This is a genomic window from Pseudomonas sp. PDM17, assembly GCF_014851985.1.
Lineage (GTDB): Bacteria > Pseudomonadota > Gammaproteobacteria > Pseudomonadales > Pseudomonadaceae > Pseudomonas.
On the sequence record NZ_JACVAT010000011.1, the window covers coordinates 1 to 114,527 of the forward strand.

The 114,527-nt window shown below is 67.2% G+C and carries 92 protein-coding genes and 1 pseudogene (1 of these 93 running past the window's edge); 33 read left to right on the plus strand and 60 right to left on the minus strand.

The annotated features are described in order from the left end of the window. The 18 genes and pseudogenes from IB256_RS28565 to IB256_RS28650 all read right to left on the minus strand — a co-directional run. A pseudogene (locus tag IB256_RS28565) lies at window positions 1–136 on the minus strand (electron transfer flavoprotein subunit beta/FixA family protein); the annotation flags it as partial. Between the two features lie 186 nt (window positions 137–322). Beyond that, complete coding sequence (locus IB256_RS28570; protein ID WP_192295980.1) at window positions 323–1,462, minus strand: acyl-CoA dehydrogenase family protein; 1,140 nt, start codon at window positions 1,460–1,462, stop codon at window positions 323–325. 13 nt (window positions 1,463–1,475) lie between these two features. Further along, on the minus strand, window positions 1,476–2,669 hold the full coding sequence (locus tag IB256_RS28575; protein WP_192404820.1) for an acyl-CoA dehydrogenase family protein: 1,194 nt from the start codon (window positions 2,667–2,669) through the stop codon (window positions 1,476–1,478). Window positions 2,670–3,015: 346 nt separating this feature from the next. Beyond that, window positions 3,016–4,167, minus strand: coding sequence for a thiolase (locus IB256_RS28580; RefSeq protein ID WP_192404821.1), 1,152 nt, complete (start codon window positions 4,165–4,167; stop codon window positions 3,016–3,018). Then, a complete protein-coding gene (locus tag IB256_RS28585) occupies window positions 4,164–4,553 on the minus strand; it encodes a Zn-ribbon domain-containing OB-fold protein (RefSeq protein WP_192404822.1) in 390 nt (129 codons plus the stop codon). The genes IB256_RS28580 and IB256_RS28585 overlap by 4 nt, the downstream gene beginning before the upstream one ends. Before the next feature lie 14 nt (window positions 4,554–4,567). Continuing rightward, window positions 4,568–5,014, minus strand: a complete 447-nt coding sequence (locus tag IB256_RS28590) for a PaaI family thioesterase (protein ID WP_192404823.1) — start codon at window positions 5,012–5,014, stop codon at window positions 4,568–4,570. Then, the gene (locus tag IB256_RS28595) at window positions 5,011–5,988 is read right to left on the minus strand and encodes an NAD(P)H-dependent flavin oxidoreductase (RefSeq protein ID WP_192295985.1); all 978 of its coding nucleotides are present in this window, start codon (window positions 5,986–5,988) and stop codon (window positions 5,011–5,013) included. The genes IB256_RS28590 and IB256_RS28595 overlap by 4 nt, the downstream gene beginning before the upstream one ends. 16 nt (window positions 5,989–6,004) lie before the next feature. Next, window positions 6,005–7,096, minus strand: a complete 1,092-nt coding sequence (locus tag IB256_RS28600; RefSeq protein WP_192404824.1) for a Zn-dependent alcohol dehydrogenase — start codon at window positions 7,094–7,096, stop codon at window positions 6,005–6,007. Window positions 7,097–7,105: 9 nt separating this feature from the next. Further along, window positions 7,106–8,512, minus strand: coding sequence for a coniferyl aldehyde dehydrogenase (locus tag IB256_RS28605; RefSeq protein WP_192404825.1), 1,407 nt, complete (start codon window positions 8,510–8,512; stop codon window positions 7,106–7,108). A 26-nt stretch (window positions 8,513–8,538) separates the two neighbouring features. Then, a complete protein-coding gene (locus tag IB256_RS28610; RefSeq protein WP_192404826.1) occupies window positions 8,539–9,324 on the minus strand; it encodes an enoyl-CoA hydratase/isomerase family protein in 786 nt (261 codons plus the stop codon). 67 nt (window positions 9,325–9,391) lie between these two features. Next, the gene (locus IB256_RS28615) at window positions 9,392–10,540 is read right to left on the minus strand and encodes an acyl-CoA dehydrogenase family protein (RefSeq protein WP_192404827.1); all 1,149 of its coding nucleotides are present in this window, start codon (window positions 10,538–10,540) and stop codon (window positions 9,392–9,394) included. A 78-nt stretch (window positions 10,541–10,618) separates the two neighbouring features. Next, window positions 10,619–11,446 (minus strand): SDR family NAD(P)-dependent oxidoreductase, encoded by an 828-nt coding sequence (locus IB256_RS28620; protein ID WP_138215700.1) that lies wholly within the window; start codon window positions 11,444–11,446, stop codon window positions 10,619–10,621. Window positions 11,447–11,461: 15 nt separating this feature from the next. Then, a complete protein-coding gene (locus IB256_RS28625; RefSeq protein WP_192295991.1) occupies window positions 11,462–11,869 on the minus strand; it encodes a MaoC family dehydratase in 408 nt (135 codons plus the stop codon). A 10-nt stretch (window positions 11,870–11,879) separates the two neighbouring features. Next, window positions 11,880–12,323: a MaoC family dehydratase N-terminal domain-containing protein gene (locus tag IB256_RS28630; RefSeq protein ID WP_192295992.1), complete on the minus strand. Its 444-nt coding sequence runs from the start codon at window positions 12,321–12,323 to the stop codon at window positions 11,880–11,882. Between the two features lie 16 nt (window positions 12,324–12,339). Then, complete coding sequence (locus tag IB256_RS28635; RefSeq protein ID WP_192295993.1) at window positions 12,340–13,524, minus strand: lipid-transfer protein; 1,185 nt, start codon at window positions 13,522–13,524, stop codon at window positions 12,340–12,342. A gap of 35 nt (window positions 13,525–13,559) precedes the next feature. Beyond that, window positions 13,560–15,116 carry an acyl-CoA synthetase gene (locus IB256_RS28640; protein WP_151187173.1) on the minus strand — a complete coding sequence of 519 codons (1,557 nt, stop codon included), beginning with the start codon at window positions 15,114–15,116 and terminating at the stop codon, window positions 13,560–13,562. Between the two features lie 382 nt (window positions 15,117–15,498). Then, window positions 15,499–17,187, minus strand: coding sequence for a GMC family oxidoreductase (locus tag IB256_RS28645; RefSeq protein ID WP_192295994.1), 1,689 nt, complete (start codon window positions 17,185–17,187; stop codon window positions 15,499–15,501). A 49-nt stretch (window positions 17,188–17,236) separates the two neighbouring features. Beyond that, window positions 17,237–18,367 (minus strand): CaiB/BaiF CoA transferase family protein, encoded by a 1,131-nt coding sequence (locus tag IB256_RS28650; protein ID WP_192295995.1) that lies wholly within the window; start codon window positions 18,365–18,367, stop codon window positions 17,237–17,239. A 273-nt stretch (window positions 18,368–18,640) separates the two neighbouring features. Between IB256_RS28650 and IB256_RS28655 the strand changes: the two genes are divergently transcribed. After that, window positions 18,641–21,349, plus strand: a complete 2,709-nt coding sequence (locus IB256_RS28655) for a LuxR C-terminal-related transcriptional regulator (protein WP_192404828.1) — start codon at window positions 18,641–18,643, stop codon at window positions 21,347–21,349. A gap of 289 nt (window positions 21,350–21,638) precedes the next feature. On the opposite strand, the gene IB256_RS28660 is transcribed toward IB256_RS28655, so the two are convergent. The 5 genes from IB256_RS28660 to IB256_RS28680 form a co-directional block, all read right to left on the minus strand. Next, window positions 21,639–22,472: an HpcH/HpaI aldolase/citrate lyase family protein gene (locus IB256_RS28660; protein WP_192295997.1), complete on the minus strand. Its 834-nt coding sequence runs from the start codon at window positions 22,470–22,472 to the stop codon at window positions 21,639–21,641. A 14-nt stretch (window positions 22,473–22,486) separates the two neighbouring features. Then, window positions 22,487–23,677: a CaiB/BaiF CoA transferase family protein gene (locus IB256_RS28665; RefSeq protein ID WP_192404829.1), complete on the minus strand. Its 1,191-nt coding sequence runs from the start codon at window positions 23,675–23,677 to the stop codon at window positions 22,487–22,489. Between the two features lie 78 nt (window positions 23,678–23,755). Continuing rightward, on the minus strand, window positions 23,756–25,105 hold the full coding sequence (locus tag IB256_RS28670) for an MmgE/PrpD family protein (protein ID WP_192404830.1): 1,350 nt from the start codon (window positions 25,103–25,105) through the stop codon (window positions 23,756–23,758). Window positions 25,106–25,123: 18 nt separating this feature from the next. Further along, window positions 25,124–26,284, minus strand: coding sequence for an acyl-CoA dehydrogenase family protein (locus IB256_RS28675; protein ID WP_081520377.1), 1,161 nt, complete (start codon window positions 26,282–26,284; stop codon window positions 25,124–25,126). Window positions 26,285–26,331: 47 nt separating this feature from the next. Continuing rightward, window positions 26,332–27,159, minus strand: coding sequence for a MaoC family dehydratase N-terminal domain-containing protein (locus IB256_RS28680; RefSeq protein ID WP_192404831.1), 828 nt, complete (start codon window positions 27,157–27,159; stop codon window positions 26,332–26,334). 155 nt (window positions 27,160–27,314) lie between these two features. On the opposite strand from IB256_RS28680, the gene IB256_RS28685 reads away from it, so the two are divergent. Further along, window positions 27,315–28,229 carry a LysR substrate-binding domain-containing protein gene (locus IB256_RS28685; RefSeq protein ID WP_192296001.1) on the plus strand — a complete coding sequence of 305 codons (915 nt, stop codon included), beginning with the start codon at window positions 27,315–27,317 and terminating at the stop codon, window positions 28,227–28,229. On the opposite strand, the gene IB256_RS30730 is transcribed toward IB256_RS28685, so the two are convergent. From IB256_RS30730 to IB256_RS28700, 3 genes are all read right to left on the minus strand, one after another. Further along, entirely contained in the window at window positions 28,209–30,626 is a 2,418-nt protein-coding gene (locus tag IB256_RS30730) for a LuxR C-terminal-related transcriptional regulator (protein ID WP_225602008.1), read from the minus strand. The genes IB256_RS28685 and IB256_RS30730 overlap by 21 nt on opposite strands. A gap of 160 nt (window positions 30,627–30,786) precedes the next feature. Further along, entirely contained in the window at window positions 30,787–32,154 is a 1,368-nt protein-coding gene (locus IB256_RS28695) for a DUF1329 domain-containing protein (RefSeq protein ID WP_192296002.1), read from the minus strand. A gap of 15 nt (window positions 32,155–32,169) precedes the next feature. Then, a complete protein-coding gene (locus IB256_RS28700; RefSeq protein WP_192296003.1) occupies window positions 32,170–34,026 on the minus strand; it encodes a DUF1302 domain-containing protein in 1,857 nt (618 codons plus the stop codon). A gap of 340 nt (window positions 34,027–34,366) precedes the next feature. Between IB256_RS28700 and IB256_RS28705 the strand changes: the two genes are divergently transcribed. The 7 genes from IB256_RS28705 to IB256_RS28735 all read left to right on the plus strand — a co-directional run bounded on the left by IB256_RS28705 (window position 34,367) and on the right by IB256_RS28735 (window position 42,126). After that, window positions 34,367–35,959, plus strand: a complete 1,593-nt coding sequence (locus IB256_RS28705) for an arylsulfatase (RefSeq protein WP_081520382.1) — start codon at window positions 34,367–34,369, stop codon at window positions 35,957–35,959. Between the two features lie 86 nt (window positions 35,960–36,045). After that, on the plus strand, window positions 36,046–37,020 hold the full coding sequence (locus tag IB256_RS28710) for an AAA family ATPase (protein ID WP_192296005.1): 975 nt from the start codon (window positions 36,046–36,048) through the stop codon (window positions 37,018–37,020). Beyond that, window positions 37,001–37,951, plus strand: coding sequence for a DUF58 domain-containing protein (locus tag IB256_RS28715; protein ID WP_192296006.1), 951 nt, complete (start codon window positions 37,001–37,003; stop codon window positions 37,949–37,951). Before IB256_RS28710 ends, IB256_RS28715 begins: the two co-directional genes overlap by 20 nt. Beyond that, window positions 37,948–38,442 carry a DUF4381 domain-containing protein gene (locus tag IB256_RS28720; RefSeq protein WP_192296007.1) on the plus strand — a complete coding sequence of 165 codons (495 nt, stop codon included), beginning with the start codon at window positions 37,948–37,950 and terminating at the stop codon, window positions 38,440–38,442. Before IB256_RS28715 ends, IB256_RS28720 begins: the two co-directional genes overlap by 4 nt. Continuing rightward, entirely contained in the window at window positions 38,429–39,403 is a 975-nt protein-coding gene (locus IB256_RS28725; protein ID WP_192404832.1) for a VWA domain-containing protein, read from the plus strand. The genes IB256_RS28720 and IB256_RS28725 overlap by 14 nt, the downstream gene beginning before the upstream one ends. After that, window positions 39,404–40,894 (plus strand): VWA domain-containing protein, encoded by a 1,491-nt coding sequence (locus tag IB256_RS28730; RefSeq protein WP_192296009.1) that lies wholly within the window; start codon window positions 39,404–39,406, stop codon window positions 40,892–40,894. After that, window positions 40,891–42,126 (plus strand): BatD family protein, encoded by a 1,236-nt coding sequence (locus IB256_RS28735; RefSeq protein WP_192404833.1) that lies wholly within the window; start codon window positions 40,891–40,893, stop codon window positions 42,124–42,126. Before IB256_RS28730 ends, IB256_RS28735 begins: the two co-directional genes overlap by 4 nt. Here the strand turns inward: IB256_RS28735 and IB256_RS28740 are convergent. Then, window positions 42,123–43,022, minus strand: a complete 900-nt coding sequence (locus IB256_RS28740) for a LysR family transcriptional regulator (protein WP_192296011.1) — start codon at window positions 43,020–43,022, stop codon at window positions 42,123–42,125. The genes IB256_RS28735 and IB256_RS28740 overlap by 4 nt on opposite strands. Window positions 43,023–43,132: 110 nt before the next feature. On the opposite strand from IB256_RS28740, the gene IB256_RS28745 reads away from it, so the two are divergent. From IB256_RS28745 to map, 7 genes are all read left to right on the plus strand, one after another. Beyond that, window positions 43,133–43,606: a MaoC family dehydratase gene (locus IB256_RS28745; protein WP_192296012.1), complete on the plus strand. Its 474-nt coding sequence runs from the start codon at window positions 43,133–43,135 to the stop codon at window positions 43,604–43,606. Further along, window positions 43,603–44,751 (plus strand): acyl-CoA dehydrogenase family protein, encoded by a 1,149-nt coding sequence (locus IB256_RS28750; protein WP_412547979.1) that lies wholly within the window; start codon window positions 43,603–43,605, stop codon window positions 44,749–44,751. The genes IB256_RS28745 and IB256_RS28750 overlap by 4 nt, the downstream gene beginning before the upstream one ends. A gap of 8 nt (window positions 44,752–44,759) precedes the next feature. Further along, window positions 44,760–45,758, plus strand: coding sequence for an acyl-CoA dehydrogenase family protein (locus tag IB256_RS28755; RefSeq protein WP_192404835.1), 999 nt, complete (start codon window positions 44,760–44,762; stop codon window positions 45,756–45,758). Window positions 45,759–45,825: 67 nt separating this feature from the next. Next, entirely contained in the window at window positions 45,826–47,148 is a 1,323-nt protein-coding gene (locus tag IB256_RS28760; protein WP_192404836.1) for an MFS transporter, read from the plus strand. Between the two features lie 26 nt (window positions 47,149–47,174). Beyond that, a complete protein-coding gene (locus tag IB256_RS28765; RefSeq protein ID WP_192404837.1) occupies window positions 47,175–48,449 on the plus strand; it encodes a CaiB/BaiF CoA transferase family protein in 1,275 nt (424 codons plus the stop codon). 96 nt (window positions 48,450–48,545) lie between these two features. After that, a complete protein-coding gene (locus IB256_RS28770) occupies window positions 48,546–48,755 on the plus strand; it encodes a ParD-like family protein (RefSeq protein WP_081520395.1) in 210 nt (69 codons plus the stop codon). Further along, window positions 48,752–49,522: a type I methionyl aminopeptidase gene (map, locus tag IB256_RS28775; RefSeq protein WP_081520396.1), complete on the plus strand. Its 771-nt coding sequence runs from the start codon at window positions 48,752–48,754 to the stop codon at window positions 49,520–49,522. Before IB256_RS28770 ends, map begins: the two co-directional genes overlap by 4 nt. Before the next feature lie 8 nt (window positions 49,523–49,530). On the opposite strand, the gene IB256_RS28780 is transcribed toward map, so the two are convergent. Continuing rightward, window positions 49,531–50,364 carry an oxidoreductase gene (locus IB256_RS28780; RefSeq protein ID WP_192210981.1) on the minus strand — a complete coding sequence of 278 codons (834 nt, stop codon included), beginning with the start codon at window positions 50,362–50,364 and terminating at the stop codon, window positions 49,531–49,533. Between the two features lie 23 nt (window positions 50,365–50,387). Here IB256_RS28780 and IB256_RS28785 point away from each other — a divergent pair, with 23 nt between their 5' ends. From IB256_RS28785 to IB256_RS28805, 5 genes are all read left to right on the plus strand, one after another. Then, window positions 50,388–51,422, plus strand: coding sequence for an AraC family transcriptional regulator (locus IB256_RS28785; protein WP_412547977.1), 1,035 nt, complete (start codon window positions 50,388–50,390; stop codon window positions 51,420–51,422). A gap of 184 nt (window positions 51,423–51,606) precedes the next feature. Then, window positions 51,607–52,353 carry an AraC family transcriptional regulator gene (locus IB256_RS28790; RefSeq protein WP_192404839.1) on the plus strand — a complete coding sequence of 249 codons (747 nt, stop codon included), beginning with the start codon at window positions 51,607–51,609 and terminating at the stop codon, window positions 52,351–52,353. Between the two features lie 101 nt (window positions 52,354–52,454). Next, window positions 52,455–53,942, plus strand: coding sequence for an efflux transporter outer membrane subunit (locus tag IB256_RS28795; RefSeq protein WP_192404840.1), 1,488 nt, complete (start codon window positions 52,455–52,457; stop codon window positions 53,940–53,942). Beyond that, the gene (locus IB256_RS28800) at window positions 53,939–55,087 is read left to right on the plus strand and encodes an HlyD family secretion protein (RefSeq protein WP_192404841.1); all 1,149 of its coding nucleotides are present in this window, start codon (window positions 53,939–53,941) and stop codon (window positions 55,085–55,087) included. The genes IB256_RS28795 and IB256_RS28800 overlap by 4 nt, the downstream gene beginning before the upstream one ends. Beyond that, window positions 55,080–56,624, plus strand: a complete 1,545-nt coding sequence (locus IB256_RS28805) for an MDR family MFS transporter (protein ID WP_192404842.1) — start codon at window positions 55,080–55,082, stop codon at window positions 56,622–56,624. Before IB256_RS28800 ends, IB256_RS28805 begins: the two co-directional genes overlap by 8 nt. A 3-nt stretch (window positions 56,625–56,627) precedes the next feature. On the opposite strand, the gene IB256_RS28810 is transcribed toward IB256_RS28805, so the two are convergent. The 3 genes from IB256_RS28810 to IB256_RS28820 are packed head-to-tail and all read right to left on the minus strand — an operon-like array spanning window position 56,628 to window position 61,592. Continuing rightward, window positions 56,628–57,032: a g-type lysozyme inhibitor gene (locus IB256_RS28810; protein WP_192296024.1), complete on the minus strand. Its 405-nt coding sequence runs from the start codon at window positions 57,030–57,032 to the stop codon at window positions 56,628–56,630. A 30-nt stretch (window positions 57,033–57,062) separates the two neighbouring features. Continuing rightward, window positions 57,063–58,619 carry an EAL domain-containing protein gene (locus tag IB256_RS28815; protein ID WP_192404843.1) on the minus strand — a complete coding sequence of 519 codons (1,557 nt, stop codon included), beginning with the start codon at window positions 58,617–58,619 and terminating at the stop codon, window positions 57,063–57,065. Window positions 58,620–58,667: 48 nt separating this feature from the next. Continuing rightward, complete coding sequence (locus IB256_RS28820) at window positions 58,668–61,592, minus strand: autotransporter outer membrane beta-barrel domain-containing protein (protein ID WP_192404844.1); 2,925 nt, start codon at window positions 61,590–61,592, stop codon at window positions 58,668–58,670. 149 nt (window positions 61,593–61,741) lie between these two features. Between IB256_RS28820 and IB256_RS28825 the strand changes: the two genes are divergently transcribed. After that, window positions 61,742–63,478 carry a response regulator gene (locus IB256_RS28825; protein ID WP_192404845.1) on the plus strand — a complete coding sequence of 579 codons (1,737 nt, stop codon included), beginning with the start codon at window positions 61,742–61,744 and terminating at the stop codon, window positions 63,476–63,478. Between the two features lie 198 nt (window positions 63,479–63,676). Then, window positions 63,677–65,038 carry an MFS transporter gene (locus IB256_RS28830; RefSeq protein ID WP_192404846.1) on the plus strand — a complete coding sequence of 454 codons (1,362 nt, stop codon included), beginning with the start codon at window positions 63,677–63,679 and terminating at the stop codon, window positions 65,036–65,038. A 283-nt stretch (window positions 65,039–65,321) separates the two neighbouring features. On the opposite strand, the gene IB256_RS28835 is transcribed toward IB256_RS28830, so the two are convergent. Then, window positions 65,322–66,362 (minus strand): ABC transporter substrate-binding protein, encoded by a 1,041-nt coding sequence (locus IB256_RS28835; RefSeq protein ID WP_192404847.1) that lies wholly within the window; start codon window positions 66,360–66,362, stop codon window positions 65,322–65,324. Window positions 66,363–66,625: 263 nt separating this feature from the next. On the opposite strand from IB256_RS28835, the gene IB256_RS28840 reads away from it, so the two are divergent. After that, the gene (locus IB256_RS28840; protein WP_192404848.1) at window positions 66,626–68,113 is read left to right on the plus strand and encodes a PucR family transcriptional regulator; all 1,488 of its coding nucleotides are present in this window, start codon (window positions 66,626–66,628) and stop codon (window positions 68,111–68,113) included. Here IB256_RS28840 and IB256_RS28845 read toward each other — a convergent pair. The 4 genes from IB256_RS28845 to IB256_RS28860 form a co-directional block, all read right to left on the minus strand. Beyond that, the gene (locus IB256_RS28845) at window positions 68,103–68,447 is read right to left on the minus strand and encodes a cupin domain-containing protein (protein ID WP_192210971.1); all 345 of its coding nucleotides are present in this window, start codon (window positions 68,445–68,447) and stop codon (window positions 68,103–68,105) included. The genes IB256_RS28840 and IB256_RS28845 overlap by 11 nt on opposite strands. Before the next feature lie 11 nt (window positions 68,448–68,458). Continuing rightward, the gene (locus IB256_RS28850; RefSeq protein WP_192296031.1) at window positions 68,459–69,844 is read right to left on the minus strand and encodes an NAD(P)/FAD-dependent oxidoreductase; all 1,386 of its coding nucleotides are present in this window, start codon (window positions 69,842–69,844) and stop codon (window positions 68,459–68,461) included. A gap of 134 nt (window positions 69,845–69,978) precedes the next feature. Further along, window positions 69,979–70,602, minus strand: coding sequence for a hypothetical protein (locus IB256_RS28855; protein WP_192296032.1), 624 nt, complete (start codon window positions 70,600–70,602; stop codon window positions 69,979–69,981). Between the two features lie 108 nt (window positions 70,603–70,710). Next, the gene (locus tag IB256_RS28860; RefSeq protein ID WP_192404888.1) at window positions 70,711–72,708 is read right to left on the minus strand and encodes a TonB-dependent receptor family protein; all 1,998 of its coding nucleotides are present in this window, start codon (window positions 72,706–72,708) and stop codon (window positions 70,711–70,713) included. Between the two features lie 352 nt (window positions 72,709–73,060). Between IB256_RS28860 and IB256_RS28865 the strand changes: the two genes are divergently transcribed. From IB256_RS28865 to IB256_RS28880, 4 genes are all read left to right on the plus strand, one after another. Further along, window positions 73,061–75,487 carry a glucose/quinate/shikimate family membrane-bound PQQ-dependent dehydrogenase gene (locus IB256_RS28865; RefSeq protein WP_192404849.1) on the plus strand — a complete coding sequence of 809 codons (2,427 nt, stop codon included), beginning with the start codon at window positions 73,061–73,063 and terminating at the stop codon, window positions 75,485–75,487. Between the two features lie 107 nt (window positions 75,488–75,594). After that, window positions 75,595–76,860, plus strand: a complete 1,266-nt coding sequence (locus IB256_RS28870; protein WP_192404850.1) for a carbohydrate porin — start codon at window positions 75,595–75,597, stop codon at window positions 76,858–76,860. A 147-nt stretch (window positions 76,861–77,007) separates the two neighbouring features. After that, entirely contained in the window at window positions 77,008–77,340 is a 333-nt protein-coding gene (locus tag IB256_RS28875; protein WP_081520420.1) for a DUF1508 domain-containing protein, read from the plus strand. A 236-nt stretch (window positions 77,341–77,576) separates the two neighbouring features. Further along, window positions 77,577–79,148: a diguanylate cyclase gene (locus IB256_RS28880; protein ID WP_192404851.1), complete on the plus strand. Its 1,572-nt coding sequence runs from the start codon at window positions 77,577–77,579 to the stop codon at window positions 79,146–79,148. Here the strand turns inward: IB256_RS28880 and IB256_RS28885 are convergent. Genes IB256_RS28885 through IB256_RS28905 form a run of 5 tightly spaced genes read right to left on the minus strand, consistent with a single transcriptional unit; the run spans window position 79,145 to window position 83,956 of the window. Beyond that, window positions 79,145–80,041 carry a LysR family transcriptional regulator gene (locus tag IB256_RS28885; protein WP_192296036.1) on the minus strand — a complete coding sequence of 299 codons (897 nt, stop codon included), beginning with the start codon at window positions 80,039–80,041 and terminating at the stop codon, window positions 79,145–79,147. The two genes, IB256_RS28880 and IB256_RS28885, sit on opposite strands and share 4 nt — an antisense overlap. A 2-nt stretch (window positions 80,042–80,043) precedes the next feature. After that, a complete protein-coding gene (locus IB256_RS28890; protein ID WP_192296037.1) occupies window positions 80,044–80,364 on the minus strand; it encodes a DUF202 domain-containing protein in 321 nt (106 codons plus the stop codon). Beyond that, a complete protein-coding gene (locus tag IB256_RS28895) occupies window positions 80,361–80,726 on the minus strand; it encodes a YidH family protein (RefSeq protein WP_192296038.1) in 366 nt (121 codons plus the stop codon). Before IB256_RS28895 ends, IB256_RS28890 begins: the two co-directional genes overlap by 4 nt. Window positions 80,727–80,739: 13 nt before the next feature. Beyond that, window positions 80,740–82,092, minus strand: a complete 1,353-nt coding sequence (locus IB256_RS28900) for a DUF1329 domain-containing protein (protein WP_192404852.1) — start codon at window positions 82,090–82,092, stop codon at window positions 80,740–80,742. 13 nt (window positions 82,093–82,105) lie between these two features. Further along, on the minus strand, window positions 82,106–83,956 hold the full coding sequence (locus IB256_RS28905; RefSeq protein ID WP_192404853.1) for a DUF1302 domain-containing protein: 1,851 nt from the start codon (window positions 83,954–83,956) through the stop codon (window positions 82,106–82,108). Window positions 83,957–84,251: 295 nt separating this feature from the next. Between IB256_RS28905 and IB256_RS28910 the strand changes: the two genes are divergently transcribed. Then, complete coding sequence (locus IB256_RS28910; RefSeq protein WP_192404854.1) at window positions 84,252–85,199, plus strand: LysR family transcriptional regulator; 948 nt, start codon at window positions 84,252–84,254, stop codon at window positions 85,197–85,199. Window positions 85,200–85,220: 21 nt separating this feature from the next. On the opposite strand, the gene IB256_RS28915 is transcribed toward IB256_RS28910, so the two are convergent. The 3 genes from IB256_RS28915 to IB256_RS28925 are packed head-to-tail and all read right to left on the minus strand — an operon-like array spanning window position 85,221 to window position 89,277. Beyond that, window positions 85,221–86,495, minus strand: a complete 1,275-nt coding sequence (locus tag IB256_RS28915; protein WP_192296042.1) for an MFS transporter — start codon at window positions 86,493–86,495, stop codon at window positions 85,221–85,223. 53 nt (window positions 86,496–86,548) lie between these two features. Next, entirely contained in the window at window positions 86,549–87,718 is a 1,170-nt protein-coding gene (locus IB256_RS28920) for an acyl-CoA dehydrogenase family protein (protein WP_192404855.1), read from the minus strand. 11 nt (window positions 87,719–87,729) lie between these two features. Next, window positions 87,730–89,277: a class I adenylate-forming enzyme family protein gene (locus IB256_RS28925; RefSeq protein ID WP_192296044.1), complete on the minus strand. Its 1,548-nt coding sequence runs from the start codon at window positions 89,275–89,277 to the stop codon at window positions 87,730–87,732. 306 nt (window positions 89,278–89,583) lie between these two features. On the opposite strand from IB256_RS28925, the gene IB256_RS28930 reads away from it, so the two are divergent. Together IB256_RS28930 and IB256_RS28935 are read left to right on the plus strand one after the other, a co-directional pair. Next, window positions 89,584–89,943, plus strand: coding sequence for a hypothetical protein (locus IB256_RS28930; RefSeq protein WP_192296045.1), 360 nt, complete (start codon window positions 89,584–89,586; stop codon window positions 89,941–89,943). 27 nt (window positions 89,944–89,970) lie between these two features. Beyond that, window positions 89,971–90,582 (plus strand): Yip1 family protein, encoded by a 612-nt coding sequence (locus IB256_RS28935; protein ID WP_081519766.1) that lies wholly within the window; start codon window positions 89,971–89,973, stop codon window positions 90,580–90,582. Between the two features lie 90 nt (window positions 90,583–90,672). Here IB256_RS28935 and IB256_RS28940 read toward each other — a convergent pair whose 3' ends face one another. The 6 genes from IB256_RS28940 to IB256_RS28965 all read right to left on the minus strand — a co-directional run bounded on the left by IB256_RS28940 (window position 90,673) and on the right by IB256_RS28965 (window position 98,957). Further along, window positions 90,673–90,813, minus strand: coding sequence for a hypothetical protein (locus IB256_RS28940; protein ID WP_167523184.1), 141 nt, complete (start codon window positions 90,811–90,813; stop codon window positions 90,673–90,675). A gap of 65 nt (window positions 90,814–90,878) precedes the next feature. After that, window positions 90,879–92,828, minus strand: a complete 1,950-nt coding sequence (locus IB256_RS28945; RefSeq protein WP_192296046.1) for a PAS domain-containing sensor histidine kinase — start codon at window positions 92,826–92,828, stop codon at window positions 90,879–90,881. A 74-nt stretch (window positions 92,829–92,902) separates the two neighbouring features. Beyond that, a complete protein-coding gene (locus IB256_RS28950; protein ID WP_192404856.1) occupies window positions 92,903–94,087 on the minus strand; it encodes a hybrid sensor histidine kinase/response regulator in 1,185 nt (394 codons plus the stop codon). After that, entirely contained in the window at window positions 94,077–94,664 is a 588-nt protein-coding gene (locus IB256_RS28955) for a chemotaxis protein CheB (RefSeq protein ID WP_192296048.1), read from the minus strand. The genes IB256_RS28950 and IB256_RS28955 overlap by 11 nt, the downstream gene beginning before the upstream one ends. Next, window positions 94,661–95,479, minus strand: coding sequence for a CheR family methyltransferase (locus IB256_RS28960; protein WP_192296049.1), 819 nt, complete (start codon window positions 95,477–95,479; stop codon window positions 94,661–94,663). The genes IB256_RS28955 and IB256_RS28960 overlap by 4 nt, the downstream gene beginning before the upstream one ends. 1 nt (window position 95,480) lies before the next feature. Then, window positions 95,481–98,957: a response regulator gene (locus IB256_RS28965; RefSeq protein WP_192404857.1), complete on the minus strand. Its 3,477-nt coding sequence runs from the start codon at window positions 98,955–98,957 to the stop codon at window positions 95,481–95,483. A 291-nt stretch (window positions 98,958–99,248) separates the two neighbouring features. Between IB256_RS28965 and IB256_RS28970 the strand changes: the two genes are divergently transcribed. Continuing rightward, window positions 99,249–101,774 (plus strand): PAS domain-containing sensor histidine kinase, encoded by a 2,526-nt coding sequence (locus tag IB256_RS28970; protein ID WP_192296051.1) that lies wholly within the window; start codon window positions 99,249–99,251, stop codon window positions 101,772–101,774. 6 nt (window positions 101,775–101,780) lie between these two features. On the opposite strand, the gene IB256_RS28975 is transcribed toward IB256_RS28970, so the two are convergent. The 8 genes from IB256_RS28975 to pqqA form a co-directional block, all read right to left on the minus strand. Further along, window positions 101,781–103,475, minus strand: a complete 1,695-nt coding sequence (locus IB256_RS28975; protein WP_192296052.1) for a NahK/ErcS family hybrid sensor histidine kinase/response regulator — start codon at window positions 103,473–103,475, stop codon at window positions 101,781–101,783. Beyond that, window positions 103,459–104,622, minus strand: a complete 1,164-nt coding sequence (ercA, locus tag IB256_RS28980; protein WP_192296053.1) for an alcohol dehydrogenase-like regulatory protein ErcA — start codon at window positions 104,620–104,622, stop codon at window positions 103,459–103,461. The genes IB256_RS28975 and ercA overlap by 17 nt, the downstream gene beginning before the upstream one ends. Window positions 104,623–104,731: 109 nt before the next feature. Next, window positions 104,732–106,525, minus strand: a complete 1,794-nt coding sequence (locus tag IB256_RS28985; RefSeq protein WP_192404858.1) for an alpha/beta hydrolase family protein — start codon at window positions 106,523–106,525, stop codon at window positions 104,732–104,734. 2 nt (window positions 106,526–106,527) lie between these two features. Then, window positions 106,528–107,676 carry a pyrroloquinoline quinone biosynthesis protein PqqE gene (gene pqqE / locus IB256_RS28990; RefSeq protein ID WP_192296055.1) on the minus strand — a complete coding sequence of 383 codons (1,149 nt, stop codon included), beginning with the start codon at window positions 107,674–107,676 and terminating at the stop codon, window positions 106,528–106,530. Beyond that, on the minus strand, window positions 107,648–107,926 hold the full coding sequence (gene pqqD, locus IB256_RS28995; RefSeq protein ID WP_024762490.1) for a pyrroloquinoline quinone biosynthesis peptide chaperone PqqD: 279 nt from the start codon (window positions 107,924–107,926) through the stop codon (window positions 107,648–107,650). Before pqqD ends, pqqE begins: the two co-directional genes overlap by 29 nt. Next, the gene (gene pqqC / locus IB256_RS29000; RefSeq protein ID WP_192296056.1) at window positions 107,926–108,675 is read right to left on the minus strand and encodes a pyrroloquinoline-quinone synthase PqqC; all 750 of its coding nucleotides are present in this window, start codon (window positions 108,673–108,675) and stop codon (window positions 107,926–107,928) included. The genes pqqD and pqqC overlap by 1 nt, the downstream gene beginning before the upstream one ends. A 28-nt stretch (window positions 108,676–108,703) precedes the next feature. After that, window positions 108,704–109,618: a pyrroloquinoline quinone biosynthesis protein PqqB gene (gene pqqB, locus IB256_RS29005; RefSeq protein ID WP_192296057.1), complete on the minus strand. Its 915-nt coding sequence runs from the start codon at window positions 109,616–109,618 to the stop codon at window positions 108,704–108,706. Window positions 109,619–109,665: 47 nt separating this feature from the next. Continuing rightward, window positions 109,666–109,737, minus strand: coding sequence for a pyrroloquinoline quinone precursor peptide PqqA (gene pqqA, locus IB256_RS29010; protein WP_003106462.1), 72 nt, complete (start codon window positions 109,735–109,737; stop codon window positions 109,666–109,668). A gap of 386 nt (window positions 109,738–110,123) precedes the next feature. On the opposite strand from pqqA, the gene IB256_RS29015 reads away from it, so the two are divergent. Next, window positions 110,124–112,058: a sigma-54-dependent Fis family transcriptional regulator gene (locus IB256_RS29015; protein ID WP_192404859.1), complete on the plus strand. Its 1,935-nt coding sequence runs from the start codon at window positions 110,124–110,126 to the stop codon at window positions 112,056–112,058. A gap of 328 nt (window positions 112,059–112,386) precedes the next feature. On the opposite strand, the gene aldA is transcribed toward IB256_RS29015, so the two are convergent. Together aldA and IB256_RS29025 are read right to left on the minus strand one after the other, a co-directional pair. Next, complete coding sequence (gene aldA / locus IB256_RS29020; RefSeq protein WP_151186978.1) at window positions 112,387–113,823, minus strand: aldehyde dehydrogenase; 1,437 nt, start codon at window positions 113,821–113,823, stop codon at window positions 112,387–112,389. A gap of 23 nt (window positions 113,824–113,846) precedes the next feature. Further along, a protein-coding gene (locus tag IB256_RS29025; RefSeq protein WP_192296059.1) for a PQQ-dependent dehydrogenase, methanol/ethanol family crosses the window boundary here: on the minus strand, window positions 113,847–114,527 show its end. It continues 1,503 nt past the right edge of the window; the window shows 681 of its 2,184 coding nt (coding positions 1,504–2,184); the start codon falls outside the window, past its right edge — the gene reads right to left on this strand; it ends in the stop codon at window positions 113,847–113,849.

Here is a 114,527-nt window from a genome sequence, read left to right on the forward strand (position 1 = left end):
CCTCTTCCACGGCGATTTCGCAGAAGGGGTTCATGGACATCTTGACGTTGGCCAGATCGACGCCGGAGTGGTCCGCCTTGACGCGGACCTTGACGTTGTAATCGACCACGCGCTTGACGGCTACGAGGACTTTCATCGGGGACTCCTGGAAAAAAACCGGGCCTTGCGGCCCGGAACAAGGGGTGACTCTGGGACTGGGCTACACCTGCGGGACGCCAGGGGCCTGTAGGAAAGCAGAACGTAGGGCGGATAACCGCTTGCGGTTATCCGCCGTCATTCGGGGCAGCGGCGGATAACGCTGGCGCGTTATTCGCCCTACGTTCTAGGCCACGTCCATCATCTGGCTGAACGCCTGCAGGTGATGGTCGTCGTCGCCGAACTGGTGGCTGATCATCACCAGGTGCTTGGCGTAGTGCGAGCCCAGGTATTCGTCGGTGAGGCCGATGCCGCCGTGCAGCTGGATGCACTGCTCGGAGATCAGGCGGCCGGCGCGGACCGTGATGTACTTGGCGGCGGCCAGGGCGCGACTGCGTTCGGTGCTGTCGGGCTGGTCGGCGACGCAGGCGGCGAGGATCGCCATGCTGCTGGCCTGGTCTAGTTCGGCGCGCATGTCCACCATGCGGTGCTGCAGCACCTGGAAGGAGCCAATGGCGACGCCGAACTGCTTGCGGGTCTTCAGGTAGTCCAGGGTCAGCTCGCAGGTAGCTTCCATGGCGCCGACCGCCTCGGCGCACTGCGCGGCGATGGCGCGACCCTGCTGGTAGCGCAGCGCATCGAAGGCTTCGCCGGGTTCGCCCAGCACGTGCCCGCTGGCGACAAAGGCACCGTCCAGGTACAGCTCGCAGGCCTTGAGGCCGTTGGCGGTCGGGTAAACGCGGCGCTTCACGCCCGCCTCGTTCGGGTCGAGGAAGAACAGGCCGATGCCCTGCTCGTCCTGCTCGCCGCCGGCCACGCGAGCCGAGACCAGGATCAGCCCGGCGCTGTGCCCGCCGATCACCGCGACCTTGCGCCCGCTCAGACGCCAGCCGCCGTTCACCGGCTCGGCGCGGGTGGCCACGCTGTTCAGTTCGTAATGGCTCTGCGGTTCCTCGAAGGCCACCGCCAGTTGCAGCTCGCCACTGGCGACGCGTGTCAGCAACTGGTCCTTCTGCGCGTCGCTGCCCAGTTGGGCCAGCAGGCCGCCGGCGAAGACCACCGATTGCAGGTAAGGCTCCAGGCACAGGCCACGGCCCAGCTCGGTGTGCACCAGCATGCTGTCCACGCCGCCGCCGAAGCCGCCGTAGGCTTCGGGCAGGGACACGCCGGTCAGGCCGAGCTCGCCGAGCTGGCGCCAGAAGTCGGCGCTGTAGCCCAGCTCGCTACGGCGAAAAGCCTCGCGCTGTTCGAATCCGTAGGCGTCACGTACCAGCCGCGCCGCCGTGTCTTGCAGCATCTGCTGCTCTTCATTGAGTTTGAAGTCCATGGTCGGCTGCCTCTCAGAGTCCGAGGTTCACTTTGGAAACGATGTTCTTCTGGATTTCGTTGGAGCCGCCGTAGATCGAGAGCTTGCGCATGATGAAGTACTGGCTGGCGGCGGTGGCGCTGTAGTCGGTGTGCAGCAGGTCGCCGGAGCAAGCTTCCATTTCCTCTTCGAGGAACGGCAGCGCGTAGGGGCCGACGGCCTTGCGCAGCAGATGGGTGATCGCCTGGCGGATCTCGGTGCCGCGCACCTTGAGGATCGAGCTTTCCGCGCCGCTGCCGCCGCCTTCGCGGGCGGCGGCGAGGATGCGCAGGTTGCTCATTTCTGCCGCCATCAGCTGCATTTCCAGGTCGGCAATCTGTGCGCGGAACAGCGGATCGTCGATCAGCGGTTTCCCGCCCTTGCGCTCGCGCGCCGCGATGCCCTTGAGCTGGCGCAGCAACTGCTTGGAGAAGCCGATGCCGGCAAGCCCGGTACGCTCGTGGGTGAGCAGGTACTTGGCGCAGGTCCAGCCGTCGTTCTCCTGGCCCACCAGGTTGGCCACCGGCACCTTCACGTTGTCGAAGAAGACCTCGTTGACCTCATGCTCGCCGTCCAGGGTGATGATGGGGCGCACGGTGATGCCGGGGGACTTCATGTCGATCAGCAGGAAGCTGATGCCGCGCTGGGCCTTGGCCTGCGGGTCGGTACGCACCAGGCAGAATATCCAGTCGGCGTGCTGGCCCATGGTGGTCCAGGTCTTCTGGCCGTTGACGATGTAGTGTTCGCCTTCGCGCACGGCGCGGGTCTTCAGGCTGGCCAGGTCGGAGCCGGAGCCCGGCTCGGAATAGCCTTGGGCCCACCAGTCGGTCATGTCGAGGATGCGCGGCAGGAAGTAGGCCTTCTGCGCCTCGGTGCCGAAGTTGATGATCACCGGGCCGACCATGACCGCTCCGAACGGCAGCACGCGGGGCGCGCCGAAGATCGCGCACTCTTCCTCGAAGATGTACTTCTGCACCACGCTCCAGCCGGTGCCACCGTGTTCCACCGGCCAGAGGGAGGCGTGCCAGCCGCGATCGTTCAGGGTGCGCATCCAGAAGACGTTGTCTTCCTTGGAGAGGCGCTTGCCGAGCTTGACCTTGGCGGCCAGCTCGGCCGGCAGCTTGTCGCGCAGGAAGGCCCGCACTTCCTCGCGGAAGGCCAGCTCTTCGGGCGTGTAGTGGATATCCATCGAGGTGTTCCTCAGACCTGTTGTTCTTGTGGGCCGCTTTCACGGCAGGGGTTTCGTCGTCGAGTATCGGGACGTGGCGCGGGGCTGGCTGTAGTTCGTTCGGACCAATTTCGGGCGGGATTTATTTCGGGCGCCGGGAAAGCAGAAAGCCCGCGCGGCATGGGCCGGGCGGGCTTTCGGTGCTTGCCTGATGATTGCGTGCCTGGGCTTCCCCCTCACCCCAGCCCTCTCCCTCAGGGAGAGGGGGCAGATCGTGCCGGCTGACGCATTGGTTTCAACCTGCACCGAACGGTCCCCTCTCCCCTTGGGAGAGGGTTAGGGTGAGGGGCTCTTGCTCGATGCCCGATCAGAGCACCGCCTCACTCCCCAGGAACGCCGTGACCTGGCTCGACAGCGTCCCGCCGTTGCCATGCAGCAGCGCGATATCGGCCTTCTTCAATTGCCGCGCGCCGGCCTGGCCGCGTATCTGCGTCACTGCTTCAAGGATCAGGAACATCCCGTACATCCCCGGATGCACGCACGACAGCCCACCACCATTGGTGTTCACCGCCAGCTCGCCGCCGGGAGCGATACGCCCGCCCTGGACGAAGCGCCCGCCCTCGCCCTTCGGGCAGAAGCCGAGGTCTTCGAGGAACAGGATCGTATTGATGGTGAAGGCGTCGTAGAGCATCACCAGGTCGACGTCGGCGTGGCTCACGCCAGCCATCTGCATGGCGCGCGGGCCGCTTTCCGAGGCGGCGGTGACAGTCAGGTCCGGCATGCACACCACCGAACGGTGCCACTGCGCGCCGCCGGCACCGAGGAAGTACGCGGGCTTGTTCGGCAGGTCGCGGGCACGGTCCGCACGCACCATCACGCAAGCGCCGGCGCCATCGGTGACCAGGCAGCAGTCGGCGGCGCTCAGCGGGTCGCTGACCATCCGTGCGCCCAGCACGTCGTCCATGCTCAGCGGGCCGCGGGCAAAGGCTTCCGGGTTGAGGTTGGCCCAGCCGCGCGCCGCCAGCGCCACTTCCGCCAGTTGCTCGCGGGTGGTGCCGTACTGGTGCATGTGCCGGCTGGCTGCCAACGCGTAAGAGGTAATCGGGTGGCGAGGCTTGTAGGCCGTCTCGTGCCACTGCGGCTCGCTCATCGACACCAGCTTGCCGCCGGCGGTGCGCTGGTTGGAGCCATAGCAGATCAACGCCACGTCGCACAGCCCGGCCTGCAGCGCCAGGGTGGCCTGCAGCAGGTGCCATTCGAAGCTGGAGCCGCCGACGTTGGTGCCGTCGACGAACCTGGGCTTGATGCCCAGGTACTCGCATACTGACAGCGTCGGGAACGCATGGGAGCTGGTGGCGGAGAACACCGCATCGACGTCGGAGAGTTTCAGCCCGGCATCGGCGATGGCTTTCAGCGAAGCCTGGCCGAGCAGTTCCATGGCGCTGAAGCCGTGGGCTTCGCCGATTCCGGCGCTGCCGATGCCGACGATGGCGGTCTTGCCGCGAAGGGACGAACTCATGCCTGCACCTCTTCGATCACGTCGAACACCACGAGCGCCTGCCCGTCTTCCTCGATCACCCGCGCCTTGACGCGGCTGCCGATGGGTGCGGATTCCCGCCCTTCGATGCGCGACATCAGGCGCGCGCCTTCGTCGAGATCGATCAGCGCCACGTTGTGGCTGGCATTGCGCGAGCGGTTAACGGTGATGGCGTAGATGCGCCCGGTGCCGGCAGCCTCGACCCATTCCAGGTCGGTCTCGCCGCTGCCGGGGACGGCCACCCGCGGGTAGAACACATGGCGGCCAGTGGAAGCGCTGCGCTGGATCATGAAACGGCCCTGCTGGAGGAACCGCTGGTACTGCGCTTCCGGTCCGACGGGCGCGGCGGCTGGGGGATTCTCGGCCATGGCTGGCTCCTGGTTCATTGCGCCCGGCCGTGCAGGCTGCGCGTGTTGTTGATGAAAGTGCCCTTGCCTCGCGCCAGCAGTTTGTCGCCGTCAAGCAGGTCGCAACTGGCCACGCAGATGCTGCGGCCGAGCTTGTGGATCTGCACATGGACTTCGATCCAGCGCCCCGGCAGCGCCGGGCTCAGGTAGTCCATGTCGAGGTTGATGGTGGCCGGGGGCAGTTCGCTGCCGGCGGTGAGCTTGATTGCCGTGCCAAAGCCGGTATCGACCAGGGTCGCGAGGAAACCGCCGTGGGCAATCCCCAGCGGGTTCAGGTGCTCCTCGAGGACTCGCGCCGCCACCACTCGGCGTTCCAGGTTCACGTACATCCCACCGCAGTTGTTGACGAAGCCGGGCCGCGACATGGGCTGGAAGCCGGCGGGCACGGCGCCCTCCTCTTCGATGAAATCACTGGCGCTCATGCTTCGCTCCCCGCGTAACGCTGGGCTCGCTGCAGACTGGCCCGGCAGTCGCGAACCATGCGCTGCAGCAGCTCGGCGCAGCTGGGAATGTCGTCGATCAGGCCGACGCACTGCCCGGCGGTGACGATGCCGTCGTCCGCCTCGCCGCTCTCCAGCGCCGCGCGGCCACGGGCACCGGCCACCAGGTGGCGGATGTCCTCGAACTGCGCATTGCCGCGCTTCTCGATGCTCACCACTTCCTCGGAGATCGGGTTGCGCAGCACTCGCGCGGTGTTGTGCAGGGTGCGGAAGATCAAGCGGGTGTCGCGCTCGGTGGCGCCCACCAGCGCGCGCTTGATGTTCTCGTGGATCGGCGCCTCCTGGGTGGCGCAGAAACGCGTGCCCATGTTCACCCCTTCGGCGCCCAGGGCCAGGGCGGCAGCCATGCCTTCGCCATCGGCGATGCCGCCGGAAGCGATCACTGGCACCTGCAGGCGGCGTGCCGCCAGCGGGATCAGCACCAGGCCGGAAACATCGTCCTCGCCCGGATGCCCGGCACACTCGAAACCGTCGATGGACACCGCGTCCACCCCCAGGCTCTGCGCCTTCAGCGCATGGCGCACGGCCACGCACTTGTGGATCACCGTCATGCCGGCGGCCTTGGCGCGGGCGATGAATTCGCCGGGATTGTTGCCGGCGGTCTCCAGCACCTTCACGCCGCTGGCGATGATCACGTCCAGGTAGCGCTCGTACGGCGGCGGATTGATCGACGGCAGCAGCGTCAGATTCACGCCGAAAGGTTTGTCGGTGAGGGTCCGGCAGCGCTCGATTTCCTCACCCAGCGCCTCCGGGGTCGGCTGCGTCAGCGCGGTGAGGATGCCCAGCCCGCCGGCGTTGGAAACGGCGGCGGCCATCTCGGCGCGACCGACCCACATCATGCCGCCCTGGATGATCGGGTAGCGGATGCCGAGCAGTTCGGTAATGCGTGTCTTCATGTCGGTTCTCCGCGTTTCACTGGTCGAAGACGATGACCGAGCGTGCCAGTTCGCCCCGGCGCAGCTCGTCGAAGCCCTGGTTGATCTGCTCGAGGCCGATGCGCTGGGAGATCAGCTCGTCCAGCTTCAGCCGGCCCTGCAGGTAGAAGTCCACCAGCCGCGGCAGGTCCACCGGGAAGCGGTTGGAGCCCATGAACGAGCCCTGGATGCGCCGCTCGGCGAGGAAGTCCAGGCCGCTCAGCTCCAGCTTCACGCCGGGCTTGATCATGCCGATGACCGTGGCGCTGCCACCACGCGCGAGCATGGCGAAGGCCTGCTCGGCGGTCTGTTTCAGGCCGATGCATTCGAAGGCGTGCTGCACGCCGCCGCGGGTCAGCTCCAGCACCTGCTGCACGGCGTCGCCGTCGGCGGCGTTGATCACGTCGGTGGCGCCGAAGGTCTTCGCCAGTTCCAACTTCGAGTCGAGCCGGTCGATGGCGATGATCCGCCCTGCCCCGGCCAGCGCCGCGCCGTTGAGGGTGGACAGGCCGATGCCGCCACAGCCGATCACCGCCACGGTCTCGCCCGGCCGCACCTGGGCGGTGTTGAACACCGCGCCGGTGCCGGTGATTACCGCGCAACCGAGCACGGCGGCACGGTCCAGCGGCATGTCGCGGCGGATGGCGACGCAGGCGTTCTCGTGCACCAGCATCTGCTCGGCGAAGGCCGAGAGGTTCATGAACTGGTTCACCGGCTTGAGGCTGGTGACTTCGCTCAGGCGCGGCTCATCGTTCTTGCCGCGCTTGGTTTCCGGTGACACGCACAGCGACAGGTGCCCGGAAACGCAATGTGGGCAGTGCCCGCAGAAGGCCGACAGGCAGGTAACGACGTGGTCGCCCGGTTTCACCGAACGGACCTCCGAGCCGACCTGCTCGACGACGCCGGCGGCCTCGTGGCCGAGGATTACCGGCATCGGCCAGGGGTAGGCGCCTTCAATGAAATGCAGGTCGGAATGGCAAAGGCCCACGGCGCGGGTGCGAATCAGCACCTCGCGCGGGCCGGGCTTGCCGATGGCCACTTCCTCGATGGTCAGCGGCGTGCCCGGTTGGCGCAGTACAGCAGCTTTCATGGCGATTCCTCAGCGACAGATCATGGCGGTGACGGCCTGACGCAGCGGCTCGACGTAAGGCGGGCGCATCAGGTCCGGGCCGTCCGCCGGCTTGAACACCGCCTTGGCGTGGCTGAAAGCGCGGAAGCCGTCGCGGCCGTGGTACGAGCCCATGCCGGAAGGGCCGACGCCGCCGAACGGCAGGCTCTCGACACCCACATGCTTGATCACGTCGTTGATCGTCACCCCGCCGGAGGTGGAGCGGCGCAGCACCAGCGCCTGCTCGTCGGCGTCGACGCCGAAGTAGTACAGGCCCAGCGGACGCGGGTGGGCGTTGATGTAGTCGATCACCTCGGAGATGGTCTTGTACGGCTTGATCGGCAGCAGCGGGCCGAAGATTTCGTCCTGCATCACCTTCAGTTCGTCGCCGGGGTTGCGCAGCAGGGTCGGTGCCAGCTTGTGCCCGGTTTGCGCAGCGAAGTCCTCGCCGGCCGGGTTCAGCTCGATCAGCTCTACGCCCGCCGCGCGCGCTTCGTCCAGGTAGCCCTGCAGGCGCTGCTGGTGGCGGACGTTGATCACCGAGGTGTAGTCGGGGTTGTCGCGCAGGCTCGGGTAGAAACGCGCGATCACTTCGCGGGCGCTGACGATGAAGTCGTCCAGCGATTCCTCGGGGACGAACACGTAGTCCGGCGCCAGGCAGATCTGCCCGGCGTTGTGCAGCTTGCCGGCGATGATCTTCTGCACCGCAGCCTGGAAGTCGGCGGAGCGGGAAATAATGGTCGGCGACTTGCCGCCCAGCTCCAGGGTCACCGGCACCAAGTTCTCGGCGGCGGCACGCATTACCTGGCGGCCGATGCTGGTGGCGCCGGTGAACAGCAGGTGGTCGAAGGGCTGGGCGCAGAACGCCTGGCCGACTTCCGGCCCGCCGGTGATCACAGCGACTTCGTCCTCGGCGAACACCGAGGCGATCATCCGGGCTATCAGTGCCGAGCTGTGCGGGGTGAATTCCGAGGGCTTGATGATCGCCCTGTTGCCGGCGGCCAGGACTCCGGCAAGGCCGGTGAAGACCATGTTCACCGGGAAGTTCCATGGCGTGACGATGCCCACCACGCCCAGCGGCTGGTACTCCACCCAGGCTTCGCCGCGCTCACAGTGGCGCGGCTCGGGCTGCATCCAGCCGAGCAGCTGGGCCTTGGTCTGCTTCAGGCTCATCAGTGGCGACAGCACTTCCACCACGCGAGAGAAGTCGTCGCTGCGCTGGCCGAAATCGGCGCGCACCGCTTCGACGATTTCCTGCTGGTGATCGACCAGCAGGCCGATGGCGCGGTCGATCAGCTCGATGCGCCGCTCGGCGCTCAGCGGTTCACTGGACAGGTGCGCGGCGCGCTGGCGGTCGAGCACGGCGCGGATGGCGGCGCCAGGGCTGGTCTGGGTCATGGGGGGCTCCTGATGGACTCTTCTGGTTATTCAGTTGTCGGCCACTGGTATTGCGGGGCTTCCTTGCGCAGGAAGCGCGCGGAGGCTTCCTTCACGTAGCCGGATGTGAGCGCCACGGCCTGGGCGGCAGCTTCGGCGTCGAGCTGGGCGGCCAGGTCGTTCTCGAAGCTGCGGGCCAGCAGGCGCTTGCTCATGGCGAAGGCCGGGGGCGACATCTCTGCCAGCGCTCGTGTCAGTTCCTCGGCGCGTTCGATGGCGCGCTCGCCTTCATGCCGTTCCAGGGCGATGCCCAGCTGCACGGCTTCGGCGGCGCCGACCTCGCGGGCGGAATAGATGATCTCGCGGGCGCGCTGCATGCCCACCAGGCGCGGCAGCAGCCAGGAGGCGGCCAGGTCCGGCACCAGGCCGATGCGGGCGAAGGCCATGCAGAAGCGGGCGCGCTCGCTGGCAATGACGAAGTCGGCGGCCAGCGCGAGGCTGAAGCCGGCGCCGTAGGCCACGCCGTCCACCAGCGCAACGACCGGGCGATCGAAGTCGGCCAGGGCGGCCAGCAGGCGGTTGGTCTCTGCCATGCGCATGCGCACCGCGCCGGCTTCGGGCGTGCCGCCCATGCTGCTGACGTCGCCGCCGGAGCAGAAAGCCCCGCCAGCGCCGGATAACAGCAGCGCGCGCACTTCAGGGTTGCGGCGCAGGCCAGTGAGCGCGTCGATCAGCTCGGCGACCATCGCCGTGGTCAATGCGTTCCGGCGTTCCGGACTGGCCAGCGTCAGGCGCGCCAGTCCGTCTTCGATGGAGAGTTCGATGCTCGACATGCGTACCTCGCGGCGGGCATCCCGGCGGGAATGGCCGGACCGCACGTGGCGGCCCGGCCCACCCGCATCACAGGGTGCGGGCGATGATTTCCTTCATGATTTCGTTGGAGCCGCCGAAGATGCGGCCCACCCGGGCGTTGGCGTACATCCGCGCGATGGGGTACTCGAGCATGTAGCCGTAGCCGCCGTGCAGCTGCAGGCACTCGTCGATCACCTTGCAGTTCTGCTCGGTGCTCCACCACTTGGCAATGGCTGCGGTCTCGCCGGACAGCTCGCCCTTGAGCACCTTGACCATGCAGTCGTCGACGAAGGCGCGGGCGATGACGGCAGTGCTCTGGCACTCGGCGAGCTTGAAACGGGTGTTCTGCAGGTCCAGCAGGGTCTGGCCGAACACCTTGCGGTTGCGCACGTACTCCACCGTCTCGGCCACTGCCCGCTCCATGGTGGCCAGCGCGCCGAGGGCGATGATCATGCGTTCCTGGGGCAGCTGCTGCATCAGCTGGATGAAGCCCTTGCCCTCCTCCGGGCCCAGCAGGTTGCTGGCCGGTACGCGCACGTCGTCGAAGAACAGTTCGGTGGTGTCCTGGCCCTTCTGGCCGATCTTCTCGAGGATACGGCCACGGCGGAAACCGGGCAGGTCCCTGGTTTCGACCACCACGATGGAGGTGCCCTTGGCGCCTTTCTCCGGGTCGGTCTTGGCGACCACGAGGATGAGGTCGGCGTGATAGCCGTTGGTGATGAAGGTCTTCGAGCCGTTGATCACGTACTCGTCGCCGTCACGCACGGCGCGGGTCTTGATCGCCTGCAGGTCGGAACCGGCGCCCGGCTCGGACATGGCGATGGCGCCCACCATCTCGCCACGGGCCATCTTCGGCAGCCAGTCGAGCTTCTGCTCTTCGCTGGCGTAGCGCAGCAGGTAGTGCGCGACGATGCCGCTGTGCACGTTGGTGCCCAGGCTCGAGCACATCGCCCGGCTCTGTTCCAGGGTGACGATGGCGTCGTGGGCGAAGGTGCCGCCACCGCCGCCGTACTGTTCGGGGATGCTCGGCAGCAACATGCCGAACTCGCCGGCCTTGCGCCACATGTCGCGGTCGATGTACTGCTGCTTCCACCAGCGCTCTTCATGGGGTACCAGCTCGTTGGCGATGAAGCGGCGGATGGAGTCCTGGAAGATCACCAGGTCGTCGGTGATCCACGGCGATTGAGTGGCGCTCATGGCGGCTCCTCGGCAAGCGATTCGGGAATCGATTCGTATAAGAAGGCCGGCCGCACAAGGCAGCCGGCAAAGGGACGGTCAGGGACGACCGCCGCCGACAACCAGCACCTGGCCGGAGACGTAGTTCGACTCGGGGATGCAGAACAGGTAGACGCTACCGGCGGCTTCTTCCGGGGTGCCGGCGCGGCCCATGGGGATCATCGCGGCAACGTTCTTCGCCATCTGCTCACTGATGCCGACCTTCAGCTCGCGGCCGCCGACGTTGATGGTCGCACCCTCGCCCGCTGCGGCGGAGGTCAGGCGGGTCTCGATCAGGCCGAAGGCGACGCTGTTGACGCACACCTTGTAGCGGCCCCACTCCTTGGCCAGGGCCTTGGTCAGGCCGTTGATCGCGGACTTGGCGGCCGAGTAGTTGGCCTGGCCGGGGTTGCCCATCACGCCGGAGACGGAGGAGATGTTGACCACCTTGCGGAATACCTCGCGGCCTTCCTCGGCTTCCTTCTTGGCGGCTTCGCGGAAGTGCCCGGAAGCGGCGCGCAGGATGCGGAACGGCGCGGAGACGTGGACTTCCATGATGTCGTCCCACTGCTGGTCGGTCATCTTCTGGATCACGTTGTCCCAGGTGTAGCCGGCGTTGTTGACGATGATGTCGAGGCCGCCGAAGGACTCCAGGGCGGTCTTCACGAAGCGCTCGCCAAAGTCCTTTTCAGTCACGCTGCCGACGCAGGCAACGGCGCGGCCGCCTTCGGCGACGATCTGTGCAACCACTTCCTCGGCCGGGGCGGCGTCGAGGTCGTTGACCACCACGGCGGCGCCGTCGCGGTGCAGCTTGAGGGCGATTTCACGACCGATGCCACGGCCGGAACCGGAAACGATGGCGACCTGGCCTGCGAGTTTGTTGTTCATGGTTGTTCTCCTGTTTCAGGCGTCCAGGGCCACGACGGCTTCGCCGGACAGTTTGATTTCACCCGCCTGGTTGCGGGTGGTGATTTCCAGGCGCAGGGTGCCGGAGGTCTCGTCCTTCTCCAGCACTCGGCCGGAACAGGTGATGGCATCGCCCAGCTGGGTAATCGCAGCGAAGCGCACCGAGTAGCTGCGCAGGCGCTCCTGCGCCACCCAGTTGGTCAGCAGCCGGCCGAGGTAGGCCATGGACAGCATCCCGTGGGCGAACACGTCGGGCATGCCGGCCTTCTTCGCGAAGTCGATGTCGACGTGGATCGGGTTGTGGTCCCCCGAGGCGCCGCAGTACAGCGCCAGGGTGGTGCGGTTCACCGGGTCGGTGGTGAAGCTCGGCAGTTCGTCGCCGACGGCGATTGCATTCAGGTTCACGCTCGGCTCCTTATCCGTTGCGTACGACGAGGCTGTTGCGCAGTTCCGCCACCAGCTCGCCGGCGGCGTTGCTGACGCGGGTTTCACGCACCACGAATTCCAGGGCGCCGCCCTTCTTGTCGTAGATGTCGACGATCTTCGTCTCGAAGGACAGGCGCTCACCGGCGAAGGCCATGCGGTGGTAGGTGAAGCCCTGCTCGGCATGCAGGATGCGGCCGAGGTCGATGTTCAGGCGCTTGAGCACCGAACCCGAGCCGCCGGCTTCCATGTCCAGGCAGAAGAGGAAGGTCGGCGGCACCGGCAGGCCGGGGTAGCCGGCGTCGCGGGCGGCGGTCTCGTCGCTGTAGCGCGCATCGGTCTGGCCGGTGGCCTTGGCGAAGAAGCGCAGGCGCCCCGCCTCGACCAGTTGCGTGTGGCTGGAGACCACCGCGCCGATATGGCTCTTGTCAATCATGCTCGCGGCTCCCCGGTCACTGGCGCTGGAACAGGGTGACGACGCAGGCGCCGCCCAGGCCCAGGTTGTGCTGCAGGGCGAAGCGCGCGCCTTCCACCTGGGTGGCATCGGCGGTACCGCGCAGCTGGCGGGTCAGCTCGAAGCACTGGGCCAGGCCGGTGGCGCCCAGCGGGTGGCCCTTGGAGAGCAGGCCGCCGGAGGGGTTGGTGACGATGCGGCCGCCGTAGGTGTTGTCGCCGTCGAGGATGAATTTCTCGGCGGTGCCCTCGGGGGTCAGCATCAGGCCTTCGTAGGTGATCAGTTCGTTGGCGGTGAAGCAGTCGTGCAGCTCGACCACCTGGATGTCCTGCGGACCGACACCGGCCTTCTCGTACACGATGTTGGCGGCGTTGCGGGTCATGTCGTAGCCGACGACCTTGCGCATGTCGCCTTCGTCGAAGGTGCTGTTGCGGTCGGTGGTCATGGCCTGGGCGGCGATCACCACGTCGGTGCGCAGGCCGTGCTTCTTCGCGAAAGCCTCGGTGCAAACGATGGCGGCGGCCGCGCCGCAGGTCGGCGGGCAGCACTGCAGGCGGGTCAGTGGGTCGAAGATCATCGGCGAGGCCATCACTTCGTCGACGCTGACCACGTTGCGGAACACCGCCAGCGGGTTGCGCGCGGCGTGCTGGCTGGCCTTGACGCGGATGCGGGCGAAGACTTCGCGGCTGATGCCGTATTCCTTCATGTAGGCGCGCCCGGCGCCGCCGAAGAACTGCGCGGCGCGCGGCGCGGCCTCGTCGAAGCCCTGCACCTGGGTCATGGTCTTGGCGAAGCGGTCCATCGGGCCGGTACGGTCGGTGTAGGCGCCCTTCAGCGCGCCGGGGACCATCTGCTCGAAGCCCAGGGCGATGGCGCATTCCACGGCGCCGCTTTCCACGGCCTGGCGCGCCAGGAACAGCGCGGTGGAGCCGGTGGCGCAGTTGTTGTTGACGTTGACCACCGGGATGCCGGTCAGGCCGACGCCGTAGACCGCGGCCTGGCCGCAGGTGGAGTCGCCGTAGACGTAGCCCACGTAGGCCTGCTGCACCAGCGCATAGTCGATACCGGCGTCGGCCAGTGCGGCCTTGGCCGCATTCGCGCCCATGATGTGGTACTCGTCGCTCTGGCCCGGCTTGGTGAAGGGGATCATGCCGACCCCGGCCACCACTACTTTATTGCTCATGTGTTTCTCCTTGGGGATGGGCGTGTCGCGCGCCGTCAGTTGACGGCGCGGTTCTGGTCTTTCCAGTAGGGCGCGCGCAGGTCGCGCTTGAGTACCTTGCCGGCCGCCGAGAGCGGCAGCGCGGCAACGAACTCGACGGATTTCGGGCACTTGTAGCCGGCGATGTGCTGGGCGCAGTGGGCGCGGATGTCGTCGGAGCAGACGTCGCTGCCGGCGTGCAGCACCACCACGGCGTGCACCGCCTCGCCCCAGCGCTCGTGGGGAATGCCGATCACCGCGCAGCTCTGCACGGACGGGTGGCGGGCCACCACGTTCTCGACCTCGGCGGAGTACACGTTCTCGCCGCCGGTGACGATCATGTCCTTGAGGCGGTCGACGATGAACAGGAAGCCGCGCTCGTCCATGTAGGCGCCGTCGCCGGTGTGCAGCCAGCCGTTGCGCAGGGTCTTGGCGGTTTCTTCCGGGCGGTTCCAGTAGCCGAGCATGACGTTGGGGCCGCAGACGATGATCTCGCCCACCACGCCACGGGGGACTTCGTTGCCCTCCTCGTCGACGATCTTCACCAGGCCGCCGAAGCCGCCGCGACCGGCGCTGCGTACCAGGCCGCTGGCGATGCCCTCGGCCTGGTGGGTCCAGTCCGGGCTCACCGAGATCACCGGCGAGGTTTCGGTCATGCCGTAGGCCTGCATGAAGGCAATGCCGGGGAACTTCGCCAGGGCCTGTTCCAGCACCGGCAGGGAAATCGGCGAGGCGCCGTAGGCCATGCGCTTGAGGCAGGACAGGTCGTGGCGCTCGAAGTCCGGGTGGTTGATCACCGCCTGCAGCATGGTCGGCACCAGCAGCATCTCGTTGATGCGCTCGCGCTCGATGGTCTGCAGCACTTCCAGCGGGTCGAACATCGGGATGAAGACGTTGACGTAGCCACCGATCACCTGGCTCAGGCAGCGCGCCATGGCGGCGGTGTGGAACATCGGCGCGGCGTGCAGGGTGCGCGAGTCATCCTCGGCGGGGAACTCGGCCATGCGTGCCACAGCAGAGGACCAGAGATTCAGGTGCGACTGCATCACGCCCTTGGGCAGGCCGGTGGTGCCGCCGGTGTACATGATCGAGGCGAGGTCGTTGCCGCCGCGCAGGGCGTCTTCGATGGGCTCGTGGCTGGCGATCAGGCCCTCGAAGGAATGCATGCCTTCGGGCGCGGCGCCGTCACCGACATGGATCAGCACCGGGGCGCTCCTGGCGCCGGCGCGGATGCCTTCGGCCAGGTGCAGGAAGTGGTCGTCGATCAGCAGGATTTCGGTCTGGCAGTCGTCCAGCGAGTAGACGATCTCCGGCACGCTCCAGCGGATGTTCACCGGGTTGAGCACGCCGCCGCCCCACCAGGTGGCCAGCATGTATTCCAGGTAGCGGTCCGAGTTCAGGGCCAGCATGCCGACCCGGTCGCCGTTGCGCATACCCAGCGATTGCAGGGCCGCGGCCAGGCGCGAGACGCGCTCGCCCTGCTCGCGGAAGGTCCGCGTGCGGCCGCGGAAGATGGTCGCGACGTGGTCCGGGTCCTGCTGCAGCATGCGTTGCAGGCCTTGGGTCAGGTACATGGCAGGTCTCCAATCGATGTTGTTCTTGTGAGTTCGATACTAGGGAGGGGCGTTGCCCGCGGCGTCGGTCGAAGGGATGAAGCTGCGGTGGTTTGGCGGGTGGTTCGAAGGGACTAGAGGGCTGCTTCCGGGAAGCTTGTGCCTGGGACGGCCCTCACCCCAGCCCTCTCCCGGAGGGAGAGGGAGTAGATCGTGCCGGCTGACGCCGCATTTTCATCCTTCATCGAACGGTCCCCTCTCCCCATGGGAGAGGGTTAGGGTGAGGGGCTCTTACAGGGGAATGCATGGCCGCGAACCGGATTCACCAATCCGAATATCAGCGGGCAACAGAAAAGGGCCAGGCGCCCGAAGCCGCCTGGCCCTCCCCCGTACAACCTGCGTATCAGCTGGTCTGCAGCTCGCCCAGTGATGCGGCGCGGCCCGACTGGGCGTCATTGCGCTCGGCCAGCAGCAGATCGGCGCATTTCTCGCCGATCATGATGGTCGGCGCGTTGGTGTTGCCGCCTACCTGCAGCGGGATCACCGAGGCGTCCGCCACACGCAGGCCCTGGACGCCGCGCACGCGCAGCTGCGGGTCGACCACCGACTGTGCGTCGCCGCCCATCCGGCAGCTGCCCACCGGGTGGTAAACGTTGTCGCAGTGCTCGCGGATCATCTGCTTCACCGCCTCGTCGTCGCTGCCGTCGAACTTCAGGTGGCCATGGAACAGCGGCTTGCCGCCGAACCGCGTGAGCACCGGCTGCTCGAGGATTTCATGCACCAGTTTCACGCCCTTGAGCATGGTCGCCATGTCGCGTTCGTCTTTGAGCAGGTTCAGCTCGATCAGCGGGTCGTCACGCATGTCGGCGCTGTGCAGGCGAATCTGTCCGCGGCTGTGCGGGCGCAGCACGCAGACGTGGATCGAATAGCCGCTGCCGTAGTGGAAGGTGCGCCCGTGGTTGTCGCCCGAGGACATCACGAAATGCAGCTGGATGTCCGGATCGGCCAGCGTCGGATCGGTCTTGAGGAAGGCCCCGGCCTCGGTGAAGGTGCGGGTGAACAGGCCGCCGCGCTCGCGCTTGTACTTGCGCCATTGCCCCAGGTAGCTCAGCGCGCCGCGCACCGTCACACCGAACAGGTCGGTGCTGAAGATGCGCTTGTGCAGGATCAGGTCCGGGTGCTCCTGCAGGTTCTGCCCGACCTCGGGTGCGTCGTGCAGCGGCGCGATGCCCAACTGCCGCAGGTGCGCGGCCGGACCGATGCCGGAAACCATAAGCAGTTGCGGCGACACCAGGCTGCCGGCGCAGACGATCACTTCCCGCGAGGCATGCAGCGCCACTTCCTGGCCATCACGTTCCACCAGCACGCCGGTGGCACGCTTGCCCTGGAACAGGATGCGCAGCGCCCGGCTGCCGGTCAGCACCTGCAGGTTATCGCGGCCGCCGTTGTGCGTCGCATCGTCGGCATTGCCCCGGTGCAGGTAGGCCCGCGCGGCGTTCCAGCGTTCGCCGTTGAACTGGGTGACCTGGAAGTAGCCCACGCCCTCCTGCTGCGGTCCGTTGAAGTCGTGGTTGTAGGCGTGGCCGGCGCTGGCCGCCGCCTCGATGAAGTGGCGCGCCCAGGAGCACGGCGAACGCGGGTCGGTAACGTGCAGCGGGCCGCTGCCGCCGTGCAGTGCGTCGTCCTTGCCGGCGGCGCGCTCGTTGTTCTCGGCGCGCTTGAAGTACGGCAGCACCTCTTTCCAGCTCCAGCCTTCGCAGCCGGCAGCGGCCCAGCCGTCGTAATCCGAAGGCGTACCGCGCAGGTAGAGCATGCCGTTGATCGAGGAGCTGCCACCCAGCCCGCGACCGCGCGGCAGGTAGCTGGCGCGACCCGCCAGGCTCGGCTGCGCGGTGCTTTCGTAGGCGTAGTTGTAGTCGCCCTTGCGCGGAATGGTCAGCACCAGGCCCACCGGCACCGTGACCTTGCCGTGGTGGTCGTGACCGCCGGTTTCCAGCAGCGCCACCTTGCAGCCGGCATCGGCCAGCCGCCCGGCCACTGCGCAACCGGCCGAGCCGGCGCCTACCACTATGTACTCGTACAAGCGTTCCATCGGTTCACCTTTCTTGTTGTTGTGCTGTTGGCCCCCGTCGCTGCGGGGTTCAGATGACGCCGGCCTGCTGCAGGTCGGCGATGCGTTCGTCACTCAGTCCCCAGTCGCGCAGCACCGCTTCGCTCTGCGGTTCGCCCGAAGCCTGCGTCGGCGTCGCGGCGGGTGTGCGGCTGAAGCGCGGCGCCGGCGCGGGCTGGAGCACACCGTCGAGTTCGAGGTAGGTGCCGCGTTCGCGGTTGTGCGGGTGCTCGGCGGCCTCGGCCCAGTCCAGCACCGGGGCGAAGCAGGCGTCGCTGCCTTCGAGCAGCTCGCACCACTGGGCGCGGCTGCGCTGCAGGAACAGCGCGGTGAGCTTGGCCTTGAGCTGCGGCCACTGGCGCGGGTCCATCTGCTGCTGGAACTGCGGGTCGTCGATGCCGCAGCGCTGCAGCAGCTCGGCATAGAACTGCGGTTCGATGGCGCCCAGGGCGATGAAGCGGCCGTCGGCGCAGGCGTAGGTGTCGTAGAAGTGCGCACCGCCGTCGAGCAGGTTGGCGCCGCGCTCGTCGCTCAGGCGGCCGCCCGCGCGGAAGCCGTACATCATCGCCGAGAGCAGCGCGGTGCCGTCGGTCATGGCCGCATCGACGACCTGCCCCTTGCCGGAGCTTTGCGCTTCCAGCAGCGCGCAGAGCACGCCAAAGCCCAGCAGCATGCCGCCGCCACCGAAGTCGCCGATGTAGTTGTGCGGCACCACCGGCTTCTCGCCGGGTCGGCCGATGGCGTGCAGCGCGCCGGCCAGGGCGATGTAGTTGATGTCGTGCCCGGCGGCCTGGGCCAGCGGGCCGCTCTGGCCCCAGCCGGTCATGCGGCCGAACACCAGCTTCGGGTTGCGCTGCAGGCATTGCTCCGGCCCCAGGCCCAGGCGCTCCATCACACCGGGGCGGAAGCCTTCGATCAGCGCGTCGGCGCCTTCCACCAGTTGCAGCAGGGTTTCCACCCCTTCGCTCTGGCGCAGGTCCAGGGCGACGGCGCGGCGGCCACGGCCGAGCACGTCGAAGCGCGCCCGCTCGCCCAACGCCTGGCCGGGGCGTTGCACGCGGATCACTTCGGCGCCCATGTCAGCCAGCAGCATGGCGCAGAACGGCGCCGGCCCCAGGCCGACCATCTCGATTACCTTCAACCCCGTCAGCGGGCCCGCCATCGCATCACTCCTGTCTGGCTGTGCAAGCGCCGGGATATCCGGCAGCTCCCCAGCCTAGCGACGGGCCAGCGGGCAACAATGGATCGAACGGACGAATCACGGACTAGTCCGCTCGGGCCGAATTTCGGGGCTCTGGCGTGCCTCAAACTGTCGAGTAGTTCGAATGGACGACTGCGATCCCGCCGCCGGCCGTGGCAAGATGCCGCGACATAGAAAAACAATTGAGCCGGCGGCGCGCCCAGCGCAGCCACACGACCGGCCAGCGGAGTTGCCATGTCTGCCCAGTTTTCCGCCGCCTCTGCCACCGGGACCGCGCCCCTGCGCATCCTGTCGAGCAAGTTCGCCACGCCGTCCGTCTCCGCCAGCCATCTGCCCCGCCAGCACCTGCTGGAGCAGATGGAGCAGTCCAGCGCGCGGCTGATCCTGATCCGCGCCGCCGCCGGCTTCGGCAAGACGACCCTCCTGCAGCAGTACCGCGAGCGCTGCCTGGCCCAGGAACGCCAGGTGCTCTGGCTCAACCTGGATGCCGCAGACAACGACCTGCAACGCTTCGTTGCCCACCTCGCCAACGGCCTGCGCCAACTCGACGCCACGCCGACCGGCGAGCCGCAGGGCCTGTCCCAGCAGATGCAGACGCTGCTGGAAGAACTCTCCGACCGCACTCGCCCCTTCGCCCTGCTGCTGGACGAATTCGAGGCGATCCACAACCCGGCGGTGCTCAACTTCGTCCAGCAGCTGATCGACACCCTGCCGCCCTGCGGCGTACTGGTGCTGGCCTCGCGCTCGACACCGGACATCGGCCTGGGGCGCATCCGTGCCCGTGGCCAGTTGCTGGAGTTCAACCCCGGCGCGCTGCGCTTCTCCCTCGACGAGGCGACGCGCTTCATCCGCGACAAGCGCGAACTGCCGCTGCGTGACGCCGAGATCGCCACGCTCTACCGCTGCACCGAGGGCTGGATCACCGCCATCTACCTCGCCAGCCTGTCGCTGCAGGGGCGCAACGACCACGCAGCCTTCGTCTCCAGCTTCTCCGGCAGCAACCTGGAGCTGGCCGAGTATCTGACCGAGGACATCCTCGCGCGGCAGAGCGAGGCCTGCCGGCAGTTCCTCCTGCTCACCAGCGTGCTTGACCAGCTCTGCGTACCGCTGTGCAACGCCGTCACCGGCGGGCAGGACGGCCAGGAAATGCTCGCCTACCTGGAACGCGCCAACCTGTTCCTGTTCCCGCTGGACAGCGAACATCAGTGGTTCCGCTACCACAGCCTGTTCGCCAGCTACCTGCGCGACGCCCTGCAGCGTTCCTACCCCGGCCATGCCGCACGGCTGCATCAGCTGGCGGCGCAGTGGTACCTGGCCGAGCAGCGCCCGGTGCCGGCCATCGATCACCTGCTGCAGGCCGGTGCCCGCGACGAGGCCGCGCTGCACCTGACCCGGCATGTCGGCGAATTCATGGACGTCGGCCGTTCGCGCCTGCTGCTGCGCTGGCTGGACCAGATTCCGCCGCAGACCCTGCAGCGCTACCCGAACCTCTGCCTGGGCTATTCCTGGACCCTCGCCCTGCACCGCCGCTACACCGACGCGCTGGCCAGCATCGCGCTGATCCGTGGTGCCACCGAGGACGGCGAGCAACCGCTGGCGCTGGAAGCGGAAACCATCCGCTGCCTGCTGTTCGCCCTCACCGACCAGGTGGAGGACTGCTGCGAGGTGGGCCTGGCGCATATCCAGCGCATCCCCGATGACGAGCAGTTCCAGTACGGCGTGATCGCCAACTGCCTGGGCTACAGCCTGGTCTCCACAGGACGCTACGAAGAGGCGCGGCGCCTGCTGTCGCGGGCGATCCTGCGCTGCTCGCAGAGCCGCACCCAGTCCATGGGCAGCGTCGCCAGTTGCCTGGAGGGCGCGCTGGACATGATCCAGGGGCGTTTGGGCAATGCCGTGGCGCGCCTGCAGGCGGCCTTCCCGACGCAGACCACGGGCGGCGCTGAGAAGATTCTCGCGGGGCGGCCGTCGCTGGAGATCACGCTGTCCATCGCACTCTACGAAACCGACGCGCTGGACGAGGTGGAGCAGCTGCTGGGCGAAGTGCTGCCCCACGCCAAGGAAAGCAGCCCGCCGGATTCACTGATTTCCTGCCATGTCCTGCTGGCCCGCGTCGCTCTGCTCAAGGGCGACCGCGACGCCTGGCTGCGCCTGCTGGCGGACCTGGAACAGATCGGCCAGCAGTCCGGCTCGGCGCGGGTGATCTGCTCGGCCTGGCTGGAGCGTGCCCGCGCGGCCACCCTGGAGAATCGACTGGAATCGGCCCGCCAATCCCTGCGCTATGCCGAGCTGCATGGTGACTGGGAGCGGCCGGGCATCCTGCTGCATGGCAACGACGTGGACACCCCGAGCATCGCCCGCTTCCGCCTGCGCATCGCCCAAGGCGACTGCGAGGACACCGAGCGCAAGCTGCGCGAAGCCATGGCCGAGGCCAACGCCCGCCAGCACCACCGCCGCGAACTCAAGCTGCGCCTGTTGCATGCCCTCGCGCTCAGTGCCCTGGAGCGAACCGAGGAGTCCTTCGAGGCACTCAGCGAGGCGCTGCGCTTCGCCAGTCATGAAGGCTTCATGCGCACCTTCCTCGACGAGGGCCCGCGCCTGGGTGGCCTGCTGCAACGCTGGGCGGTTCCGCATCAGGCGCAGTCGCGGGCGCTGGGCATCGAGCCGCGCTTCCTCACCACCCTGCTGCAGCGCTTCGTCGGCCATGGCGAGACGCCGAGCAACGGCCAGGTACCCGGCGCTGCCGGCGAAGGCCTGACCACCCGCGAGATCCAGGTGATCCGCCTGCTGGCAGCCGGGCACCGGAACAAGGTGATCGCCGAGAAGATGTTCCTCTCCGAGTTCACTGTGAAATCCCACCTGCGCAACATCAACGCCAAGCTCGGCGCCCAGGGGCGCACCGAGGCCGTGGCGATTGCGCGGGCGCGGGGCCTGCTGGATTGAGCTGAACAGCGCGCGCCCGATCTGCGCGCTGGTATTGCCCCTGTAGGAGCGGTCGGATGTCCCAGCACAAAGGCACGGGATTCGCGAAGATGGATGAGGACTGGACGCCCGGACCTGCCCTCTCCCCCCGCCCTCTCCCTGAAGGGAGAGGGAGCTATCCGTGCCGACTGAAACCACGGTTCCCACTGGTGCCGATCCAGTCCCCTCTCCCTTCGGAGCGGGGCGCGTAGCCAGGGTTAGGGAGAGGGAAAACCCAGGCGCGGAATTTCAGAGAGCCATAAAAAGGCCGTCAGTCGCCAGCGCTGGCCAGCAACCGCCGGGCGCGGCCCAGCACCGGCGCATCGACCATCTGCCCGTCGACCTGGAAGGCCGCCGCGCCGCTCTCGGCCGCATCCACCACTCGGCGCGCCCAGTCCAGCTCGTCAGCACTCGGGGCCAGCGCCGCATGGGCAACACCGACCTGCTTCGGATGAATACAGAGCGCGCCGAGCAGACCGAGGTCGCGGCCATGGCGGATGGTCGCGGCGAAGCCTTCGGCGTCGTCGAACGCGGGGAACACGGTGTCCAGCGGCGGTTGCAGGTCGTTCACCCGCGAATGCAGCAGCAGGCTCAGGCGCACCTGGTCGTAGACCACCGCGGCAGCCGGGGTGCCACTGCTCATGCCGATATCCAGCGCCAGGTCGAGGCCACCGAAGGTCAGGCGTTCCACACCCTCGCAGGCAGCGATTTCGCCCAGTGCGAGCAGGCCACGGGCGCTCTCGATCAGTGGCCACACCGGTTTGCCGCAGGACGCGGCGATACGCACCTGCATGGCGCGCTCGGCCTTGGGCAGCAGGATGCCGATGACGCCCGGCAGGCGCCGGCAGAGTTCAAGATCGGCGGCCTGTTCCGGATCGCCAGCGGCATTCACCCGCACCCGCACGCGGGCCTCCGGATTGGCGCCGAGGAAGGCTTCCAGATTGTCGCGGGCCTGGGCCTTGAGCGAGGCCTCGACAGCGTCCTCGAAGTCGACGATCACCGCGTCGGCGCCGCTGGCCAGGGCCTTGGCGAAACGCTCCGGGCGGCTGCCGGGAACGAACAGCGCGGTTCGCACGATGGAATCCGCCGGGCTTTGCTGAATCATTGGGTTCTCCTGGGTCATACCGCGCCCTGCTCGTGCAGGCGCTGGATATCACCGGGGGTATAACCCAGTTCCTGCAGCAGGTCATCCGTCTGCTGACCTAAAGCAGGCACGGCATCCATGCGCGGCGCGTAGGCATTGCTGTTCACCGGCGGCAAAAGCGCCGGCAGGCGGCCGGCCGGGCTGTCGATCTCACGCCAGCGATCGCGGGCGGCCAGCTGCGGGTGCTGCCACAGGCCGCGCATGTCGTTGACGTGGGCGTTGGCGATCTGCGCCTGCTCCAGGCGTCCGACCACCTGTTCGGCGCCAAGACTGGCAAAGGCTTCGACGATCAGCCCACGCAGGGCGTCGCGGTTGGCCACCCGCAGGCTGGTCGCGGTGAAACGCGGATCGACCGCCAGCTCCGGACGCTGCAGGACCACTTCGCAGAACAGCTTCCACTCGCGCTCGTTCTGCACGCCGAGCATGACGCTGCCGCCGTCGCCGGTGGGGAACGGCCCGTAGGGATAGATGGTGGCGTGGGCAGCGCCGGCGCGCGGCGGCTGCGACTGGCCTTCGAAGGCGTAGTACATGGGGAAGCCCATCCACTCGGCCATACCCTCGAGCATCGACACCTCGACGCGGCTGCCCTCTCCCGTGCGGCCACGCAGCAGCAGCGCGGAGAGGATGCCGCTGTAGGCGTACATGCCGGCGGAAATGTCGGCAATCGAGCAGCCGGCCTTGGCCATCTCGTCGGCGCCGGGCCCGCCGGTCACCGAGAGGAAGCCGCTCTCGCTCTGGATCAGCAGGTCATAGGCCTTCTTCTGTTCGTAGGGGCCGCCTTCGCCGTAGCCGGAGATGTCACAGACGATCAGCCGCGGGAAGCGTTCGTGCAGCGCATCGAACGACAGGCCCAGGCGCGCGGCGGCGCCCGGCGCGAGGTTCTGCACCAGCACGTCGGCGGTTTCCAGCAGTTGCTCCAGCACGGCCTGCGCCGGTTCCTGCTTGAGGTCCAGGGACAGGCTTTCCTTGGAGCGGTTGGTCCAGACGAAATGCGAGGCCAGGCCGCGCACGCGCTCGTCATAGCCACGGGCGAAGTCGCCGACGCCGGGGCGCTCGACCTTGATCACGCGGGCGCCGAGGTCGGCCAGCTGACGGGTGCAGAACGGCGCGGCGATGGCGTGTTCCAGGCTGACGACGGTGATGCCGTCGAGGGGACGCGAACTCATGGGCAACTCCAGACGCCGGCCGGCTGGCCGACGCGCTTGCTTCGGAAGAATCGGGCGGACTGGCCGCCCGCAGCAGACTCAGTGGAAGACGTCGAGGCTTGGCAACTGGTGCAGAGCCCAGCTGGCCTGCACCAGACGATCCGCCTCGGCCTGGCTGCGCTGGCCGGCGAAGGCCAGCAGGCGGCGGAACTTGTCCTCCAGTTCGGCGCGGCTCAGGCCGTTGCCCGGGTCGCCCTTGGGCTCATCGATGGCGCCGTGCAGCTGGCGGCCGTCGGTGGTGAGCACGTCGACGCGGCCCAGCCAGCGCCGCGGGTAGGCACCGTCCACTTCCGCATCGAGCTGCATGCTGACCTTCTCGCGGAACGCCGCCACCTGGGCATCGTCCAGGGAGAATTCCTCGAACTCCACCAGACCGGCCTTGCCGTGTACGGCGATCAGGCCGAGTACGGTGCCCATGGAGAACTTCGCCTGGTGCACGGTCTGCGGCACGACTACGCGGCCGAGCACGTCGATCGCACCTTGGTGCACGCGGGTGGTGACCTTGGCGATGTCGCCATGGCTGAGCCCTTCGCGCTGCATCAGGCCCAGCAGCGCATCGGCGGCAGGATGGGTGTGGCGGCAGGAAGCGTGGAACTTGTAGGAGGTCTCGCAGAGCGCCCAGCGGGTGCCCAGGCCGTCCACCAGACGGCTCGGGTCGGCGTCGCTGGACATGCCGGCAGCCATGCCCTGCTCGCCTTCGAGAATGTTCTGCGCGCCGGTCAGGCCATCGGCCGTCAGGTAGGCGGCGAGCAGGCCGTCAGCGGCGGCTTTCGCAGTGTGCAGCTGCTTGGAGTCGGCGGCGTCGCGGAGGAACTCCCAGAGCCCGGCGGCCTGGGTGCCGGCGCTGCCCAGGCAGTTGACGAACTGCCGGCTGTCCAGGCCCAGCAATTTGCCCACGGCCACTGCGGCGGCCAGGGTGCCGACCGTGGCGGTGGTGTGGAAGATGCGGTAGTGCGAGCGACCGAGGAACTCGCCGATGCGGATGCCGGCCTCGTAGCCGGCGACGCTGGCGAGGATCAGTTCGCGGCCGGACTTGCCCAGCTCCTGCGCCGCAGCCAGGGCCGCCGGGAAGACCACGGTGGCCGGGTGCAGCACGGAGCTGTTGTGCAGGTCGTCCTGCTCCACCAGGTGCGAGCTGGCACCGTTGACCAGCGCGGCGAAGTACGCGGAGGTCGAGCTGCTGTCCACCAGCACGCGGCTTTTACCGCTGGCCGGGCCCATGCGCTGGGCGTAGCGCTGGAACAGCGGGATCGGGTGGCGGTTCTGGCTGGCCAGGGCCGAGCCGAGCCAGTCGAGGAACAGCTCCTCGGTGTACTCGACCACGGACGTGGGCAGGTCTTCGTAGCGCAGGCCGGCAAGGAACTCGGCAAGAGCGTGGGTATTGTTCATTGTTCTTCTCGTCCCGGCTTAGAAGGAGCGCGGCAGTTCGAGCAGGTGCTCGGCCACGTAGGACAGGATCAGGTTGGTGGAGATCGGCGCCACCTGGTACAGGCGGGTCTCGCGGAATTTGCGCTCGACGTCGTACTCGTTGGCGAAGCCGAAGCCGCCGTGGGTCTGCAGGCAGGCGTTGGCCGCTTCCCAGCTGGCCTTGGCAGCCAGGTACTTGGCCATGTTGGCGGCGGCGCCGGCGTTCTTGCCGCTGTCGTACTCCTGGCAGGCGCGCCAGCGCATCAGGTCGGCAGCCTCGATCTCGATATGCGCCTCGGCGATGGGGAACTGCACGCCCTGGTTCTGCCCGATCGGACGGCCGAACACCACGCGGTCACGGGCGTACTGGGCGGATTTCTCGGTGAACCAGCGGCCGTCGCCGATGCACTCGGCGGCGATCAGCGTGCGCTCGGCGTTGAGGCCGTCAAGGATGTACTTGAAGCCCTTGCCTTCCTCGCCGATCAGGCTGCTGGCCGGCAGCTCCAGGTTGTCGAAGAACAGCTCGTTGGTCTCGTGGTTGACCATGTTGGCAATCGGCTGCACGGTCAGGCCGTTGCCGATGGCTTCGCGCAGGTCGACGAGGAAGATCGACATGCCTTCGGACTTCTTCTTCACCTCGGCCAGTGGCGTGGTGCGGGCCAGCAGGATCATCAGGTCGGAATGCTGGATGCGCGAGATCCACACCTTCTGGCCATTGATCACGTACTTGTCGCCCTGGCGCACGGCGGTGGTCTTGATCTTGGTGGTGTCGGTGCCGGTGGTGGGCTCGGTGACGCCCATGGACTGCAGGCGCAGTTCGCCGCTGGCGAGCTTGGGCAGGTAGTAGGCCTTCTGCTCGGCGCTGCCGTTACGCAGCAGGGTGAACATGTTGTACATCTGCCCGTGGATGGTGCCGGAGTTGCCGCCGCAGTGGTTCACCTCCTCGAGGATCACCGAGGCTTCGGCCAGGCCCAGGCCCGAACCGCCGTATTCTTCCGGGATCATCGCCGAGAGCCAGCCGGCTTCGGTCATGGCGCGGACGAAGTCCTCGGGGAAGCCCTTCTCTTCGTCGATCTTGCGCCAGTACTCGGCGGGAAACTCCGCGCACAGGGCGCGCACGCCGTCACGGATGGCCTGGAGTTCTTCGGGGGTGGACGTCATCGAAACACCTCATGTCTTTCTTGTTGGAGGCACCGGGAAAGGTGCGGTCAGTCGAATTCCACTTCGCCGCGCTGGGCGATGCCGGCGCCGTTGCCGGCCCAGACTTCAGCCTTGCCGGGACCGCTCAGGCGGCCGCCGACTTCGAACGGTTCGGGGCAGATCAGCGGACGCAGGCCACGGTAGGCATAGCGGCGCAGGCGTACCTGGGGGTTGGCGCGGCAGAAAGCGCGCAGGTTCAGGGTGCCGATCAGCGGGCCGTGCACCACCAGGCCGGGGTAGCCCTCGGCCTCGGTGACGTAGGGCCAGTCGTAATGAATGCGGTGGCCGTTGAAGGTCAGCGCGGAGTAGCGGAACAGCAGGATCGGCGTCGGCTCTACTGCTTCACTCCAGTCGCCGGCGGGCAGTGCATCGCCGCTGGTGAGCTTGGGCGGAGTGGGCTCGCGGTAGACGATGTCCTGCTCCTCGCTGAACGCCAGGCGGCCGTCCTGGGCGAATTCGTGGCGCAGGGTGACGAACAGCAGCGAGCCGGTGCGGCCGTGCTTTTCCTCGACATTCACGATGGTGGTGGTGCGCTTCGCCACGCCGCCGACACGCAGCGGCTCGTGGAACTCCAGGCGGCCGCCAGCCCACATGCGGTTGCGCCCATCGGCCGGAGGCAGGAAGCCGCCGCGCGCAGGATGGCCGTCGGCGCCCAGGCCCGGCTCGGTCACTTCATCCTGGAAGAACATCCAGTGCCACAGCGGCGGCAGCGCCTCGCCGGCAGCCGGGGCGTCTTCGGCCAGGGTCACGGCCAGACGGCGGACCAGCAGCGTACTCAGTTCTTCCTCGCGCTCCTGGGAGCGGCCGATCCAGTCGGCGTAGGGTGAATCGCTCATTGCGGACCTCTTGGCAGGTTTGATGAACGGAGCATGCAACAGGGCTTGCGTTCGTCGAATCCACATTTTCATAATCCAGCGTTAGGCAATGCCTAACGCCATTTCCACACTTCAAGCCTAGCGCCGCTGTTGGTCGCTTCGCGGAGAACCGCCCCATGCATTTCGACCTCGCCGACCTGCGGCTTTTCGCGCACATCGCCGAAGCTCCCAGCCTGACCCAGGGCGCCCGCCGCGCCCATCTCTCGGCGGCCGCCGCCAGCGCGCGGATCAAGGCGCTGGAAGGCCAACTCGACTGCCGCCTGCTCTACCGCGACAATCGTGGCGTCGAGCTGACCCCGGCGGGCCAGCGCCTGCTGCAGCACGCGCGCCTGATCCTGCGCCAGGTGGACCACCTGAAAAGCGATTTCAGCGGCCAGGCCGGCGACCAGGTCGGGCACATCCGCATCTTCGCCAACACCACGGCGGTCACCGAATTCCTCCCCGAACTGCTGGCGGACTTCCTCGCCGAGCGCCCCGGTGTCAGCGTCGACCTGCAGGAGCGGCTGAACCGCGACATCGTCCGCGCCATCCTCGACGGCTCGGCGGACCTGGGGATAGTCGCCGGCCCGGTGCGCGCCGAAGGCCTGCAGATCGTTCACTTCAGCACGGACCGGCTGGTGCTCGCGGTAGCGCCCGACCATCCCTTGTGCGCCCTGCCACGCCTGACCCTCGCCGACACTCTGGACTACCCGCACATCGCCCTGCATGAAGGCAGCACCCTGCAGAGTTTCCTGCGCGAACGGGTCGAGCGCATGGGAGGCGACCTCAACCTGCGCATCCAGGTAGCGAGCTTCGAAGCCATTTGCCGGATGGTCGAGGCCGGGGTCGGCATCGGCGTGATTCCGGAGACGGCCGCCATCCGCCACCGCCGCACCATGAACCTGCGCATATTGCCGCTGGACGAGCCCTGGGTGGTGCGCGAACGCAGCGTGCTGCTGCGCGACCGCGAGGCCCTGCCGGCTTGTGCCCGCGCACTGGTGGACCTGCTGCGCGGCATGCAGGAGGCTGGCTCAACCGAGCAGCCCCAGTGACTTGGCGCGGACGATGGCTTGGGTGCGCCGGCGCACGCCGAGCTTGAGGTTGATCTTCTTGGCGTGGGTTTTCACGGTGTTGAGCGAAATGAACAGGCTGTTGCCGATCTCCTGGTTCGACAGGCCCTCGGCGAGCAGACGCAGCACGGCCACTTCCCGCGTGGTGAGGCCGTGGGCGCTGTCCTCGGCCTCGCCGCTGGACGTCGGCAACAGGCTGGGCAGGCGCTCTGGGGCGATCTCGACCCGCAGGCTGTTCAAGGCATGTTCGGTCTCACCCGCCAACGCCTGATAGCCGAGGGCCTGGCACTCTTCACGCAACTGCAGCAGACGGGCCCGCGCGGCGTCGATCCGGCCACAGCCGGCTTCGGCCAGCGCCAGCAGGTAACGCACGCGCTGCGGCAGTGATGGCGTATGCAGCGGTGCGACCCGCTCCGGACGCTGTTCCAGCTCCCCGTCCAGCACCGTCGCCTCGTGGTGCAGGCGCAGCCATTGGCCCTGACGCGCCAGCAGGCGCAACTTGAGGCTTTCCAGCGACAGCCGGTAGCAATCAGGCTGCACATTCCAGCAGTGCATGCGGCGTTCGGCTTCCTCGCAGTAGCGTTGCGCGGACGCTGCGTCGCCGCTGCGCGAGGCCGCTTCGCCAAGGCCCAGCAGGCCGTGGAGGATGTAAGGATCGGCGCAGGAACGCGCCAGACCCAGCCCGCCTTCCAGCGCGGCCGCAGCAGCCATGGCATCGCCCTGCAGGAGCAGCAGTTCACCATCGAGGAAGGCCAGACGCCCGCGCAGCAATTCATGCCCTTCTCTGCCGGCCGGCAGCCGCTCGCGGCAAGCGTCCAGCAGGCTGCGGGCCTGTTCGCGCTCGCCGGCCAGCAGGCACAGGCGCACGCGGTCGAAGTCGATCAGCACTTCGCTGGCCAGGCAGCCCTGGCGCCGCGCCAGCTCCAGCGCAGCCTGGAGGATGCGCCGGGCCTGCGGCAACGCGCCGGTGGCCATGTCCAGACGCGCCAGGGTGGTCAGGCACAACAGGGTCGACCGCCAGTCGCGTGGTTCCAGGTCTTCGAGCGCCGCGTTGCAGTGGTCGCGGGCCTGTTCGAGGCGACCGTGCATGCCGTCCAGCGCGCCACGCAGGGCCAGCCAGTTGGCCAGCAGACGGCGGTTGCGCGGCGCCTGGGGCTGCGGCAGGAAGTTGCCCAGGCGCTCGATGCACTGGTGCGCTTCGTCCAGCCGCCAGCTGAACAGCAGCGCGCGGGCGTTCAGGCTGATCAGCCGTGGCGTGCTTTCCAGCAGGGTAGCCGGTAGCCGCTCGCGCCACTCCAGCAGCAGGCCGAGGTGACGGCCACTGAACAGCCAGTCCATGTCCAGGCGGTCCATGTATCCGGCGGCGACTTCCGGCTGGCCGGCTTCCAGCGCCATCTCGATGGCTTCGTCCAGCCAGCCGGCCTGGCCCAGCACGCCACAGGCGCGCAGGCGCAGGCGGGTCAGCGCCGGGCCCTGCAGGTGACACTGCAATGCCTTGGCCACCAGCGGCGGCAGGCGGAAGCAGCTGGCCTCGGCATCCAGGGCGAGGAAAAAACCCTGCCCCTGTTGCAGGCGGTCGAAGATCACGCCGCCCTGCTCTTCCCACAGGCTCGCGCAGATTTCCCGGTTGAAGCGCGGCAGGTAGGCAAGACCGCAGAGCATCGCGCCGGCCTCGGCGTCGAGCCGGCCCAGCAGCTCCTGGGACAGGTAAGTACGCAGCCAGGAAGCCACCTCCCCCGGCGCGTGCACGCCGTCGCGCGCGCTGAGCACCAGCCGCGCGCCAGCGCACCAGCCCTGGGTCGCGGCCCACAGGCGCTCGCGGCAGTCGGCGTCGTAGCCCTGCCCCAGCGCCAGCAGGTCGCATTCGTCACGGCTGAACGCGAGACGCGCGGCGCCCAGCTCACAGAGGCGTTCATCCAGCAGCAGGCGCGAAAGGTTCCAGGCCGGGCGCTGGCGGCTGCTCACCAGCAGATACAGCGGTGCTTCTGCGAGACCGAGCAGGCGCTGCAGCCAGGCGTCGAGCTCGGGGTCGGCGGCCTGAGGGTAGTCGTCCAGCACCAGCCACAGGGGTTGCCGGCGCGATTGCAGGGCCAGTTGCACGCTGGCCGGGTCACTGTCGATCAAGCCCAGCTGACGGGCGATCTGGGTGCAGCAGGCGCTCAGCGCCAGGGGCTGCCCGGCGAAGTCGAGCCAGACGCGGGCGCAGCTCGACGGCAGGCGTTCCAGCACGGCGCGCGCCAGTGCGCTCTTGCCGTAGCCGGCCGGGGCGCACAGCAGGTTCAGGCGCCGGGGCGACTCCAGCAGGGCGTGCAGCAGTGGCTCGCGGGGCAGTTGCGGGGCGACCGGCGTAGCGGCGGCAATGGCGGGGAAACTGGACATGGCGACACCCGTTATCGTTGTAGTTCGTGCTGCGTCGGGGTGTCAGAAGATCATTGCGGGGCGAGGCGGGACAATCGGTCGTTCGGACTAGCCGCAGGACTAGCCCTGACCCGGCGCCGCCACGAGAGTCGCGGCGCCGGGCTGTTTCAGGCAGCGCGGATCAGCGGATACCGGCGTTGCGCAGTGCCGCGGGAGTGAAGTCGTTCATCGCGGCGCTGACGCCAAACTGCGCGCCCTTTCGGGCTTCGTTGACCAGCCCCATGGCGATGTAGCGCCCGGCGATCAGGTCGTTCAGCGACTGTACCGCGTACACCGAGATGCCCTGCTCGTAGTCGTTCACCTGGAAGCCCTCGCCCACACGCCAGAGCTGGCCGCGGCCGTCGTACTGGTCGGTGGCGACGATGGACCAGGTGTCCTCGTCCACGTACATCCGGCGGGTGCCGTAGATGTGCCGCTCGCCCGGTTTCAGCGTGGCCTCCACCACCCACACGCGGTGCAATTCGTAGCGCGCGTGGTCGGGGTTGATGTGCCCGGCCTTGAGGATGTCGTCGTACTTGAGCTGCGTGGACCACAGGCGGTAGTTGTTGTACGGGACGTACATCTCTTTCTTGCCCACCAGCTTCCACTGGTAGCGGTCCGGCGCGCCGTTGTACATGTCCAGGTCATCGGCGGTGCGCAGGCCGTCGGCAGCGGTGCCTGGGCCGTCGTAGGCCACTTGCGGGGCGCGGCGCACGCGGCGCTGGCCGGCGTTGTAGATCCACGCCAGGCGCGGTTCTTTCACCTGGTCGATGGTCTCGTGGACCAGCAGTACGTTGCCCGCCAGGCGCGAGGGCGCGGTCACCTGCTGCTTGTAGTAGAACAGCACGTTCTCGCTCTGCTTGCTGTCGGCACCGCCGGCCAGCGTCTGCGGGTAGGCGATGTCCTCGACCATGCTCACCGTGTTGTAAGAACCGTTGGTCTGCGGCGTGGCTTGCACGGTCTCACGGTGCTGGTTGCTGCCGCGGTAGCGGGTCATGTGGTTCCAGATCACCTGCACGCCGTTCTGCGGAATCGGGAAGGCATAGTAGTGCGAGCTGAAGTTGGCCAGGCCGTTGCCGTCGTTGGCTTCCTGGGTGGTCACCGCGCTCTGCTTCACTGCGTCGTACACCGCCTGCGGGCTCGCGGCGGTACGGCGGGTGGTGAAGACCGGCATTTTGTAGCTGTCCGGGTAGCGCTTGAACATCGCCAGCTGGCCGGCGGTGAGCTTGTCCTTGTACTGGTCGGCGTTGGCCGCAGTGATCACGAACAGTGGCTTGTCAGTGGGGAACGGATCGCCGAGGAAGCCGTTCTCAACCTTCGCCGCGCCGGGCTTGAGGCCGCCGGTCCAGGCCGGGATGCTGCCGTCGGCGTTGCCTTCCTTCTGCGCGCCCATGGGAGTCAGCGCGCTGCCGAGCTTGTCCGCTTCCTGCGCGGAGACGGCGGCCTGCACCGAGCACGCCAGGAGGCTGAGGCCGAGGATGGCGCCCTTGATCATTGTCTTTGCTTGCATGTGCTGTTCACCTGCTCAGAAGTTCACGCCGACGCTGACCGACATGTAGTCGCGGTCGGTCAGGGTGTTGTAATCGCCGCCGAAGTAGTTGGTGTAACTCAGGCTCATCGTGTAGGTGTTCTGGTAGTCGGCATCCACGCCCAGGCTGATGGCTTTGGCGCCTTCCTCGAAGCTCGGGCCGGTGCCATTGATGTCCTGCGACCAGGCCATGTTCGGCTTGAAGTTGATGCCGGCGATGACGTTCGGGTAGTCGAGGATGCCGCGCACGCGGTAGCCCCAGGAACTGGTGGTGTAGAAGCCCTTGTTGTTGCACTCCTGCTGCGGGTTGCTGGCCGTGGCGGTGCCGGCGGCGGTGCCGACGCACACCGACTGGTCGAGCAGCTCGCCGGCGCCGAAGGTCGGGCTACGGCCGAAGCGCAGGTCGCCCACCGAGTTGCCGATGCCGCTGATATGGTCGTAACCCACCTCGCCCACCAGAGTCAGGCGTTCGGAGCCCAGCACCTGGTCGAAGAACTGCGTGGCGCTGACCTGCACCTGGGTGAATGGCAGGCGCTTGTAGCCTTCGATCGACGCGCCCGGTGCGTTGACCGCCTGGCCGTCGACGAACACTGGCGAAACCGCCGTGGCTACGCCATTGACCAGGCCGACCTGGTTGACCGCCGCGAGGTTCAGGTCGGCGGTGTTGATCTGCATCGGCATGTTCGGCCGGAAGCTGACCTCGCCGTTGAGCGCCACGCCCGCCAGGTTGGTCTGGAAGCTCAGGCCGTACAGGCGGATGTCTTCGGGGTAGTCGACGAAGTAGCTGGCGCCGCGCACACGGCTGGCGGTGGTCAGCGCGTTGGAGGCACCGGCAAAGGTCGTGCGGGTGAAGCTCAGGAACGGGTTGCGGCTGTGATAGTTCATCACGTACGCGCCCAGTTCGGTGTCGTTGAAGTCCGGCAGGAACCAGCGCATGGCCAGGCCGAACTGCCCGGAGTCGCCCGGCTCGTGGTCGTCGGTGCGCGGGATGTAGGCGTTGGCGCGATTGCCCGCCACATCCAGGATGCTCCCGGCGTTGGCACGCGGATCATTGGGCGCGAAGTCCGGACCGGCGATCACCAGGCGGTCGTCGCAGCCCTTGGCCACGGCGTCCACGGCGAAGAAGGTGCCGCAATTCTCGGTGACCGTCTTGTCCCACTTGATCTGGTAGAAGGCCTCGGCAGTGACGTTCTCGGAAAGGCCCTGGGAGAAGTACAGCAGCTGGATCGGCACCAGCGCTTCCTTCACCTCGGCGCCGGGGCGGCGCAGCGCCGAGACGTCCACCGGGTTGATGGAGTTGATCGAGTTTGGGATGAAGGTACTCTCGCCCCAGCTCACCACCTGTTTGCCGAAGCGCACGTTGCCCGGCAGATCGCCCAGCTGGTAGTTGTGATAGAGAAAGGCGTCGAGGAACTCACCGCCCGAGGCCTTGGCCGACTGGTCGCGGCCATGGTCGTCGATGTTGTAGTAGCGCAGGTCCTCGTCCTTGAGCTTGAAGTCGTACCAGTACTTGCCGCGCAGGAAGGCGCCGGAGTCGCCGTACTTGAGTTCGAGGTCGTGGGTGCCCTTGAAGATCTTCGAGAACACGTCGCCCTTGCTGAAGTTCAGGCGACCGTCATCGGCGGTGCGCGAGGCGGCCTTGCCCTTGGCGCCGACTACGTTGTAGTTGGAGATGAATTTTGGGTCCGGGTTGCTCAGGGCCCAGCTCATGCCCAGGGATGCCGACGAATCCAGCTGCCCCTCGATCTCCCCGATATTGAAATTCACGGCGTGAGCGCACGGCGCGCTCGCCAGGGCGATGGCCAGGGCCAGCGCCTGCGGTCGAAAGTGTCCGCGCATTGTTATTGTTGGCATGCGGTACTCCAGGTGGTCCAGGTGTTGGAGTGCGCATGCTGGCAGTGCCCGCAGCCGGCAAAAACCGCCCGATCAGGTGATTTTCGCCCTCACCCGTGCAGGTGATTCCGGCTTTTCTTCGCGGAATCCGGCAGCGGCCCCGCGAACCTTTCCCAGGATCGGGCCGCCCCCGCGATACCCCACGTAACACCCCTGGGCATCGCCCGCTCACGACAATCCGGCGAACCACCCCAACGGGTGATTTGCACCCCACCCCTTGCCGCGTTCAATGGCGCCCTGTGTCCGGCCTCCTGCGCCAGGCCTGCAAACCACAACAACAAGCATCACGGAGAACCGTGCTATGACCCGCAAACGCAGCTGGCTGCCGCGGCTCGCCCTGGCCGTCGGCCTGCTGGCAGGAGCCGGCGCCCAGGCGGCCGACAAACCGAACATCCTGGTGATCTTCGGCGACGACATCGGCCAGACCAACATCAGTGCCTATTCCCAGGGCGTGGTCGGCTACCGCACGCCGAACATCGACCGTATCGCCAAGGAAGGCATGCTGTTCACCGACTACTACGCGGAGAACAGCTGCACCGCCGGGCGCTCGACCTTCATCACCGGCCAGGCCTCGCTGCGCACCGGGCTGACCAAGGTCGGCGTGCCGGGCTCGCCGGTCGGCCTGCAGGACCGCGATATCACCCTGGCCCAGGCGCTCAAGGGCCAGGGCTACGCCACCGGCCAGTTCGGCAAGAACCACCTGGGCGACCGCGATGAATACCTGCCGACCAAGCATGGTTTCGACGAATTCTTCGGCAACCTCTACCACCTCAACGCCGAGGAAGAGCCCGAGCGTCCTTACTGGCCCAAGGACCCGAGCAACCCCTTCGTCCAGCACTTCTCCCCGCGCGGGGTGATCCACTCCTACGCCGACGGCAAGATCGAGGACACCGGCGCGCTGACCAAAAAACGCATGGAGACCATCGACGACGAGACCACCCAGGCGGCGATCAACTTCATCGACAAACAGGCCAAGGCCGACAAGCCGTTCTTCGTCTGGATGAACACCACGCGCATGCACCTCTATACCCACGTGCGCGATTCGATGAAGGGCCAGAGCGGCATGCCCGGCAACGAGTACGCCGACGGCATGCTCGAGCACGACGGCGACGTCGGCAAACTGCTCAAGACCCTGGATGACCTGAAACTCACCGAAAACACCATCGTCATCTACACCACCGACAACGGGCCGAACCGCTTCACCTGGCCGGACGCCGCCACCTCGCCATTCCGCAACGAGAAGAACTCCAACTACGAGGGCGCCTTCCGCGTGCCGGCGATGGTCCGCTGGCCGGGGCACATCGAGGCGGGACAGGTCTCCAACGGGATGTTCTCCGGGCTGGACTGGTTCCCCACCCTGCTCTCCGCCGTCGGCGTCCCCGACGCCAAGGACAAACTGCTCAAGGGCTGGGCGCCGGTTGCCGGCGGCACCAGCTACAAGGTCCACCTGGACGGCTTCGACCAGCTCGCCTTCCTGACCGGCAAGAGCCCGAAGAGCGCGCGCAGCGAGTTCTATTACTTCAACGACGACGGCCAACTGGTGGCCATGCGCTTCGGCGACTGGAAGGCGGTGTTCTGCGAGCAGCGCAAGCCCGGCGGCTTCGAGGTGTGGAGCGAGCCCTTCGTCTGCCTGCGGATTCCCAAACTGTTCAACCTGCGCATGGACCCGTACGAGACCGCCGACATCGTCTCCGACCAGTACAGCGACTGGCTGGTGAAGAACGCCTACCTGCTGGGCATCGCCACCATGAAATCCGCGCAGTTCCTGCAGACCTTCGTCGACTGGCCGCCGAGCCAGCGCCCGGCCAGCTTCACCATCGACCAGGTGCAGCAGGCCGTGTACCAGAAGATCGCCGAGAAGGCCAGGCAGCAACAGGCCGCCGCCAAGCCCTGAGCCACCACCACACCCCTCCGTTACGAGGGGTGTGGTGCTTCACCGCGCGCTGTACAACCGCAGGCGTGATCGCACGGAGCTCCCTCTTGGACATTCGCACTCCGCTCCTGGACCTGGAGCGCAACCTCTGCCGCGTCGTGCTGGGCCAGGAAACGGTGATCCGGCAACTGCTCATCGCCCTGCTCGCCGACGGCCACCTGCTGCTGGAGAGCCTTCCGGGGCTGGCCAAGACGCGCACGGTCAAGGCCCTGGCGCAACACCTGCACGGCAGGATGAGCCGCATCCAGTTCACTCCCGACCTGCTGCCCTCGGACATCACCGGCGCGGAAACCCTCCACGCCCACGGCGGGCATGCCGAAATCCAGTTCCAGCCGGGCCCGCTGTTCGGCAACCTGATCCTCGCCGACGAAATCAACCGCGCGCCGGCCAAGGTCCAGGCGGCACTGCTCGAAGCCATGGAAGAACGCCAGATCACCTGCGCCGGCCGCAGCTACCCGCTGCCCGAGCTGTACCTGGTGCTCGCCACGCAGAACCCGATCGAACAGGAAGGCACCTACCCGCTGCCCGAAGCGCAGCTGGACCGTTTCCTGATGAAACTCAAGCTCGACTACCCGGCGCCCGAGCACGAGGAAACCATGCTGCGCCTGCTGCGGGCCGAAGGTTGCGGCGGTGCTCGTGCCCGCGAAGCCGTGGAGCCGCTGGACGCGGAGATTCTATTGGCGGCACGGGAGCAGGTCGCCGCCATCGAAGTGGCGCCGAGCATCGACCGTTACCTGGTGGACCTGATGCGCGCCAGTCGCCGCCCCGCCGATTACGACGCGCAACTGGCGCGCTGGATCGAGGTTGGCTGCAGCCCGCGCGGCGCCATCAGCCTGGACCGCGCCGGACGCGCCCACGCCTGGCTGGAAGGCCGCGACCACGTCCTGCCCGACGACATCCACGCGGTGCTGCTGCCCGTCCTGCGCCATCGCCTGTTGCTCAGCTACGAGGCGCTGGCCGAGGGCATTGATACCGACGCCGTGCTCTGCCGGCTGCGCGACCATGTCGCCATTCCCGCCTGAGCGCCGCGCCGACGGTCTGGCCTACGCCGACCTTGGCCGCCTGCTGGCCCTGGAAATGCCCGCGCGGCGACTGGGCGCACGGATCACCCGCCTTGCCGCCGTCAGCCTGCTCGGCCAACACGCTTCGACCCTGCGCGGGCGCGGACTGGACTTCCAGGAGTTGCGCCATTACCGCCCCGGCGACGACCTGCGGCGTCTCGACAGCCGCGCCAGCCTGCGCCACGGCACGCCGCTGGTACGCAGCTTCAGCGAGGAGCGCGAGCGCCCCGCGTTGATCTGGGTCGACCAGCGCATGGACATGTTCTTCGGCTCGCGGCGCTACCTGAAATCCACCCTCGCCGTGGAACTGGGCGCACTGCTGGCCTGGAGCGCGCTGCACGGCGGCGACCGCGTCGGCGGGCTGGTGTTCGGTGATCGCCATGAAGAGCGTCTGCGCCCCACCCGCAACCCGGCCGGCATTCGCGCCTTCTGCGCGGCGATGCTGCGGCACAACCACGCACTGTCTGCCGATAGCGCCCCGGCGAACGGCGCGCGGCTGAACTCGTTGCTGGAAACGCTGCTCAGTGGCCCGGAGCGTGGCGGGCAGCTGTATCTGATCAGCGACTTCTCGGGCTGCGATGAGCACACCCGTGACCTGCTGCAGCAACTGCGTCGGCGCCACCGGATTCTCGCTTTGCAGGTACAGGACCCGCTCGCCCTTCAACTGCACGGCGACACGCCGCTGAGCCTCAGCGATGGCCATGGCTGGCTGGACCTCGACCTGCGCCGCAAGGCCGTGCGCCATCCCATGCAGGACTACCTCCGTGGTCGCCTGGACAGCGTGGCGGAACACCTGCGCCTGGCCCAGGTACCGCTGCTGCGCCTGAGCACCGCCGAAGCGCCGCTGGACCAGTTGCGCCGCGAACTGCTGCGCCCCGGAGTCCTGGCATGAGCAGCGTGACGCCGGACCTGCGGCAATTGCAGGAATTGCCACTGCCGCCGCTGCCTTCCTACTGGCCGCCGGCCTGGGGCTGGTGGGTACTGCTGATGGTCCTGATCGTCGTGGCGGCGTTGCTCGGCCTGCAGCGCTACCGACGTTGGCGCGGCCAGCAGTACCGGCGTGAAGCCCTGGCACAACTTGACCTTCTGACGCAGCGAGCCCCGGAACAGCGGCGCGAGCTGGCCGCTCTGCTCAAGCGCTGCGCGCTGTCGATCCCCGAACTGCGCAATCGCCACGGGGAACTCGCCACGCTGAACGGCCCGGCCTGGCAGGCCTTCCTGCAACGGCACTGCCCGTGGCCGCTGGCTTCCGATCTCGCGGAACGCCTGGCGCAGCTCGCCTACGCCCCGTCTGCGCAACTGCAGCACTGGCCGCAAGCGGACTGGGACACCCTCTTCGCCCAGGTGCGCCTCTGGCTGGAGGCTCACCGTGTGGCAGCTTGATTACCCCTGGGTGCTGGCCCTGTGGCCGCTGGGCCTGCTGGCGATCTGGCTGCTGCCCGAGCAGCGCGTGGCGCGCACGGCATTGCGCGTGCCGTTCTTCAGCGAACTGCGCCGCGTGCATCACGCACCCTTGGGCAAGGCTGCCGCACGCTGGCAGGGCTGGCTGAGCCCGCTCAACTGGTGCCTGTTGCTGCTCGCCCTCGCCCGTCCCGCCTTTTATGAACCGCCGCGGATGCTGATCGAGCCGGCGCGCGACCTGGTGCTGGTCATCGACCTGTCGCAATCCATGGCCACCCGCGACTATCGCGACACCCAGGGCCACCAGCTGGACCGGCTCGCGGCGGTGAAACAGGTGCTGCACGACTTCATTGCCCGGCGCACCGGCGACCGTCTCGCCCTGGTGGTGTTCGGCAGCGGCGCCTACGTGCAGGCCCCGCTGACTCTCGATCACAAGACCCTGTTGCGCCTGCTGGACGACAGCGCCATCGGCATGGCCGGGCCGGACACCGCCATCGGCGATGCCATCGGCCTGAGCCTGCGCGTGCTGGACGGGCCGGCGCTGCGTGCACAGCAGATCGTGCTGCTCACCGACGGCAGCGACAACGCCAGTGCCGTTCCTCCGGAGCGCGCGGTGGAACTGGCAGTGCAGCGCGGCGTAGTGCTACAGGCCATCGCCATCGGCGACAGTCGCGGGCTGGGTGCGGAGAAAGTCGACAGCGAGCGCCTGCAAGCCCTGGCCGAGACCACTGGCGGACGCTTCTTCCGTGCCGAAGACAGCCGGGCGCTGGCCGACGTCTACGCCGAACTGGACCGCAGCGCTCCGCACCCACAGCCACGGCTGGGCCCCCGCCCGCGCCATGAAGGCTACTACTGGCCGCTGGGCCTGGCCCTGCTGCTGACCTGCTGCGGCCATCTGCTGGCCGCCGGCGCCTTGCGCCTGCCCAGCCTGCGGAGAGCCTGAATGCCATTCCATCGACCGCTCTGGCTGCTGCTGATCGTCGTGGCGCTCCTGCTGCTGCAGCTCTGGCGCCGTCACCAGAACCTCGGCCAACGGCTGGCCGAACGTATCGCCCCGCACCTGCTGCAACACCTGTTGCTCGATCAGCCCGGCGCTTGCCGGCTCAGCCCCGCACACCTGCTGACGCTGTTCCTCTGCCTCGGCGCAGTGGCAGTTGCCGGCCCAGTCTGGCCGGGGCACGCCACTGACTCCGCCGATGATCGCGGCCTGCTGATCCTCGCCGTCGAGCTGTCGCCCAGCATGGATGCGCCGGACCTGCGCCCCACCCGCCTCGAAGCCGCCAAGCGCAAGCTGCGCGATCTGCTCAGGGATCGCCAGGGCGCGCCCACCGCGCTGATCGCCTATGCCGGCAGCGCACACCTGGTACTGCCGCCCACCGACGACCCCGGCCTGCTGGAAAGCTACGTCCAGGCGCTGTCCACCGCCCTGATCGAAACACCCGGCAGCGACCTGCGTGGCGTCCAGCGGCTGGCCGCGAGCCTTTCGGAGGAAGCCGGCACGCCCGCCAGCCTGGTGCTGTTCGCCGACCATGCTGACCCGCGCGAACTCAACGATCTGCAGCGCCACGCCAGCGATGCGCTGCAATGGCTGCTGGTGGATTGCAGCGCGGCCCCCTCAGGCCGCTCCGCCTCCCTGACCGAGCTGGCCAGCGCCCTGGATGCCGGCCTGCGCGCACTGAGCCCGGACGACAGCGACGTGCGCTGGATCGGCCGGCAAGCCGTGCGGCACTTCCAGGCCCGCCAGCAGGCCACGGACGGTTCACGGGAGGTGGGCTACTGGCTGTGCTGGGCACTGCTCCCGGTGGTGCTGCTCAGCCTGCGCCGTGGTTGTCGGGTCCACTGGCTGGGTGCTGCGCTGCTGGCCCTGGGCGTTGTCCTGCCAAGCCCGCCCGCCATGGCCGCCAGCTGGCTGGACGCCTTCGCCAGTCCGGACCAGCAAGGCCGCTGGGCCCTCCAGCATGGGCACCCGGCACTGGCCGCCGAGCGCTTCGACGATCCCTACTGGAAGGCACTGGCGAGCTATCAGGCGGCGGACTACGCCGGCGCCCTCGCGCTGTTCTTCCGTCTCGACACCGCCGAGGCACAGTTCTATGCGGGCAACTGTCAGGCGCGGCAATACCGACTCACCGAGGCCATCAAAGCCTATCGCCGGGCCCTGGCCTTGAAGACCGACTTCCCCGAAGCCCGCGCCAACCTTGCGCTGGTGGAAGCGCTGGAAAAGGACCGCGAAGACGCCGCGCAAAACGCACCCAAGCAACGCGGCGACGATGAAGTCATCGACGACTCGGCGGACAAGGGCCGCGGCATTGCCCAGCCCTGGGGCCAACGACCGGCCGACGAGCACTGGCTGGACAGCCTGCAGACCTCGCCCGCCGCCTTCCTGCGCAACAAGTTCCGCGCGCAGGGCAGCCACATCGGGGAGGACAGGCCTTGAAGCGGGTCCTGCAGTTGCTGCTGATGCTGCTCGCCACTGCCGCGTATGCAGACGGGCCACAATTGCGCGTCGAAGCACAGCTCCTCCCCGATTCCAAGGCAAGTCTTGGCGCGACGCTGACGCTGCAACTCGACGTACTGACGGACACCTGGTTCACCGCCGCGCCGCAGCTCCCTGCCCTGCAACTGCCAGGCACCCGCGTGGCCGAGCCAGCCGGCTCCCCTGTGCACCTGACGGTGGAACGTGACGGGCAGACCTTCTTTGGCCTGCGTTACCAGTACCGGATCACGCCCCGTCAGGCGCAGCGTTTCGAGATTCCCGCGCTCCGGGTCAACGTGCAGGTCGGGCAAGCCACGGCCACGCTTCACGCCAACAGCCGGCCGTTGAGCTTCGAGGTATCTCCCGCACCGGACGACGGCGCCCGCCTGGTCGCCGACTCGGTGCAACTGCAGCAGGTTCTGCGACCGCCCGTGGCTGCATTTCAGGTGGGCGACAGCCTGGAACGCCGCGTCGAGCTGCGAGTAAAGGGCGCGCCGATGGAGCTGTTGCCTCCCGCCGAATTCGCCGCCGTGGAAGGCACCCGCCAGTACCTGAACCCCGTCCGACTGCAGGAGCTCGACGACGGACGCGGCCACAGCGATGGCGCGCTGCGTGTCGACAGCGTCGCCTATCAGCTCGAACGCGCGGGACGCGTCGAGTTGCCGCCGCTGGAGCTGCGCTGGCGGCAAGCCAGCAGCGGCGAACTGCACGTGGAGCACCTGCCGGGCCTGGCGTTGGAGGTGGCTGCAGCACCGCCTTCGGTGAACCCCGGGGCGTGGCGCGATCGACTGGGGGTGTGGATCGAGCGGCACGCGCTGGCCGCCTTGCTGCTGATTGCCGGCCTGGCGCTGGGCTGGCATTGGCTGACCGTGCCCGCCGCTGCAGCCCTGCAATGGCTGCAGCGACTCGTCAGCCGGCTGCGCCAGCGCTACCGGCATTCTGAACATCGGGCCTGGCGTCGGCTGCACCGGCAACTGCAGCAGCGGCCTGCGCGGCTGGATGGTCTCTACCTCTGGCTGCACCAGCAGCAGGTGCACTCGGCGGAGCTGCAACGGACCCTGCGCCTGCTGTACGGCGGCACACCCGATGCCGAACGGGGTCTGCGCGTGCTGCGTGGATTGCTGCCAAAACTGCGCCGTCAACGTGGCGAGCGGCAACGCCGTCCGCCCGCGTTGCAACAGCTCAATCCCTAGCCTTCCGCCGCCAGCAGCTCCACCGCCACGTCGCGAAACTGCCGCACCACGCGGCTTTCGTTGTCCGGGTTGTAGACCAGAGCGAGTGCCACGGTGCGTTCCTGGTGCGGGGTTTCCAGATCGAGGAAGCACACCGGCGCCGATGAGTTGCGCGCATGCAGCGCCGGCACCAGCGCCACGCCCAGCCCGCACGCCACCAGGCTGATGGCCGCCTGCACCTGGGTGGTGGAATGCACCAGTTGCGGCACGAACCCCGCCGCCTGGCAAAGCTGTAACAACACGTAGTGAAGACCTTCGGTGTGCGGGTAATCGATGAGCGGCTGGTCGGCGACTTCCGCCAGGTGCACGCGGCTGCGCCCGCTCAGTGCCAGCGGGCTGTCCTGCGGGACGACCAGCATCATCGGCTCCCACACCAGCGGGATCAGCTTCAACGCCGTCTGCTGCGGCAGCGGGAAACGCACCAGCCCCACATCGGCGCCGCCGTTCTCCACCAGCTCCAGCACGCCGCTGGAAGGCAGCTCTCGCAGCTCCAGGGCGATCCCCGGATAGCGCCGGCGGAACTCCGGAATCAGTTGAGGGATCAGCGAAAGCGTCGCCGAGCCGACCGAGCCCAGCGTCAATTGCCCGCGTTCCCCGGCGCCGGCCTCAAGCGCGTAGCGCCGCGCTTGCTGCAAGTGCAGCAATGCCTTGCGCAGCTCCGGCAGGACCGCCTCGCCAGCTTCGGTGAGGGCCACCTGGCGCGTGGTGCGCTCGAACAGCGGCAGGCCGATCTCCTCCTCCAGCTTGCGGATCGACACCGATAGCGGCGGCTGGGACATGTGCAGGCGCTCGGCGGCCTCGCGGAAGTTCAGGGTCTCGGCCAGGGCGAGGAACTGATGAATCTGGCGCAGCTCCATACTGATATTCCATGTGTATCAATCGTTCTCCAAATAATATTGGATGAGTACGAGCCCTGCCCATAGCCTGACCCCACTCGACGACAACAATCCCAACAGGAGAGTGGTGCATGGCGCACAACGAAATCGCCCTCGGGCAAGGCTACTACTGGCAGCAGATCGAAGCCGGTCAGCGTTTCCGCACCTTCCGCCGGACCGTCACCGAGGCCGACCTGATCGGCTTCGTCGGCGTCACCGGGCAGGCCGAAGTCATTTTCATCGACAGCACCTTCAACGGCGCCATCCAGGGTCGCCCGGTGCCGGCGGCGCTGAGCTACAGCCTGATCGAAGGCATCCTCATGCAGACCATGCTGCAAGGCACCGGCCTGGCCCTGCTGGAACTGCACAAGAGCGTGAAAGGCCCGGTGGTCGTGGGTGACACCCTGGAAGCCGTGGTGGAGATCGAGGACGTCCGCCCGACCTCGAAGAACAACCGCGCCGTGGTCACCTCCCGCGTCTTCGTGCTCAACCAGCGCGAGGAAACGGTGATGGAGTACCAGGTCAAGCGCCTGCTCGCCGGCCGCCCCGAGCGGAGTGAAGGCTGATGCTCGAAGCCCTCGATTTCCGCGCGCTACCGGCGCGGCACGAGGCCTTGCGCGAGGAGCTGCGCAGCTTCCTCGCCGAGCGCCTGCGGGACTATCCCACCGACCTGCGGGCGCGCAGCTGGCAAGGCTTCGACGCCGACTTCAGCCGTGCCCTGGCCGAGCGCGGCTGGGTCGGGCTGACCCTGCCGCGCGAGTATGGCGGCGCCGGCCTCGACCCACTGGCGCGCTTCGTGGTGGTGGAAGAACTGCTCTGCGCTGGCGCGCCGGTGGCCGCGCACTGGATCGCCGACCGCCAGAGCGGCCCGCTGCTGCTGCGCTTTGGCAGCGAGCAGCAGAAGCGCCAGCACTTGCCGGCGATCTGCCGTGGCGAGCAGTTCTTTTGCATCGGCATGAGCGAACCGAACTCCGGCTCGGACCTGGCCAGCGTGCGCACCCGCGCTGTGGCCAATGCCGACGGCTGGCTGCTCAACGGGCAAAAGATCTGGACCACCTACGCCCAGCACAGCCACTACATGATCGCCCTGGTGCGCACCTCCGGCAGCGCCCAGGACCGCCATCGCGGGCTGTCGCAGGTGCTGGTCGATCTGTCCCTGCCCGGCGTGAGCATCCGCCCGATTCGCGACCTCACTGGCGCCGAGCACTTCTGCGAAGTGTTCTTCGACAACGTGCAGCTGCCGGCCTCGGCACTAGTCGGTGAGGAAGGCGATGGCTGGAAACAGGTAACCGCCGAGCTGGCCTTCGAGCGCAGCGGGCCGGAGCGCATCTACTCCAGCATTGCCCTGCTCGATGCCTGGCTGGACTGGCTGCGCAGCCACCCGCAGGCGGGCCAGGAACGTCTCTTGGGCCAACTTCTGAGCGAGCTGATGGTGCTGCGTGCGCTGTCGGTCAGCCTCGCCGCGCAACTGGCGGACGGCCGCAGCCCCGTGGTGGAAGCGGCACTGGTGAAAGACCTGGGCACCAGCTTCGAACAATCCATCCCGACCTTGCTCGGCGACCTGCTGGGCGCGGTGCAGGGCGCCGCCGTTCCGCACCTGCTGCAACGCACCCTGGCCTACCTGGAACGCATGGCCCCGGTGTTCTCCCTGCGCGGCGGCACCCGCGAAATCCTCCGCGGCGTGATCGCCCGCGGCCTCGGCTTGCGATAGGAAACCCCATGAGCCTCGACAACCTCATTCTCGACGCCTTCGGCCAGTGGCTCGAAGGCGAAGTCAGCGCCGAGCGCGTGCGCCGCATCGACCTGGGCGAATCTGCCGACGGGCTGTGGCGCTCGCTGGCCGAACACGGCTTCGCCGACCTGCTGCTGCCCGAGGACCTCGGCGGCGCGGCGGCCAGTGCCGAAACCGCCTGCCACCTGCTGTTCGCCGCTGGCGGCGCGGCCCTGCCGCTGCCGTTGGCCAGCACCTGGTGGGCGCGCCTGGCGCTGGCCGAAGCTGGCCTCGCGCTGCCCGAAGGGCCCATCGCCCTGGCCAATGGCGAACGCGCTGGTCAGGGCCTGCGCTGCCATGCGGTGCCGTTTGCCGCGCAATCCCGCTGGGTACTGGCGACGCTGCCGGAAGACGCCTGGCTATTGCCGGTGGATGGCGCGCAACGGCGGGCGGATGGTGTCCACGCCAGCAGCACCGAGGAACTGCATTGGCAGAGCCTGCCGGAAAGCGCCCAGCGCCTGCCGCCGGACCATGAATGGCGCGCACTTGGCGCGGCCTTCAGCGCAGCGCTGATCGCCGGCGCTGCGGAGCGGGTGCTGCAACTGACCCTGGACTACGCCACTACCCGCCAGCAGTTCGGCAAGCCGGTCGGCGGCTTCCAGGCCATCCAGCAACAGATCAGCGTGCTTGCCGAGGAAGTCTTCGCCGCGCGCATGGCGGCGCAACTGGCGCTGCGCGGGGCGACCTGGCCGCAGGGCATCCCGGCCGCCGTGGCCAAGGCGCGCTGCAGCAGCGCGGCGGTGCGCATCTGCACCATCGCCCATGCCGTCTTTGGCGCCATCGGCGTCACCGAGGAATGCGATCTGCAGCTCTACACCCGCCGCCTGTATGCCTGGCGCGCGGACTTCGGCAGCGAGGCGCACTGGCAGCCGCTGATCGGCCGCGCAGCCCTGCGGGAGAGCGGCGACAGCCTGGCCTTCCTGCGTCGCCACCTGCCCGCAGCCTGAGCCGTACCCCTCAGAACCGTGCTTCTCAAAACCGTGCTTCTCAAAACAATGACAATGGAGAACACCGATGGCCCACCTTCTCAGCCAACCGCATCGCTCCGCTTCAACGGGCGCGGCTGCCCGCGCCCGGCCCATCGCCTGGCGCACCATCATCGCCGGCAGCGTCGGCAACACCGTGGAATGGTTCGACTGGACGGTCTACACCGCCTTCGCGCTCTACTTCAGCCACCAGTTCTTCCCCTCGGACAACGAGACCACCGCCCTGCTCGCCTCCTTCGCGGTGTTCGCCATCGGCTTCGCCATGCGCCCGCTGGGCGGCTGGCTGATCGGAATTTTCAATGACCGCGCCGGGCGCAAGGCGGCGCTCAACCTGACCATCCTGATGATGGCGTTGCCCTCGCTGCTGATCAGCCTGATGCCGACTTACGCCACCATCGGCATCGCCGCACCCGTGCTGATGGTATTGGCGCGCATGGTCCAGGGGCTTTCGGTAGGCGGCGAGTACGGTGCCGCCGCGACCTTCCTCGCCGAATCGGCGCCGGCCAGCCAGCGTGGCCTGTACTCGGGTTTCTTCTTCGCCAGCATTGCCCTCGGCCTGCTGTTCGCCTCGGGCCTGGCCTGGGCGCTGAGCCAATGGCTGAGCCGTGAACAGCTGATTGACTTCGGCTGGCGCATTCCGTTCTTCATCGGCGGCCTGGGCAGCCTCGCCGGCTTCTGGATTCGCCATGGTGTCGACGAGACCGCAGCCTTCCGCAAGGGCCAGGAACAGCGTCGCGGCCAGCGCATCGAGCAGCCGCTGCGCACCCTCTGGCGCGAGCATCCGGAAGCCGTGAGACGCCTGGTCGGCATCAGCCTGCTGGGGGCCTTCGCCTTCTACCTGTTCGTCAGCTACCTGCCGGTGCACGCCATCCGCAGCCTCGGCGTGGAGCCGGGTACTGCCTATGCCGCCAGCAGCCTGGCGCTGGTGGTGTTCATGATTTCCCAGCCGCTGTTCGGCTGGCTGTCCGACCGCATCGGCCGTCGCCCGCAACTGATCGTCTTCGCCCTGGGCTACGCCGCCCTGCTCTACCCGGTGGTGCGCTCCATGGAGGCCTCGTTCGCCTCGATCCTCGCCGTCGAACTGTTCGGCCTGCTGCTCTACGGGCTGTATTCGGCCATCGCCCCGGCGATCAAGTCGGAGCTGTTCAGCACCGATATCCGCGCCCTGGGCATCGGCCTGCCATACAACCTGGTGGTGGCGATCTTCGGCGGCACCACGCCCTACCTGATGACCTGGTTGCAGAGCCGCGGCCAGGAGCAGTGGTTCCTGGTCTACGTCTCGGTCATGGCGGTGATCACCCTGGTGGCCTTCGTGCGCATGCCCGAAACCTGTGGCAAAGACCTGCACTGAAGCCCCGCAGCGAACTGGAGAGAAGCATGAGCAACACTCAACAGCACGGCCCGCTCTCGGGCCTGCGCGTCCTCGACCTGTCGCGGGTCCTTGCCGGGCCCTGGGCCACGCAGATACTCGGTGACCTGGGGGCGGACGTGATCAAGGTCGAGCGCCCCACCCGGCGCGACGACACCCGCACCTGGGGCCCGCCATTCCTGGAAGACAGCAGCCCCACCTGGGACGCCGCCTACTACTTCTGCGCCAACCGCAACAAGCGCGCCGTGGCCGTGGACTTCGGCCACCCCGACGGCGCGGCGCTGCTGCGCCGGCTGGCCACTTCGGCGGACATACTGGTGGAGAACTACAAGGTCGGCACCCTGGCACGCTACGGCCTGGATTACGTCGCGCTCAAGGCACTGAACCCGAAGCTGATCTACTGCTCGGTCACCGGTTTCGGCCAGACCGGCCCCTACGCCGGGCGCGGTGGCTACGACTTCCTGGTGCAGGGCATGAGCGGGCTGATGAGCATCACCGGGCGCCGCGACGACGAACCCGGCGCCGGGCCGCTGAAGGTCGGTCTGCCGGTGAGCGACCTGTTCTGCGGCCTGTACGCGACCATCTCGATCCTCGCTGCGCTGAACCATCGCCACGCCAGCGGCGAAGGCCAGCACATCGATTGCGCGCTGCTCGACAGCCAGCTGTCGCTGATGGCCAACCAGGCGATGAACCATCTGGTCAGCGGGCAGGTGCCGCAGCGCCTGGGCAACGCCCACCCCAACGTGGTGCCGTATCGCGACTTCGCCTGCAACGACGACTACATCCTCGTCGCCTGCGGCTCCGACGGGCAGTTCCAGGCGCTGTGCCGCCTGCTCGGCCGCGAAGACCTGGGTGGCGACCCGCGCTTCACCCGCAACCCTGGCCGCAGCCAGCACCGCCGCGAACTGGAAGTGGAACTGGCAAAAAGCATCTCCGGCTGGCATGCCGCCGACCTCCTGGCTGCCATGGAAAAGGCCGGCGTGCCCGGCGGCCCGATCAACAACCTGCAGCAGGCCCTCGCCGACCCGCAGGTGCAGGCCCGCGGTCTGTTGCAGACCCTGACCCGGCAGGACGGCACCGAAGTCACCCTGCTCGGCTACCCGGCACGCTTCTCCGCCTCGCCGCCCACCTACCGCCTGGCGCCGCCGATGTTCGCCCAGGACACCGCGCAGGTACTGGCGGAGCAACTGGGGCTGGCCACCGAGCAACTGGCGGAACTGGCCGGCAAGGGCGCGATCGCCCTAGCCCAACCACTGGCCGAGCCCGTCTCGCAGGTGGGCTGAGCCGCCGGCTTTGCATTCCCTCGCCTCGATCAATATGATGCATATATGTTTTGTAATGCTTCATAGCGAATTGCGTCAGAGAGAGGCGAGAGAATCATGGGCATCATCAACCTGGACGACGACCTGCACGACCAGCTGCGCCGCGCCAGCTCCGTGGCCTGCCGGTCGATCAACGCCCAGGCGGCGTTCTGGATCAAGATCGGCATGCTCTGCGAGCTGGAACCGACCCTGAGCTTCAACGAGATCATCACCCGCGAACTGCAGGAAGCCGGGGTCAAATACTCCGCCGCGGGAGGCGCCAAGTGACCAAGACTCCCGCGGAACTGGCACTGATGGCCGAATCCGGCCGGTTGCTGGCGAAGGTCTTCGGCTTCGTCGACACGCTGGCGCTGGAAGGCATGACGACCCTGGAAGTGAACGACCGGGTCGAGCGCTACATCGTCGATGAACTGCACGCGCGGCCGGCCAGCAAGGGCCAGTACGGCTTTGCCTACGTGCTCAACTCCTCGCGCAACCAGGTGGTCTGCCATGGCGTGCCGTCCGAGGCGGACCGCCTGCAGGACGGCGACATCGTCAACTTCGACATCACCCTGGAGAAGAACGGCTTCATCGCCGATTCGAGCAAGACCTACCTGATCGGCAATGTCTCCCCCGCTGCCCGGCGTCTGGTGGAGATCACCTACGAGGCGATGTGGAAAGGCATCCGCGCGGTGAAGCCCGGCGCGCGCCTGGGCGACGTCGGCCACGCCATCGAGCGGCACGCCCGGCAGCACGGCTACACCGTGGTCGAGGACTACTGCGGCCACGGCATCGGCCGCGAGATGCACGAGCCGCCGCAGGTACTGCACTTCGGCCGCCCGCGCACCGGGCAGGTGCTGCGCGAAGGCATGACCTTCACTATCGAGCCCATGCTCAACCAGGGCCATTCCGGGGTGAAAACCCTGGCGGACGAATGGACCGTGGTCACCCTCGACGGCAAGCTCTCCGCGCAGTTCGAGCACACCGTGGCGGTGACCGCGACGGGCTTCGAGGTTCTCACCCTGCGCCCCGAGGAGCGCAACGCCGGCTACTGATGCGCCGCTCAGCCGTCGGTGGAGCGGCTGAGCGCTTCCCAGTGGCTGATCTCCTCCTGCAAGGCCGACAGTTTCTGCCGCACCAGCCCCAGCGCATCGCTGCCCAGCAGCAGATGCCGTGGCGGCAGTGGCGCCTCGATCGCCGCCAGCATCGCTTGCGCGGCTTTCTGCGGGTCGCCCAGCTGCTTGCCGCTCTTTTCCTGCCGCGCCTGGCGCACCGGGTCGAACAGCGCGTCGTAGTCGGCGATGGAGCGCGGGCTGCGCACCATGGAGCGCCCGGCCCAATCGGTGCGGAAGGAACCCGGCGCCACGGCGGTCACCGCGATGCCGAAGCCCTCGACTTCCTTGCCCAGCGCGTCGCTGATCCCCTCCAGGGCGAACTTGCTGCCGCAGTAGTAAGCGATGCCCGGCATCGTGATGTAGCCGCCCATCGAGGTGATGTTGAGGATGTGCCCCCGCCGGCGCTGGCGCATGTAGGGCAGCACGGCCTGGAGCATCGCCACGGCGCCGAAGACGTTCACCTCGAACTGCCGGCGCATCGCCTCCAGCGGCGACTCCTCGAGAATGCCTTCGTGACCGTAGCCGGCGCTGTTCACCAGCACGTCCAGCGGGCCGACGCTGGCTTCGACTTCCTCGACCACGCCGGGAATGGCGTCGAAGTCGGTCACGTCGAGCAGGCGGCCGAAGGCCTGGCCGGGCGCCAGTGCTTCCAGTTCGGCGCGGGCCTGCTCGGTGCGCACCGTACCCACCACGCGATGGCCGGCGGCGAGCGCAGCGTGGGCCAGGGCCAGGCCGAAGCCGCTATTGGCGCCGGTGATCAGCAGGGTCTTGGGAGATGACATGGGGTGACTCCATTGCAGGGGGAATGAGTGCACAATACGCAGCCTCACCTCCCTTTCAGAGACCTCAAGCTCTGTCTTTATTGCCTGATTCTATGAATACCGATATCGACGTCCCCAGCAGTGACCAGGCGCGCATGGTCGCCCAGATCGCCGCATTGGCTCCGCAGGAGGGCTACAACCTCACCGCACTGCCAAGCGTGCGACTGCTCCGCTCGAACCGGCCGCTGGCGCGCACTCCGGTGCTCTACGATCCCGGCATCGTGATCGTCTGCCAGGGCTGCAAGCGCGGCTATTTCGGCGGTGAAACCTACGTCTACGACGCACAGCACTACCTGGCCGTCGCAGTGCCGGTGCCCTTCACCATGGAAACCGACGCCACACCAGAGCGTCCGCTGCTGGCCATCTACCTGCACCTGGACTTCCAGCTCGCCGCCGAGCTGATGCTGCAGATCGACCAGCACAGCCTCCAGCTGGGCCAGCCACCCGCAGAAACCGCCCCGCGCAGCCTGTTCTCCAGCCCGATGGACCCGGCACTGACACAGTCCGTGCTGCGCTTCCTCGAAGCGCTGGGCGATCCGCTGGAGGCAACCATCCTCGCGCCGGCCCTGCTGCGCGAGCTGTACTTCCGCGTGCTGACCGGCGCACAAGGCAATGCCATGCGCGCGGCGCTGGCCATGCGTGGTCGCTTCGGCAACATTGCCAGGGCCCTGCAGCGCATCCACACGGGCTACGCACAACCCCTCGACCTGCCGCAGTTGGCCAGCGAGGCCGGCATGAGCGTTCCGTCATTCCACAGCCATTTCAAGGTCATTACCCGCACCTCGCCCATGCAGTACCTCAAGTGCACGCGGCTGCACCAGGCGCGGCTGCTGATCGTGCGCCAGGGCATGACGGCGCAGGCGGCGAGCCTGGCCGTCGGCTACGCCAGCGCCTCGCAGTTCAACCGCGAGTTCAAGCGCCTGTTCGGCCGCACGCCACTGGCGGAGGCGCAGCGCATGCGGGAGAACTTCGCGATCCCGCCGGCGCAGGAATCCTCGGCTTTTGTCTCGTCCCACTGACCATCCACCGCCTTTCAGGCGATTGCTTCATCTGCCAATAGTCCGAGCATTAATTGCTTGATAATTCACTTTCAAGCACTAAAACGCCGCTTATCCGCCAGAATATTCACTTAAAATGCAAGCTCCACCAGGAGCCCCGCATGAAACCGCTCGACACCTCCACTCGCCCCGAAAGCACCCCGTCATGACCTGCGCCCTTTCCCTCGAAGCGCTGGCCTACGACCACCAGGATGGCGAGGAGATCCTGCCGCACTGCCACACCCAGGCGCAGCTGATCCACTCGATCTCTGGCGTGATGCTGGTCGGCGCGGCGCAGAAGAACTGGGTGGTGCCGGCCGGCCACGCGCTGTGGGTACCACCGGGCACCGAACACCAGATCCGCATGTTCGGCAGCGTGCGCATGCGCACCCTGTTCATGCCCGCCTCCACCTGGCCCTGGGGCGGCCAGCAGTGCCAGCTGATCGCAGTAACGCCCCTGCTGCGGGAACTGCTCGTGGCCGCCAGTGCCGTATCGGCCGACGCCGGCAACGAGCACCGCCGCCGTTGCCTGCATGAACTGCTGCTGGTGGAGATGGACGCGGCGCAGACGGTCGGCATCCACCTCGCCATGCCGCAGGACCCGCGCCTGCTGCGGCTGTGCAACGCGGTGATTGGCGCACCGGCGGACGAGACCGGCATGGAAGACTGGGCGCAGCAACTGAACATGAGCAGCCGCACCCTCGCCCGCTTGTTCCAGCGCGAACTGGGGATGAACTTCGGCGACTGGCGCACCCGCGTGCGCATGGTCCTCAGCCTGCAGCGCCTGATCGCCGGCGCCTCGGTGCTGGAAGTGGCGCTGGAGCACGGCTACCAGAGCCCGAGTGCGTTCTCGCAGACCTTCAAGCGGGTTCTCGGACAATCGCCCAGCCACTACCAGGCGGTCCGGCGCTGAGCAGCTTGTCATTTTTGCGAGGCTGGTTGTCGGCCGTGCGAGAGAGCCGCACCGGTTGAATCCCTAACCTGCGGGAGTCCGAACCGAAGTGACTCCCCAATATGTCCATACCCTCCTCCAACCCCCGACACTCGCTGCTCGCGCTGGCTTGTGCCGGCCTGCTGCTCGGCGGCTGCTCGGCGATCAGCGAACATGAGACGCCGGTTGCCCATCTGCCCCCCGGTGGCGACTGGCAGGCGCTCGCCAGCGGTACTGCCGCGCAGGAACCGCCCGCCGACTGGTGGCGGTTGTATCAGGACCCGCAGCTCGACTTGCTGGTAACCCGGGCCCTGCGGCATAACCAGGACCTGCAAGCCTCCCTCGCCCACATCGACGAGCTGCTGGCCCTGTTGGGCCAGGCGCGGGCGCAGCGCTGGCCGAGCACCACGGCGAGCTGGCAGACCTTCTACGGCCGCACCAGCGATGACCAGACCGAAGCCAAGGCCACCGGCATCCGCGCCGGCTCGCAGTGGAACCAGATGCCGGGGTTCGCGCTGGACTACCAGCTCGACCTGTGGGGCGAGGTGCGCCAGTCGATCCTCGGCGCCCAGGCCAACGCGGAGGCCGCTCAGGCCAGTCACGACCAGTTGCGGGTCAACATCGCTGCCGGCACCGCCCGCGCTTATGCCAATGCCTGCGCCTATGCCGCGCGTGCCGTCATCCAGCAGCACTCGGTATCGACCGTGGAACGCAGCCTCGACCTTACGGTCCGCCAGCGTCGCGCCGGGCTGGTCACCGACCTGGAGGTGGACCGCGTGCGCAGCCTTCTGCAGGAAATCCGCGCCCTGCTGCCGCGCCTGGAGGCTGAACACCAGGCCGCGCTGGAAGAGCTCGGCGTGCTCACCGGCAGCGAGCCGGGACAATTGCCGGCAACCGTCAGCGACTGCCAGAGTGTGCCCCGACTGAACCAGGCGCTGCCGGTCGGCGATGGCTGGGCGTTGCTGCGACGCCGCCCGGACATCCGCGCCGCCGAACGTGCGCTGGCGGCTGCCGGGCATGAAGTGGGTGTACGCCAGGCCGATTTCTATCCGAGCGTGTCCTTCGGCGCGTCGATCAGCTCCTCCGCCGAGCGCCTGCACGACCTCGGCGAGCACGAGGCGATCACCTATGCCGTCGGCCCGCTGATCCGCTGGAGCTTTCCCAACCTGCTGACCACCCGTGCCCGCCTCGACGGCGCGCAGGCCCACGAGCGCCAGCAGCTCGCACGCTTCCAGCAGCAGGCGCTGGTGGCGCTCAAGGAGGTTCGCCAGAGTCTCGCCCGCTACTACGGCGAGAGCGGCCACCGCGATGCGCTGGTCGGTGCGCTGGCCAGCAGCCGCAACGCCTACCGTCTGGCGCAGGTGAACTACCAGGCTGGCTCCCTGGATTTCCTCGACGTGCTCGACAGCGAGCGCGCGATGGTCCGCCTCGAAGCAGACAAGGCCGAAGCCGACCGGCAACTGGTCGAGCGCCAGATCGAACTCTTCCACGCCCTCGGAGGCGGCTGGCAGGACGAGCCAGCCCAGGAGCTTGCCGGGCGCACCACTTTTTCTACAGGACCCGCCCGATGAACATGGCCGTCGATGAACAACAAGCTGCCTCCACCGAACCGGCGACAAGGATCATCGGCAAGCGCCGCCTGATGGGGCTGGGCGGCGGCTTCCTTGCCGTGGCCGCGCTGGGCTATGGCCTCTACTGGGCCAACATCGGCCGCTACCTGGAGGAAACCGACGACGCCTATGTGCGCGCGGACTGGATCACCATCAGCCCGAAGGTCTCCGGCTACGTCGACGAGGTGCTGGTGGAGGACAACCAGAGCGTGGCCGTCGGCACCCCACTGGTACGGATCCAGGATCGCGACTACCGGGCCCGCCTGCAGCAGGCGCAAGCTCGGCAGGCCGAGGCCCGCGCCGCCATCGTCGCGCAGCAGGCCGCGCTGGTGACACTGGACGCGCAGTTGATGGAGCAACAGGCGCTGATCGACCAGGCTGCCGCCGATATCGACAGCGCTCGCGCCGAGCGCCAGCGCGCGCAACTGGACTACCAGCGCTACCGCGACCTGGTGGCCCAGAAGGCAGCCAGCGACCAGCGCCTGGAGAGCGTGACTGCCGACTTCGCCCGCGCAAGATCAGCGTTCAGCCGCGCCGAAGCCGCGGCCAGCCGGCAACGTACCCGCCTGAGCGTGCTTCAGGCCAGCCGCGAGCAGGCCGCCGCCCAGTTGCAGCAACAGCAGGCTCGCGCCGCCGGGGCGGATGCCAGTCTCGCCCTGACAGAAAACGAACTGGAAGACACGCTGGTCCGCGCGCCCATCGCCGGCGTGGTCGGCCAGCGCCGCGCACGCCAGCGCCAGTACGTCACTCCCGGCCTGCCGCTGTTGGCGCTGGTGCCGGTGGCGCAGTCCTATGTGGTAGCCAACTTCAAGGAAACCCAGCTGCGCCGCATGCGTCCTGGCCAACCCGTCGAAGTGCGCGTGGACAGCTTTCCCGAGGCGACTCTGCGTGGCCACATCGAGAGTTTCTCGCCAGGCTCCGGCGCCCTCTTCGCCCTGCTGCCGCCGGACAACGCCACCGGCAACTTCACCAAGATCGTCCAGCGCTTCCCGGTGCGGATCGCCCTTGACCCCGGCGCCCGCCAGCAGGTGCCGATCCTGCCCGGCATGTCGGTGATCGCCGAAGTGGATACCCGCTCCGATGGCGAGGCGCAGCAACATGAATAGAGAGACCGGTGACAGCGAAAAGACCTCGCTCAAGGCCTGGGTGGCGGTGATCGGCGGGTTGCTCGGCTGCTTCATGGCCGGCATGAACGTCCACGTCACCAGCGCCGCCCTGCCGGAAATCCAGGGCTCGCTGAGCGCCAGTTTCGAGGAAGGCTCGTGGATTTCCACGGCCTACTTGGTCGCCGAGATCGTAATGATCCCGCTGACCGCCTGGCTGGTGGAGGTGTTTTCCCTGCGCCGGGTGATGCTGGTGGGCTCGGCAATCTTCCTGGCGGCCTCGGTGGCCTGCTCGTTCTCGCCCAACCTCGCCACCCTGATCGCCATCCGTGTCATCCAGGGCGCGGCCGGCGCGGTGCTGATTCCGTTGTCGTTCCAGCTGATCATCACCGAGCTGCCGGCCTCGCGGGTGGCCATGGGCATGGCGCTGTTCAGCCTGTCCAACAGCGTCGCCCAGGCCGCCGGCCCGTCCATCGGCGGCTGGCTCACGGACGCCTACAGCTGGCGCTGGATCTTCTACCTGCAACTGGTCCCCGGCGTGCTCCTGCTGGCCGCCGTGGCCTGGGCCATCGAGCCCAGGACCATGCAACTGGAGAAACTGCGCAATGGCGACTGGCTGGGCATTGCCAGCATGATCATCGGCCTGGGCGCGGTGCAGATCGTGCTGGAGGAAGGCGGCCGCAAGGACTGGCTCGGCTCCGATTTCATCGTCTGGATGCTGGTCATCAGTGTGTTCGCGCTGTTGCTGTTCATCTACACGCAACTGTTCGGCCAGCGCTCGTTCATCAACCTGCGGCTGCTGGCCGGCTACAACTTCGGCGTGGCCAGCGCGGCGATGTTCATCTTCGGTGCGGCGACTTTCGGGCTGGTGTTCCTGGTGCCCAACTACCTGTCCCAGCTGCACGGTTACAACGCCCGCGAGATCGGCGTGAGCCTGATCGCCTATGGCGTCGTGCAGTTGCTGCTGGCACCGCTGATGCCACACCTGATGCGCTGGCTGAATCCCAAGCTGATGGTCGCCACCGGATTCGCCATCATGGCGCTGGGCTGCTACCTGGGCGCGCACCTGGACGCCGACAGCGCGGCCAATGTGATCATTCCCTCGACGGTGGTGCGTGGCATCGGCCAGCCTTTCATCATGGTGGCGCTGTCGGTGCTGGCGGTCTCGGGCCTGTCCAAGCAGCAGGCCGGCTCAGCCTCGGCGCTGTTCTCCATGCTGCGCAACCTGGGCGGCGCGGTGGGTACGGCGGCGCTGACGCAGATCGTCTCGCAGCGCGAGCGCTTCCATTCCGAGCGCATCGGTGAGCAGGTGACGCTCTTCTCGCCCGCAGTGCAGGAGCGCCTGCAGGACGATCCGGGCGGTGCCTTCGGCCTCAACGAGTGGTTGCCGGCACAGGCTGAAACACTGGCCCGGCTCGGCGCGCACATCCGTCACGAGTCATTCCTCATGGCCTACGGGGATGCGTTCTACCTGTCCTTCCTGGCGCTGCTGGCCTGTGCGGTGGCCGCGCTGGCCCTGCGCAGCAACCGCCAGGCCTGATCGTCACTCGATGCCGAAGTGAATGCTGTAATCCACCTTGGTCCCGCGGCGGGCGGTGGCGCGCATCTGATAGACCTGCACGCTGTAGGTCCCCGAGGCCGGCAATGCGCCGCTCCAGTCCTGGCCGACCGAGCCGCTGCCCAGGGCGGTCGACTCGCCCGGTTTGTCGCCCGGCGCAAATACGTTGAAGTTGGCGTTGCTGCTGCCGCTGACGCCGACTTTCATGTGCTGCCCGGCCTTGGCCGACAGGGTGTAGAGAACCGTGTCGTAGCCCTTGAAGCTGCCTTTGACGGTGGTGCTGCTCGCGCCCTTGGTGAAGTGCACCGGGACCGTGGTGACGGTATCGGCGGCCAGCGCGAGTGCCGGGGTGGCACTGAGCAGGCAGAACAGCAGCAGTGAGGTTTTCATGGTGGTCATCCTGTGGTCAGGGGTTGGAAGTCATGAGGCCGCCAGCCAGGTCTGGCCGGCAAGGTAAGCGAGGAATTCGTTCAGCGGCATCGCCTTGCCGAACAGCCAGCCCTGGCCGTACTGCACGCCGCGCTGACGCAGGTACTGCAGCTGCTCGTCGGTTTCGACGCCTTCGGCCACCATCCGCAGCGCCAGCTGGCGAGCCATGGCGATGGTGTGGTCGGTCACCGGGCAAGGCGCGCCGTCCGATAGTGACTGGACGAAAGAGCGGTCGATCTTCAGCAGGTCCAGTGGCAGGCGCCGCAGGTACTGCAGGCTGGAGTAACCGGTGCCGAAATCATCCAGGGCGATCGGGTGGCCCGCCTCGCGGCTTTGCGCCAGTGTCCGGTGCGCGGCGTCGATACTCAACAGGCAGCTTTCGGTCACTTCCAGCCAGATGCTGCCGGGATCGATGCCCGCCTGCTGCCGTGCTTCGGCCAGGTGCGGCAGGAAGCTCCCGCTTGCCACGTCGAGTGCCGAGAGGTTGATCGACACATGCTGCAATTCCCCCGAGGCGAGGCTGGCGCCCAGGTCGCGGCAGACCGTCGAGATCACCTGCGCGGTGATCGACTCGACCAGGCCACTGGATTCGGCCAGGGGCAGGAAGCTCTCAGGCAGGGTCACCGAGCCGTCCTTGCGACGCCAGCGCACGAGCGCTTCGGCGCCGATGCAGCGGCCATCGCGCAGGTCGAGGATGGGCTGGTAGAAGGCAGTGAACTCATCGTTCGCCACGGCCCGTGTCAGCACTGCCAGAGGCGACAGATAGGCACGCACGCGACGTGCAACCACCCAGCACCACAGGCCGGAAAGCAGCAGGGCCAGCGGTGCGAGCATGAGCAGCTCGCGCCACAAGTCGCGGACCAGGGCCTCGCGACTGACCGCAGCCACTGTCTGCCAATTGCCGTGGTTGACCCGCGTATAGAGGTAACCACCCCGCAGCGCGGTGTGCGGCTCGCTATGGATGCGCGTGAGAACCTGGGCAAAACCGGCGGCCGGCGTGCCCAGCCAGTGCCCTGCCGGTGTGCCCAGGGCCAGGCTGACGCCGGGCGCGAGGGAGGTTTCGAGGAAGTGCTCGGGGTCGATCAGCAGGTTGAACGCCGCATCGCGCAGGGCCAGCATGGGTTTTGCCGGCGCCACGTAGGGCTGCACGTTGATGGATACGCCCAAGCCCTCGCGGGTTCGGAAATCTTCCGGCCAGCGCTCCGCCGCGCGGCCGACCAGGCCCCAGGAACTGCAGACGAACACCTCTTCCTCGACGTAGCCGACCGCCTTCACCGCTAGCGTGTCGATGGCCAGCAGACGCATCTGCTCGATGCCTTCCGCCGAGCAGGGAGGCAGCGGCGAGCGGTTCAGCTCGCGCAGCGTCGCGGCGGCCTGGGCGAAGGTGTCGTCCGCCCGTTGGGAGGCGAGCCTGGCCAGCGTCTCCAGGCGTTCGCCGGTGTGTTGCACGACCAGGCTCCAGGCCAGGTAGCCGGTGCCGGCCAGTACCAGAGCAACACCCAGCAGGCTGGCGATGGCGCCGGCCCTGACGATGCGAGCGCGACTCATGATGGGTCTCCAGAGGGCGCACGGCATGCGCCCGAGCGGGATGGTTGGCTACCAGAGGTAGCGGTAGCCGAGGGTCAGCGACAGCGGTTGCTCGATCTCGTTGCCGTTGGCGTAGTGGACCTCGGCCATCAGTTTCTGATGGGCGCTGACCAGCAGCGAACCGCCGGCGCCGAGTTCGGCACGGGAACCCGGCAGCTGGTTGTCCAGCGCGTGGCCGTTGACCTTGACCGTGCTGTCGCCGGCCAGCTCATCGATCCACGAGGCGCTGAGGTAGCCCTGCAGCTGCGCACCGGAGTCCAGTTGCCAGTTCCGCCCGGCACGCCCGCCCGCCCGAGCCTGGACGGAGTCCACGGCGTCGCCGTCCACTTCCAGTTCGTCACTGCTGGTGTACTGCGGCCCTTGCAGATGGGCGCCAGAAAGCTGTACCTGCGGCTCGACGAACCAGCCCTGGCCCAGTTGCACGGTACGACCCAGCTCGACGCTGGCGCCGTAGGCGTCGGAGTCGTAGTGGCCGCGGACCTGGCCACCGCTGTTGGTCGGCACCTTCACGTCACCGCGCAGGTGGTCGTACTTGAGTACCGAGTCAAGGTACCAGCCGTCTTCGCGCACGTAGGTGGCGTACAGGCCGACGCTGCGGCTGTCGAGGTCGCCGGAGCTGTGCTCGCCGAAGTCCTGGTCGGCATGGCCCGCCCCGAGCATGCCGCCGACATAGAGAGTGCCATCAGCCTGTTCGAAGGCGCGGTCGGCGCCGATCTCGGCCCCGCTCAGGCTCTGCTCGAAAGCGCGGCTGTCGCCGCTATCGACGTTCAGCTTGCCGCCCATGGCGCGGGTCCACAGGCCGCCCTGGTCATGGCCCTGGCGCAGTTCGCCGAGGCGGCGGGTCAGGGTGCCCAGTTCGCTCTGCCAGAGGTTGGCGGCGGCAGTCTGCATGCCCAATGCGGCGTTGGCTCCCTTGGAGAGGCGCTGGGCCTGGCTGGCCGGGCGCGATGCCGGGGTCAGTGTGCTCATGGCAATGGCCGGGGTACCCGTGGCGACGGCGGGTTGATTCGCCGATGTCAGTGCCGTCATCGGCAGCGTATCGACCTTGGGCTGGGGCACCAGCTGGGGGCGCATCGAGGGGGTCATCGCCGTCATGGGAATGATCGAGCCATTGGGCTGCGGCACGAGTTGCGGGCGCATCGACGGATTCAACGAAGTCATGGGCACGCTGCTGCCGTTGGGCTGGGGCACCTTCTGCGGCGGGATCGAGGGATTGAGCGCCGCCATCGGAATACTGCTGCCGTTGGGCTGCGGGACCAGCTGCGGGCGCAGCGCCGGAGTGAGCGCAGTCATCGGCGCCACTTGCCCGGTCTGCACCAGGTACCAGTCGTTGCCCTGCTGCTGCAGCCCATAGCGGAAGGCGCCGGCATCGACATGACCGCCCAGCAGGCTGAACTGTCCGGCGCCGCCACCGGTGCCGACCAGTTTCAGCGGGGCACCCTGGGCGTCCCGGCCGCTGTCGGCCACCAGTATCTCGTGGCTGCCCTGGGCCTGGCCCAGCACCTGCAGCAGGTCACCCTGGGAGGTGGAAAGATCGGTTTTCATCTGGAAGTGGCCATTGCCGCTGAGGTCGCCATTCACCGTCAGCACCTGGTAGCCGGGGCCGCTGAAGAACACTGCGGAATCGCGCAGCTTGAGATTGCCCAGGGAGGCGTTACCGGCAAACTCCCAGGTGCTGGTGCCCAGGTCCATGTCCAGCCGGCCACGGGACGGAGCCAGCAACTGGGTGTTGCCATGCAGGGTGCTGCCGTTCGCGAGCAGGTCGAACTGGCCGTTGTCCTCGACGCTGGCAAGGGTCGGGGTTTCCACTGTCGAGCTCTCCAGAGCGGCGTTCAGCACGCTGCCCGGACGAACCAGGAAGGCACTGCCGGCGACGACATGCAGCTGCGCGCCCCGGGCATCAACATGGCCCTGGCTGCCGCTGGCGGTTTCGATCAGGTCCTGCTGGCCGGTGAGCGCCGAGTCGGTCAGTTCCAGCTGGCCGATACCCTGTCCTCCGGAGAACAGCACGGTGCTGCCATCGACGTTGGCGGCCTGGCTGTCCCGCAGGCCGATACGGCTGTCGCCGCTGATTTCCAGCGCGGAGGACTGGGCGCCTGCGCTCAGCAACTGGGTATTTTGCAGCTCGATCTGGCTGGACCGGCCGGCCAAGGCAGCGGCGGACTGGCGCCCCTGGGTGAACACCGAGCCGTCGCTCATGGCGATGGCCGAGCCGTCCCGGGCGCTCAGCGCAGCGGCATAGTTTCCCTGTGTATTCACCGTACTGCCCTGGCCCAGCAGCACCTGGCTGCCGTTGGTCGCGGAAACGCCGTAGCTGGAACTGCCCTCGGTGAGAATCCGCGTGTCGACCAGCTCCAGCGGGCCGCTGGCGCTCAGGCCGACGCCAGCGCTCTCGGCCTTGTGCGTGTGGATCTGCGAGTGGCTGACCAGACCGGGAAGCGCGTCACCTTCCACGAGGATGCCGGTACTGCTGGTCTCGAAGGTTTCGATGCGCGAATGCTCCACCTGCAGGGCCGAGGCCCCCGACACCTGTATGCCGTAGCTGAGGATGCCGCGCGTCACCAGGCTCGAATCGCTCAGCCGCAGGGAGCTGCTGTCGACGCGGATGGCCGGGCTACGGCCACCCAGCGTCTGCGCATCGAGCGCCGTCGCGTCCACAACCGCGCCGCCCAGAGCTTGCAGCGCGCCGCCGCTGCCGGCATTGCGCAGCAGCACATCACGCAGGGAAAAGTCAGTGCCCTGCACATTGACAGCTGGGCCGCTGCCGGGGATATCGATGCGCGACTGCACCAGCGCGTGGGGTAGCGCACTGGCGACGGTGAAGACCTGGGGAGTGCTGAAGTCCGCTGCCAGCGCCGGGGCGGCGATAAACAGGGCGATGACAAGCGCAAGCGGTGTGTGGGACAGGTTGGGAATGCGTGTGAGGGGTTCCATGGCGAGTCACCTTGAGGGGAAGCGGTTGAGGCCATTCTTGGCGTGCCCGCTCAAAGTGAGGATGCGAAAACCAGTCACGATTTGTAGGAAAATGATTACACGAGTGCGATCACCATGCCTTAGAGTGAAGGGCAACCCAGGGGGAACAGATGGCGCGGATACTGATCGCGGACGAACACCCGATGACCCGCTACGCGGTGCGCATGCTGCTGCAGGCGGAGCGCCACACGGTGGTCGGCGAGGCCTGCAACGGACTCGAGGCGCTGAGCCTGACCACCCGCCTCGCGCCAGACCTGCTGATCATCGACATTGATCTGTCGCAGCTCACCGGCCTGGATGTCATCTCGCGCCTGCGCGGCCGAGGCCTGACACTGCCGATCCTGGGCTACAGCACGCAGGATTCGGAACACTACGTCGGCCGTTTCCTGCAGGTGGGCGCCTCAGGCTTCGTCAGCAAGCACCAGGACATCGACCGCCTCAAGGAAGCCCTGGCGGTGGTCTTGCGTGGGCACAGCTACTTCCCTTCCGAAATGCTGGGCAGCGTGCATCGCGCCAGCCTGTACGAGAACGACGCCGAGCGCGTCGCTTCGCTGTCCAACCGCGAACTCAGCGTGCTCAGCCTGCTGGCAAGCGGCTACAGCAACCAGGAAATCGCCCACGAGCTCACCATCAGCGAGAAATCCGTCAGCACCTACCGCGCACGCATGCGCAGCAAGCTCAACCTCACCAGCATGCTCGATCTGATCGACTTCGCCCGGCGCAATCATCTCGCGGCACCGGCGAGTCATACCCATGACCCGGGCGCCGACGGCGGCGAAGCGCCCCTGTGGCGCTCCATGGTGGAAAGCCTGCCAGCGGCTTTCTACGTCCGAGATACCGAGGCGCGCCTGGTGTACGCCAACCCGGCGCACCTGGAGCTGTACCAGGCGGAACTGGACGACGTGCTCGGCACCCGCACCACCGAGGTGGACTGGTATCAACCGACCGATGCCCGCAACATGCTGCGCTTCCTGCAGCGCGCACTCGCCGAGGAGCAGCCCTTCAGCAAGGACATCGAACTCTCGGTCCACGGCGAACGCCGCGTGCTCCACCACTGGGGCACACCTTACCGCGACGGCGACGGCAACCTGCTCGGGATGATCTGCTGCAGCACCGACATCACCGAACGCTACGATCAGCTCAACGAACTGCGCGGCCGTGCCGAAGCCAGCGAACTGGCGCACCAGCAACTGACCGATCTTTTCACCAGCGCGACGACCCATCTCAACGAACGTATCGAGGCGCTCGCCAACACCCTCGCGCAGCCCAATTCCAAGGACCTCGACCAGGCCCTGGCGATACTCGAGGAACTGAAGGTCCACGGCGCCTCGCTCAAGCGGGCGCTCATCGCCCAGGACGACGTTCCCCTGATGCCGACGCGGCTGGACGAGCTCGCCTCCGAGGTCCTCGACGTCCTGCACGCACCGGCCGACCAGAAACAGCTGCCGCTGAAACTGGAGGCCGACAGTCGCTCGCGCAATGCCCTGCTGGTCGACGCCAAGTCCCTGCGCGAAGCTCTGCGACACCTGGGGCTGTACGTGATCGACCTGACCGACGACGGCAGCGTCCGATTGCGCATCGCCGCCAGCCCGAAGCAGCAGCAAATGGGTGTGCGCATCACCCTCGAAGGCCTTCCGGGCAGCAAGCGCCGTGAACTGCGCGCCTATTCCCTTTCAGAACTGACCCGCGATTACCCCACGCGCAACCCGGCCCGCAACAGCCTGAGCCTGAATATCGCCCAGCACCTGATCAACAGCCTCGGCGGCGAGCTGCAGGTTTCTCATCTGCCCGGCCAAGGCTGCTGCGCCACCGTGCACCTGCTGCTGCAACAGGCCAGCACGCGCTGAGTGCCTCCGCGACACCGCTCATACGATCGTACAAGGCCCTGCGCAGCGCTTCTTACCTTGGGTGAATTGTCCGCCCGGGCCTCCCCCTGCACCCTCTCCCTCCCCCTTGCCGGCCTCTGAAAAGGGCTCCTGCCGCCCGTTGCCGGCTCCAGAAAGCTGCCTGCCCGGCCACTTATAAATTCAACAAAGGTTGTACCCATGAGCGTGTTTGATGTCATTGAACATTCCCCGGTATCGAAATTTCACCGGAAATTGCTGCTGGCCTGCTGCGGCGGCCCCTTCCTCGATGGCTACATCCTCAGCCTGATCGGCATCGCGCTGATCGGCTTCGGTCAGGACATCGCCGCCACCTCGGTGGAAACCGGCCTGATAGGCGCTGCCTCGCTGCTCGGCATCTTCTTCGGCGCAACGGTGTTCGGCGCCATCACCGACCGCATCGGCCGGGAAACCATGTACGCCCTGGACCTCACCGTGCTGGTGATCGCCTGCGGCCTGTCGGCCTTCGTCACCGAGGCCTGGCAACTGATCGTGCTGCGTTTCGTCATCGGCCTCGCGGTCGGCGCGGATTACCCCATCGCCACTTCGCTGCTCACGGAGTTCACCCCGTCCAAGCGCCGCGGCTTCATGATCGGCGTGTCCGGACTGGCCTGGTCCTGCGGCGCCATGACCGCCTTCATCGTCGGCTACCTGATGGTCTCCTGGACCGGCGACCACTCGCTGTGGCGCTGGATGCTGTTCAGCGGCGCGGTAGTGGGCATCATCGTCGTGCTGATCCGCCGCGGCATCCCGGAATCGCCGCGCTGGCTGGCCAGCAAGGGACGAATCGAGGAAGCGCAGAAGGTCATCAAGCTGGTCTATGACAAGGACGTGGTAATCACTGCGGCCGATGTCGCCGAGCTGAACGACGGTGGCCGTCATCGTTCGTGGAAAAGCGACCTGAAGATGATTTCCTCGGGCGGCTACCTCAAGCGCACCATCATGTGCGGCATGCTCTACTTCGCGCAGATCACGCCCCAATATGTGCTCTACACCTTCGGCAGCATGATCCTGTTGACCGCTGGCATCAAAGGCGAGAACTCCTCGACCCTGGGCGAGCTGATGATCGCCATCCTCTTCGCCATCGGCGTGATCCCGGCGCTGAAGCTGGTGGAAACCTGGGGCCGCCGCCCCATGGTGGTGGTGCCCTTCGCACTGATGGCGTTGCCGCTGCTGGCCCTGGGCCTGTGGGCGGACGCCCCGGCCTGGTTCATCGTCGGCGCTTTTGCCTTCTACGCCTTCGTTTCCGGCGGCCCGAGCATCCTGGAGTGGATCTACCCCAACGAGCTGTTCCCCACTTCCGTACGCGCCACCGCTGTCGGCGTTGCGGTCGGTTTCAGCCGCATCGGCGCGGCGACCGGCACCTACCTGATGCCCATCGGCATCGAGTCCATCGGTCTGCAGGCAACCCTGCTGATCGGTGCGGCGATTACCCTGCTGGCGTTCTTCATCTGCCTGGCGTGGGCGCCGGAAACCAAGGGCCGCTCGCTGCAGCAATCGGCATCGCTGAGCCTGGCGACCTGATCCGCTCCTGCGTTTGACCCGAAGCCCATCGGCGCTGCCGATGGCTTTTTGGTGCCCGGCGATCCGGCCAGGCACGGCGTTCCCTGTAGGGACGAGCGATGCTCGCGATCTGTCAGCAACGCTTACGGTACCGATGCACGACGGGACGCGCGGACTTCTTCCGCGGTTCGCGGGCATGGCCCGCTCCTACAAGGGAGTCGCGGTGCTAATCGTTGTAGGCGCGCACAAAAAAGGCCGCCCGAGGGCGGCCTGAAAGTGCGGCGACGCCGCACACTGTGAAGCTTTACTGCTTGGCGGCCCAGGCGTTGAAGCGCTGCTCCAGCTGCTCGCCATGGTCGGCCCAGAAGGCCGCATTCATCGCCACCTGACCGGCCAGGTTGGCCTCATCGGTAGGCATGTTGGTGCGGCGGGCGGCGTCCACCAGCGGGACCGCGGCGCGGTTCACCGGGCCATAGGCGATCTGCTGCGCGTAGTTCTTCTGCTGTTCGGTCTGCAGCACGTACTGGATGAAGCGCAGGCCTTCCTCGGTATTCTTCGCGCCCTTGGGAATGGCGAAGGCGTCCATGTCATAGATGCCGCCATTCCACACCACGCGCAGCTGGCTTTCGTCCTGCACGGCAGCGATGCGGCCGTTGTAGGCGGAGCTCATCACCACGTCGCCGGAAGCCAGGTATTGCGGCGGCTGTGCGCCGGCTTCCCACCACTGGATGCTCGGCTTGATCTGGTCGAGCTTCCTGAAAGCGCGGTCCTGGCCTTCCTTCGTCCCGAGCACGGCGTAGACATCCTTCGGCGCCACGCCGTCGGCCATCAGGGCGAACTCCAGCGTGTACATCGCGCCCTTGCGCAGGCCGCGCTTGCCAGGGAATTTCTGCGTGTCCCAGAAATCCGCCCAGCCGGTGGGCGCGTTCTTGAGCTTGTCGGCGTTGTAGGCCAGCACCGTGGACCAGACGAAGAAGCCCACGCCGCACGGCTGTACCGCACCATCCAGCAGCTCCGGGGCGAGCTTGGCGATACCCGGCTGCTCGCCGATTTCCTGCAGCAGGCCCTCGTCGCAGGCCCGCGCCAGTTCCGGCATTTCCATCTCCACCACATCCCAGGAGACGCTGCCGGTATCGACCTGCACCTTGACCTTGGCCATCTCGCCGTTGAACTCGTCGGCGATCAGGCGGCTGCCGCTCTGCTGCATGTAGGGCTGGTAGAAGGCCTTGACCTGGGCAGCCTTGTTGGCGCCGCCGTGGGAGACCACGGTGAGGTCGGCGAAGGCAGGGAAAGTCGCCGCGCAACCCAGGGCGCAGGCGATGGAGGAACTCAGGATCTTGTTCATTGTTATGGTCTCCGGTGAGTAGACGGCCCGCCTCGCGGCAGGCGGCGCCATCCGCAGCCTGCAAGGGCTCGCATGGCGCACTGCCAGCTAGTCTTGAGGCCGCCGCCAGGCTCCACAATCAGACGGAACTACAATTTGAAGGGCCCCGCTCGTATCCCGGTACGAAGCCCGCAAGGCTCGCTCAAGCCAGGCGCGACAAGGCCTCGCGCTTGGTGGCATGCTTGCCGGCCTGATCGATAGCCACTCCTGCCCGCGGACCCGCCATGCCTTTCCATATCCAGGACATCCTCGACAACGCCTCCCTGCGCACCCGCCTGCTCGGCGGCAGCGAGGGCGTCGGCCGGCGCCTGCGCTGGGCGCATGTGTGCGAGCTTGCGGACCCGACCCAGTGGCTGGGTGAAGGCGACCTGCTGATGACTACCGGCATCGGCATTCCCGCCCAGGCCCAGGCGCAACGGGATTACCTGAAGCGGCTGGCCGGGGCACGCATCTCGGGGCTGATGATCGGCGAGAACATGCAGGCCCCGGCGGATATCCAGGCGCTGAAGGACGAAGCCTGCCAGCTGGGTTTCCCGCTGCTGATGACCGATTACGCGGTGCCCTTCTCCGCCGTGACCCGCGCCATCGTCGACGCCAGCAAGCAGGAAGAGCACGAGCGTCGCAGCGCCGTGACGCGCATCTATGAAAGCGCCCGCATCGGCCTGCGCGGTCTCGGCCTCGCCGGGCTGTTGCGCCGGTTGTGCAGCGACGTGCGCGCGCAGCTGTTCCTGTTCGACTCGGCGACGCTGCAACCCTGGCAGGAAGGCCTGCCGCCGCTGCCGGACAGCTGGCGGGCAACCCTCGCCCAGCGCCGCTCGGTGCCGGACACCGTGACCCGCTGCAGCAATGGCGAGCAGGAAGCGCTGGTGATGCCGCTGCCGTCGCTGACCACCTGCGAAATCCTCGCCACGGGCGGCGAGCTGCTCGACTACGGCCTGCTGCATCACATCGTGGCGGTGCTGGGCATCGAGCTGGAACGCGCCCAGGTCGAGCATGAGCGCATGCTGCGGCTGGGTTCGGAACTGCTGGACGACCTGCTGCAACAGCGCCTAACCGAACGCGCGGCGCAGGAACGGCTGGCGCAGCTGAATTGCCCGGTGGATGCCGCCTGCCTGGTGCTGGCGCGCGCCGCCGGCGAGCTGCCGCAACACTGGCAGCAACGCCTTCAGCGGCTGGGAATGGGCCTGTTGGTGCGCCACCAGGGCAACGAGCTGATCCTGCTGCTGAGCGATCCGGCGCAGGCAGAAACGTTGCAGGCCGAGCTGGACTGCACCCTTGGCCACAGCAACCCGCTGGGCCATGCGTTGCGGGCGGTGGAAGCCCTGCGCGAGGCGCGCCTCGCGCTGGCCCATGCCAACCGCCAGCGTCCGTTGGTGGCCTATGCCGATGCCCAGGGCGAGCAGTCCTGGCTGCCGGCGAGCCTGGAAGAAGCACGGCGTGTGCATCGCCGGGTACTCGGTGCGCTGGCGGATTACGATGCGCAACAGGGTGGCCAGTTGCAGCACACCCTGCGCGTCTTCCTCGAGCAGAACCGTTCCTGGCAGAAGGCCGCGCAGTTGCTCAACGTGCACAAGCAGACGCTGGTCTACCGCATCCGCCGTATCGAGGAAATCACCGAGCGCTCGCTGGACTGCACCGAGGACGTGGCGGTCCTCTGGATCGCGCTGCGCTCGGCGCAGATTGCCGGAATAGATGCCGGAATCAGGGAATGATCACGAAGCTCTTGCGCACGGTTTCGCGGATATCCCAGGTGCCCTGACAGTTCGCCGGGAACAGCACGGCGTCGCCGGCGCGCAGTTCGATCGGCTCGCCGTCGTCCGGGATGAACAGGCAGTGGCCGCTGATGAAGTGGCTGAATTCCCGCGACAGCACCTGGCGCCGCCAGCGGCCGGGCGTGCATTCCCAGACACCGGTGAGCAGGCCGCCCTCGCCTTCCTCGGCGTGGGTCGCGGCGCTGGATACCGGAGTACCCAGGGGTTCCTTCACCGGTTGCGGCGCCGGCAGTTCGAGGCCGGCGGTGCCGGTGAGCAGGATCGGTTGGGGCATGGTTCTTTCTCCTAGAGGTCCTTGTCTTCGAGTCCCGCCGGGGCAAAGCCGGCCAGGGTACGGTCGAGCCAGCCGCCCTTGCGGTTCTGCGCCTCGGCCTGTTCCTTGCGTTGCACCGCGCCGCGCACCATCAGGCCGCCGACGTAGCGCACCGGTTCGAGCGGGAAGCGCTTGGGCTGCCGGCCGACCAGGCCGCAACGGCTCCATTCGTCATCGATACCCAGCGCCAGGCTGGCGAGGATGCGCCCGCCCAGGCGGCTCGGGCCGACTCCGTTGCCACTCCAGCCGATGCCGTAGACGATGTGCGGCGCGCCCTCCAGGTGGCCGAAGACCGGCAGGCTGTCGTAGGTACGGTCGATGGGGCCGGACCAGCTGTGGGTCACCGCTACGTCGTCCAGTTGCGGGTAGGTGCGGCGCAGGTCCTGTTCGGTGTCTTCGCTGAGCTGCGGGTTGTGGTCGTAGCTCTCGTCGATGCGACTGGCGAAGCTGATCATCCCGGTGCCCTTGCCGAAGGCGATGCGGCCGTCCTGCGTGGTGCGGTAGTAGTCGACCATCAGCTGCGAGTCGGTGATGGCTTCGCCGCCGGTCCAGCCGATCTGTTCCAGGCGCTCGGGGATCGGCGCGGTGGCGACCACGGTGCTGGTCACCGGCAGGATGGTGCGGCGCAGTTCGGGAATCGCCGCCGCCCAGGCGTTGGTCGCCATCACCACCTTCGGTGCGCGCAGTTCGCCGCCGGGAGTGCGGATCACCGCCGGCCGGCCGCGATCGAAGCTGAGCATGGGGGTGTTCTCGAAGATGCGGACGCCCTTCTCCAGCGCCACCCGGCGCAGGCCGCGCACCAGACGGGCCGGCTGTACGGTAGCGTTGCTGGCTTCGAGCACGCCTTCGAGGTGCTTGGCGGAGCCGGCGCGGCTCGCCACCTCGCTATTGGAGAGCGACTGGAACACCGGCTCGCCGAGGCGTTCGCAGGTTTGCTGCACGCCCTTCCAGGCACCGCGCTGGGCGTCGGTGGTGGCAGTCCACAACCAGCCGGCGCGGCGGAAGTGCGCGTCGATGTCGTGGGCCTTGCAGAAATCCTCGATCTCACCGATGGCCGCCGCCGAGGCACGGGCCAGGCGCAGTGCCTCGTCCTTGCCGCACTGCGCGGCCAGCGAACTGATCTTTGGCCACCAGGACATGACGAAGCCGCCGTTGCGCCCCGAGGCGCCGCCGCCGCAGATGTCGCGCTCGATGATGGCGATACGGCAGTCAGGCTTGAGCTCCAGCAGGCGCAGCGCGGTCCAGAGGCCGACGAAGCCGCCGCCGACGATGGCCACGTCGACGTCGAGCGGGCCTTCCAGCGCAGGCAGCGGAGTCAGCTCGGAGGCGATTTCCTCCAGCCACAGGGAACGTTTCATGTGCGGATTCCAGGTTGAACGGTAGTGGCGCCACTGTCCTGCGTCAGGCCAGTGGCGAACAATCGTCCGTTCCATGCAATCCGGGGGAAGGCCTCATACGAAGATATGAAGCCATTGCGCTCCTGCCGGGGATATCAGGCCTTGGGCTTCTTCGGCGCCAGGCCCGGCTTGGCGAATTTCACGATCAGCCAGTTATCGGACTTGCCGTGCTTCACCGTGACCTCGGCCACGCGAATGCTCGACGGCACCGTGGCCAGTACCTGGCGGGCGTCCAGGCCCGGCTTGATGTACTTGTCGAGCTGCTCGTAGAGCCGGTAGCTGATCATCCCGCTGCGCAGCGCATGGGTCTCGAAGTCGCCAATGGCCTTGGCGTCGGCCTCGGTGCGGTTCGGGTTGAGAGTGTGCGCCAGCACGTCGACCACGTTCTTGTCGTCGGCGATGGCCACCAGCATGAAGCGTTTGGCCACCTCCTGCAGCACGCGCCGGTAGGCGGCGTCGTTGTATTCGCTGTAGAGCACCGCTTCGACCAGTTTCTGCTTGTCGAAGGTCAGCGCCAGGCGGAAGCGCGTGCCCGCGTAGTCCACGCCATCCTTGCAGCGCGCGGTGACGCCCATGGGCTGCAGGCATTCGACGAAGCCCTGCTGCTTGCCGAAGCCTTTCTGCGCCGCGCCGTAGTTGTACTTGCCGAACAGCGGATCAGCCGCCGACGCCATGCCCGCCACGCACATCAACAGTGCGCCCATTGCCCATCTGCCCATTACCAACTCGTCCCACGCAATGCAAAGGACGCGAGGATAGAGGATTCAGGGACCTCATGGCGCCCCGCAGACGACAATCGGAACATTGGAAGGCGATCCGGCGCCGACTCAATCGAACCGGTATTCCAGCCCCGCACCCGCATACCACGACCGCCCCGGCGCCGCCTCGTAATAGCGCCCGTTGCTGTCGCCGACTATCACCGAGCCGACGTACTGGCGATCCAGCAGGTTGTCCAGGCGCACCAGCTGGTGGAAGGTCCAGGGCCCGACGTGCTGCTCAAAGCGGGTACGCCAGTTGAACACCGCGTAGCTGGGCGCCGGCTTGTCTTCGTTGCTGTCCTCGACGTAGACCTTGCTGCGGTACTGGCCTTCGAAGCCCATGCTGATGCCGTCCTGCGGCTTCCACACCAGCTCACCGAACAGGCTGCTGCCGGGCACGCCGGGCAGGTGGTTGCCCTTCTCGATGGTGCTGCCGCTCTCGACGAAGTCCTCGTCGTAGGTGGCGTCGAGGCGGGTGTAGGCCAGATTCGCCTGCCAGTGCTCGGACAGGTCGCTCTGCACGCCCAGCTCGAAGCCGCGGCGCAACGTCTTGCCGGCGTTCTGGTAGCTGGTACGGCCGCCGCTGGAGCTGGCCACGACTATCTCGTCGTCGGTGCGTATCTCGAAGATCGCCACGTTGACCCGCGTATTGCCGGCGACCCTGGCCTTCAGACCGACCTCATACTGGGTACTGGTGGCCGGGTCGAGGCCGAAGTTGAAACTCTCGCTCAGGCCCGGCGCGTAGGCCATCTCGGCCTGGGTCGGGGTCTCGAAACCCTTGCCGGCGCTGACGTAGCCGTGCAGGTCGGGAGTGAAGGCGTACATCACCGAGAGCGACGGGTTGTTCTGCTGGTACTTCTTCGAGCCGCTGGAGTCGCCGTTGGCCAGGTAGCGATCGTCCACTTCCATTTTCATGGTGCTGTGCCGCAGGCCCGCGTCGAAGGTCCAGTTGCCCAGTTCCCAGCGCGCCTGCACGTAGGGGTCGAGGCTGGTGGCGATGTCGTTCTCGTTGCGCCGCATCTCGCCCTTCACGCCCAACTGGTCGCCGCTGAAGTTCTGGAAGCCCTTGCGGTCATCCTCGCTGCGGTCGTAGTCCACCCCGGTGGTGACGGTCAACTCGCCCGGAGCGCTGTGCACCGGCTGGATCCAGCGCAGGGTGCCACCGTGGAATTCGCGGTCGAAGTCCACCACGCCACCGCCGCGCTGGGAGTTGGAAGCCACCGTCCTGGGGATCGACAGGTACTGCACCACGCTGCGCTGGCCGGCGTAGAGGTTTAACTGCAGTGTCGCATCCCCGAAATAGCGCTCGTAGTTCATGCCCAGCTGCTGGTGATCGATGCTCTTGCGCGTGTTGTACAGCTCGGCCGCCGGAGCGACGGAGCGCGGGTCGTGCTTATAGGCGTCCCAGGTCTGGCCCAGCGGGTCCTGCGTGTTGTTCTGCTCCAGGCTGCTGTAGATCAGCGCCATCCGGCTGTCTTCGTCGGGCTTGAAGTTGAGCTTGGCGAAGGTCTGGTCGCGGCGCGCGGCGCTGTGGTCGCGGTAGCCGTCGGTGTCCATGCGCGAGGCATCGAGCAGGAAACCAGCCTGGTCGGTGCCGCCTTCGGCATACAGGTGGTTCTTGTTGAAGCCGTCGCTGCCGAAGGTGGTTTCCGCGCCAACCTTCGGCGCCCCGTAACCGTCGCGGGAGAACATCTGGATCACCCCGCCGCTGTTGCTGCCGTAGAGCGTCGAGGCCGGGCCGCGCAGCACCTCGATGCGCTCGGCGACGTCGAGGTTCAGCGTCGCCGCCTGGCCCTGGCCGTCCGGTGTGCTGGCCGGGATGCCGTCGCTGAGCAGCTTCAGACCGCGAATGCCGAAGGCCGAGCGCGCACCGTAGCCACGGGAGGAAATCTGCAGGTCCTGGGCGTAGTTCTGGCGGTTCTGCACCACCAGGCCGGGCACCCGCTGCAACACTTCGGAGGCATTGACGCCGAGCTGGCCATCGCTGAGCTGCGGCTGCTGCACGGTGTCGATGGAGAACGGCAGGTCGAAGCTCGACACCGGCGCATAGGCGCCCGTCACCACCATGGGCGCGGCCAGCGCTTGCTCGGCGCTCTGCGGGTCGGCGGCGCGGGCCAGCTGGCCGTGGGTGACGCCGCAGATCAGCAGCGGCAGCAGTTTGAGTCGGGCGGGCACAACGGAGCGGGAAACAGGCACGGCAGCTAGGATTCTTCTGTAGGACCGAGCAGCGATGCTGCCAGTCTCGGCAGCCTCTGCACAGGGGTATTGTGGGTCAGGATGTTCTGGGCAAGAACCGGAGGAGGCTATGGAATTCGTCCCGGCTTTTTTTGACAAAAGGCGCATCTTCGACGTTTGTACTATCTAGTTAATTAGCTTGCTAAGAGTATAATCGGCGAATCCAACAGTGAGAACCTTCTGTATGAAACCGGTACAGCGCGCCTCCCGCGTGAGCACTTTCATCCTCCTCGGCCTGGGTGTGGTCATCGCCCTCCTCGGCCTCGCCCTGGCCGCCGGCGGCATCCGCCTGGTCAGCCTCGGCGGTTCCTGGTACTTCCTCATCGGCGGTCTGGCCATGGCCGTTTCCGGCCTGCTGATCGCCCTTCGCAAGCCGGCCGGCGCCTGGCTGTTCGCCGCCTTCCTGGTGGCAACCGCGGTCTGGGCCGTGGCCGACACCGGCCTGGTGTTCTGGCCGCTGTTCTCGCGCCTGTTCATGTTCAGCGCGATCGGCGTGGTAGTTGCGCTGGTCTACCCGCTGCTGGCCCGCTCCGCCGGCCGCGACGCCGGTCGTGGCGCATACGGCATCGCTGGCGTGCTGGCAGTGCTGGTGGTGATTGCCGCCGGCAACATGTTCGTCGCCCATCCCAGCGTTGCCCCCACCGACAAGGGCCCTGGCCTGACGCCGGTTGACCCGGCCCACGCGCAGAAGGACTGGGCCCACTACGGCAACACCGAGGGCGGCAGCCGCTTCGCCGCGCTGGACCAGATCAACCGTGGCAACGTCGATCAGCTCAAGGTGGCCTGGACCTACCACACCGGCGACGTGGCGATCAGCGACGGCAACGGTGCGGAAGACCAGCTCACCCCGCTGCAGGTCGGCGACAAGGTGTTCATCTGCACCCCGCACAACAACCTGATCGCCCTCGATGCGGACACCGGCAAGGAACTCTGGAAGAACGAGATCAACGCCCAGTCCAAGGTCTGGCAGCGCTGCCGTGGCATGGCCTACTTCGATGCCACCAAGGAGATCGCCCAGCCGACCCAGCCCAACAGCTCGCAGGTCATCGCCGCCAGCGTTCCGGCCGGCGCCAACTGCCAGCGTCGCCTGCTGACCAACACCATCGATGCGCGCCTGATCGCGGTGGACGCCGACACCGGCGAGTTCTGCCAGGGCTTTGGCAACAACGGCCAGGTCGACCTCAAGGCCGGCCTGGGTGACGTGCCCGACTCCTACTACCAGCTCTCCTCCGCCCCGCTCATGGCCGGCACCACCGTGGTGGTTGGCGGCCGCGTCGCGGACAACGTCCAGACCGACATGCCCGGTGGCGTGATCCGTGGCTTCGACGTCATCACCGGCGCCATGCGCTGGGCCTTCGATCCAGGCAATCCGGAAGACAAAAAGGCCCCGGCGGACGGCAAGACCTACGTGCGCAGCACTCCCAACAGCTGGGCGCCGATGTCCTACGACCCGGCGATGAATACCGTCTTCCTGCCCATGGGCAGTTCCTCCACCGACATCTATGGCGTGGAGCGCAGCAAGCTCGACCACACCTACGGCGCCTCGATCCTGGCCCTGGACGCCACCACCGGCGCCGAGAAGTGGGTCTACCAGACCGTGCACAACGACCTCTGGGACTTCGACCTGCCGATGCAGCCGAGCCTGATCGACTTCACCCGGGACGACGGCAAGACCGTGCCGGCGGTGGTGATCGGCACCAAGGCCGGGCAGATCTATGTGCTCGACCGCGCCACCGGCAAACCGCTCACCGAGGTGAAGGATGTACCGGTCAAGCCAGGCAACATCCCCAACGAGCCCTACTCGCCGACCCAGCCGAAATCCGTCGGCATGCCGCAGATCGGCGCGCAGACCCTCACCGAGTCGGACATGTGGGGCGCCACGCCGTATGACCAGCTGCTGTGCCGCATCGACTTCAAGAAGATGCGCTACGACGGCCTCTACACCGCGCCGGGTACCGACCTGTCGCTGAGCTTCCCCGGCTCTCTGGGCGGCATGAACTGGGGCAGCCTTTCCACCGACCCGGTGCACGGTTTCATCTTCGTCAACGATATGCGCCTGGGCCTGTGGATCCAGATGATCCCCTCGGCCAACAAGGGCGCGGCGGCCGGCGGCGGCGAAGCGCTGAACACCGGGATGGGCGCCGTGCCGCTCAAGGGCACGCCCTACGCGGTGAACAAGAACCGCTTCCTCTCGGTGGCCGGCATTCCTTGCCAGGCGCCGCCGTTCGGTACCCTCACCGCCATCGACATGAAGACCCGCCAGGTGGCCTGGCAGGTTCCGGTGGGCACCGTGGAAGACACCGGCCCGCTGGGCATCCGCATGCACCTGCCGATCCCCATCGGCCTGCCGACCCTGGGCGGCACGCTGTCCACCCAGGGCGGCCTGGTGTTCATCGCCGGCACCCAGGACTTCTACCTGCGCGCCTACGACAGCGGCAACGGCAAGGAAATCTGGAAGGCCCGCCTGCCCGTCGGCAGCCAGGGCGGCCCGATGACCTATGTGTCGCCCAAGACCGGCAAGCAGTTCATCGTCATCACCGCCGGCGGTGCGCGCCAGTCCACTGACCGCGGCGACTACGTAATGGCCTACACCCTGCCCGACAAGCAGTGAGCGGCCCGGCGTAACGATCCCATCGCGCCCGCCTCGTGCGGGCGTCTCCTTCCGGCGCGGCACTACCACCGCGCCTTTTTTTATTCGCTTCACGTTCAGGAAATTCCATGCGCACTTCCCTTCGCCTCACGCCCGGCCTGCTGCTGTGCGTCGCCTCGCTGCCTGCGCTGGCCGAAGAAGGCCTGCTCGACCGCCCCACCATGTCCGGCGACCGGGGCGGCCTGCGCCACCAGCTGGAACAGGACGGCGTCAAGTTCACCGGCGACTACAGCGGCGAGACCGCCTACAACGCCCACGGCGGACTGCACCGCTCGGCGCGCTATTCGCAGAACATCAAGCTGGGCGTGCAGTTCGACCTGTCGAAACTCTACGGCCTGGACAACGGCGGCAAGGTCCAGCTGACCATCAACGACCGCCGCGGCAACAGCGCCTCGGAAGACCTGGTGGGCAACCGCCTGCCGGTGCAGGAAAACTACGGAGGCCTCTATACCCGCCTGACCGAGCTGAGCTACGAGCGCGACCTGAGCCGGGCGGTTAACCTCAAGCTCGGCTACATGGCCATGGGCAACGACGTCGGCGGACTGGACAGCGGCATCCTCTGCAACTTCATGAACGCCGGCTTCTGCGGCCACCCACTGAACATGTCCGGCGGCAGCGGCTGGACCAACTACCCCAACGCGCACCTGGGCGCACGGGTGAAGTACAGTTTCGCGCCCGACTGGCAGCTACGCATCGCCGCCTTCAACGTCGACCCGGAAAGCAACGGCAACTCCAGCCGCGCCTGGCATCTCACCCCCAAGCACACCACCGGCACCGTGGTGCCCATCGAGCTGATCTACAAGCCCCAGGGCGAGCTGCCCGGCGAGTACAAGTTGGGCTGGTACTACGACAGCTCCGACGTGCAGCGCATCGGCAGCGACAAGCAGGAGTCCGGCCGCAGCGGTCATTACCTGCTGGTGGACCAGGCCGTGTGGAACGACTCGACCTCCAGGGGCCGCAGCCTGCACGTCTTCGGCCAGGCCTCGGCCGCCAGCAGCGCCGCCTCGCCCTTCACCCAGTGGTATGGCACCGGCGTCGTGCTCTACAAACCCTTCGAAGGCCGCCCGAAGGACAGCCTCGCACTGGGTTACGGCCGCGCCGTACCCAACCCGCGCAGCCGCGAGGTGCAGGAGAACAACGCCCTCGCCAACGGCCAGGACTACCCGAACCTGGACAGCGGCGAACAACTCATCGAGCTGAGCTACGGCTACCAGGCCACGCCCTGGCTGACCCTGCGCCCGGACCTGCAATACGTCATCGAGCCGGGCGCCTTCTCCGGCCAGGACATCGACAACGCCCTGCTGCTCGGCCTGCAGGTCAAGGCGACGTTCTGAGACCCGTGACCCTGAGACAAATTGATACAGTAACCCCATGATTCATAGGACTTTTCCTATACAAATAGTACGCCCGTACTCCTAAACTGGCCTGTCACCCTGCGGGAACACCCGCAGGACGTTGACACCGGTTATATGGAGCTACACATGCCCGGTTGGTATGAAATCAAGGAACTCAGCAGCGGCAACCGTCGCGTTCTGCTCAAGAACACTGCCCACGGTACCCTGCTGGAAACTCTGGCCTACCCGACACAGGAGGCAGCCGAGCAGGCCATCAACAGCCTCCGCAGCTCCTGTGCGGCCGTCGAGCGCTACAAGCGCCAGATGTCCCCCGGCGGCAAGAATTTCTTCGTGATCCGCGATAACACCGGTGCAGAACTGCTGACCAGCAAGCTGTACGACTCCGAGGCCGCTCGCGACCAGGCGATCGCAACGATCGCCCAGGCAGGCCTCAGCACCGAGCTGCGCAAGCACGCCTGAGTGACTAGTGAATGAAAGAGCCCCGCGCAATGCGGGGCTCTTTTATGAGCGCCTGAGCGCAATTGCCCCCTGCCGGATGCGTGCCAGCGATGTGACGGACGCCGCAAGCCTGCCTATCCTGAACCTCGCCCCGTCGAGGATTGGCGGGTAGGCTGCACGTCCTTCACCAGCCCCGGCGCTTACATGGATCAGACCCCGACATCGCGATCACCCCGTAGTACCCGGCAGGCCAGCCCATGAAGCGCTGGAGCCGCAAACCGCTGACGCTGCGGATGCTGATACTGGTCTTCGTGCTGCTCGCCGCGCTGGCCACCCTCGGCAACAGTCTGGTGGTCGCCTACAACGTGCAGCGCACCGCACTGATCCACTCGACGCTGGAGGCCAATCGCGCCTATGCAGCCAAGGTGGCGTCGAGCATTCACGAGTTCCTCGGCTCCGCACGGCGCAACCTGGCCTACAGCTCCGGGATACTCGCCAATCACTTCGACGAACCTCCGATACTCCACGCAGAGGCCATGCGGCTGCAGGCCCAGGACGCCTTCTTCAACTCCATCATCATCGTTGACGCCAGTGGCAAGGTCCTGCAGGCCTACCCCGACTCGCTGCAGATCGTCGGCACCACGCTGCGCTCGGAGGCCGTAAAGGAAGCGCTGAGCCTGAAGCAGCCGAAGATCAGCCAGGCCTACGAGTCCATTGCCGGCAACCTCGTGGTACTGATCTCGCAACCGATCACCAGCCCGAGCGGCGAGTACCTGGGCCTGGTCGGTGGCTCGGTGTACATCCTCAAGCCCAGCGTGCTGCATAGCATCATCGGCAGCCACTTCCAGCAGGAAGGCACCTTCGCCTTCGTTGCCGACGCCAACCACCGACTGCTGCACCACCCCGTCCGCGAGCGCGTCGGCGAGGTCGTGAATCACAGCAGCACCATCGAGGCCGCCCTGCGCGGCGAGAGCGGTTCGATGGAGGTACTCAACTACCAGGGCGTGCCCATGCTCGCCGGTTACGCCCAGGTGCCGGAAGCCAACTGGGCAGTGGTGGCCCAGCAACCGCGCGACCTGAGCCTGTCGCCGCTGAACCTGCTGATGAAGGACATGCTGCTGGGACTGATTCCGGCGAGCCTGCTCGGCGTGCTGGCGATCTGGGTCGGCACCTTGCTGATCACCCGACCGCTGCGCCAGCTGGCGCTGAGCGCCGAGCAGTTGTCGAACCCGGAAACGCCCCGCGAACTACAGGGCATCAAGACCTGGTACCGCGAAGCGGCGGCGATCCGCAAGGCGCTGCTCACCGGTGTCGGGCTGATGCAGCAGAAGCTCGGCCAGCTAAGCCAGGAGGCGCAAAGCGACGCCCTCACCGGCCTGGCCAACCGTCGCGCGCTGGGTGTAGCACTGGATGCGCTGGAGCAATCCGGGGTGGCCTACTCGGTACTCGCGGTGGATATCGACCACTTCAAGCGGGTCAACGACACCTGGGGCCACGATGCCGGCGACGAAGCCCTGCGGCGGATCGCGGCGGTGCTGCGCGACTCGTCCCGCGCCGGCGACCTGGCCTGCCGCGCCGGTGGCGAGGAATTCGTCCTGCTGCTGCCGCAGACGTCCCTGGAAACCGCCACCGGCATCGCCGAACGCATCCGTGAGACCGTGGCGCTCACACAGATACCGCAGGTGGGGCTGGTCACGCTGTCCATCGGCGTCGCCGACCTGGGCGCACTGGCCGTGACCCCGGAAGCGGTGCTCAAGCTTGCCGACCAGCGCTTGTACAGCGCCAAGCAGAGCGGCCGCAACCGCGTGGTCGGCAGCGACGAAACCTAGGCCGCCGTATCCAGCATCGACAGGCGCGAAGCCAGCGCCCGCGCCAGACCGGCAATCCGCCCGCCATCACCCAGGCTGGGGGCGATGTAGATGGCCACGGGGAAGGCCACCGCTTCACCCAGCGGCAACGGCTGGCAGTTCAGCCCCAGCAGGCACGCCATGCGAGCTGGCAACGTCACCCCCAGCGGATGCCGGTCCAGCATCAGCCGCGCGGCCAGTGCGCTCTGCACACGGCAGGCGATGTTCCGGCGCAACCCGCGCAAACCCAATTGCAGGTCCACCGGGCACAGGCCGCCGCGCCGGGCGGAGACCTGGATCTGCGGCTGGCGCAGGTAGTCCGCGAGGCTTTCCGGTGGCCGCTGCAGCGCCGCGCCATGGGCGAAGACGTAGTGGTCCGCCGCGACCGTGAGGCGCTCGATGCCATAGCCGAACGGCACCACCTGATCGATGTCCAGCAGGATGTCCAACTGGCCACCGCGCAGTTCGTCGAAGGCCACGCGGCGTTGCGGCTGGTAGAAGGTCACCCGCCAGTCCTCAGCGAGCCGCGCCAGCGCCGTGTCGAGGAACAGCGGCTGCAGGCAGTCGATGCAGCTGACCCGTAGCTCCGGCGTGGAAGGCTCGCGCCCCGGCACCTGACGCCAGCCTTCACGCAGGCTTTCGAAGGCCAGGCGTACATGGTCGGCCAGGCGGTGCGCTGCCACGGTGGGCGTCACGCCCAGGTGGCTCTTGATGAACAGTGGGTCGCCGCAGTGCTTGCGCAGACGGCTCAGGGCGTTGCTCACCGCCGGCTGGCTCAGGCCCATCAGCCGCGCTGCACGGGTGATGCTGCGCTGCTGGTAGATGGCGTCGAAGACCGACAGCAGGTTCAGGTCGAGGTCGTACAGATCGTGCATGGTCAGATTTCGTCGTGCAGCAGGATCAGGCCGAGCAAGATGCCGGCGGTGAGCACCAGCGCCAGGCTCAGGCAGGCTACGGCGCGGCCATTACCGCCACTGTGATCACCCGCGAGCGCACGGCGGCTGCGCCGGTAGTGACCGCCCTGCCCGACCAGGCAGACCAGCGCGCAGCTCACCAGCAACGCCGCGGGAACCAGCGCCAGCGCAGACAGCTCGCCGATCCGCCGCAGCACCAGCGCAGCCAATACCAGCAGCACCAGCAAGGTCCGCGTCCAGGCCAGCGTGGTGCGCTCGGCCTGCAATCCCTTGTCCCTGTTCATCGCGGGTAGCCGATCAGCCCGGCGGCCAGCACCACGCAAGCCATTGCCAATAGCGGCACAAGCAACGGCACCGGCAAGGGCCGCCCCTGGCGCAGCGCGCGCTCCACGCCCAGCCAGCGCAACCCTGCCGCGCCGGCGGTGAGCAGGCCGAGGCCGGCCAGCATCAGCGCGAGGAAAGTCCGCGCGGGACCCGGCAGCGCGGGGTCGGCGAAGGCGTCCACGGCGACGGCGCCGGCCAGCAGCGCCATGGCGGTGCGAATCCAGGCCAGGAAGGTGCGCTCGTTGGCCAGGGTGAAGCGCGGGTCCGGCTCCTGGCCGCCGCCCAGCAGGCGGTCGGCCAGGCGGCTGCGGCCACTGCTCATTGCGCCTGCGCCATCAGCGGATGCCCAGCCCGCGCAGGGCGCCCGGTGAATAGTCCGAGGTGGTGGCGCGGAAGCCGAAATCATAACCGCGCGGCTGCTCGTTGCTCAGGTTCGAAGCGATGTAGCGGCCGGCCTGCAGGTCGTAGAACACCTGCGCGGCGGACAGCAATACCTGGGCGTCCGGGCGGTAGAAGGTGTGGTTCTCGCCGATCCGCCAGAGCTCGCCACGGCTGTCGTACTGGTCGCTCTCCACCACCGTCCAGCTGTCCTCGTCGAGGTAGAAGCGACGCTTGGAGTAGATATGCCGGGCACCGGGCTTCAGGATCGCTTCCACTTCCCAGACGCGGTGCAGCTCGTAGCGGGTTGGCGCGGCGTCGATCACGCCGGGCTTGAGGAAGTCCGCGTACTTCAGGCCCGGCGAGGCCAGACGATAGCTGTTGTAGGGGATGTACAGCTCCTTCTTGCCGATCAGCTTCCAGTCGTAGCGGTCCGGGGCGCCGTTGTACATGTCGCGGCTGTCGGCGGTGCGCAGGCCGGCAGTGGTCGGACCGGCGGCGTCGTAGGCGTTGTCCGGGGCGCGGCGCACGCGGCGCTGGCCGGAACTGTAGACCCAGGACAGGCGCGGTTGCTTCACCTGGTCCAGCGTCTCGTGGACCAGCACCACCTCACCCACCTGGCGCGACGGCGCAGTGATGCGGTGGCTGTAATAGAACAGCATGTTGTCCACCTTGCCCGGCTCGTAGTTGCTCACCTGGTCGGCCATGGTGAAGCGCTGTTCGGTGGTGGTGATCACGTAGTCACCGCCGGCCTGGGGCGCCGCGCTGTCGTTGACCGACAGCAGGCTGCCGCCGCGGTAGCGGGTGATGTGGTTCCAGATCGCTTCCAGGCCGTTCTGCGGAATCGGGAACGCCACCGCACCATGAAAGCCTTCGATGCCGTTGCCTTCGTTGACCAGCCTGGCGCCAGTGGCGTTCTGCGCCACCCAGCCTTTCACCGAGTCCGAGACGCCCACGCTGCGGCGGCTCGGGTACACCGGCAGTTTGTACTGACCGGGGTAGCGCTTGAGCAGCGCAATCTGACCCGCCGTGAGGTTGGCCTGGTATTGCTGGTAGTTGCCCGAATCGATGGTGAACAGCGGCTGGTCACCAGCGTAAGGGTCGGCCGGCGTGCCGTTGCCCTGGATCTTCAGGCCCTCGCCGGACAGCCCGCCCTGCCAGGCAGGGACCTTGCCGTCAGCGCTGGCGGCGCGCTCGGCGCCTAGGGGAGTCAGGCTGTCTTGCAGCTTGGCAGCCTCCCCGGCCGGCACGGCGGCATGCGCGCCGTGGGCCAGGAGGATGGCGGAGAACAGGCAGTAGATGCGTTTCAAGGGGCAGGCTCCGTCAGAAGTTGATGCCGACCGACAGCGAGACGAAATCGCGGTCGCCGCGGTTGCCGTAGTCGCCATCGAAATAGTTGGTGTAGGAAATGCCGGCGGTGTAGGTGCTGTTGAAGTCCGCATCCAGCGAGACGCCGACCGCCTTGGAGCCCTCGTTGAAGCCCGAGACCTCCGCCGGGGCGTAGCCCTTCACGTCGTGGGACCAGGAGAGGCCGGGCTTGAGGTCGATACCGGCGATGGCGTTGGCGTAGCTCCAGATCGCCCGGGCGCGGTAGCCCCAGGAGAAGGACGTGACGAAGCCTTCGTTGTTGCAGTTCTCCGGGGTGGCCGAGTTGGCGATGCACACCGCGTTGTTGGCCAGCTCGCCCGAGCCGAAAGTGCTGTTTCGCCCGTAGCGCGGGCCGCCGTTGCCCTCCAGGCCGCCAACGAAGGTGGCGCCTACCTCACCCACCAGCACCAGTTGGTCCGCGCCCATGACCTGGCTGATGGTCTGGGTGGCGGTCATCTGCGCCTGGGTCACTTCCTTGCGGCGGTAACCGTCAGTGGCGTTGCTGTCGGCGTAGGCCACGACACCGCTGCTGTACAAGGGCGTACGCGACGGATCACCGAGGCCGGACTGGATCAGGTCCGGGCCGTTGAACTGCAGCGGCAGGTTCGGCCGGTAGCTGATCTCGCCCTGCAGCGCGGTGCCGGTCGACAGCGTGGTGGCGAAGGTCAGGCCGTACAGGCGGATGTCTTCGGGGTACTCGACGAAGTAGCTGGAAGTGCCCATGCGCAGCGCGTCGGTCAGCGTCTTGCCGGCGCTGCTGCTCATCAGGCCGTTGCAGGCCGCGCCGGACAGTCCGAGGTTGCCGCACAGCTGCGGGACGAAGTTGCTGTTGGTCAGGTACGGGCTGCTGATCGACCCGGTGTACGGCAGGCGACTGTGGTAGTTGGCCGCGTAGGCGCCGAACTCGGTGTCCAGGGTCGGCACGAACCAGTGCAACGACAGGCCCCACTGGCCGCTGTTGCGCGCGTCCTGGTCGGCGGCGCGCTGCAGGCGGATGCCTTCACTGGTCAGGTCGACGCCGAACGGCGTCAGCGCGCGCACGGCAGCGGCGTTGCCGGTGAGGTTCCTGCCCACGTCCAGGCCGTAGCAACCGTCGGGGATGTAGTCGTTGCTGGAGAAGAAGGTGCCGCAGTTGTCCAGATTGGTCTGTTCCCAGTCCAGCTGGTAGAAGAAGTCGGCCGAGAGGTTCTCGCTGAGGTTCTGGGTGACGTAGAACAGGTTCACCGGCACCAGCGCGTCCTTCACTTCCGAGCCCGGCCGGCGGATGGCCGACAGGTTGGTCGGGTTGACCACGTTCAGACCGCCCTGGATGAAGGTGCTCTCGCCCCAGTTCACCACCTGCTTGCCCAGCCGCACGGAGCCCGGCTCATCGGCGATCTGGAAGTTGTGGTAGACGAAGGCGTCGAGCAGCTCGAAGCCGGCGGACTTGTTGGCGTTCTTGCGGCCGTTGTCCTCGACGTCCTTGAAGCGCTGGCTCTCGTCGCGCAGGGCGTAGTCGTACCAATAGCTGCCGCGCAGGAACACGCCGCTGTCGTTGTACTTCAGCTCCAGGTCGTGGCGACCCTTGAAGATCTTCGAGAAGACGTCGCCGGCGCGGTAGTTGCGGCGGCCGTCATCGCCCGAGGCGCTGCGCATCAGGCGCTGTTCCGGGTTGTGGGTGGACATGCTGGCGCCCAGCGACAGCGCAGAGTCGAGCTGACCCTGGATTTCCCCGATCTCGAAGTTGTAACCCCAGGCACAATGGCTGGTGCAAGTTGCGACCAATAGCCATGAGCCTCGCACCATGATGCGAACTTTCGGCGTCATCACTCTTATCCTCTTTATTCTTGTTCGAGCGATCTTCAGGCAATACAGAGTTATCCTCGAAATCACTTTAACCAACGCGAGATTTCGATCTTAAGTGGCTGTATTATCTGGATATCTTTATTGGAATAATTACTCTTCAGATTAACTTCCAGAAGACTTGGCAGATTGTTGGCTTATCGTTACCGACCCTTGCTTTGCAGTGATGGGTCGATACTAAATAGCCCCCTTGCGACGAACAAATATCGTCTTCAGATGGGCCCCATAACAAACCGGCATGGCCGGAAAAGGCACGACGATGACCCTCAAGCAGTTGCGTTACCTGATCGCCATCGCCGAGGCCGGCAGCTTTTCCGCCGCCGCCCGCAAGGCCTATATCGCCCAGCCGGCGCTGAGCCGGCAGATCGGCATGCTGGAGAGCGAACTGGAGGTGCAACTGCTGCTGCGCCAGCACGACGGTGTGGACCTCACCGACGCCGGCCGGCGTCTCTACGAAGTGGCGCGCTCGGTGGTGCAGAAGATCGATTCGGTGAAGGACGAGCTGGTTTCCAGCCGGGGCGATCCGCGCGGCCGGGTATCCGTGGCGATCCCGGTGACCACCTCCGCCCTGCTGCTGCCGGCGATCATCCAGCGCGTGCAGGAACGCTTCCCCGGCATCGACCTGGTGGTACGCGACGGCCTGAGCAAGGAAGGTGGCGAAGCCATCGAACTGGGCAAGGTGGATTTCGGCATCGTGCCCAATGCCGAGGAGCTGGAAGGCGTGGTTGCCGAGCCGATCTTCGTCGAGCAGCTCTACTGGGTTGGGCGCATTCCTACGGTCAGCGAAGGCGACACCATCACCCTGGCCGAGGCGCTCAGTCTGCCGCTGGTGATGCCGCCTCGGGGCATGCATCTGCGCCGACGCATCGAGCAGGTGGCCATGGCCGCAGGGCTTGAGCTCAACGTGAAGTACGAGCAGCAGTCCGCGTACGGCATCACCGGCCTGGTGTCCAGCGGGCTGGCGGCGTCCATCAGCAACTGGCCGCCCATCGAGGTGGGCTCCCAAGCCATGGCGCGGCGCATCGTCGAGCCGCAGATCGAGCGCACCGTGTCCATTGCCCACTCGGCGCACAAGCCGCTGAGCTTTGCCGCCTCCTGCGTGCACGACCTGATGCGCGAGCTGCTGGTGGAGTCGGTGCGTAACGGAACGTGGAAAGGCGAGCTGATCGAGCGCTCGCCTCTGCCGGCGGTCAATCTCGACGATTGACCGCTATTTCATCGCCCCCGCTCAGCTGGCCGTGGCCAGCTCACCGCAGAGCTGGGCCCGCGAACGCTGCGGGCGCAGCCAGGCCAGCCCGACCAGCCCCGCCACCACCAGCAATACACCGCTGACTGCGAAGCCGTGGGCATAGCCGGCGCCATCCAGGCCGCCGGAGCGCTGTACCAGGAAGCCGGTGACGATGGGCGCGCTCAGCCCTGCCAGCGAGGAGAAGGCGTTACCGATGGCGAGGATGCTGCCGCGCTGAGCGGTGGGCGTGACTTCCGCCAGCATCGCCGGGCCTACCGAGTACATCACCAGCGCCAAGCCGCCGCTCAGGGTCATGTAGGTCATGCGCAGCGCCACCGGCAGGTCCGCCAGCAGGCTGATGGACAAAACCCCGCTGGCCATCAGGCAGGCGGAGACGAACACGCCCCGCGCCACGCGCGACGACACCCCGGCACGCAGCATGCGTTGCGACAGCCATGCCATGAACAGGCTCAGCGGCATGGTCACCAGCACGAACAGGCCGAACAGCCGCCCGGCGTTCATCCCGCTCAGGCCCAGGCCGCTCTCCAGGTAGGCCGGCACCCAGGTCAGGGTCAGCGCCAGCGACCAGTTGGCGGCGAAGTGGCAGAAGTAGTTGGCCAGCACTGTACTGTCGCCCAGCAGGCGGCGGTACGGCAGGCGTTCGCCACCCGGCTGGCCCTGGCGAACCTCGCCCAGCCGGCCTTCCTGGCCGAAGAAGAACCAGGCCGCGCACCACACCGCGCCGAGAATCGCGAGGATGGCGAAGTTGCTGCGCCAACCGTAGTGGGTGCTGACCCACGGGATCATCAGCCCGGCGATCAGCAGGCCCATGGCGCTGCCCGAGTGCAGCAGCGCCACCGGCAGGCTGCGGCGCTCGTCGGGGAACCACTTGTACAGCGCGTGGGTGGCGACCGGCGAGGCCGGTCCTTCGCCCACGCCCAGCAGCACCCGGCAGGCCACCAGCGTCCATAGCGAAGTGGCATAGAGCATCGGCAACTGCACCAGCGCCCAGAAGGCGCCCATGCCCAGCAGCATCCAGCGAGTGGAGCGGCGGTTGGCGAGGAAGCCGCCGACCACCGCGGAGATGGAAAACAGCCAGTGCAGGCTGCCACCGACCAGGCCGAATTCGGCCGGGGTCAGGTTCAACTCCTTCATCATCGGCACTGCGACCAGGCCGGTGACCACCTTGTCGAGGAAGTTAACCAGCATCATCGCCGCCAGCAGGAAGGCGACAGTCCAGGCTTTTCGGGGCTGGAAGGCATGAGCATCGTGCATGTTGCTTGTCTCTCTCTTGTTCTTGTGGGCGCTGCGCTGTCAGGTCCTGCCGGTCAATCGGGCATCAGGATGCCCTTGGCAATGGTGTTGCGCTGAATTTCGCTGGTCCCGGTGAGGATGCGCATCATACGGGTCGCGCGGAACAGCCATTCCACCGGATGGCCGTTGATCAAGCCGGCGCCACCGTGCACCTGCACGGCGCGGTCGGCGATGCGGAAGGCGGTCTCCGAGCTGAACACCTTGCACATCGACGACTGGGTGCGGATGTCGCCGCCCGCGTCATAGCTGGCTGCCGTGGCGTACATCATGCTGCGCGCGGCATACAGCTCGGTGGCCATGTCGGCGATCATGTGGCTGACCGCCTGGAACATGCCGATCGGCCGGCCAAACTGCACCCGCGTGCGGGCATAATCCACCGACAGGTTCAGCGCCAGGTCGGCCATGCCGAGCATGGTCGCGCAATGCAGCAGGCGATTCAGGGTGATGCGCCCCATGGCCAGCTTGAAGCCCTTGCCCGCCTCGCCGATGCGGTGCGCCACCGGTACCTTCACCCCTTCGAGGATGATGTCGCCGTGGGTGCCGGGGCCGGACATCGCCTGGTAGTCGGAGACGACTTTCGCACCTGGAGCCGACAGATCGACGAAGAACGCCGAGATTCCGTCCGCGCCCTTGCCTGGCCCGGTCACCGCCAGCAGCACGGCGAAGTCCGCGTAGGGCGCGCCGGAGATGTAGCGCTTGGCGCCGTCCAGCACGTAGTGTTCGCCCTCCAGGCGCGCGCTGGTCTTGATCGCCGTGGCATCGGAGCCGGCCTCGGCCTCGGTCAGAGCAAAGCACACGGCCTTCTCGGCGCGGCACACCGGACGCAGGAAATGCTCGACCTGCTCTTCGCTGGCCACGCGGAACAGATGACCGACCCGCGGCGGGCCGCTCAGCTCGCCCAGCACGTGGGCGGCCAGCACTGCGCCGCTGCTGGCGGCGGCTTCCTTCACCGCGCACAGGTCGGCGATGCCCAGGCCGGCACCGCCCAGTTCCTCGGGCAGCATGATGTTGTAGAAGCCGCGCTCGCAGGAGCGCTGCCACAGGCTGCGCAACAGCTCGCGGGAGTGCTTCTCGCCGAAGCGGATGCCCTCGCGCTGCTCCAGCGGCAGCAGTTCTTCACGGATGAAGCCGCGCAGATCTTCGATGATCGCCTGCGCCTTGGGGCTGGGTTGAATCGCTTGCATGGTCATGCTCCTCAGATCCGCCGATCCTGGTTCTGCCAGTAGGGTTCGCGCACCAGGCGGCGCACGACCTTGCCGTTGGGGTTCTTCGGCAGCTCGCGGACGAAGTCCACGCTGCGCGGCTTCTTGAAGCCGGCCAGCTGCGCGGCGCACAGCTCTATGATCCGCGCCTCGTCCAGCTGCATGCCGGGTTTGAGCACCACCACCGCCTTGATTGCCTCGCCCCACTGCTCGTCGGGCACGCCGACCACCGCCGCCTCGAAGATTTCCGGCAGGCTGTAGAGCACCTGCTCCACCTCGGTCGGGTAGATGTTGAAACCACCGGAAATGATCATTTCCTTCTTGCGGTCGACGATGAACACGTAGCCGTGCTCATCCACCGTGGCGAGGTCGCCGGTGAGGTAGTAGCCGTCGCGCATGACCTCGGCGGTCAGCTCCGGCGCCTGCCAGTAGCCCTGCATGATGTCCGGCCCGCGCACGACGATCTCGCCGATCTCGCCGGCCTTCACGTCCTCGAAGTCGTCGTTGACCACCCGCAGGTCGGTGTCGAAGTAGCAGCGCCCGCAGGAGGCCAGGCGCCTGGGGTCGTCCAGCGCGGCGATATGGTCCTGCTCGGTGAGCACGGTGACCAGCGAACAGGTCTCGCCGGCGCCGTAGCCCTGGGCGAGGATCGGCCCGAACACCTGCATGGCACGGCGCACCAGCGCAGGCGCCATGGGCGCGGCACCGTACATCACCAGGCGCAGGCTGCTCAGGTCGTAGGTTTCCACGCCGGGGAAGTTCACCAGGCGATTGATCATCGCCGGCACCAGGAACAGCCGGGTGACGCGCTCGCGCTGGATGGCCTCCAGCAGCAGGCGGTCGTCGTAGCGCTCCACCAGCAGGTTGCAGGCACCAGCGGCGAGCAGCGGCATGATCTGCATGCCGCTGGCATGGGTGATCGGGCCAACATGGGCCATCACATCGCCCGGCCCTGAACGGCCGGTGGGGCTGGCGATGCTCTTGCGCACCAGCGCCTTGCGGTTGCCGACGCTGAGCATGGCGGCCTTGAGCACGCCGGAGCTGCCGGAGGTGTAGTGCAGCACGGCCAGGGCATCGTCCGCCGGGTCGCAACTGACCGGCGCCTCAGAGCCGCGCTCGAGCACCTGCTCGTAAGGCACGTCGGCGCCCTCGTCCGTCAGCGGGACGATCAGCTTCAGGTCCGGCAGCTCGGCGCGGCGCTGGTCGATCAGTCGGGCGAAGGCGGCATCGGCGATCACCGCCTGGCTGCGCGAATCCTTCAGCACGCTCAACACTTCATCGGGGGCCAGGCGCGCGTTGATCGGCACCTTGACCATGGCGTTCTTGTAGAGGGCGACTTCCGCCTCCACCAGCTCGACGCGGTTGGGTGCCAGGATCGCCACATGGGCGCCCTGCTCCAGCCCCAGCGCCTGTAGCCCTGAGGCCAGGCGGTTGGTGCGGCGTTCGAGGTCGGCGAAGGTGATACGTTGGCGGGAGTCGACCACGGCTTCGCGGTCAGGCCAGTAAAGCGCGCTACGGCGCAGGATTTTACCCAGGTCCACTTGTTGTTCTCGTTGTCAGGGGAAACGCAAGAGATGCTAAGAGCCGAGCGCTGCGCCCGGCCAATACCATAGGTCGATGCCGCCCATGCCGGAATGCGATGGGTCCTGCCGGGCGTGGCGTGAGGCTCAGGTCAGCGGCAGCTCCTGAGCGACGCCACGGAACCGTTCGTCCCTGGCACCGAACACCGGACGCCCGGCACAGGTCATCCGCATAGGCGACGCGAAAGACGCCGCCCACTGCCAGTGCTCATGCCGAGCCACACACGCTTGACCACTCACGCTCACCCGATCCGGGAGGTGCAAACGATGGGCTGGAATGATCATCAGGATGTCGAACGCTCGGAAGGCCTTCGCCGGCTGCTCGAAGAAGGCGCGCTGGAATCCGACAGCCGCCAGGAAATCCTTGCTCGCTACATCCTCAACCACGGGTTTGCTGCACTGTCGGAAACCCAGCAGCAGGCGTTCCAGGAGCAGTTGCTGCCACTGCTCGACCTCCGTGACCGCAGCGAGGGGCTGATGCCCCAGAGCGACCTCGATCCGGCCATCGACGATCCGGAGCTGGCCAGTTCGCAGATCAACGATCCGGGCAATGAAGACCCCGGTTCGCTGATCGAAATCGAGGTTGCCGAGGGCCTGCACTCCGCCAACCGGTCCAGGCGGCACTGAAACCCTTTCAAGGCTTAGGAGAACGCCATGACCTTTCCCCTGACCCATTTCTTCGTGCACCCCGAGAAGGCCTGGCACGAACTGCGCGACAGCACCGACCAGCACCCGGCGGCCTACCTGCCGTTCTGGCTGCTGCTGCCGCTGATCCCGGCGGTGTGCCTGTTCATCGGCACCACCCAGGTGGGCTGGCGCCTGCCGGGCAACAGCGAAACCCAGTTCCTCAGCGCCGCCAGTGGCGCGCTGCTCGGGTTCTGGTGCTACGTCGGCCTGGTGGCCGGGATAGTGATCATCGCCTACCTCACGCGCTGGGTGCTGTTCCGCACCGAGGTGCGGCCCAATATCAACCACAGCATGGGCTTCTCCACCGCCGTCGCCTTGCCGCTGATGCTCGCCGGTATTGCCGCGCTGCTGCCCTCGCGCTGGCTGCTGATCCTCGCTGCCGGGGCCGCCACGGCCTATTCCGGCTGGCTGCTGTTCATCGGCCTGCCGATCTACATGCGTCTGACCCAGCGCAGTGCCGCGTTCTATGCGGGTTGCATCCTCGGCCTTGGCTTTCTGGCGCTGCTGACCACGGCGTTCGGCTTCCTGGAAATGTGGGGCCAGACAATGACGGGGGCTGGGGAATATCTGCAGGAGTAAGCGCCGAGATCCGTGGCCTGCAGCAGCCTTCCCGTCGCGCGATCGCGGCAATGGAAGACTGCTGCGCAGCCGGAAAGTCTGCGTAGCCGTTCATTGTTCCGGCTGCGGCACCGGTTCCTCCGGGGGCTGCTGCATCGGCAGCTCCTCGGGAAAGTCCTCGGGAATCTGGCTCTCGCGGTCCGGCGGGGCTTCCTGTGGGTCCGGTCGCTGTGCCTGGGGATGAGCGTACATGGCGAGTCCTCCGGGACATGGGCAGTCTCCATTGGGCGCGCCCTGTCCTCTGAGGTTCGGTTTATCTACCCGACGTGCTTCACCTGCAGCAGCAAAGCCAGCAACTGGTCGCGGTCGAACGGTTTGGGCAGACGCACCACCGAGTCGGCCAGAGTATCCAGCCGTCCCGCGTAACCGGTGGTCAGCACACAGGTCAATGCGGGGTATGACTGGCGCACCTGCTGGATCAGCAGCATGCCGTCCATGTCCGGCATGGCGAAATCGGTGATCATCAGGTCGAAGTCCGACTGCTCCAGCCATTGCAGCGCCGCCCGCGCCGAATCGGTTCGCGCGACCTGGCAACCCAGGTCCGCCAGCAGCGCGCTGGTGCCGGCCAGCACCAGCGCGTCATCGTCCACCACCAGCACCCGCAGGCCCAGCGGCTCCAGGGGTTCGCCCACCGCATCGGGCGGCAGTTCGGTGCTTTCTGCTACCAGCTCCGCCTTCGTCTTCACCGCCGGCAACCAGATTTCCGCAGTGGTGCCCTGCCCTGGCGTACTGCGCAACAGCAGCGCGCCGCCCTGCTGCTGGGCCAGTCCATGGACGATGGACAATCCCAGCCCCGTGCCCTTGCCGGTCGGCTTGGTGGTGAAGAATGGCTCGGCGGCGCGGCGCAGGGTGTCCTCGTCCATGCCCAGCCCCGAGTCTGTCATGGCCAGGCACACGTATTCCCCCGGCGCCAGCTTGCCGCCCTGGCGCGGTCCGACCTGGGCATTGCGTGCCGAGAAGGTGATGCTGCCGCCGCCAGGCATGGCGTCGCGGGCGTTGGTGGCGAGGTTGATGATCGCCAGCTCCAGCTGGTTCTGGTCGCTCATCACGCAGTCCAGCTGAAGCGGAAAGCGCGTCTCCAGGCTGATGGTCGGGCCCAGGGAGCTGACCAGCAGCTCGCTCATGTCCTGCAGCAGTGCCGGCAGCTGGATCGGTTGCGGGAACAGCCGCTGCTTGCGGGCGAAGGCCAGCATCCGCTGAGTCAGCTGGGCGCCGCGGCGGGTCGCCTCCAGCGCGTTGCGCCAGATGTTCTGGACCTTCTCGTTGTCCCTGGGCAGTTGTCGTTCGAGCAACTGCAGCCCGCCAAGGATCACTGTCAGCAGGTTATTGAAGTCGTGGGCGACGCCGCCGGTCAGCTGGCCGAGTGACTCCATCTTCTGCGACTGGATCAGTTCGTCGCGGGCGCGCTCCAGCTCTTCCTGGGCGCGGCGCTTGTCGGTGATGTCGCGGGTGATCTTGGCGAAACCCAGCAGCTTGCCGGCGTCGTCGAATACCGGGTCGATGACGATATTGGCCCAGAACCGCGAGCCGTCCTTGCGCATCTGCAGGCGTTCTTCCTCGTAGCGCCCCTCGGCCAGCGCGGTGCTCAGGCTGGTCTCGGGAACGCCTCCCTGGCGGTCCTCGTCGCAGTAGAAGCAGTCGAAGCGACGGCCGATGATCTCCTCGGGGTGGTAGCCCTTGATCCGCTCCGCGCCGGAGTTCCAGCTGGTGACATTGCCCTCGGGGTCAAGCATGTACAGCGCGTAGTCGGTGACGCCATTGACCAGCAGGCGGAAATGCTGCTCGCTGCGGCGCAGGGCCTGCTCGGTCTCGTGCTGCTCGGTGCGGTCGCGGGTGATCTTGGCGAAGCCCAGCAGCTCCCCGGAAACATCGCGGATGGCGTCGATCACCACGTGGGCCCAGAACGAACTGCCATCGCGGTGCAGGCGCCAGCCCTCACTCTCGAAGCGCCCGACCCGCGCCGCCTCGCCCAGCGCCAGCTCCGGCAGTCCGGCCTCGCGGTCGGCGGGGGTATAGAAACGCGAGAAGTGCTCGCCGAGTATCTCATCGGCGGCGTAGCCCTTCAGGCGCTGCGCCCCAGAGCTCCAGCTGCTGACGCGGCCATCGGGGTCGAGCATGTAGATGGCATAGTCGGTCACCGCCTCGACCAGCAGGCGGTAGCGCGCATCTTCGACGAGCTGGGCGGTGCTGGCGGTCGTATCGGGCATCAGGTCTGCTCTCTTGGCTCATTGGAGCAAAGCATAGGCGCAGCCACCTCACTTCGGGCGCCGCCAGACGGCACTCAGTCCTGCGGCAGGAAGACGCTGAACGCCGCGCCGAACCCCGGCTCGCTGCGCAACTCGATGCGGCCGCCGTGAGCCTGGACGATCTGCTCGGAGATGAACAGCCCCAAACCCAGGCCGGCGACACGGGCCCCGCCGGCGCCACGTTCGAATTGCTGGAAGATGCGCCGCTGCTCGTCGGCGCTGATGCCGTCGCCATGGTCGCGCACGCAGAGTTGCGCGCGGCCATCCGCCACCGCGACGGTCACTTCCACCGGCTGGCCGGGCCCATAGCGCAGGGCGTTGCTGACCAGGTTGCTGATTACCTGCTCCAGGCGGTAGGCGTCCCACACGCCTTCCACCACTTCAGGCGTCTCCAGGCTCAGTTCGCAACCGGCCGCCTGCGCCTGCACCGCGAAGTTGCCCAGCACGCGGCGGGCGATATCGGCGAGGTTCGCCGGCTCCGGGCGGATCGACAGCTTGCCGGTGCGGATACGCGAGACATCGAGCATGTCCTCGATCAGCCGGTTCAACCCGGTGAGCTGGCGCTCGTCGCGCTCGAAGAGCACCCCCAGACGGTCCTGCGCGAAGTGCTCCAGCTTGCCCTTGGACAGGTAAAGACGGCGCAACTGGGTATCCAGCATCAGACCGTTGAGCGGCGTGCGCAGCTCGTGGGAGACGATGGACATGAAGTCGTCGCGCATCTTCACCGCACGCTGCAGCTCCACCTGGGTCTCGCGCAGCTCGGCAAGCAACGCGTCCTGCTCGCTGCGCGCCTGCTCCAGCGCCTCCAGTTGCCGCGCGAGCACCTTGCGCTGGCGGTAGAGGTCGACGAAGACGTTCACCTTGCTGCGCACCGCGTGGTTGTCCAGCGGCTTGTAGAGGAAGTCCACCGCGCCGCTCTCGTAGCCCTTGAAGGCGTAGTTCAGCTCGCGCCCGGCGGCGGTGACGAAGACGATGGGGATATTCTTGGTGCGCTCGGTGCCGCGCATCAGCTCGGCCAGGGCGAAGCCGTCCATGCCGGGCATCTGCACGTCGAGCAGCGCCAGGGCGAATTCGTGCTCCAGCAGCAGCGACAGCGCCTCATCCGCCGAGGAGGCCTTGAACACCTCGCGCCCCTCGCCCTTGATCAACGCCTCCAGTGCCAGCAGGTTCTCCGGCAGGTCGTCGACGATCAGCAGTTTGCTTCCCTGGTTACGCAGCATGTCGGGTGCCCATTCGGGTCAGTAGCGCGTGAATTTCACGCAGCCGAAGTATGTGGTCCGGGGCGTGCAGTGCAATGGCCGCCTCCGGCATGGTGGACACGGCGGCTTCGGCCGGGTCCTGGACGATGCTCAGCCCGCCTTCGCGGTGGATATGCGCCAGCCCTTCGGCGCCGTCCTGGTTGGCCCCGGTCAGCAGGATGCCGGCGAGATTCTCCCGGTAGGCGTCCGCCGCCGAGTCGAAAAGGATGTCGATGGACGGCCGGGAGAAATTCCGCGGTGCCTCGCGACTCAACGCAAAACTGCGCTCCCGCTCGATGGACAGGTGATACCCGGCCGCGGCGAAGTACAGCGTGCCCGCCTCCACCGGCGCCTTGTCACGGGCCTCCTCCACGGGGATCGCCAGGCGCCGGGCGAACAGGTCCACCAACTGGCTCTCGTGGTTTTCCGGCAGGTGCAGCACCACCACCATGGGCAAAGCGAAGCCAGCCGGCAACCCGCCGAACAGCTGGAACAGCGCATCCACGCCGCCTGCGGAGGCGCCGATGACCACGGCCTGGATGCTGCGTTGCGCGTTCATCGCTTGCGGAACACCCGTTCACGGCGATTCACCACCTCGAATTCCCCGGCGAAGTCGGTGAAGTCCAGGCTTTCCTTGCTGCCCAGGCCGAGGAAGCCCCGGTGGCACAGCGATTCATGGAACAGGCCGATGGCACGGTTCTGCAGCTGGCGGTTGAAGTAGATGAGCACGTTGCGGCAGGAGACCAGGTGCGTCTCGGAGAACACACTGTCGGTGGCCAGGCTGTGATCGGCGAAGGTCACGTTGGCGCGCAGCATCTTGTCGAACAATGCCCCGTCATAGGCCGCCGTGTAGTAGTCCGAGAGCGAACCCTTGCCGCCGGCGGCGCGGTAGTTCTCGCTGGCCTGGGCCAGGTCCTCTACCGCATAGATGCCGCGACGCGCCTGCTCCAGCGAGCGCGGGTTGATGTCGGTCGCGTAGATCAGTGTGCGCTCGAGCAGGCCTTCCTCGTGCAGCAGGATGGCCAGCGAATGCACCTCTTCGCCGGTGCTGCAGCCGGCCACCCACAGGCGCAGCGACGGATAGGTACGCAGCACCGGCACCACTTCCTGGCGCAGCGCGAGGAAGTAGCTGGGGTCGCGGAACAGCTCGCTCACCGAGATGGTCAGGTACTGCAGCAGCTCATGGAAGGCATGCGGGTCGTGCAGGATGCGCTCCTGCAGGGCCGAGATGCTGCGGCACTCGAACAGCTTGGTAGCGTGCAGCACACGGCGCTTGAGCGAGGTGCCGGAGTAGTCGCGGAAGTCGTAGCTGTACTTCAGGTAGATCGCCTCGATCAGGAGGCGCAGCTCGATGTCCTGGCTGCGATCAGGCATGTCAGATGCGCTCCAGCTTGGGTAGCCATACCCGGATCAGGGAGAACAGGCGGTCGAGGTCGATGGGCTTGGCCAGGTAGTCGTTGGCGCCGGCGCGCAGGCACAGCTCGTGGTCGTCCTTCATCGCCTTGGCGGTGACCGCGAGGATCGGCAGCTTCTTCCAGCGCGCGTCCTGGCGGATCAGGCGGGTCGCCTCGTAGCCATCCATCTCCGGCATCATCACGTCCATCAGCACCAGGTCGATGTCGCCGACCTCGCCGAGCTTCTCCAGGGCTTCGCGGCCGTTGCGCGCCACTTCCACGCGGGCGCCCTTGTGCTCCAGGGCACTGGTCAGGGCGAAAATATTGCGCACGTCGTCGTCCACCAGCAGGATGCGCCGTTCCTCGAAGGCCCGGTCGCGGTTGCGCGAGGTGCGCAGCATGCGCTGGCGTTCGCTGGAGAGCTGCGACTCGACCTTGTGCAGGAACAGTGTCACCTCATCCAGCAGGCGCTCCGGCGAGCGCGCGCCCTTGATAATGATCGAGCGCGAATACTTGAGCAGCTCGGCTTCCTCGTCACGGGTCAGGTTGCGCCCGGTGTAGACGATCACCGGCGGGAACGAGCAGATGTCCTCCTCGCCCATGCGCCGCAGCAGTTCATTGCCCTGCATGTCCGGCAGCTTGAGGTCGATGATCATGCAGTCGTAGATGTTGCGCCGCAGCAGCTCCAGGGCCTGTTCGCCCTGCTCCACGGCGGTGATCTCGATGTCGTCGTCGCCGATCAGCCGCGAGACGCTGTCGCGCTGTAGCGGGTCGTCCTCGACCAGCAGGATGCGCTTGACCTCCTGGGTCAGCTTGGCCTCCAGCTTGGCGAACACCTCGCGCAGCTGCTCGCGGGTGGTGGGTTTCAAGGCATAGCCGATGGCGCCCAGGTGCAGGGCCGCTTCGCTGCGATCCTCCACGGAGACCACGTGAACCGGCACATGGCGGGTGCGCGGGTTGGCCTTCAGGCGTTGCAGCACGGCGAGGCCGGATTCGTCGGGCAGGTGCATGTCCAGCAGGATGGCGTCCGGGCCGTGCTCGTCGGCCAGGCGCAGGCCTTCTTCGGCGCCCATGGCCACCAGGCAGCGGTAACCCAGCTCGCGAGCCAGGTCATAGAGGATGCGGGCGAACTTCGGCTCGTCTTCCACCACCAGCACGCAGCGCTGGCCGACGTTGACCTGCTCACGGTCGTCGTCGAACGCTGCGGCGGCCGGCGCACGCACCACCGGCGGCGCATTGGGGGTCGGGGCAACTGCGACAATCGGCGCAGGCGCGCTGACCACCTCGTCTTCGGCCGGCGCCTGGTAATTCAGCGGCAACAACAGGCTGAACACGCTGCCCTTGCCCGGCTCGCTGCTGACGATGATGCTGCCGCCCAGAAGGTGCGCCAGGTCGCGGGAAATCGACAAGCCAAGGCCAGTGCCGCCGTAGCGGCGGTTGGTGGCGCCATCGGCCTGCTGGAAGGCTTCGAAGATGCGCGCGAGCTGGTCCTCGGCGATACCGATGCCGCTGTCACGCACATCGAAGCGCAGCCCCTCGGGCGCGGCGCTCACACGCAGAGCAACTTCGCCGCTGTCGGTGAACTTGAAGGCGTTGGACAGCAGGTTCTTGAGGATCTGCTCCACCCGCTGGCGGTCGCTGAACAGCAGCGCCGGGGCGTCCTCCGCCACTTCGGCAACGAAGCGCAGGCCCTTGTTGTCGGCCTGCGGCCGGAACAGCCCTTCCAGCGCTTCCACCAGGCGACGCACGCTGGCGTTCTCCGGGCGCACTTCCAGCTTGCCGGCCTCGACCTTGGAGATGTCGAGGATGTCGTTGATCAGGTTGAGCAGGTCGTTGCCGGCGCCGTAGATCGACTCGGCGAACTTCACCTGCTCATCGTCCAGGTTGCCCTGTTCGTTGTCCGCCAGCAGGCGCGCAAGAATCAGCGAGCTGTTGAGCGGCGTGCGCAGCTCGTGGGACATGTTGGCGAGGAACTCGGACTTGTAGCGGCTGGCCCGCTGCAGCTCGTCGGCGCGGCCCTGAAGGTCCAGGCGGGCCTGGTTCAGCTCGGTGTTCTTGCCGTCGAGATCGTCGCGCTGGGCGGCCAGTTCCTGGGCCTGCTCGGCGAGGCGCTCGTTGGTCTGCTCCAGTTCCGCCTGCTGGGCCTCGAGGTGCGCCTGGGACTCCTTGAGCACCCGCGACTGCTCCTCCAGTTCCTCGTTGGCGGTCTTCAGCTCTTCCTGTTGCACCTGCAGCTCTTCGTTGAGCTGCTGGGTTTCCGCCAGCAGGTCCTGCAGGCGCTGGCGATGCTGCGCCGAGGCGATGGCACTGCCGAGGCTTTCGCCGACATTCTGCAGGAAGGCCTGGTCACGCTCTTCCAACTGGCGCAGGAAGCCCAGCTCCAGCACGCCGACCACACCACCGTCGTTGAGCAGCGGCAGCAGCGCCACGCTCACCGGCTGGCCGTTGCCCAACGCCGAGTTGACCTTCAGGTAGTCCGGCGGCAAGCCCTCCACCACGCGCAGCTTGCGCTGGCGCGCGGCCTGGGCGATCAGGCTTTCGTCCGGGGCAAAGTAGTCCTCACCCAGGGCGCCGGTGGCGAAACCATAGGTACCGGAAAGACGCAGGCCGCCGCGATCATCACGCACATACAGCGCGCCCACCGGGGAGGCGACGAACTCGCCGAGGAAGTCCATCAGGCTGCGCCCCAGGGTCGGCAGCGACTGCTGGCCGATCAACTGTTCTCCCAGGCGGCTCTGGCCATCGCGCAGCCAGGCCTGGCGGGCCAGGTGTTCGTTATGCGCCACCTGGCGGCGCAGAGATTCGGAGTAGGACTCGGACAGGCTGACCAACTGTCGGCGACCGAAATACGCCAGCAGGGTGCCGACCACGATACTGAACACCAGGTAGAGGACGACCACGCCCGTGGAGAGGTTGGAGGCGAACTGGTTGCGGTCGTGGCGCAGCTGCTGCTCGGTATTGATCAGTGAGGCGTACTGGGCGCGGATCGCATCCATCATGCTCTTGCCGCGCCCCGCCTTTATGGCGTCGGAGGTGTCCTGGCCCTGGCGGCGCTGCTCGATCATCTGCTGGGCGAAGGTCATCCATTCGTCCTGCATCGATGTCAGGCGGCCCACGCGCTCGACCTGCGGCGGGTTGTCCGCCACGAGCTCCGAGAGGCTCTTCAGGCCGGAATTGATGCGAGGCCGCGCCTGCTCCAGGGGTTCCAGGAAGCCCGGATCGCCAGTGATCAGGAAGCCGCGCAGCCCGCTTTCCTGGTCGACGCTCAGGCGCTGCATCTCGTTGGCGCTGGAGATCACCCGGTCGGTGTGCTCGACCCAGCCCAGCACGTCGAGCATGTAGAGGATCAGGCCGATGAACAGCACCGCGCCCAGCAGGCAGATGCCCAGCGGCAGCGCCATGTTGCGCGCGAGTATGCGGCGGAAGGCGCTTTCGTCGGCGATGGCTTTCTGGTTCATCTGCGGGTTCCCTGATGGCCTATCTTCCCTGGATGCATCCCGCCGGCATGGCGGAGATTGCGACAGATGCCAGGTAAGTATTTGAAGTTATTGTAAGAACGTTCTTAAAACTGGAGAAATAATAACGCTAAGCGTTGTAGGCTACATACCAGCTGGCGAATTGACAGCCACTCCTGCGGGACGTTCGAACTTTTTGCGGAATAAGCCTGGAGAAAAGTGGAATTATCTCCCGGTGCGCCTTTCCAACGTCCGACAAGGAACAGAAGATCAATCGGTCGCAGGGTTTGCTCGATGCCAAGCTCCCCGGGGGAAACCCCTATTTCACCAGTGCAGGGCCAGGGCGACTTCCTCAACAGCAGTAGCGCCATGGCACCGCTGATCCGCCAGTACGACTGGGCGACCACGCCGCTCGGCCCGATGGACCAATGGCCGGCCACGCTCAAGGGCATCCTCGAAGTCGGCCTGAACTCGCGCCTGCCGGTGTGCATCTACTGGGGTCCGGAGTTCATCCTGCTGTACAACGACGCCTGGAGCGCAATCCCCGGCGACAAGCATCCCGCCTGCCTGGGCCAGCCCGCGCACGTCGCCTGGTCGGACATCTGGTCGATCCTCGACCCCATGTACAACGGCATCCTGCAGACCGGCGTGGCCGCCCACGAGGAAGACCGCCTGCTGCCCATGGTGCGTTTCGGCTACGTCGAGGAAGCCTACTTCACCTATAACGTCAGCCCGATCTTCGGCCAGGACGGCAAGCCTATCGGCCTGTTCAATACCGCCGTGGAGACCACCGGCAACGTCATCGAGCAACGCCGCCAGCGCCTGCTGACGCGTTTGGCGGAGCGCCTCGGGCAGGCCGACGACAGCGCACAGATCTGCGCCCTGGCTTTCGCCCTGCTTGCCGAAGCCAGCCACGATGTGCCTTTCTGCCTGCTCTACCATGCCGGCACCCTGCTCGGCGCCTGCGGCACCGACACCAACGATCACTTCGCCCCCGCGCAACTGACGCTGGACGACGACCCTCTGCACCTGTTCGGCGGCATCAAGGAAGCCCACCAGTCCCCCCTGGGCAGCCAGCACATGCGCGCCTTCGCGCCCTGGCCGGAAGTGCTCGACAGCACCTACGCCACCCCACTGGATGGCCACGCCGACAGCCTGGCGGTATTCGGCATCAGCCCGCGGCGGCGCCTGGACGAGAACTACGCGACCTTCTTCAACGAACTGGCCGCCCTGCTCGGCCATGCCCTGTCCGCCGCCAGCCAGCGTACGGAAGAGCGCAGGCTGAAGGTCGCCGTACAGGAAGAAGCCCGCCAGCGCACCCGCGAGCGCGACCGCGTGTGGACGGTGAGCCAGGACCTGCTCTGCGTGCTCGATCACCAGGGCGTGCTGCTCAACGTCAACCCGGCCTGGGGCAGCCTGCTGGGCTGGAGCGAGGAGCAGCTCACCGGCCGCAACAGCGAAGAGCTGGTACACCCTGACGACCTCGCGCCGAGCATCGCCATCCGTTCCACCCTCGCCCGTGGTGAGCGCCTGCAGCACTTCGAGAACCGCCTGCGCCACGCCGATGGCAGCTATCGCTGGATTTCCTGGCACGCCACCGAGGAAAACGGCGTCATCTATGGTTGCGGCCGCGACATCACCGAACAGAAGCGTGGCGCGCTACTGCTGGAGCAGGCGCAGACCGCCCTGCTCAACGCCCAGCGCATGGAGGCTGTCGGCCAGCTCACCGGTGGCATCGCCCATGACTTCAACAACCTGCTGGCGAGCATTCGCTTCAGCCTCGACCTGATCACCCGCCGCGCGCCAGCCAACACCCAGCCGGAGCTCAGCCACATCCTCCATGCCGCCACCCAGGCCACCGAGCGCGCCGCCGAGCTGACCCACAACCTGCTGGCTTTTGCCCGTCGTCAGGCGCTGGCCATGCACCCGGTGAACCTCGGCCAGCAACTGCGCAACTGGCACGACGAACTGGTCGAACGCGCCGGCCCGGACGTCACACTGGCGCTCACCCTGGATGACACGCAGAGCGTCCTGACCGATCGCGACCAGTTGCACAAGGCCATGCTCCACCTGGTGGAGAACGCCCGCGACGCCATGCCCGGCGGTGGCAGCCTGGAGATCAGCCTGCGGCGCCAGGAGATCGTCAGCGGCGAGCATGACCTGCCGGCCGGTGACTACCTCGCCCTCTCCCTGCAGGACAGCGGCCAGGGCATGAGCCAGGCGACCCTGACCCACGTCTTCGACCCCTTCTTCACCACCAAGGGCATCGGCCCCAACAGCGGGTTGGGCCTGTCGATGGTCTACGGCTTCATCAAACAATCCGGCGGGCACATCCGCCTGCGCAGCGAGCCCGGCCAGGGCACCTGCGTCACACTCTATTTCCCGAGAGGCACCTCAGTGGTCAGCATTCCCGACGCCCCTACGCCCCCCAATGAACCGGCCAACGAGCAGCTGTGCGTCCTGGTCGTCGAGGACAACGACCTGGTGCGCATGCTCACCGTGGAAGTGCTGGAGGAGATTGGCTACCAGGTGCTGCAGGCCGAGGACGCCGAAGAGGCGCTGTCGATCCTGCAGGGAGATACCACCATCCACCTGCTGCTCACCGATGTCGGCCTGCCGGGCATGAACGGCGAGGAACTGGCAGTGGCCGCGCGCGAGGCGCGGCCGGAGCTGCCGATCCTGTTCGCCACCGGCTACGCCGAGATCGTGCATATCGATGGCAGCGAACTGGCCACGCGCATGTCGATGATCGCCAAGCCCTTCTCCATCGACGCTCTCCGTGACAAGGTCAACGGCATGCTCCGGCGCAAGGACGGCTGAAGGGCTTCAATGAGTTAGCAGCACGCTCAGTGTCGCGCGCAGCTTGCCCGGCTTCACCGGCTTGTTCAGCAGCGGCATCCCCAGCCGCTGCAACGCACGACGGCAATCATCGCTGCGGTCGGCGGTGATCATCAGCGCCGGCAGCTCGCAGCGGAAATACTCGCGCAGCCCACGCACCGCCTCGCAGCCGGTGCGGCCATGGTCAAGGTGGTAGTCGGCCAGGATCACCTCCGGCGCCTTGCCATCCAGCGCCTGCAGCGCTTCCTCGTAGCTGGTCGCTACCAGTACCTCGCAGCCCCACTGTCCGAGCAGCGCCGCCATGCTGGCGAGGATCGCCTCTTCGTTGTCGATCACCAGCAGGCGCCGGCCCGGCAGCGGGTCGCCGGTCACCGGGCGCGGGCCGCTCTCCACCAGCCCCGGTTGCGGCAGATCGCGCACCAGCGGCACTTCGAGGGAGAACACCGACCCACGCCCCGGCACCGAGCGCACCTGCACCCGGCAACCGAGGATACCGGCGATGCGGTCGACGATCGCCAGGCCCAGCCCGACACCGCGGCGGTTGGCCGTGCGCCCGGCGTCGAGCTGGTTGAATTCAAGGAAGATGGCTTGCAGCTGGTCCGCCGGAATCCCCCGTCCGGTGTCCCAGACTTCCAGCCTGACGCTATCCCCGCGCCGGCGCGCGGCGAGCATCACGCTGCCGCGCTCGGTGTAGCGGCAGGCGTTGCTGAGGAAGTTGCGCAGGATGCGCGACAGCAGACGATGATCGGTGCGCACCGCCAGCGCGGGAATCCGTGAGCGCAGGCGCAGCCCGGCGGCGCGCGCCACTTCGTCGAACTCCGAGACCAGCGGGCCGAGCAGTTCGTCCAGCGGATAGACATCCAGGTCCGGGCGGATCGTACTCTGGTCCAGGCGGGCGATTTCCAGCAGGTCGGTGAGCAGGTCCTCGGCGCCTTCCAGCGCCTGGTGCGTGCGCTCCACCAGCACCTGTTCGGCGTTCGGCAACTTGCGTTCGCGCAGGGTGGAAACCAGCAGGCGCGCGGCATTCAGCGGTTGCAGCAGGTCGTGGCTGGCGGCGGCCAGGTACTTGTCCTTGCTGTTGTTGGCGGCCTCGGCGGCGTCGCGAGCCTCGCGCAGTTGCTGGTTCAGCCCCTCCAGCTCGCGGGTGCGCTCGGCGACGCGTTGCTCCAGCTCTTCGTTCAGGCTCTGCAGGCGCTGCTGGGCCTGGACGCGCTCGGTGATGTCGGCGACGAAGCCTTCCACCAGGCCTTCTTCATCCGGCTTTATCAGCAGGTTCATCAGGACGATCACATGGCTGCCATCGCGGCGGCGCAGGCGCGTCTCGTAGCCGAACAGGCCGTCCCGCTCGCGCAGCAGCGCGCGGATGCGGCGCATCTCCGCCTCGCCGCCGACGAACAGCTGGCTGGCCATGTCCTGCAGGTTCCACAGCACCTGCTGCGGGTCGTCATAGCCGAGCATCCGCGCCAGCGCCGGGTTGGCGGCGCGCAAGCCCTGGCTCAGGCTGGCCTGGAAGATGCCGTGGACGGCGTGTTCGAACAGCCATTTGTAGCGGTTGCGCTCCGCTTCCAGCTCGTCCAGCCGCGCCACCAGCTCGGGGTAGTGGCTCTTGCGCGCGGAATGGCTGCCCAGGCCCAGCAGCCCGGCCAGGGCCTGTTGCTGCTGCTCGTCAGAGGGCCTCGCCATACACCACCTCGACATCGCGCAGGCTGGACTCGCGAGGGTTGGTGAGGATGCACGGATCCTGCATCGCGTGGCGCGAGAGGAAGGGAATGTCGGAGCTGCCCACGCCATGCAGGCCAAGGCTTTCGTGGAAACCCACGGCGTTCTTCAGGGCGATCAGGTGCTCCACCAGGCGCTGGCGGATCTGCGCATGGTTCAGGCCACGGCAGTCGATGCCGAAGGTCTCGGCAATCACCTTGAAGCGCTCGGGCGCGGCGCTGTAGTTGAAGGCCACCACGTGCTCCACCAGCACGGCATTGCACAACCCGTGCGGCAGGTCGAGGTAGCCGCCCAGGCTGTGGGACATGGCGTGCACCGCGCCAAGGATCGCGTTGGAGAACGCCAGCCCCGCCTGCATGCTGCCCAGCATGATCTTCTCGCGCAGGGCGATGTCCGCCGGGTTGGCGATCATCTGCACCAGGTTGCCGTTGATCAGCCGCATGGCTTCCAGCGCGTGGGGGTCGGTGAGCGGGCCGTGGCCGGTCGAAACGAATGCCTCGATGGCGTGCACCAGCGCATCGATGCCGGTGCAGGCGGAGAGGAACGGGTCCATGGTCAGGGTGGTTTCCGGGTCGATCAGCGACACATCGGGCACCACCGCCTTGCTGACGATGGAGAACTTCATCCGCTCGTCCTGGTTGGAGATGATCACGAACTGCGAGACGTCCGCCGAGGTACCGGCGGTGGTGGGGATCAGGATCAGCGGCGGGCTGGGCACGCGCAGGGTGTCCACGCCCTCGAACTCGAGGATGTTGCGGCCGTGGGCGACGACGATGCCGATGCCCTTGGCGCAGTCCATCGGGCTGCCGCCGCCGACCGCGACTATCACGTTGCAGCCTTCGCTGCGGTAGACGTCGGCGCCGCGCATGACTTCTTCCACGCGCGGGTTGGGCGACACCTCGGTGTAACGGCAGAAAAGAATGTTCTGGGCGGCCAGGCTGGCCTCGATATCGGAGACCCAGCCGGCGGCGACTACACCGGGGTCCGACACGACCAGCACCTTGCGGGCGCCGAAGGTTTTCACGTAATTGGCGACATTGTGCCGGCATCCGGCACCGAAAATGATCTCTGGCGAGACGAACTTGCGCAGCTGGCTGAGCTCGTGGGACATCGGGGGCTCTGTCGTTATTGTTATGGGATATTTCCGGCAGCCTACTGCATCCGTCAGGTATTGCAATGCGACCTTGGCAGACGGTTCTGACAGTCGGTTCTGACGGATATCAGTCCGCCAGAAGCACCTGATAGAAACGCCATTCGGCCTCCAGCGCGTGGGCCAGGTTGGCGGCCTGGCGGAAGCCATGGCGCTCCCCGGCGTAGCGGTGCACTTCCACCGGCACGCCGCGCTGGCGCAGGCTGTCGACCATGGCGTCGGTCTGCGCCGGCACCACCACCGCATCCAACTCTCCCTGGAAGAAGATCATCGGCGCGTGGATATGATCCGCCTGCAGCACCGGCGTGCGTTCGCGGTAGCGCTCGGCGTCCTGTTGCGGGTCGCCGATCAGCCAGTCCAGGTAGTCCGCCTCGAACTTGTGGGTGACCCGCGCCAGCGCCTGCGGATCGCTGACGCCATAGAGGCTGGCGCCGCCGCGCAAGCCCGGCAGCCGTGCCAGCGCCATCAGCGCGCTGTAGCCGCCGGCACTGGCGCCCCGCACGAACACCCGCTGGCGGTCGATGCGCCCGGCCTTGGCAAGGAAGTCCAGCGCCGCGCCGATGTCCTCCACTTCCACCTGTCCCCAGCCCAGGTGCAGGCGTTCGCGATAGGCACGACCATAGCCGCTGCTGCCGCGGTAGTTGATGTCGGCGACGGCGAAGCCACGGCGCGTCCAGAACTGGATGCGCCCGTCGAATACCGGGTAGCTGGCCGACGTCGGCCCGCCATGCAGGAACACCACCAGCGGCGGCGCAGGGTCGCCCGCGCGGGGCGGATAGAAGAACCCATGCCCGCACTCGTCCCCGCCCACCGGGTAGCGGAAGGCCTCGCCACGAGACAGCTCGCCCTCGGGCAGCGGCTTCTCGCCACCGGCCAGCACCTGGGTCGAGCCATCCACCCGGCGGATCGCCAGCAGCGTCGGCAGTCGATCCGGCGCGGCGGCGATGCAATAGAAATGGCGTTCATCCGCCGCCAGCGCGCGAAAACGGCTGTACTCCGGTGCGAGCCGGTGCTGCCTGCCACGCTCGTCGTACACCACCAGCAGGCCGCAGCCATCCACGTAATGGGTTGCCAGCAGCTTGCCGCCCGCCAGCGGCAGGAAGGTACGCCCACCCAGTTGCCACGGCGCGCCGGCGTGGTCGGCCGCCACGCAAGGCAAGGTGCCGTGGCCTTCGTGGCAGGGCTGCCAGTAGCCGTCGCCATCGCTCAGCCAATGCAGGCGACCGTCCTCGGCGAAACGTGGCTGCTGGATGGACTCATGGCGGGTCTGTCCGGCCAGGCAGCGCTGCTCACCCGCGAAGGACTCGCATAGCCGCGTGCGCGTCCAGGGTTGGTGCGGGCGATCCCATTCCACCCAGGCGGTGCGTTCGGCACTGCCGTCCGCCACCGGGGACGCATAGAAGTCCGCGCCCGACGCGATCACTCGGCGCCGGCCATCCGCGTCGAGGCGGACTATGCGGTGAGTCACACCGCCGCTGCCGTTCTCCTCCTCCACGGCGAGTATCGCGTTCCACGCCGGCACGTAGTGCAGGTCGCCGTAACGGCAATCATCGCGGTGGGTGAGCGGCCTGGGCACGCCGCCCAATCGCAGCCAGTGAACCTGCTGGTCGCCCTCTTCCACCCAGGCCACGCCGTCGGCGGTGGCGCAGCAGGAGCCGCCACCGTATTCGTAGACGCGGCTGCGCACCGAAGCTCCGGGCGGCGTCAGCTCGACGCTCTGCCCATCACGACGGAGGAACAACCGGCAGCGCGCGCTGGCAGGATCGAAGGCGGCCCACAGCAGCCCGCCGTGGGCCACGTGCAGCTCGGCAAAGTCCCCGGCGGCGGCTACCGCGCGTTCGGCGCTCCAGTCGCTGTGCTGCATCCTCAGGCCTTGCAGATCAGTTGCGAGGCCCGCTCATTGCGCAGGGTCAGCGCGCTGAGCGGAGCGGCCGCGGTTTCCGCCTCGCGACGGGCGTCAAGGATGATGCCGTGGTGGGCCGACTTGGCGCACACCGGGTCGGTTGCCTCGGCATCGCCGGTGAGCATGAAGGCCTGGCAGCGGCAGCCACCGAAATCCCGCTCCTTCTCGTCGCAGGAGCGGCACGGCTCGGGCATCCACGAGTCGCCGCGGAAGCGGTTGAAGCCGAAGGACTCGTACCAGATGTGCTGCAGGCTGTGCTCGCGCACGTTGGGGAACTTCACCGGAAGTTGTCGCGCACTGTGGCACGGCAGCGCGGTGCCGTCCGGGGTGACGTCGAGGAACACGCTGCCCCAGCCGCCCATGCAGGCCTTGGGGCGTTCCTCGTAGTAATCGGGCACCACGAAGATCAGCTTGCATGGGTTGCCCTCGGCGGCCAGGCGCTCGCGGTATTCGGCGGTGATGCGCTCGGCGCGCTGCAGCTGCTCGCGGGTCGGCAGCAGGCCGGCACGGTTCAGCTCGGCCCAGCCATAGAACTGGCAGGTGGCGAGTTCGACGAAGTCCGCCTCCAGCTCGATGCACAGCTCGATGATGCGGTCGATGCTGTCGATGTTGTGCCGGTGGGTGACGAAGTTCAGCACCATCGGGTAGCCGTGGGCCTTCACCGCGCGGGCCATGGCGAGCTTCTGGGCGAAGGCCTTGCGCGAGCCGGCGAGCAAGTTGTTCACCTCCTCGTCGGCGGCCTGGAAGCTGATCTGGATATGGTCGAGACCGGCGTCGGCGAACTCCTTCAGGCGCTTCTCGTTGAGGCCGATGCCGGAGGTGATCAGGTTGGTGTAGAAGCCCAGCCCGCGCGCCGCCGCGATCAGTTCGGCAAGATCCTGGCGCACCAGCGGCTCGCCACCGGAGAAGCCCAGCTGCGCCGCGCCCATCTCGCGGGCCTGGCGGAACACTTCGATCCATTGCTGGGTGGAAAGCTCCTCGCTGCCCCTGGCGAAGTCCAGCGGGTTGGAGCAGTACGGGCACTGCAGCGGGCAGCGGTAGGTCAGCTCGGCCAGCAGCCAGAGTGGCGGGCCTACCGGCGCTTCAGCGCAGCTCGATCCAGAATTGCGCATGGGCCACCTCGAGGAATGCCAGGATGTCTTCGTCGATGCCCGGCACGCCGGGGAAATCGGCACGCAGACCATCGATGATGCCGGCGACGTCGGCTTGCCCGTCGACCCGGCCGAGAATCGCCCCGGCACTGTCGTTGAGCTTCACCATCCCCTCGGGATAGAGCAGCACATGGCAGCCCTGGGCCGGTTCGAATTGCAGGCGGAAGCCCCGGCGCAGCGCCGGGATGCTGTCCAGCGAAGGCAGACTCATCACAGCAACCCCCTGTGCCATACGCGCTCGCTCGTCACCGTGTGGTACGGCGGCCGCTCCAGTTCATAGGCCATGCTCATCGCGTCGAGCATGCTCCAGAGCACGTCGAGCTTGAATTGCAGGATTTCCAGCATGCGCTCCTGGGCCTCGCGGGTGCGGTAGTGCTCCAGGGTGATGCGCAGGCCGTGCTCGACATCGCGGCGCGCCTGGGACAGACGCTTGCGGAAGTAGTCGTAGCCGGTGGCGTCGATCCACGGGTAGTGCTGCGGCCAGCTGTCCAGGCGCGACTGGTGGATCTGCGGAGCGAACAGCTCGGTCAGAGAACTGCTGGCGGCTTCCTGCCAGCTGGCGCGGCGGGCGAAGTTGACGTAGGCGTCCACGGCGAAACGCACGCCGGGCAGCACCAGCTCCTGGGACAGCACCTGTTCACGGTCCAGCCCGACGGATTCGGCCAGGCGCAGCCAGGCTTCGATGCCGCCCTCCTCGCCGGGTGCGCCGTCATGGTCGAGGATGCGCTGCAGCCATTCGCGGCGTACGTCGCGGTCCGGGCAGTTGGCGAGGATCGCTGCATCCTTGAGCGGGATGTTCACCTGGTAGTAGAAGCGGTTGGCCACCCAGCCCTGGATCTGCTCGCGGGTGGCGCGGCCCTCGTACATGGCCACATGGTACGGGTGGAAGATGTGGTAGCAGGCGCCCTTGGCGCGCAGTGCCTGCTCGAACTCGGCGGGGCTCATGGCTTCGCGGGTCATCGCGACGCTCCTTCTGGGAAAAGAGCCATTAAAGGAAAATCCCCATGCCATCGAACGCCACCTCGATACCACGCGCGTCCAGTTCGGCGCGTTCAGGCGAGGCGATGTCGAGGATGGGATTGGTGTTGTTGATGTGAATGAGCACCTTGCGCGGCCCGTCGATGCCGTCGAGCACCTCGATCATGCCGCCGGGACCGCTCTGCGCCAGGTGGCCCATCTCGCTGCCGAGCTTGTCGCCGACCTCGCAGACACGCATTTCGTCGTCGCGCCAGAGCGTGCCGTCCACCAGCAGGCAGTCGGCGCGGCGCATCCAGGCCAGCAGCTCGTTGTCCACCTGGCCCAGGCCCGGTGCGTAGAACAGCTTGCCGCCGGTGGACAGGTCTTCGATGAACAGGCCGATGTTGTCGCCCGGATGCGGGTTGCCCCGGTGCGGCGAATACGGCGGCGCACTGCTGCGCAGGGCGATGGCGGTGAGGCGCAGGCCCGGGCAGGCCGGGATGCTGAAGGGCTCGGCATCCAGCGCGATGAGCCGGTGCTTCAACCCGCCATTCCAGTGCGACAGCATGGGGAACAGCGGGAAGCCGGTGGACAGGTCCTGGTGGACCATTTCCGTGCACCAGACCTCGTGCGGGCAGCCCTCGCGCAGGCTCAGCAGACCGGTAGTGTGGTCGATCTGGCTATCCAGCAGGACGATGGCGGCAATCGCCGAATCCCGCAGGCGCCGGGCCGGCTGCAGCGCCGGAAAGGACGCCAGCTGGGCGCGGATGTCGGGTGAGGCGTTGCAGAGAATCCAGTTGGCGCCGTCGTCGGACAGCGCGATGGACGATTGGGTGCGTGGCTGCGCGATCACGCTGCCGTCGCGGACGCCACGACAGTTGCGGCAATTGCAGTTCCACTGGGGAAAGCCGCCACCGGCGGCCGACCCGAGAATTCGGATGTGCATGACAGTGCCCCGTGGGCAGGGGCCCCGGCGGACCGGGGCCGAGTGGATCAGCGGTTGGCGAAGTACAGGGTCACTTCGAAGCCAAGGCGCAGGTCGGTGAAGCTAGGCTTGGTCCACATGGGTCTGTCCTCTTTCTTGTTGGAAGGCGCCGGCAAGCCCGGCAAGTCGAGTTAAACACCAGGGTCGGACACTCCGAATGATACTTTCGAAGGAGATTCCCCCCTGATTTGGTAGCGGGCCCGCGACAGCTGTCGCACCCCGCCGCTACAACTGTCCCATCGCTGCGACAGCCGTTGCCCGGTTGCGCCCGCACCTTTTGGCGGCGAGCGCTCTGGCGCAGGGCTCGGCGCCCCGCGCGGCGTATTTCGGCACAGGCCTTGCTCGGGCTCTCGTCGCCCGTGACCCACCGGTCTAGACTAGCCAATCCTCGGAACGGTCCTACACGGAGCCGGTCCCATACAAAAACAATGCGCCGCAGTCCGACTGACGGCCGCCGGGAGTGACCATGCACCCGCAATCCCTGGAAAACTGCCCGAACGACCTTGCCGCCTTCATCGCCGATCACTTCGGCGAGCGTGACATCCAGCCCGAGGGCGCCATCGCGCGCTCCTGGTACCGCAGCGTGATGGAGCACCATCTCGACCCGCGCGCGCGGGCGGAAAAACACATCCTCACCGCCGGGGAAATCCGCGAGCACCAGGGCCTGCACCAGGACTACCTGGCGATTGCCAGCCAGGGTGTCACCGGCCTTGCCCGGCGCGTGCTGCCGGCCGGTTTCGCGGTGCTGCTCAGCGACGAGCGCGGCATCACCCTCGATGCGCGCCTGCCCAGCGAGCGCGACCGCTACACCCAGGCCGGGCTGATCGTCGGCGCGCGCTGGGACGAATCCATCGCCGGCACCAACGGCATCGGCACCGCGCTGGCCGCTGGCGAGGCGCTGACCATCCACCGCCAGGAGCACTTCCTGGTGAGCAACTTCCGCCTGAGCTGCTCGGTGGCACCGATCTTCGACGCCCAGCACCGCCTGCGCGGCTGCCTGAACGCCACCTGCCTGTACAACGACGGGCCCAAGGACGCGCAGTACCTGACCCTGCAGCTGGTGATCCTGTACGCCCGGCTGATCGAAAACGCCAGCTTCCGCCAGCGCTACCGCGACCGCCTGACCCTCTCGGTGAAGGCCCGCGACGAGGTGTCGGACCTGGCCAACGAACAACTGATCGCCCTCGACGAACAGGGCCGGGTGATCGGCGGCAACCATGCCGCTTTCACCGCCTGCCGCGGCGAGCTGCTGGGCAGCCGCATCGAGCAACTGCTGGAGGCGGACGTCGACCAGTTGCTCGACCTGAGCAAGGGTGGCGCGCGGGGCATCCGCCTGCGCACCCTGGCCGATCACGCGCTGGTCGATGTCGGCCTGCGCACGCCGGCCAGCCTGCCACGCCGCGGTGCGCCAGCCGCTGCTGCCTCGAAAAGCCCGGAGCATCCCGACCTCACCCGACTCGCCGGCGCCGACCCACGCCTGCAGGACGGCGTGCGCAAGCTGCGCAAGGTGCTCGACAAGGGCATTTCCATCCTGGTCACCGGCGAGACCGGTACCGGCAAGGAAGCCTTCGCCCGCGCCATTCACCAGGCGAGTGCGCGCCACGCCGGGCCCTTCGTTGCGCTGAACTGCGCGGCGATCCCGGAAAGCCTGATCGAGAGCGAACTCTTCGGCTACCGCGGCGGCAGCTTTACCGGTGCCAGCAAGAAAGGCATGAAGGGCAAGCTGGAACTGGCCAACGGCGGCACGCTGTTCCTCGACGAGATCGGTGACATGCCGGCGCACCTGCAGACGCGCCTGCTGCGCGTGCTGGCTGAGCGCGAAATCCTCCCGCTGGGCGCCGAAGCGCCAGTGGCACTGGACGTGCAGGTGGTCTCCGCGACCCACCAGAACCTCGCCGAGATGATCCGTGCCAAGGGCTTCCGCGAGGACCTGTTCTACCGCCTCGCCGGCATGACCCTGCAGTTGCCGGCACTGCGCGAGCGCACTGACCGCGAAGCGCTGATCGACAGCCTGCTGGCGGGCCTGGGCGGCGCCCTGCGCCTCGATGGCGCGGTGCGCGAGCGGCTGCGCGGCCATCCGTGGCCGGGCAACATCCGCCAGTTGCTGAACTGCTTGCGCTACGCCGCTGCCCTCGCCGAGGACGGCCGCATAGACCTGGACTGCCTGCCGATGGAGTTGCATCAGGCTGCTCCTGCCGCCACTGCCGAAGCGCTGCCGACGGCCACCACGACCGGCCTCGCCGCCCGCCTGGACGACGACGAAGCCCGCCACCTGCTGGCGGTGCTGCGTGAGCAGCAGTGGAACATCAGTGCGGTGGCGCAGCAGTTCGGCATTGCCCGGTCGACCCTGTATCGGAAGATGAAGAAGCACGGCATCGTGCAGCCCAACGCGCTGTATTGATCCTTCCCCTTTTCCCTGCGTCCGCGAATCACCGGCTTCGGGCGCAGGGAAAAAGGAGCGAGCCTCACCTGGCAAGGAAGGCCCGCCCAAGCAGAACGGTGATACGGCATTCCGTTTCCCAGGAAACACCGTGCACACCCTGACACCCTCTCCCCCGCCCTCTCCTTGAAGGGAGAGGGAGTATTCGAGTGAAGCGTGGCGATGGTGCTTTCCTGACACATTGATATCAGGAGGAAGCCGTCGCTGCGCTTCACGCCGATCCAGTCCCCTCTCCCTTCAGGGAGAGGGTTAGGAAGAGGGTCCAAGCCCAGACACGGACTAGCCCGGCTCACTCCTGCGCATAAACCACATGCGTATGCGTGTACTCGTACAACCCATGTTTGCCATCCGCGCCGCCGATGCCGGACTTGCGGGTACCGGCGTGGAAGCCCTGCATCGCCTCGAAGTTCTCGCGGTTGATGTAGGTTTCGCCGAAGTCCAGCTCGCGGCTGGCCTTGAGCGCGGCGCTGAGGTTGCGGGTGTAGATCGACGAGGTCAGACCGTAGTCGCTGTCGTTGGCCAGGGCGATGGCTTCGTCGAGGTCGTCCACCACCTGGATCGGCAGCACCGGGCCGAAGATCTCCTTGCGCATGATCTCCATGTCGCCCTTGCAGCCGGCGAGCACGGTGGGCTGGTAGTGGAAGCCCTTGCCGAGGTCAGCCACGGCGCCGCCGGTAATGATCTGGGCGCCCTGCCCGGTCGCCGTGCGGACCATCTGCGCGACCTTGTCCAGGCCGATGCGGTTGACCAGTGGGCCCATGTCGAGGTCCGCCTGCACGTTCGGGTCGCCGAAGCGGGTGGCGGCCATGGCGGCGGCGATCTTCTCGATGAACTGGTCGGCCACCTGGCGCTGCACGTAGACGCGCTCGGCGCAGTTGCACACCTGCCCGGTGTTGATCACCCGCGAGGCCTTGATGGCGTTCACCGCCAGCTCCAGGTCGGCGTCGGCGAGGACGATGGCCGGCGCCTTGCCGCCCAGCTCCAGGTTCAGCTTGGTGATATTCGGCGCGGCCGCCGCCATGATCCGCGAGCCGGTGGCAACGCTGCCGGTGAAGCTGATCAGGTCCACCCCGGCGTGGCTGGTCAGCGCACTGCCGGCGCTGGCCCCGGTGCCGCCGACGACGTTGAAGACGCCGGTGGGCAGGTCGGTCTCCGCCACCAGACGGGCGAACTCGAAGCAGTTGATCGGGGTTTCTTCGCTGGGCTTGACGACGATGGTATTGCCGGTCAGTAGCGCCGGCGCCATCTTCCGGGCGATGAGGAAGAACGGGAAGTTCCACGGCAGGATGCCCGCCACCACGCCCAGCGGCTTGCGCAGCAGGAAGATGTGCTCGCCGGCGCGGTCGCTGGTCAGCACTTCGCCTTCCAGGCGGCGCGCCCACTCGGCCATGTAGTCGAGGTAGTCGGCGGTGAAGTTCACTTCCACTTCCGCCAGCGCCGGCACCTTGCCCTGCTCGGCGGTGATGATCTTCGCCAGGCGCGGGGCATTGGCACGGACCTTCTCGGCGATCTTGCGCAGGTAACCGGCGCGCTCGATGGCCGGCCTGGCCGCCCAGCCCTTCTGCGCCGCGCGGGCGGCGCCGATGGCGCTGTCCACCTGGGCCGCGCTGGCCTCGGGGATGCGCGCCAGCAGCTCGCCGTTGGCCGGGTTGTGTACCTCGATCAACGGCTCGCCGGCGACGAAGCGGTTGTCGATGTAGTGCTGGTAGGTTGTCACGTCAGTCATGGGGTTGGTCTCCTTCTAGACGGTCACTTGGCGGCGGTCTTCTGCGCGCCGGCCAGTTGTTCCTTGAGGTCGTAGGCGCGCTTGATCAGGTACTGGTGCACGGCCTCGGCCTGCTGCAGGTCGAGGTGACCCTGGAACGAGGGCATGCCGTCGGGGATGCGGCCGCCGTAGATGATTCCGAGGAAGCGCTGGTGGTTTTCCGCACTGAGGGTGCGCAGGTCGGGCACCACGCCGCCGCTGATGGCGTTGATGCCATGGCACTGCGAGCAGCTGCCGTTGAACAGCTCGCGGCCCTGGTCGATCTGCGCGGTGGTGCCGGTCAGCGCCGGCGGCTCGGGCTTGCGGTCGGCCCACTTGTAGTTGATGTCCGGAAGCTTCGCGGTGCCGCCCAGCTTGTAGGTCAGCACCTGGGCGTTGGGCTTGACCCCGGCGCGCAGCGACAGGGCACCGGCGAAGGTGGAGAAGGCGCCGCCCCAGCCGGCCATGAAGGTCACGTACTGCTCGCCATCCACCTCATAGGTGATCGGCGCGGCCATCACGCCGGTGTTGGCCGGGGATTCCCAGAGCTTCTTGCCGTTCTCGGCGGCATAGGCCACCACGCGGCCGTCGGCGGTGCCCTCGAACACCAGGTTGCCGGCGGTGCTCAGGGTGCCGCCGTTGAAGATGGTGCTGTAGGGAACTTCCCAGCGCTTTTCCTGCTTCAC

What these genes read in the sequence shown, in the direction of transcription:
- IB256_RS28570 (WP_192295980.1), bottom strand. Translation starts at nt 1,462, where the DNA reads ATGGACTTCAAACTCAATGAAGAGCAGCAGATGCTGCAAGACACGGCG.
- IB256_RS28575 (WP_192404820.1), bottom strand. Translation starts at nt 2,669, where the DNA reads ATGGATATCCACTACACGCCCGAAGAGCTGGCCTTCCGCGAGGAAGTG.
- IB256_RS28580 (WP_192404821.1), bottom strand. Translation starts at nt 4,167, where the DNA reads ATGAGTTCGTCCCTTCGCGGCAAGACCGCCATCGTCGGCATCGGCAGC.
- IB256_RS28585 (WP_192404822.1), bottom strand. Translation starts at nt 4,553, where the DNA reads ATGGCCGAGAATCCCCCAGCCGCCGCGCCCGTCGGACCGGAAGCGCAG.
- IB256_RS28590 (WP_192404823.1), bottom strand. Translation starts at nt 5,014, where the DNA reads ATGAGCGCCAGTGATTTCATCGAAGAGGAGGGCGCCGTGCCCGCCGGC.
- IB256_RS28595 (WP_192295985.1), bottom strand. Translation starts at nt 5,988, where the DNA reads ATGAAGACACGCATTACCGAACTGCTCGGCATCCGCTACCCGATCATC.
- IB256_RS28600 (WP_192404824.1), bottom strand. Translation starts at nt 7,096, where the DNA reads ATGAAAGCTGCTGTACTGCGCCAACCGGGCACGCCGCTGACCATCGAG.
- IB256_RS28605 (WP_192404825.1), bottom strand. Translation starts at nt 8,512, where the DNA reads ATGACCCAGACCAGCCCTGGCGCCGCCATCCGCGCCGTGCTCGACCGC.
- IB256_RS28610 (WP_192404826.1), bottom strand. Translation starts at nt 9,324, where the DNA reads ATGTCGAGCATCGAACTCTCCATCGAAGACGGACTGGCGCGCCTGACG.
- IB256_RS28615 (WP_192404827.1), bottom strand. Translation starts at nt 10,540, where the DNA reads ATGAGCGCCACTCAATCGCCGTGGATCACCGACGACCTGGTGATCTTC.
- IB256_RS28620 (WP_138215700.1), bottom strand. Translation starts at nt 11,446, where the DNA reads ATGAACAACAAACTCGCAGGCCAGGTCGCCATCGTTTCCGGTTCCGGC.
- IB256_RS28630 (WP_192295992.1), bottom strand. Translation starts at nt 12,323, where the DNA reads ATGATTGACAAGAGCCATATCGGCGCGGTGGTCTCCAGCCACACGCAA.
- IB256_RS28635 (WP_192295993.1), bottom strand. Translation starts at nt 13,524, where the DNA reads ATGAGCAATAAAGTAGTGGTGGCCGGGGTCGGCATGATCCCCTTCACC.
- IB256_RS28640 (WP_151187173.1), bottom strand. Translation starts at nt 15,116, where the DNA reads ATGTACCTGACCCAAGGCCTGCAACGCATGCTGCAGCAGGACCCGGAC.
- IB256_RS28645 (WP_192295994.1), bottom strand. Translation starts at nt 17,187, where the DNA reads ATGGAACGCTTGTACGAGTACATAGTGGTAGGCGCCGGCTCGGCCGGT.
- IB256_RS28650 (WP_192295995.1), bottom strand. Translation starts at nt 18,367, where the DNA reads ATGGCGGGCCCGCTGACGGGGTTGAAGGTAATCGAGATGGTCGGCCTG.
- IB256_RS28655 (WP_192404828.1), top strand. Translation starts at nt 18,641, where the DNA reads ATGTCTGCCCAGTTTTCCGCCGCCTCTGCCACCGGGACCGCGCCCCTG.
- IB256_RS28660 (WP_192295997.1), bottom strand. Translation starts at nt 22,472, where the DNA reads ATGATTCAGCAAAGCCCGGCGGATTCCATCGTGCGAACCGCGCTGTTC.
- IB256_RS28665 (WP_192404829.1), bottom strand. Translation starts at nt 23,677, where the DNA reads ATGAGTTCGCGTCCCCTCGACGGCATCACCGTCGTCAGCCTGGAACAC.
- IB256_RS28670 (WP_192404830.1), bottom strand. Translation starts at nt 25,105, where the DNA reads ATGAACAATACCCACGCTCTTGCCGAGTTCCTTGCCGGCCTGCGCTAC.
- IB256_RS28675 (WP_081520377.1), bottom strand. Translation starts at nt 26,284, where the DNA reads ATGACGTCCACCCCCGAAGAACTCCAGGCCATCCGTGACGGCGTGCGC.
- IB256_RS28680 (WP_192404831.1), bottom strand. Translation starts at nt 27,159, where the DNA reads ATGAGCGATTCACCCTACGCCGACTGGATCGGCCGCTCCCAGGAGCGC.
- IB256_RS28685 (WP_192296001.1), top strand. Translation starts at nt 27,315, where the DNA reads ATGCATTTCGACCTCGCCGACCTGCGGCTTTTCGCGCACATCGCCGAA.
- IB256_RS30730 (WP_225602008.1), bottom strand. Translation starts at nt 30,626, where the DNA reads ATGTCCAGTTTCCCCGCCATTGCCGCCGCTACGCCGGTCGCCCCGCAA.
- IB256_RS28695 (WP_192296002.1), bottom strand. Translation starts at nt 32,154, where the DNA reads ATGCAAGCAAAGACAATGATCAAGGGCGCCATCCTCGGCCTCAGCCTC.
- IB256_RS28700 (WP_192296003.1), bottom strand. Translation starts at nt 34,026, where the DNA reads ATGCCAACAATAACAATGCGCGGACACTTTCGACCGCAGGCGCTGGCC.
- IB256_RS28705 (WP_081520382.1), top strand. Translation starts at nt 34,367, where the DNA reads ATGACCCGCAAACGCAGCTGGCTGCCGCGGCTCGCCCTGGCCGTCGGC.
- IB256_RS28715 (WP_192296006.1), top strand. Translation starts at nt 37,001, where the DNA reads ATGTCGCCATTCCCGCCTGAGCGCCGCGCCGACGGTCTGGCCTACGCC.
- IB256_RS28720 (WP_192296007.1), top strand. Translation starts at nt 37,948, where the DNA reads ATGAGCAGCGTGACGCCGGACCTGCGGCAATTGCAGGAATTGCCACTG.
- IB256_RS28730 (WP_192296009.1), top strand. Translation starts at nt 39,404, where the DNA reads ATGCCATTCCATCGACCGCTCTGGCTGCTGCTGATCGTCGTGGCGCTC.
- IB256_RS28740 (WP_192296011.1), bottom strand. Translation starts at nt 43,022, where the DNA reads ATGGAGCTGCGCCAGATTCATCAGTTCCTCGCCCTGGCCGAGACCCTG.
- IB256_RS28745 (WP_192296012.1), top strand. Translation starts at nt 43,133, where the DNA reads ATGGCGCACAACGAAATCGCCCTCGGGCAAGGCTACTACTGGCAGCAG.
- IB256_RS28755 (WP_192404835.1), top strand. Translation starts at nt 44,760, where the DNA reads ATGAGCCTCGACAACCTCATTCTCGACGCCTTCGGCCAGTGGCTCGAA.
- IB256_RS28760 (WP_192404836.1), top strand. Translation starts at nt 45,826, where the DNA reads ATGGCCCACCTTCTCAGCCAACCGCATCGCTCCGCTTCAACGGGCGCG.
- IB256_RS28765 (WP_192404837.1), top strand. Translation starts at nt 47,175, where the DNA reads ATGAGCAACACTCAACAGCACGGCCCGCTCTCGGGCCTGCGCGTCCTC.
- IB256_RS28770 (WP_081520395.1), top strand. Translation starts at nt 48,546, where the DNA reads ATGGGCATCATCAACCTGGACGACGACCTGCACGACCAGCTGCGCCGC.
- IB256_RS28780 (WP_192210981.1), bottom strand. Translation starts at nt 50,364, where the DNA reads ATGTCATCTCCCAAGACCCTGCTGATCACCGGCGCCAATAGCGGCTTC.
- IB256_RS28785 (WP_412547977.1), top strand. Translation starts at nt 50,388, where the DNA reads ATGAGTGCACAATACGCAGCCTCACCTCCCTTTCAGAGACCTCAAGCT.
- IB256_RS28790 (WP_192404839.1), top strand. Translation starts at nt 51,607, where the DNA reads ATGACCTGCGCCCTTTCCCTCGAAGCGCTGGCCTACGACCACCAGGAT.
- IB256_RS28795 (WP_192404840.1), top strand. Translation starts at nt 52,455, where the DNA reads ATGTCCATACCCTCCTCCAACCCCCGACACTCGCTGCTCGCGCTGGCT.
- IB256_RS28800 (WP_192404841.1), top strand. Translation starts at nt 53,939, where the DNA reads ATGAACATGGCCGTCGATGAACAACAAGCTGCCTCCACCGAACCGGCG.
- IB256_RS28805 (WP_192404842.1), top strand. Translation starts at nt 55,080, where the DNA reads ATGAATAGAGAGACCGGTGACAGCGAAAAGACCTCGCTCAAGGCCTGG.
- IB256_RS28810 (WP_192296024.1), bottom strand. Translation starts at nt 57,032, where the DNA reads ATGAAAACCTCACTGCTGCTGTTCTGCCTGCTCAGTGCCACCCCGGCA.
- IB256_RS28815 (WP_192404843.1), bottom strand. Translation starts at nt 58,619, where the DNA reads ATGAGTCGCGCTCGCATCGTCAGGGCCGGCGCCATCGCCAGCCTGCTG.
- IB256_RS28820 (WP_192404844.1), bottom strand. Translation starts at nt 61,592, where the DNA reads ATGGAACCCCTCACACGCATTCCCAACCTGTCCCACACACCGCTTGCG.
- IB256_RS28825 (WP_192404845.1), top strand. Translation starts at nt 61,742, where the DNA reads ATGGCGCGGATACTGATCGCGGACGAACACCCGATGACCCGCTACGCG.
- IB256_RS28830 (WP_192404846.1), top strand. Translation starts at nt 63,677, where the DNA reads ATGAGCGTGTTTGATGTCATTGAACATTCCCCGGTATCGAAATTTCAC.
- IB256_RS28835 (WP_192404847.1), bottom strand. Translation starts at nt 66,362, where the DNA reads ATGAACAAGATCCTGAGTTCCTCCATCGCCTGCGCCCTGGGTTGCGCG.
- IB256_RS28840 (WP_192404848.1), top strand. Translation starts at nt 66,626, where the DNA reads ATGCCTTTCCATATCCAGGACATCCTCGACAACGCCTCCCTGCGCACC.
- IB256_RS28845 (WP_192210971.1), bottom strand. Translation starts at nt 68,447, where the DNA reads ATGCCCCAACCGATCCTGCTCACCGGCACCGCCGGCCTCGAACTGCCG.
- IB256_RS28850 (WP_192296031.1), bottom strand. Translation starts at nt 69,844, where the DNA reads ATGAAACGTTCCCTGTGGCTGGAGGAAATCGCCTCCGAGCTGACTCCG.
- IB256_RS28855 (WP_192296032.1), bottom strand. Translation starts at nt 70,602, where the DNA reads ATGGGCAGATGGGCAATGGGCGCACTGTTGATGTGCGTGGCGGGCATG.
- IB256_RS28860 (WP_192404888.1), bottom strand. Translation starts at nt 72,708, where the DNA reads ATGGTGGTGACGGGCGCCTATGCGCCGGTGTCGAGCTTCGACCTGCCG.
- IB256_RS28865 (WP_192404849.1), top strand. Translation starts at nt 73,061, where the DNA reads ATGAAACCGGTACAGCGCGCCTCCCGCGTGAGCACTTTCATCCTCCTC.
- IB256_RS28870 (WP_192404850.1), top strand. Translation starts at nt 75,595, where the DNA reads ATGCGCACTTCCCTTCGCCTCACGCCCGGCCTGCTGCTGTGCGTCGCC.
- IB256_RS28875 (WP_081520420.1), top strand. Translation starts at nt 77,008, where the DNA reads ATGCCCGGTTGGTATGAAATCAAGGAACTCAGCAGCGGCAACCGTCGC.
- IB256_RS28880 (WP_192404851.1), top strand. Translation starts at nt 77,577, where the DNA reads ATGAAGCGCTGGAGCCGCAAACCGCTGACGCTGCGGATGCTGATACTG.
- IB256_RS28885 (WP_192296036.1), bottom strand. Translation starts at nt 80,041, where the DNA reads ATGCACGATCTGTACGACCTCGACCTGAACCTGCTGTCGGTCTTCGAC.
- IB256_RS28890 (WP_192296037.1), bottom strand. Translation starts at nt 80,364, where the DNA reads ATGAACAGGGACAAGGGATTGCAGGCCGAGCGCACCACGCTGGCCTGG.
- IB256_RS28895 (WP_192296038.1), bottom strand. Translation starts at nt 80,726, where the DNA reads ATGAGCAGTGGCCGCAGCCGCCTGGCCGACCGCCTGCTGGGCGGCGGC.
- IB256_RS28905 (WP_192404853.1), bottom strand. Translation starts at nt 83,956, where the DNA reads ATGACGCCGAAAGTTCGCATCATGGTGCGAGGCTCATGGCTATTGGTC.
- IB256_RS28910 (WP_192404854.1), top strand. Translation starts at nt 84,252, where the DNA reads ATGACCCTCAAGCAGTTGCGTTACCTGATCGCCATCGCCGAGGCCGGC.
- IB256_RS28915 (WP_192296042.1), bottom strand. Translation starts at nt 86,495, where the DNA reads ATGCACGATGCTCATGCCTTCCAGCCCCGAAAAGCCTGGACTGTCGCC.
- IB256_RS28920 (WP_192404855.1), bottom strand. Translation starts at nt 87,718, where the DNA reads ATGCAAGCGATTCAACCCAGCCCCAAGGCGCAGGCGATCATCGAAGAT.
- IB256_RS28930 (WP_192296045.1), top strand. Translation starts at nt 89,584, where the DNA reads ATGGGCTGGAATGATCATCAGGATGTCGAACGCTCGGAAGGCCTTCGC.
- IB256_RS28935 (WP_081519766.1), top strand. Translation starts at nt 89,971, where the DNA reads ATGACCTTTCCCCTGACCCATTTCTTCGTGCACCCCGAGAAGGCCTGG.
- IB256_RS28940 (WP_167523184.1), bottom strand. Translation starts at nt 90,813, where the DNA reads ATGTACGCTCATCCCCAGGCACAGCGACCGGACCCACAGGAAGCCCCG.
- IB256_RS28945 (WP_192296046.1), bottom strand. Translation starts at nt 92,828, where the DNA reads ATGCCCGATACGACCGCCAGCACCGCCCAGCTCGTCGAAGATGCGCGC.
- IB256_RS28950 (WP_192404856.1), bottom strand. Translation starts at nt 94,087, where the DNA reads ATGCTGCGTAACCAGGGAAGCAAACTGCTGATCGTCGACGACCTGCCG.
- IB256_RS28955 (WP_192296048.1), bottom strand. Translation starts at nt 94,664, where the DNA reads ATGAACGCGCAACGCAGCATCCAGGCCGTGGTCATCGGCGCCTCCGCA.
- IB256_RS28960 (WP_192296049.1), bottom strand. Translation starts at nt 95,479, where the DNA reads ATGCCTGATCGCAGCCAGGACATCGAGCTGCGCCTCCTGATCGAGGCG.
- IB256_RS28965 (WP_192404857.1), bottom strand. Translation starts at nt 98,957, where the DNA reads ATGAACCAGAAAGCCATCGCCGACGAAAGCGCCTTCCGCCGCATACTC.
- IB256_RS28970 (WP_192296051.1), top strand. Translation starts at nt 99,249, where the DNA reads ATGCCAAGCTCCCCGGGGGAAACCCCTATTTCACCAGTGCAGGGCCAG.
- IB256_RS28975 (WP_192296052.1), bottom strand. Translation starts at nt 103,475, where the DNA reads ATGGCGAGGCCCTCTGACGAGCAGCAGCAACAGGCCCTGGCCGGGCTG.
- ercA (WP_192296053.1), bottom strand. Translation starts at nt 104,622, where the DNA reads ATGTCCCACGAGCTCAGCCAGCTGCGCAAGTTCGTCTCGCCAGAGATC.
- IB256_RS28985 (WP_192404858.1), bottom strand. Translation starts at nt 106,525, where the DNA reads ATGCAGCACAGCGACTGGAGCGCCGAACGCGCGGTAGCCGCCGCCGGG.
- pqqE (WP_192296055.1), bottom strand. Translation starts at nt 107,676, where the DNA reads ATGCGCAATTCTGGATCGAGCTGCGCTGAAGCGCCGGTAGGCCCGCCA.
- pqqD (WP_024762490.1), bottom strand. Translation starts at nt 107,926, where the DNA reads ATGAGTCTGCCTTCGCTGGACAGCATCCCGGCGCTGCGCCGGGGCTTC.
- pqqC (WP_192296056.1), bottom strand. Translation starts at nt 108,675, where the DNA reads ATGACCCGCGAAGCCATGAGCCCCGCCGAGTTCGAGCAGGCACTGCGC.
- pqqB (WP_192296057.1), bottom strand. Translation starts at nt 109,618, where the DNA reads ATGCACATCCGAATTCTCGGGTCGGCCGCCGGTGGCGGCTTTCCCCAG.
- IB256_RS29015 (WP_192404859.1), top strand. Translation starts at nt 110,124, where the DNA reads ATGCACCCGCAATCCCTGGAAAACTGCCCGAACGACCTTGCCGCCTTC.
- aldA (WP_151186978.1), bottom strand. Translation starts at nt 113,823, where the DNA reads ATGACTGACGTGACAACCTACCAGCACTACATCGACAACCGCTTCGTC.